The 115,343-nt window shown below is 71.7% G+C and carries 85 protein-coding genes and 2 pseudogenes (2 of these 87 cut by a window edge); 36 read left to right on the top strand and 51 right to left on the bottom strand.

Annotated features, from left to right (window positions below; all coding sequences use genetic code 11):
• The 3 genes from WJM95_RS33795 to WJM95_RS33785 form a co-directional block, all read left to right on the top strand.
• Nucleotides 1–1,016, top strand: the 3' portion of a protein-coding gene (locus tag WJM95_RS33795; protein WP_339134743.1) for a transposase. The gene continues 229 nt to the left of window position 1, outside the view; 1,016 of the gene's 1,245 nt are visible here — the last part of the coding sequence; its start codon lies off the left edge, out of view; its stop codon occupies nt 1,014–1,016.
• Nucleotides 1,017–1,596: 580 nt separating this feature from the next.
• Nucleotides 1,597–2,070 carry a hypothetical protein gene (locus tag WJM95_RS33790; protein WP_339134741.1) on the top strand — a complete coding sequence of 158 codons (474 nt, stop codon included), beginning with the start codon at nt 1,597–1,599 and terminating at the stop codon, nt 2,068–2,070.
• 9 nt (nt 2,071–2,079) lie between these two features.
• The gene (locus tag WJM95_RS33785; RefSeq protein ID WP_339134739.1) at nt 2,080–2,445 is read left to right on the top strand and encodes a hypothetical protein; all 366 of its coding nucleotides are present in this window, start codon (nt 2,080–2,082) and stop codon (nt 2,443–2,445) included.
• Nucleotides 2,446–2,727: 282 nt separating this feature from the next.
• On the opposite strand, the gene WJM95_RS33780 is transcribed toward WJM95_RS33785, so the two are convergent.
• Both WJM95_RS33780 and WJM95_RS33775 read right to left on the bottom strand, forming a co-directional pair.
• Nucleotides 2,728–3,561, bottom strand: coding sequence for a PIG-L family deacetylase (locus tag WJM95_RS33780; protein ID WP_339134737.1), 834 nt, complete (start codon nt 3,559–3,561; stop codon nt 2,728–2,730).
• A gap of 263 nt (nt 3,562–3,824) precedes the next feature.
• Nucleotides 3,825–3,995 (bottom strand): annotated as a pseudogene (locus WJM95_RS33775) (transcriptional regulator); the annotation flags it as partial.
• Between the two features lie 68 nt (nt 3,996–4,063).
• Between WJM95_RS33775 and WJM95_RS33770 the strand changes: the two are divergent.
• Nucleotides 4,064–4,792, top strand: a complete 729-nt coding sequence (locus WJM95_RS33770) for an HAD-IA family hydrolase (RefSeq protein ID WP_339134735.1) — start codon at nt 4,064–4,066, stop codon at nt 4,790–4,792.
• A gap of 260 nt (nt 4,793–5,052) precedes the next feature.
• Here WJM95_RS33770 and WJM95_RS33765 read toward each other — a convergent pair whose 3' ends face one another.
• Nucleotides 5,053–5,595 carry a hypothetical protein gene (locus WJM95_RS33765; protein ID WP_339134733.1) on the bottom strand — a complete coding sequence of 181 codons (543 nt, stop codon included), beginning with the start codon at nt 5,593–5,595 and terminating at the stop codon, nt 5,053–5,055.
• Between the two features lie 1,320 nt (nt 5,596–6,915).
• Here WJM95_RS33765 and WJM95_RS33760 point away from each other — a divergent pair.
• Nucleotides 6,916–7,239 (top strand): hypothetical protein, encoded by a 324-nt coding sequence (locus WJM95_RS33760; RefSeq protein WP_339134731.1) that lies wholly within the window; start codon nt 6,916–6,918, stop codon nt 7,237–7,239.
• A 309-nt stretch (nt 7,240–7,548) separates the two neighbouring features.
• Here WJM95_RS33760 and WJM95_RS33755 read toward each other — a convergent pair whose 3' ends face one another.
• Nucleotides 7,549–7,749 (bottom strand): hypothetical protein, encoded by a 201-nt coding sequence (locus WJM95_RS33755; RefSeq protein WP_339134729.1) that lies wholly within the window; start codon nt 7,747–7,749, stop codon nt 7,549–7,551.
• Between the two features lie 884 nt (nt 7,750–8,633).
• Here WJM95_RS33755 and WJM95_RS33750 point away from each other — a divergent pair.
• From WJM95_RS33750 to WJM95_RS33720, 7 genes are all read left to right on the top strand, one after another.
• Nucleotides 8,634–9,071, top strand: a complete 438-nt coding sequence (locus tag WJM95_RS33750; protein WP_339134727.1) for a helix-turn-helix domain-containing protein — start codon at nt 8,634–8,636, stop codon at nt 9,069–9,071.
• Nucleotides 9,072–9,657: 586 nt separating this feature from the next.
• A complete protein-coding gene (locus WJM95_RS33745; RefSeq protein ID WP_339134725.1) occupies nt 9,658–9,870 on the top strand; it encodes a hypothetical protein in 213 nt (70 codons plus the stop codon).
• A 284-nt stretch (nt 9,871–10,154) separates the two neighbouring features.
• Nucleotides 10,155–12,074, top strand: a complete 1,920-nt coding sequence (locus WJM95_RS33740) for a hypothetical protein (protein ID WP_339134723.1) — start codon at nt 10,155–10,157, stop codon at nt 12,072–12,074.
• 70 nt (nt 12,075–12,144) lie between these two features.
• Nucleotides 12,145–12,831: a hypothetical protein gene (locus WJM95_RS33735; RefSeq protein WP_339134721.1), complete on the top strand. Its 687-nt coding sequence runs from the start codon at nt 12,145–12,147 to the stop codon at nt 12,829–12,831.
• A gap of 134 nt (nt 12,832–12,965) precedes the next feature.
• A complete protein-coding gene (locus WJM95_RS33730; protein ID WP_339134719.1) occupies nt 12,966–13,265 on the top strand; it encodes a helix-turn-helix domain-containing protein in 300 nt (99 codons plus the stop codon).
• Nucleotides 13,262–14,110 carry an IS3 family transposase gene (locus tag WJM95_RS33725; protein WP_339134717.1) on the top strand — a complete coding sequence of 283 codons (849 nt, stop codon included), beginning with the start codon at nt 13,262–13,264 and terminating at the stop codon, nt 14,108–14,110. Before WJM95_RS33730 ends, WJM95_RS33725 begins: the two co-directional genes overlap by 4 nt.
• A gap of 35 nt (nt 14,111–14,145) precedes the next feature.
• Nucleotides 14,146–14,364 (top strand): hypothetical protein, encoded by a 219-nt coding sequence (locus WJM95_RS33720; protein WP_339134715.1) that lies wholly within the window; start codon nt 14,146–14,148, stop codon nt 14,362–14,364.
• Between the two features lie 39 nt (nt 14,365–14,403).
• Here the strand turns inward: WJM95_RS33720 and WJM95_RS33715 are convergent, their stop codons facing one another.
• On the bottom strand, nt 14,404–14,796 hold the full coding sequence (locus WJM95_RS33715; RefSeq protein ID WP_339134713.1) for a helix-turn-helix transcriptional regulator: 393 nt from the start codon (nt 14,794–14,796) through the stop codon (nt 14,404–14,406).
• Between the two features lie 437 nt (nt 14,797–15,233).
• On the opposite strand from WJM95_RS33715, the pseudogene WJM95_RS33710 reads away from it, so the two are divergent.
• Nucleotides 15,234–15,581, top strand: a pseudogene (locus WJM95_RS33710) (GNAT family N-acetyltransferase); the annotation flags it as partial.
• A gap of 255 nt (nt 15,582–15,836) precedes the next feature.
• On the opposite strand, the gene WJM95_RS33705 reads toward WJM95_RS33710, so the two are convergent.
• Nucleotides 15,837–16,274 carry an ester cyclase gene (locus WJM95_RS33705; protein ID WP_339134711.1) on the bottom strand — a complete coding sequence of 146 codons (438 nt, stop codon included), beginning with the start codon at nt 16,272–16,274 and terminating at the stop codon, nt 15,837–15,839.
• 340 nt (nt 16,275–16,614) lie between these two features.
• Between WJM95_RS33705 and WJM95_RS33700 the strand changes: the two genes are divergently transcribed.
• On the top strand, nt 16,615–17,184 hold the full coding sequence (locus tag WJM95_RS33700; RefSeq protein WP_339134709.1) for an HAD domain-containing protein: 570 nt from the start codon (nt 16,615–16,617) through the stop codon (nt 17,182–17,184).
• 419 nt (nt 17,185–17,603) lie between these two features.
• Complete coding sequence (locus WJM95_RS33695; RefSeq protein ID WP_339134707.1) at nt 17,604–17,957, top strand: PRC-barrel domain-containing protein; 354 nt, start codon at nt 17,604–17,606, stop codon at nt 17,955–17,957.
• A 77-nt stretch (nt 17,958–18,034) separates the two neighbouring features.
• On the opposite strand, the gene WJM95_RS33690 is transcribed toward WJM95_RS33695, so the two are convergent.
• From WJM95_RS33690 to WJM95_RS33655, 8 genes are all read right to left on the bottom strand, one after another.
• Entirely contained in the window at nt 18,035–19,399 is a 1,365-nt protein-coding gene (locus WJM95_RS33690; protein WP_339134705.1) for a SpoIIE family protein phosphatase, read from the bottom strand.
• Nucleotides 19,396–20,613 carry a SpoIIE family protein phosphatase gene (locus WJM95_RS33685; RefSeq protein ID WP_339134703.1) on the bottom strand — a complete coding sequence of 406 codons (1,218 nt, stop codon included), beginning with the start codon at nt 20,611–20,613 and terminating at the stop codon, nt 19,396–19,398. The genes WJM95_RS33690 and WJM95_RS33685 overlap by 4 nt, the downstream gene beginning before the upstream one ends.
• On the bottom strand, nt 20,610–21,023 hold the full coding sequence (locus tag WJM95_RS33680; RefSeq protein ID WP_339134701.1) for an anti-sigma regulatory factor: 414 nt from the start codon (nt 21,021–21,023) through the stop codon (nt 20,610–20,612). Before WJM95_RS33680 ends, WJM95_RS33685 begins: the two co-directional genes overlap by 4 nt.
• Nucleotides 21,020–21,460: an STAS domain-containing protein gene (locus WJM95_RS33675; protein WP_339134699.1), complete on the bottom strand. Its 441-nt coding sequence runs from the start codon at nt 21,458–21,460 to the stop codon at nt 21,020–21,022. Before WJM95_RS33675 ends, WJM95_RS33680 begins: the two co-directional genes overlap by 4 nt.
• Nucleotides 21,457–22,320, bottom strand: a complete 864-nt coding sequence (locus tag WJM95_RS33670; protein ID WP_339134697.1) for an STAS domain-containing protein — start codon at nt 22,318–22,320, stop codon at nt 21,457–21,459. The genes WJM95_RS33675 and WJM95_RS33670 overlap by 4 nt, the downstream gene beginning before the upstream one ends.
• A gap of 102 nt (nt 22,321–22,422) precedes the next feature.
• Entirely contained in the window at nt 22,423–22,545 is a 123-nt protein-coding gene (locus WJM95_RS33665) for a hypothetical protein (protein ID WP_339134695.1), read from the bottom strand.
• A 110-nt stretch (nt 22,546–22,655) separates the two neighbouring features.
• The gene (locus WJM95_RS33660) at nt 22,656–24,020 is read right to left on the bottom strand and encodes a glutamate decarboxylase (protein ID WP_339134693.1); all 1,365 of its coding nucleotides are present in this window, start codon (nt 24,018–24,020) and stop codon (nt 22,656–22,658) included.
• Between the two features lie 194 nt (nt 24,021–24,214).
• A complete protein-coding gene (locus WJM95_RS33655) occupies nt 24,215–24,622 on the bottom strand; it encodes a DUF3224 domain-containing protein (RefSeq protein WP_339134691.1) in 408 nt (135 codons plus the stop codon).
• Nucleotides 24,623–24,766: 144 nt separating this feature from the next.
• On the opposite strand from WJM95_RS33655, the gene WJM95_RS33650 reads away from it, so the two are divergent.
• The 6 genes from WJM95_RS33650 to WJM95_RS33625 all read left to right on the top strand — a co-directional run bounded on the left by WJM95_RS33650 (nt 24,767) and on the right by WJM95_RS33625 (nt 29,379).
• Nucleotides 24,767–25,075: a hypothetical protein gene (locus tag WJM95_RS33650; RefSeq protein WP_339134689.1), complete on the top strand. Its 309-nt coding sequence runs from the start codon at nt 24,767–24,769 to the stop codon at nt 25,073–25,075.
• Complete coding sequence (locus tag WJM95_RS33645) at nt 25,072–25,410, top strand: hypothetical protein (protein WP_339134688.1); 339 nt, start codon at nt 25,072–25,074, stop codon at nt 25,408–25,410. Before WJM95_RS33650 ends, WJM95_RS33645 begins: the two co-directional genes overlap by 4 nt.
• Nucleotides 25,411–25,554: 144 nt before the next feature.
• On the top strand, nt 25,555–25,914 hold the full coding sequence (locus tag WJM95_RS33640) for a hypothetical protein (protein ID WP_339134686.1): 360 nt from the start codon (nt 25,555–25,557) through the stop codon (nt 25,912–25,914).
• A gap of 170 nt (nt 25,915–26,084) precedes the next feature.
• The gene (locus tag WJM95_RS33635) at nt 26,085–26,996 is read left to right on the top strand and encodes a hypothetical protein (RefSeq protein ID WP_339134684.1); all 912 of its coding nucleotides are present in this window, start codon (nt 26,085–26,087) and stop codon (nt 26,994–26,996) included.
• A 179-nt stretch (nt 26,997–27,175) separates the two neighbouring features.
• On the top strand, nt 27,176–28,171 hold the full coding sequence (locus WJM95_RS33630) for a zinc metalloprotease (RefSeq protein WP_339134682.1): 996 nt from the start codon (nt 27,176–27,178) through the stop codon (nt 28,169–28,171).
• Nucleotides 28,172–28,332: 161 nt separating this feature from the next.
• Complete coding sequence (locus WJM95_RS33625; protein ID WP_339134680.1) at nt 28,333–29,379, top strand: DUF6215 domain-containing protein; 1,047 nt, start codon at nt 28,333–28,335, stop codon at nt 29,377–29,379.
• A gap of 61 nt (nt 29,380–29,440) precedes the next feature.
• On the opposite strand, the gene WJM95_RS33620 is transcribed toward WJM95_RS33625, so the two are convergent.
• A complete protein-coding gene (locus WJM95_RS33620; protein WP_339134678.1) occupies nt 29,441–30,193 on the bottom strand; it encodes a DUF2071 domain-containing protein in 753 nt (250 codons plus the stop codon).
• A gap of 82 nt (nt 30,194–30,275) precedes the next feature.
• Here WJM95_RS33620 and WJM95_RS33615 point away from each other — a divergent pair, with 82 nt between their 5' ends.
• On the top strand, nt 30,276–30,740 hold the full coding sequence (locus WJM95_RS33615) for a GNAT family N-acetyltransferase (protein ID WP_339134676.1): 465 nt from the start codon (nt 30,276–30,278) through the stop codon (nt 30,738–30,740).
• Between the two features lie 26 nt (nt 30,741–30,766).
• Here WJM95_RS33615 and WJM95_RS33610 read toward each other — a convergent pair whose 3' ends face one another.
• On the bottom strand, nt 30,767–31,669 hold the full coding sequence (locus WJM95_RS33610) for a hypothetical protein (protein WP_339134674.1): 903 nt from the start codon (nt 31,667–31,669) through the stop codon (nt 30,767–30,769).
• A 261-nt stretch (nt 31,670–31,930) separates the two neighbouring features.
• Here WJM95_RS33610 and WJM95_RS33605 point away from each other — a divergent pair, with 261 nt between their 5' ends.
• Both WJM95_RS33605 and WJM95_RS33600 read left to right on the top strand, forming a co-directional pair.
• Nucleotides 31,931–33,004: a hypothetical protein gene (locus tag WJM95_RS33605; RefSeq protein WP_339134672.1), complete on the top strand. Its 1,074-nt coding sequence runs from the start codon at nt 31,931–31,933 to the stop codon at nt 33,002–33,004.
• Between the two features lie 158 nt (nt 33,005–33,162).
• The gene (locus WJM95_RS33600; RefSeq protein WP_339134670.1) at nt 33,163–33,789 is read left to right on the top strand and encodes a hypothetical protein; all 627 of its coding nucleotides are present in this window, start codon (nt 33,163–33,165) and stop codon (nt 33,787–33,789) included.
• Nucleotides 33,790–33,872: 83 nt separating this feature from the next.
• On the opposite strand, the gene WJM95_RS33595 is transcribed toward WJM95_RS33600, so the two are convergent.
• The 4 genes from WJM95_RS33595 to WJM95_RS33580 form a co-directional block, all read right to left on the bottom strand.
• Nucleotides 33,873–34,226 carry a hypothetical protein gene (locus WJM95_RS33595; protein WP_339134668.1) on the bottom strand — a complete coding sequence of 118 codons (354 nt, stop codon included), beginning with the start codon at nt 34,224–34,226 and terminating at the stop codon, nt 33,873–33,875.
• Nucleotides 34,227–34,331: 105 nt separating this feature from the next.
• The gene (locus WJM95_RS33590; protein WP_339134666.1) at nt 34,332–34,916 is read right to left on the bottom strand and encodes a TerD family protein; all 585 of its coding nucleotides are present in this window, start codon (nt 34,914–34,916) and stop codon (nt 34,332–34,334) included.
• A gap of 388 nt (nt 34,917–35,304) precedes the next feature.
• Entirely contained in the window at nt 35,305–35,823 is a 519-nt protein-coding gene (locus WJM95_RS33585; RefSeq protein ID WP_339134664.1) for a GtrA family protein, read from the bottom strand.
• Between the two features lie 147 nt (nt 35,824–35,970).
• On the bottom strand, nt 35,971–36,843 hold the full coding sequence (locus WJM95_RS33580; RefSeq protein ID WP_339134662.1) for an alpha/beta hydrolase: 873 nt from the start codon (nt 36,841–36,843) through the stop codon (nt 35,971–35,973).
• A 224-nt stretch (nt 36,844–37,067) separates the two neighbouring features.
• Between WJM95_RS33580 and WJM95_RS33575 the strand changes: the two genes are divergently transcribed.
• Nucleotides 37,068–37,883, top strand: a complete 816-nt coding sequence (locus WJM95_RS33575) for a helix-turn-helix domain-containing protein (protein ID WP_339134660.1) — start codon at nt 37,068–37,070, stop codon at nt 37,881–37,883.
• Nucleotides 37,884–37,924: 41 nt separating this feature from the next.
• On the opposite strand, the gene cimA is transcribed toward WJM95_RS33575, so the two are convergent.
• Nucleotides 37,925–39,556, bottom strand: coding sequence for a citramalate synthase (cimA, locus tag WJM95_RS33570; protein WP_339134658.1), 1,632 nt, complete (start codon nt 39,554–39,556; stop codon nt 37,925–37,927).
• Between the two features lie 462 nt (nt 39,557–40,018).
• Between cimA and WJM95_RS33565 the strand changes: the two genes are divergently transcribed.
• Complete coding sequence (locus tag WJM95_RS33565; RefSeq protein ID WP_339134656.1) at nt 40,019–40,492, top strand: hypothetical protein; 474 nt, start codon at nt 40,019–40,021, stop codon at nt 40,490–40,492.
• A 41-nt stretch (nt 40,493–40,533) separates the two neighbouring features.
• Here the strand turns inward: WJM95_RS33565 and WJM95_RS33560 are convergent, their stop codons facing one another.
• Together WJM95_RS33560 and WJM95_RS33555 are read right to left on the bottom strand one after the other, a co-directional pair.
• The gene (locus WJM95_RS33560) at nt 40,534–40,968 is read right to left on the bottom strand and encodes a hypothetical protein (protein WP_339134654.1); all 435 of its coding nucleotides are present in this window, start codon (nt 40,966–40,968) and stop codon (nt 40,534–40,536) included.
• Between the two features lie 84 nt (nt 40,969–41,052).
• Entirely contained in the window at nt 41,053–42,051 is a 999-nt protein-coding gene (locus tag WJM95_RS33555; RefSeq protein ID WP_339134652.1) for a YafY family protein, read from the bottom strand.
• 95 nt (nt 42,052–42,146) lie between these two features.
• Between WJM95_RS33555 and WJM95_RS33550 the strand changes: the two genes are divergently transcribed.
• On the top strand, nt 42,147–42,545 hold the full coding sequence (locus tag WJM95_RS33550; protein WP_339134650.1) for a VOC family protein: 399 nt from the start codon (nt 42,147–42,149) through the stop codon (nt 42,543–42,545).
• Between the two features lie 21 nt (nt 42,546–42,566).
• Here the strand turns inward: WJM95_RS33550 and WJM95_RS33545 are convergent, their stop codons facing one another.
• Nucleotides 42,567–44,144: an acyl-CoA carboxylase subunit beta gene (locus tag WJM95_RS33545; RefSeq protein ID WP_339134648.1), complete on the bottom strand. Its 1,578-nt coding sequence runs from the start codon at nt 44,142–44,144 to the stop codon at nt 42,567–42,569.
• Nucleotides 44,145–44,698: 554 nt separating this feature from the next.
• Between WJM95_RS33545 and WJM95_RS33540 the strand changes: the two genes are divergently transcribed.
• The 4 genes from WJM95_RS33540 (at nt 44,699) to WJM95_RS33525 (ending at nt 48,735) form a co-directional block, all read left to right on the top strand.
• The gene (locus WJM95_RS33540) at nt 44,699–45,109 is read left to right on the top strand and encodes a hypothetical protein (RefSeq protein WP_339134646.1); all 411 of its coding nucleotides are present in this window, start codon (nt 44,699–44,701) and stop codon (nt 45,107–45,109) included.
• 343 nt (nt 45,110–45,452) lie between these two features.
• On the top strand, nt 45,453–46,970 hold the full coding sequence (locus WJM95_RS33535; RefSeq protein WP_339134644.1) for an FAD-dependent monooxygenase: 1,518 nt from the start codon (nt 45,453–45,455) through the stop codon (nt 46,968–46,970).
• A gap of 86 nt (nt 46,971–47,056) precedes the next feature.
• Nucleotides 47,057–47,812, top strand: coding sequence for an alpha/beta fold hydrolase (locus WJM95_RS33530; RefSeq protein WP_339134642.1), 756 nt, complete (start codon nt 47,057–47,059; stop codon nt 47,810–47,812).
• A 125-nt stretch (nt 47,813–47,937) separates the two neighbouring features.
• A complete protein-coding gene (locus tag WJM95_RS33525; protein ID WP_339134640.1) occupies nt 47,938–48,735 on the top strand; it encodes a methyltransferase domain-containing protein in 798 nt (265 codons plus the stop codon).
• Nucleotides 48,736–48,890: 155 nt separating this feature from the next.
• Here WJM95_RS33525 and WJM95_RS33520 read toward each other — a convergent pair whose 3' ends face one another.
• The 12 genes from WJM95_RS33520 to WJM95_RS33465 form a co-directional block, all read right to left on the bottom strand.
• Nucleotides 48,891–49,094, bottom strand: coding sequence for a hypothetical protein (locus tag WJM95_RS33520; protein WP_339134638.1), 204 nt, complete (start codon nt 49,092–49,094; stop codon nt 48,891–48,893).
• 77 nt (nt 49,095–49,171) lie between these two features.
• Entirely contained in the window at nt 49,172–50,056 is an 885-nt protein-coding gene (locus WJM95_RS33515; RefSeq protein ID WP_339134636.1) for a 3-hydroxybutyryl-CoA dehydrogenase, read from the bottom strand.
• Nucleotides 50,053–51,042 carry a ketoacyl-ACP synthase III gene (locus WJM95_RS33510; protein WP_339134634.1) on the bottom strand — a complete coding sequence of 330 codons (990 nt, stop codon included), beginning with the start codon at nt 51,040–51,042 and terminating at the stop codon, nt 50,053–50,055. Before WJM95_RS33510 ends, WJM95_RS33515 begins: the two co-directional genes overlap by 4 nt.
• 1 nt (nt 51,043) lies before the next feature.
• Nucleotides 51,044–52,402 carry a crotonyl-CoA carboxylase/reductase gene (gene ccrA / locus WJM95_RS33505; RefSeq protein ID WP_339134632.1) on the bottom strand — a complete coding sequence of 453 codons (1,359 nt, stop codon included), beginning with the start codon at nt 52,400–52,402 and terminating at the stop codon, nt 51,044–51,046.
• A 109-nt stretch (nt 52,403–52,511) separates the two neighbouring features.
• A complete protein-coding gene (locus WJM95_RS33500) occupies nt 52,512–56,027 on the bottom strand; it encodes an AMP-binding protein (protein WP_339136010.1) in 3,516 nt (1,171 codons plus the stop codon).
• A gap of 200 nt (nt 56,028–56,227) precedes the next feature.
• Complete coding sequence (locus WJM95_RS33495) at nt 56,228–59,371, bottom strand: acyltransferase domain-containing protein (protein ID WP_339134630.1); 3,144 nt, start codon at nt 59,369–59,371, stop codon at nt 56,228–56,230.
• A 9-nt stretch (nt 59,372–59,380) separates the two neighbouring features.
• Nucleotides 59,381–65,947 (bottom strand): SDR family NAD(P)-dependent oxidoreductase, encoded by a 6,567-nt coding sequence (locus WJM95_RS33490; RefSeq protein ID WP_339134628.1) that lies wholly within the window; start codon nt 65,945–65,947, stop codon nt 59,381–59,383.
• A gap of 12 nt (nt 65,948–65,959) precedes the next feature.
• Nucleotides 65,960–71,674 (bottom strand): SDR family NAD(P)-dependent oxidoreductase, encoded by a 5,715-nt coding sequence (locus tag WJM95_RS33485; protein WP_339134626.1) that lies wholly within the window; start codon nt 71,672–71,674, stop codon nt 65,960–65,962.
• A 54-nt stretch (nt 71,675–71,728) separates the two neighbouring features.
• Nucleotides 71,729–74,809: a type I polyketide synthase gene (locus tag WJM95_RS33480; protein ID WP_339134624.1), complete on the bottom strand. Its 3,081-nt coding sequence runs from the start codon at nt 74,807–74,809 to the stop codon at nt 71,729–71,731.
• A gap of 178 nt (nt 74,810–74,987) precedes the next feature.
• Nucleotides 74,988–75,725 carry an alpha/beta fold hydrolase gene (locus WJM95_RS33475; protein WP_339134622.1) on the bottom strand — a complete coding sequence of 246 codons (738 nt, stop codon included), beginning with the start codon at nt 75,723–75,725 and terminating at the stop codon, nt 74,988–74,990.
• A complete protein-coding gene (locus WJM95_RS33470; RefSeq protein ID WP_339134620.1) occupies nt 75,722–76,972 on the bottom strand; it encodes a cytochrome P450 in 1,251 nt (416 codons plus the stop codon). The genes WJM95_RS33475 and WJM95_RS33470 overlap by 4 nt, the downstream gene beginning before the upstream one ends.
• The gene (locus tag WJM95_RS33465) at nt 76,969–77,265 is read right to left on the bottom strand and encodes a phosphopantetheine-binding protein (protein ID WP_339134618.1); all 297 of its coding nucleotides are present in this window, start codon (nt 77,263–77,265) and stop codon (nt 76,969–76,971) included. The genes WJM95_RS33470 and WJM95_RS33465 overlap by 4 nt, the downstream gene beginning before the upstream one ends.
• A gap of 352 nt (nt 77,266–77,617) precedes the next feature.
• Between WJM95_RS33465 and WJM95_RS33460 the strand changes: the two genes are divergently transcribed.
• Nucleotides 77,618–78,454, top strand: a complete 837-nt coding sequence (locus WJM95_RS33460; RefSeq protein WP_339134616.1) for a putative nonproteinogenic amino acid hydroxylase — start codon at nt 77,618–77,620, stop codon at nt 78,452–78,454.
• 141 nt (nt 78,455–78,595) lie between these two features.
• On the opposite strand, the gene WJM95_RS33455 is transcribed toward WJM95_RS33460, so the two are convergent.
• Nucleotides 78,596–79,522, bottom strand: a complete 927-nt coding sequence (locus WJM95_RS33455) for a phytanoyl-CoA dioxygenase family protein (RefSeq protein ID WP_339134614.1) — start codon at nt 79,520–79,522, stop codon at nt 78,596–78,598.
• Nucleotides 79,523–80,103: 581 nt separating this feature from the next.
• Between WJM95_RS33455 and WJM95_RS33450 the strand changes: the two genes are divergently transcribed.
• A complete protein-coding gene (locus tag WJM95_RS33450; RefSeq protein WP_339134613.1) occupies nt 80,104–81,489 on the top strand; it encodes a PLP-dependent aminotransferase family protein in 1,386 nt (461 codons plus the stop codon).
• A 326-nt stretch (nt 81,490–81,815) separates the two neighbouring features.
• On the opposite strand, the gene WJM95_RS33445 is transcribed toward WJM95_RS33450, so the two are convergent.
• A complete protein-coding gene (locus tag WJM95_RS33445; RefSeq protein ID WP_339134611.1) occupies nt 81,816–82,268 on the bottom strand; it encodes a hypothetical protein in 453 nt (150 codons plus the stop codon).
• 154 nt (nt 82,269–82,422) lie between these two features.
• Here WJM95_RS33445 and WJM95_RS33440 point away from each other — a divergent pair, with 154 nt between their 5' ends.
• Nucleotides 82,423–83,013 (top strand): TetR/AcrR family transcriptional regulator, encoded by a 591-nt coding sequence (locus tag WJM95_RS33440; RefSeq protein ID WP_339134609.1) that lies wholly within the window; start codon nt 82,423–82,425, stop codon nt 83,011–83,013.
• A gap of 73 nt (nt 83,014–83,086) precedes the next feature.
• Here the strand turns inward: WJM95_RS33440 and WJM95_RS33435 are convergent, their stop codons facing one another.
• The 12 genes from WJM95_RS33435 to WJM95_RS33380 form a co-directional block, all read right to left on the bottom strand.
• On the bottom strand, nt 83,087–83,614 hold the full coding sequence (locus tag WJM95_RS33435) for a GNAT family protein (RefSeq protein WP_339134607.1): 528 nt from the start codon (nt 83,612–83,614) through the stop codon (nt 83,087–83,089).
• Nucleotides 83,615–83,766: 152 nt separating this feature from the next.
• Nucleotides 83,767–84,528 carry an ABC transporter permease gene (locus WJM95_RS33430; protein WP_339134605.1) on the bottom strand — a complete coding sequence of 254 codons (762 nt, stop codon included), beginning with the start codon at nt 84,526–84,528 and terminating at the stop codon, nt 83,767–83,769.
• Nucleotides 84,525–85,499, bottom strand: a complete 975-nt coding sequence (locus WJM95_RS33425; RefSeq protein ID WP_339134603.1) for an ATP-binding cassette domain-containing protein — start codon at nt 85,497–85,499, stop codon at nt 84,525–84,527. Before WJM95_RS33425 ends, WJM95_RS33430 begins: the two co-directional genes overlap by 4 nt.
• 198 nt (nt 85,500–85,697) lie before the next feature.
• A complete protein-coding gene (locus WJM95_RS33420; protein WP_339134601.1) occupies nt 85,698–86,420 on the bottom strand; it encodes an alpha/beta fold hydrolase in 723 nt (240 codons plus the stop codon).
• 44 nt (nt 86,421–86,464) lie between these two features.
• Nucleotides 86,465–91,450 (bottom strand): amino acid adenylation domain-containing protein, encoded by a 4,986-nt coding sequence (locus WJM95_RS33415; RefSeq protein ID WP_339134599.1) that lies wholly within the window; start codon nt 91,448–91,450, stop codon nt 86,465–86,467.
• Nucleotides 91,447–99,240 (bottom strand): amino acid adenylation domain-containing protein, encoded by a 7,794-nt coding sequence (locus WJM95_RS33410; RefSeq protein ID WP_339134597.1) that lies wholly within the window; start codon nt 99,238–99,240, stop codon nt 91,447–91,449. The genes WJM95_RS33415 and WJM95_RS33410 overlap by 4 nt, the downstream gene beginning before the upstream one ends.
• Nucleotides 99,241–99,244: 4 nt before the next feature.
• Nucleotides 99,245–107,026 (bottom strand): amino acid adenylation domain-containing protein, encoded by a 7,782-nt coding sequence (locus WJM95_RS33405; protein WP_339134595.1) that lies wholly within the window; start codon nt 107,024–107,026, stop codon nt 99,245–99,247.
• A gap of 47 nt (nt 107,027–107,073) precedes the next feature.
• Nucleotides 107,074–108,261: an NAD(P)/FAD-dependent oxidoreductase gene (locus WJM95_RS33400; RefSeq protein ID WP_339134593.1), complete on the bottom strand. Its 1,188-nt coding sequence runs from the start codon at nt 108,259–108,261 to the stop codon at nt 107,074–107,076.
• Between the two features lie 114 nt (nt 108,262–108,375).
• Complete coding sequence (locus WJM95_RS33395) at nt 108,376–108,603, bottom strand: acyl carrier protein (RefSeq protein ID WP_339134592.1); 228 nt, start codon at nt 108,601–108,603, stop codon at nt 108,376–108,378.
• Nucleotides 108,600–110,171: an amino acid adenylation domain-containing protein gene (locus WJM95_RS33390; RefSeq protein WP_339134590.1), complete on the bottom strand. Its 1,572-nt coding sequence runs from the start codon at nt 110,169–110,171 to the stop codon at nt 108,600–108,602. Before WJM95_RS33390 ends, WJM95_RS33395 begins: the two co-directional genes overlap by 4 nt.
• Nucleotides 110,172–110,257: 86 nt before the next feature.
• Nucleotides 110,258–111,079, bottom strand: a complete 822-nt coding sequence (locus tag WJM95_RS33385; protein WP_339134588.1) for an LmbU family transcriptional regulator — start codon at nt 111,077–111,079, stop codon at nt 110,258–110,260.
• A 140-nt stretch (nt 111,080–111,219) separates the two neighbouring features.
• Nucleotides 111,220–111,435, bottom strand: coding sequence for an MbtH family protein (locus tag WJM95_RS33380; protein WP_339134586.1), 216 nt, complete (start codon nt 111,433–111,435; stop codon nt 111,220–111,222).
• 949 nt (nt 111,436–112,384) lie between these two features.
• Between WJM95_RS33380 and WJM95_RS33375 the strand changes: the two genes are divergently transcribed.
• Together WJM95_RS33375 and WJM95_RS33370 are read left to right on the top strand one after the other, a co-directional pair.
• Nucleotides 112,385–113,155 (top strand): alpha/beta fold hydrolase, encoded by a 771-nt coding sequence (locus WJM95_RS33375; RefSeq protein WP_339134584.1) that lies wholly within the window; start codon nt 112,385–112,387, stop codon nt 113,153–113,155.
• A 287-nt stretch (nt 113,156–113,442) separates the two neighbouring features.
• Nucleotides 113,443–114,618, top strand: a complete 1,176-nt coding sequence (locus WJM95_RS33370; protein WP_339134582.1) for a serine hydrolase domain-containing protein — start codon at nt 113,443–113,445, stop codon at nt 114,616–114,618.
• A gap of 57 nt (nt 114,619–114,675) precedes the next feature.
• Here WJM95_RS33370 and WJM95_RS33365 read toward each other — a convergent pair whose 3' ends face one another.
• A protein-coding gene (locus tag WJM95_RS33365) for a transposase (RefSeq protein WP_339134580.1) crosses the window boundary here: on the bottom strand, nt 114,676–115,343 show its 3' end. Its footprint extends 697 nt past the window's final position; the window shows 668 of its 1,365 coding nt (coding positions 698–1,365); the start codon falls outside the window, past its right edge; its stop codon occupies nt 114,676–114,678.

The following is a 115,343-nucleotide window of genomic DNA, read 5'->3' as shown; positions in this document are numbered from 1 at the left end:
CCTTGCAGTCTTCTCTTCGTGATCTGGATACGGCGTACGCGAATTTCTTCGCGTCGGTGTCGGGGAAGCGGCCGGGGCGCCGTATGGGGTTTCCGGTGTTCAAGTCGAGGAAGGACAGCCGGCAGGGCGTCCGTTTCTCCAGGAACGGGTTCCGGCTGCGGGGCAACGGGCGGCTGAACCTCGCGAAGATCGGGGACGTTCGGGTCCGCTGGTCGCGTTCGCTGCCGTCGGCTCCCTCCTCGGTGACCGTGATCAAGGATCCGTCGGGCCGGTACTTCGCGAGTTTCGTCGTGCAGGTCGAGCCCGAGCCGCTCGCGCCCGTCACGTCCGAGGTCGGCATCGATCTCGGCCTGACGCACTACGCCGTGCTGTCCGACGGGCAGGTGATCGACAATCCCCGCTTCCTGCGGCGTGCCGAGCGTCGGCTGAACAAGGCGCAGCGGGCGTTGAGCCGCAAGGCGAAGGGGTCGAGGAACCGGGCCAAGGCCCGCATCCGCGTCGCCCGGGCGCACGCCCGGGTGGCCGATGCGCGCAGAAACTGGTGTCACCAGAGTGCTTCGAGGCTGGTCCGCGACAACCAAGCGGTCTACCTCGAAGACCTGGCGGTCTCCGGTCTCGCACGCACCCGCATGGCCAAGTCCGTCCACGATGCCGCCTGGGGCATGTTCCGCCGCGTGCTGGAGGAGAAGGCGGCCCGCTGTGGCCGTCACGTCGGCATCGTCTCCCGCTGGCTGCCCTCCTCGCAGACGTGCTCGGTGTGCTGGGTCGTGGACGGGACGAAGCCGCTGCACGTGCGTATCTGGCGGTGCGATGGCTGCGGTACCGAACATGATCGTGACCTCAATGCGTCGCGTGTGATCCTCGCCGCCGGGCAGGCGGAGAGGCTAAACGCCCCTGGAGGGCCGGTCAGTCCTGGAGTGGAAATCCCACGCCAGGCACGGCTCGTTGAACGGGGAACCCATCCGAAGGCCCAGCCGGTCACCACCGGCAGCCAGGCGGGAATCCCCGTCCTTTAGGGCGGGGAGGATGTCAAGAACCACTGCACCACCAAGTGTGCGCTGTTCCTGATGAGCCTGAAGTCCCTGGTGGAGACGGGCACCGGCGCACCGCACCCGCACGACGTGCAGATCAGCAACTGGCACTGATCCCGTCCGGGGCCGTCACCGAGGCCGTCCGAGCAGCCGGCGGCACGGCCCCCGCAACAGCAAACCGAACCGTCTACGGCCCGTCCGGCTCCCGGGCGGGCCGTAGACGGCGACCGCCCGGGCACCCCTCGGACAGCACTCCGGGTCCGACAGGTCGGGACTGAAGCCCTCATCGGCACGCGCCGCTCGCGGCCTCTGCGCGCCAGTGTCGGGGAGCGCCCACCCTGTCGTCCCGCTGCGGGCTGGGCGAACAGGAGGAAGCAAGGTGGGCGGTTGGCTAAAAATGCGCCAACTCTTCCTTTATTCAATCAACTTACCCCATAAAGATACTTAATTCGCTTGTCCGTCAGCACATGTGTGCGAGAGCGTCGTCTGTGACTGAGCCCCGGTACCGGAACCTGACCAGTCCGGGCACCCCGGGGCGTCACATGTGAACAGGGGGAAGATCGGCATGGGACTTGCTCAGCGAGCCACTGCTGTTGCGGCGGTGCTGGCCGCGGTCAGTTCACCTGTCGCCGGGACTGCGAATGCCGCATCAGCGGCGAACCCGTGCGCCGGGCGGTCGGAAGCACATATCGTGAAGAACTACTACCAGGGTCCACTCGTCATCCCGCTTCGATGCGGCTCGAACACCTGGGGATACCGTCACCTGGTGTATCGCGGCCGATGGAGCGCCGACTTCGACAAAAAGATCAGTCATGCCATCTGGCGCGGCACCGTGGTGCCGATTCCCGGAGGCCGATGGCACTACTACATGGAAGCCATGCCTCCGTGCAGCAAGTACTTCGGAGTACTGGACAACCCGAACGCTTACGGACGCACGCCCAGAATCAACCCGCAGGGCATCATCACGGCCTACTCTATGGACGACGCACCGGGCTCCAGCCGTGCCTCGTCGGCCGAACCGCACCATCCTGTCTGCTGAGGGAGCGCCATGATCCTCACGCCTGACACACGGGCCCGGCTGGGTGATCTGCTTCGCGAGTACGAGCCGACGTACACCGTCCCGATCCGTGTCGAGCAGTTGCAGTTGACGCGGCGCAGATTCACTAAAGGAGCAGCCGAGACCGAACGGACCTTCCTCGAAGTCGAGGTCTCGGTGGCTCAGCCGGAAAGCGAGCCACAGCACTGGCTGCTGAGCCTGGACTTCGACGAGGACGCCGGAAACCTCTTGGGCGAAGGTGCGCAGGAGGCGGATCTGCGAACCGCTGCACTGATCATCTCGGCGAACATCGACGAGTGGTGGCAGTGCAAGGACCACGAGGCCGCCACCGCAGCCATCGGCAAGAGGCTCTCGTAAGAAGCCGCCCTCGGTCAGCGGGTCCGGAATCTTGTCGCGCCTGCGACTCCGGAGACTTCGGCGGCTCGGACCGGAGGTACGCCGTTCAGGGGTTGTTCCGCATGATCCGCCGAACCGAACGGCCCGTAGAGCAGCGCGCCCGGCCGGGGTTTCCCGGCCGGGCGTTCTGCCTGGTCAGCCGTTGGGCCAGGGGGCGCGGATCCGACCGGGAGCCGCAGCCACCGAAACGCACCGCGGTACGCCGGGCGGGCGCGGCGGGGAGCCCTGGGACGGAGGGGCGGGTCAGCGCAGTCCGGAGAAGAGGTCGTTCTCGGGGACGGGCGCGCCGGTGGTGTCCTGGACCCGTACGAAGGTCTCCATGCCCATCAGGTCGCCGAACCTCTCCTTGCCCATCTTGAGGAAGAAGATGTTCTCGCCCTGGCTGGCGTGCGCGGCCAGCGCGTCGAACTTCTGGCCGCTGAACGCGGTGGTGTCCACCCACGTGGTGATCTCGTCGTCGGGCAGGCCGATCTCGGCCAGCGCGGCGGCCTCGGCGGGATCGGGCTCCGGCATGTCCTCGTGGAACTCGCGCATGACCTCCCCGAACCGCTGCATCATCGAGCGGGGCGCCGTCGTCCAGTACACCTTCGGCGTCAGCTCGGTCATCTCCAGCGCCGCCATCGTGATGCGGTGGGCCTGGATGTGGTCGGGGTGACCGTAGAAGCCGTTCTCGTCATAGGTGACGACCACATCGGGCCGGTAGTGCCGCATGAGGTCCGCGAGCCGGGCGGCGCCCTCCTCGACGGGGGTCCCCCAGAAGGCTCCGGGGGCGTCGTTGCTCGGCCAGCCCATCATCCCGGAGTCGGCGTAGTCCAGCATCTCCAGATCACTGATCTTCAGGACCTCGCAGCTCGCCTCGAGTTCCTGACGCCGCATCGAGGCGACCGCCGCCGGATCGTGTCCGGGGTCGCCCGGCTTGACGCCTCCCGGTCCGTCACCGCAGCCGCCGTCGGTACACGTCACCAGAACCGTGCGGATTCCTTCCGCCGCATACCGCGCCAGGACCCCTCCGGTTCCGGTGGCCTCGTCGTCGGGGTGGGCGTGCACTGCCATGAGCGTCAAAGGGCGGTCGGTCATGAGAACAGTCCTCCAAATAGAAATACGCCGTGGTCCCGGACCGCGGCAGGCGTGCGCGGTCCCGAGGCCCGGATCCCGGCGGGCGTACGTAGGGCCGTGTGGCCTCCGTGTTCCCCGCCCGTACGGCGCCGGGCCCTCCGTCGGTGCAACCGCGCGGGCCGGACCCGCTGTTCCCGGCCCGGCCGGGTGATCCTGCCGGCCATCGGCGTTTCGACCCGAACGAGGTACGGACGCGACCTGCGGGGCTTGATCCCGGGGACGGGTCAGGCGGCGAACCCGACGTTGGTGACGTACTCGTACTGGCCCCACTGGCTGCCGAGGTCGACGACCTGGTCCACCCACGCCTCGTCCAGCCCACGATCGTCACCGGCCGCCCACGCGGCCACGATGCGGTCCCGGCGGCGCACGTTGAGGGTGCGGAACTCCAGGCACCGGAACGTGGTGAATGCCTAAGACTTCCCCCGCAAACTGCCTGCTCAGAGGCCGGTGACATGATCGAAGCGTGATCAGTGAATCCGGCCAGTCCGGTGCGACGAGGTATGTCCTTTTTGATGTTGATGGCACGCTGATCGACGCCGTGGACAATCAGCGCCTGGTTTGGCGAACGTGGGCAGAGCGATACGGGCTGGACCCCGATGAGGTCTACGAAGTGGCGCTGCGGACAAGGCCGATGGAGACCTTCGCGCAGGTTGCTCCGGACCGGGATCCCGGGGAGTGTCTTGCCGTACTGCACGCGTTGGAGGATGAGGACGTCCGCTCCGGTGCCTACACGGCCTTCGGTGGCGCCGCGGAGCTGCTGAATGCTCTGCGGCCCGGGTCCTGGGCGTTGGTGACTTCGAACTATGAGCACCGGGTGCGTGGACGATTCGCACGGACGGGCTTGCCGGTCCCGGAGGTCCTCGTGGATGCGGCCGCCGTGGAGGAAGGCAAGCCGTCGCCTGTGCCGTATCTACAGGCAGCCGCGCTACTGGGTGCCACACCGGAGGACTGCCTGGTCATCGAGGACGCTCCTTCCGGGGTGGAGTCCGGGCTGCGTGCCGGGATGACGGTGTGGGGTGTCAACACCCCTGTGGCGGTGGACGGCGTGCATCGTCACTTCGGCAGCCTGCGCGAAGCGGTCCGCGACATCCTTGCCTTCGTGTCCGGACCCCGCCCTCACCGGCTGGAGGGACCAACCAGTGACGGCGCTTCAACCTCAACTTCGCCGGATAAACGAATGGGCCCCCGGTAGCCGACCCAAGTCTTGGCGACAATGGGGACAACAATGACAGCCCTGCCCGGCAGGGCAGCCGAAAGCCGATCTGAGACCCTTTCTCTGGACGGGATGACACCCCAGCGAAAGGCCATCAAGACAGCAGTGAACGAACATCCCGAGGCGATGGCATTGTTCCGCCAGTGAAGGACATCGGCGGGCGGGACGCAAACCGGCGCCCTCTGCCCAGGCATGAAAAATCGCTCCGCGGAAGCCGCGGTCGCCCCGGTTCGGGGATGTCAAAAGATTCGTTTCATCTGGTAGCGGGTGGCAATGGATACCCACGGTGAGATGCAGCCTGTCGTGCCGGAGGGGCACTCGCCGTCGGCGGGGGCGATTGAGCGAGCCTCCAGGGCGGAGAGGTAGAGCCGTCCGGGGCAGGTCAATCGTTTCTCCGGGCTGCCCATGATCCACGTGAATCTTCCCAGGTGGCGCCTGGGATCCGGGACCGCCAGCCATCCGCCCCGGGACACCACGCGCAGATCGAGCGAACGCAGTAGATGCGACCATCCCGGAGAGATCAGGAAGTACACCTGCCGGCATCGTGAATCCCACAGCATGGGGCCGACGGGACCCACGGCGCGGAGCAGGTCGACGTAGGCACGGTAGCCTCGCACCTCTGAAAATCTGACCGCGTCCCAGGATGTTCCGGCCGGGAGTATGGCTATTCCGCATCCGCTCGCACGCCATTCTTCGAATACTTTTTCCCGGTCGCCGGACATCTCCGCGAGCCATCCGGCCAACTCCGAGGCAGTTGAGATCATCAATTCCTCCCGGGTCATACCGCCTTCTGGATTTCGGGCTAACGGACGGTAGCATCAGGAATGCGCGGATCGGTAGGGGCACGGCGACGTCTTGCGCATTTTCCCATTTCCGTTCCGTTCCTGTTTATCGACCGGGAATGACAGGCGTTCTGTTCACCGTCGAGCGGCTGGAGGGTTCGCGATCGCGCGGCCGGCGTCCGGCGTCCGTCGCGGCGCGTGCGGCCAAGTGCCCTGACGCTCCTTGCCCCGGGCGGCCGCCTGCTCGGTGTCACGCGATGGGCGGCGGCGGCCGGGGGGACGGACCCGTCCTGCCCTGCCGCCTCTACTGCCGTACGAGAGCCGGCTGCGCCGACGGCGGTCCGGCGTCCGTCCGGCAGCCGGATGCCAGTCGGATGCCGGTCGGCGGTGCCGACTTGCGCGAGCAGACCGCCCATCCCGGCGCGCCACCTCATCGCGATCGCGCCGCGCGGATCACTCACCCGCGCCATCCATACGTCAACGGTGAGATCACCTGCCCGAGACCGCGCCCATCGACACCGCGATCTCCCCGAGCGCCACCTCGCTCCTACCAGGGCAGCACCACGAAGACATCAAAACCGTCGGGAGCCGCGGAGTTCACCCCACCGAGTGAAGGTCATCAGCAGTTCAGGAACCCGGGGCCCGGCCCGCCGAGGGACGCCGGCCACGCGTCGGCGCGGTGCCCACCGAGGGCACCGCGGGACAGGTACCGGGAGCCGGCACCGGCTACGGCCGACGGGCCCTGAAGCCAGCGACTTCACGAAGCGGCCCGGAACGGATACGAGAAAGATACCGAAAAACTCTCCAAAAAAATCGAGGCATTCAAATCAGGCGAATGTGAGACTCTCTCGACATAGATCCTGGTGTATGCGACGGAAGCAAACGGTCCGCCTCTTTTAAAGGCTGGGCAGATTGCACCGGAAATCAACGGGTGAGGCCCCCGATAGATGCCTTTTCGGCTTGCCAGAAGCCTTGCTCATTCGACCCGCACGACCCGTCCTCCGGTCGAGTGTATTCACTGATCTGTTTTCCGACGAAACGGAAGTGCCGGGCCGCTCGCCCATGCCCTCCGACCTGCTGTTTAGATCCTTGAGATCACGCCGGCCGGTCGGACACGGCGTCGGTTGCCTGCATTACCGGTCCAAAAGTTGCGGGTACTGTCGCTTTCCGGTTCGAGATTGCCCTGAATTCAAGGAGGATCAATCAGTGAAGCGCATGGCTGGAACTTTGGCTGCCGCAGTTCTGACGGCCGGGGCCGTCGTTCTGCCGCTCGCGGGTTCGGCGGCAGCCGCTCCGGCTCCCGCCCCCAGGGGAGAGCTCGTGGCCACGAGCTCTCCCCTGGAGCCTCGCGACCACGGCGGAGACCACGACGGCGGCCGGGGCCGCGGTGACGACCGGGGCCGCGGTGACGACCGGGGCAGGGGCGACGACCGGGGCCGCGACTGGGACGGAGACCGGGGCCGGGACCGCAGCTGGGACGGGGACCGGGACCGAGGCCGGGACTGGAACGGGGACTACTACCAGGACCGCGGCTGGAACGAGGACTACGACCAGGGCCGACGCTGCTACTGGAGCCACCACCACGGCTGGGGACACCACCACCACCGCGGCCACTGGGTCTGCGTGCCCAACTGGCTCCGGTAGCAACCGGATCGCCACATGGCACTGCCCGCCGTCCTGGGAAGTCCCGCGGCGGGCAGTGCCGTTCCGTCGGCGCGGCACACGGCTCCCCCGCCCTGTCCAACATCCGTCCAAGGCCGGCGGCAGGGGCGGGTACACCACGATCGGACACTTGGACCCTCGATCGCGTGACCGCAGGAGGGCTCGTCATCCGGTATGAACAAAAGGATTTGCCGCTTCCACCCGCCCCGCCCTCGCGGGACCGTCAAAACCGTACAGTCTCTCGTCCCGGCTGGCGGATCGTTTCTTGCGAGAATTGGGAGAACCTGCGGATCATCTCCTGAAGATTGTCAGGATCGCTCCGCTCACTTCAATGTGGCGCTCCTCCAGCTCTTCACCGCAGCACAAGGCTGTCAGGCACGATCTGAATAGGTTCATCTCGTCTCCACTGAGAACCGCCAAAGCCATGTTCATTACATCATCCAAGGCCGCCGCTGTCAGGCACTCCGGTAGCTCCCCGGAGAGCAGAATCACTGGCTCCCCTGTAGTACCGCGCACAACAGCCGTGGTGGATGACCCTTGGACGACGAACAAGTGGACCCCTCCAACGACACTCCATCAGGAAACCCGCTCAGCCCGGGTGGAACAAGAGGATAGCGACAAAAGGCCCCTCTTTCGCACTTATTGGTCCACCTTGAATCCTGGCGGGCTCCGGGAAAGCGCACGGCACACGGGCTGTTCTTATGCGCCGAAACAGGCACCCGCCGGCGTACCGCTTCATCAGAACCGACCCATAATTGCTGGTCACCGGCGGCATGGTCTCGGTACGGCCGTTCACGGCGCCGGGGCCACGCCCTACGCTCCCGGGCGCCGGCCCGGGTCCGTACCGCTTCGGTGAAACGGCGATCGTGCCGCGTCATGAGGAGGCCGACGAGGCGCGGCAGGGTCGGCGGGCTGTGCGGCCCTCGAAGGGCAGGGCCCGAGAGCCGCCCTCGCGGCGGCGCCTGGCCGCGCTGTCTCCGGCAGCCTTCAGCGAACCCTGGCGACCAGCGCATTCGACACATGTCGCAGCTCCCGCGCGTGAGCGTTTGATGCCGTCCGTCGTGCAGCCGTACGTGTCGCTACCGCCACAGCAGGCTTGCCTTCGGCATCGAGAGGAGCAACGGGCACCCGTCGGCCGCGGACACGCCAAGCACTGCGTCCCGACCGACACCTCTCCATGACGCACCCGAAGAGTCCTGGAGAGATGGTTCTCTTCTGAATTTACTGAAACATTCCACTAATAACTAAAGATGCACATTCCCATGTGCCAATTTGACGCTATTGCTCAACTTCTCTTCCTGTGGGCGGAGTTCGGAGCGGGTGTCGCGCGCCTCGCGCCGGGTGTCCTGCTTCCGTCGTGGCTCGTTAGCCGGTGCGTGACTTCTGCTGCCGGCACGTCAGTCCCCCGTCGCGGCCCCAAGCTGGAGCCGTTGCTGCTCTCCGCGGACGAGCGAGCGGTGCTGGAGCGTTGGGCAGCGCAGGACCGGCCCCTGGCCGCGCGTGCGCGGATCGTGCTGGCGTGTGCGGGGCCCGGGGTTCCGCCGATCGTGTCGGTCGCCCGGGACCTGCGGGTGGCCGCGGACACGGTTCGCACGTGGCGACGGCGTTTCGTCGCCGAGCGGCTGAACGGGCTGACCGGCGAGCCTCGGCCGGGCCGGCGAACCGCCCTCGGCGCCGAACAGGCGGAGGCGGTGGCGAGCGCGCCCGAGGCGGCCGGTGACGGCTTTTCCGATCTGGGGGCGGCCCTCCGGCGCATCGCCGAACTGGACGCCGAACTGGCCATCCACCGGCGAGCCGCGGAGCTGCTGGGCTAGGGCACACCTCACCGAGCACGACCGGCGCAGGCGTGGGGAGTTGCCCGCACGTCGGCCCGCCGCGGCCGGCACTGTCCGAGGCGGACAGGGCCCTTCGCATCGACCCGCCCGCTCCCGCCGGCCGATGTCACCCCCGACCCCGGTCCGTCACGGGCGGAGAAGGCCCAGGCGACGGCAGCCGCCAGCACAACCATCAGGCAGCCAGAGCGAACTGACGTGCGTTTTGCGTATGAAGGTTGTGTCTGAGGGGTTTGCGAACCATCTCCCCGTCCGCTACTGTCCGGTGTCTCCGGACAAGTTGTCCGGAGGCTCCGGACAGCGACTGTCGTCCGAGGCCCCGAATTTCCCAACGGGCCTTGTCGCAACAGCGCTTCGAGCGCCAGAGCTGGGTTCACTCCCTGTCCCGGCTCTGCCGGGAGTTGCTCGTCCACGACCAGGCCCACCGGCCCGATCGCAGGCGAGGAACTTCTGCCGGGCGGGGCGGCTGACGGGTCACACCTGCCTGGCCCCGACGCACCCGTGCTCTCGCGTTCGTCCGGATCCGCTGGAAATCGACACGTTTTCACAACACTGAGAGGTTTTCATCATGAACAACGAAATGCTTGAGGCCGAGTCCGCCGAACTGCTGCCCGGCCGTGAGGCCCTCGGGAAGTTCTCGTTCAGCTTCGCCAAGACGACCAACATCTCGCACAAGGCCGCCGCCGTCGGCGCGCACAACGAGTCGCTGGCGGCGAACGAGTTCTCCCCGTTCGCGGTCGCCCAGTCGCAGGCCACGCAGGCGATCAACGTCCACCAGTAGTCCCGGCGTTGTCGTCGGCCTGCACCATCCGTCAGGCCGGCGTCGTCAGGCCGGGCCGGCCCCACCGGCCCGGCCCTGCGGGCTGGAACATCCGCACAGCGGACGGCTCATGCGGCGGGGGGACACGTCCTCGCGGGCATCGAGCGGTCCGAGGGAGAGCCGGCGCGGTTGCAGCCCGCGCACTCGGGCCTCCCCCGGCCGGGCAGCCGTCCGTCCGCAGCTCTCATGCCCCAAGTGATCGCGCCGGATGCGGGGTTGCCCGCATCGGAGGAGGAACGTTGGCAGTGTCCGGAAATCAGATCCCCGACGCTGCCGGCCTGTCGGACACGCAGCCCTTCGACGGCGACGGCATGACCGGCGTCCGAGACGACACCACGGTTCCCCTCCAGCCGAGGTGGAACACGGTGCCGCTGCGGGCGGCGGCCGCCCCGCCGCTTCCGGCCCTTCCCGTTCCACGGCTGAGCAACGGCCTGGAGCGCATCGGGGAGTACAAGGGGTCAGGATCCACCGAGCCGAAATACCTTGTCCGCCGGGGTGACGGCCAGGTGATCCAGCTGTCCAGACTGCTGTATCTGGTGGTGAGCGCTGTCGACGGAGTGCGCGATGCCGAAGGCATCTCCCACTTCGTCAGCGGCCGCCACGACGCCGAGCTGACCGCGGACAACGTGGTCTACCTTCTGGAGAAGAAGCTCACCCCCCTCGGCGTCGTGGCGGCCGACGGAGCCGAAGCGGACCGGACTCCGGAACCTCGTACGGACCTCCTGCTGGTCCTCAAGGGCCACAAGGTCGTCTTCCGCGAGGAGCAGGTCGCGTGGATCGCCGCCCGGCTGGCGTGGCTCCACCGGCCTCCCATCGTGGCCCTCGCACTGATGTGCACGGCGGTCATGGACATCTGGCTGTTCGGCGTCCACGGCGCCATGACACCCGTCCTGCGCGTCCTGGAACAGCCGATCTGGATGCTGATCGTCTTCGTGCTGACCGTCGCGTCCCTGGTGTTCCACGAGTTCGGACACGCCTCGGCGTGCCGGTACAGCGGAGCGACACCGGGAAAGATCGGCTACGGCATCTTCCTGATCTGGCCCTCCATGTACACCGACGTCACCGACGCCTACCGGGTGGGCCGTGGCGGACGTCTGCGGACGGGCCTGGGCGGCGTCTATTTCAACGTGCTGTTCATGCTGGTCCTGGCCGGCGCCTATGCGGCCACCCGTCAGCCCTACTTCCTCGCGGCCATCTACATGGCGCACTTCGAGGTGCTCGAACAGCTCATGCCGGCCGTGCGCCTCGACGGTTACTACATCCTGGGCGACCTGGCCGGCGTTCCCGACCTGTACGGCAAGGTGAAACCCATCCTGCTGAGCATGCTGCCGGGGCGCCCCGTGCACCCGGAGGTGGCAGGCCTCAAGCGCTCCGCCCGGACCGTGGTCACGGTCTGGGTCGTCACCATGATCCCCCTGCTGCTGGCGGAGACGGGCTACGCCCTGTGGAATCTCCCCCGCCTTCTCTCCACCAGCCTGCGTTCACTGGTCGAGCAGCTGACGGGGACCTTCTCGGCGTTCGGCGACGGACAGATCGCCGCCGGGCTGGTCGGTGTCATCGGCAGCCTCATGCTGGTCTGCCCCATGGCCGGCGGAGCCTATCTGACCGTACGGCTCGGCGGCCGTCTGGTCCGGGGCGCGGTGCGCGTCACCGAGGGCAACACCGCCCTTCGCGCGGCGATCGGGGTGGCGGCGCTGACCGGTGTGTCCATCCTGATCGGCGCGTGGATGCACGGCGCGACCCCCAAGCCGCTGCCTCCCGCCCCGCCCGTCGCCCCGGTCCTCCAGCCGGGCGTGCCCACGGCGAGGCCCCTGCGCGACACCCCGCGTCCGTCCCACGACGTCACGTCGGTGCCGGCGGGCGTGCCCGCGCTCCCGCACCGGCAGCACGCCCTGCCCGCCTCCCCCGCCCCCTCCCTCACGTCCGGCGAGAAGTCCGCTACCCCGGACACGGCGAGCCCGGCCCCGGCCTCCCCCGGCCGTCGCTCGCCGGCTGCGGACGGAGAGGCCACCGGTGCACCAACCCCCCTGCACAGCACGCATGTTGAAACTCCGTCAGCGGCCTTCTCCCCCACCTTCCCCACACCGTCGGAGTCCGTGCCGACCACGGCCGCTCCCACCTCGCCGACGCCTGCCCCGACGGACTCCGTGTCGGGAACGCCGTGACGCGGGCCCACCAGACCCGCCCCCCGCTCCCCTCTTGCCCCTCGCCCCTCGCCCCCTCAGGAGGAATCGAATGACACACCGCAAGCCGCGCAGCAGCGCGGTCGCCAAGACCGCTGTACGACTGGGCATGATCGCAACGACCGGGATGGCCGTCGCGGCGACGACGACGGTGGCCAGCGCGAGTTCCGGCGGCCCGCACCTCTTCAGCTCGTCGACCGCGGTGGACATGGCGCACACGCACGCCGACCGGACGCACGTCAACCAGTTCGACGAGTCCTTCCAGATCCACCAGTTCGGTCCGCTCGTCGCGGTGACGGCGAACAACCGGGCGATGGCCGAGTCCGCGGGCTGTTCCCTCCAGGACCCGTGCCGGTCCATCGCCTTGTCGTACCAGATCGTCACCGCCGCCGGCCGTAACGCGCGGCTGATCAACGCCACCAACATCAGCCGGTCGGCCAACGACCACTGCCCCGGATGCGAGACCTTCTCGGGTGCGTACCAGTTCGTCGTCGCCACCCCTCAGGAGCTGGCGCTCAGCCGGTCCGCGCGCGGTCAACTCGGCCGTGTCCACCGGGAGGTGGCCGCGCTGAGGACGTCGAGTCTGCCGATCGACACCGTCAGGAAGCGCGCCGACGAGCTGGCGAACGAGGTCAAGACCATCCTCGACCGGGAAGCCGCCTCCGCTCCTCGCGGCAACGCCGCGGACCCGCTCGACCGCTTCCAGCCGACCGTCACCATGCACCGCCACGTCCACTGACGGGGCGGCCTGTCGGGTGGTCCGGCTCCATCGCCGCCTCCGGCCCGACAGCCTCACGACGCCCCGAGCGCCCCGCCGGCCCGGACCACCGAGCCGGGCCGGCGGGCATCCCCGGGCCTGAAACCTGAAGGACCATGCCCAGACAGCATCCCTCTTCGCTGCACAACCGAGCCCTGGACCTGCTGGCCGAGGGCCGGTCCGTCAAGGACGTCGCAGCCGAACTGCACCTCAGCAGGCCCACCGTGTACCGATGGCGCCACGCCTACGCACACCTGACTGCCCATCAGTTCACGGGCGGGCAGGCGTCCTCGGAACTGAGCGCCGCCCGGGCCCGTATCGCGCAACTGGAGAGCGAACTGCTCACCCACCGGCGCCTGACCGAGCTGCTGAACGATGTGGTGCCCCCAAAAGGCGGTTCGAGGCCATCCAGATGATGGCGGCGGAAGGACATCCGGTCCGGTCGACGGCCACGCTCCTGCGGGTCTCCGAATCCGGGTACTACGCCTGGCGCCGGCGTGCTCCCTCGGACCGGCTCCAGCGCCATGCCCGGCTGACCGAACTCATCGTCTCCATCCACCAGTCCTCCAGGGCCGCGTACGGCTCCCGCCGCATTCACCACGAGTTGCAGGAGCGCTACGGCGTCGGCGTCAGCCGCGGGACCGTGGAACTGCTCATGCGGCAGGCCGGCATCAAGGGGCAGACCGGCCGCTCCCGTTGGACGGCACCGCAGGCTCCCGGCGGCCAGAGCCCGCGGCACCTGTGGGTCACGGACGCCAGAGCACACCCCACACCGACGGGCACCGTCTACTGCGCCGTGGTCCTCGACGTCGACCGGCGTCGGCTCATGGGCTGGAGCACGGAGCGGACGGCGACCCACGAGCTGGTGCGCAGGGCGCTGAACACCGCTCTCACCGGGGACGGCGCACGGCCTCCGGCCGTCCGGGACCAGCACACCCGGTGGACCACCTACGCGTTCACCGAGCGCGTACGGGCGCTCGCGCTGTCGCCGGAATCCGCTCCCGTCTCCGACCGGCACGTCCAGGCCTCGGTGGACCGCTTCTGGAGGACGGTCGACCACCACCTTCCTCCCCGGAAGACCTGGAACAGTCCCTGGATCCTCGAGGAGGAACTGAAGCGTCTTCTCGAAACCTTCACATCGCACGAATGCCGATTCGACGAATCGTGCGCGTGCGGAACGGATGGCCTCAGAAGATTTTTCCTTTACTCGACGCCATCGGTACCGGAAATCCCGGAGGCGAGACGGCTTGCGCAATCGTGAAAGAGGATATGCAGAGAACCCAGGAGACTCCCCCCTTGCCCATCGCGCCGTCCCTCGGAGGTGACCTGAAAGTGGGCGAGGACCTGCCCGCCACCCGGGCCCATGAAGTCCTGCTCCACTGCGCCATGGACGCGGCCTGCGTCCCCCCGTGGCTGCGCGAGGCGGGGGCGACCACCCGGATCGCCGAGCTCGACTACCAGACGGTCGCCACGGTGATCTCATGGCTCAGGGCGGCGAGTTCACGAAGTTTCTGACCGCGGCACCCGGCGCGGCAAACACCCTGTCCCGGCCGTCTAGTGGCTGGGACGAGCCTCTTCCTCCGATGCGGCGGTGCGCAGAAGGGATTCCACCAGCGCGGAAACGTGCTTACGGTCGACAGGGCTGAGTTTCTGGACGCTGGCGATCAGGATCTCGACCTCGGGGTCTCCGGCCGCGAGCGTGTCCTCGCGGTAGAGGTTGACCCCGCACGCCTCGGCGGCGGCCCGGTGCACCGGGGCCACGGGGATGCCAAGGCCCTTGGCCAGCCCCTCGAGCGTGCTCTGCTGCGGCATCTGGGCCAGCCGCTCCGACGTCGCCAGATGATGGACGGTGGAGCGTGAAATGCCCCCGCCGCGCGCCACGTCACTGTACGACCAACCGCGCTGTTCAAGTTGGTGCTTGATCAGTACTTGCAGTGGGTTCGGCACGGCTGGTGTCTCCTGCTTGGATGTCGCTTCCCGCCTCGTTGCCAGTGAGTTTAAACGAATCGGATCAATGATCGTCCTCCCCATCCCTTCTCTCCGCCGGAACGGTTAAAACGCCGCGCCGGTCGACTCATTGGGACCGTACCGGCCTGATCGGCGCAGCGCGAACCAGGGCTTTCGCCCGGATCACCGGCGAACCGGAGGAAGACGGCAGCAGGATAGATAATTGCGTTTCTCTCATGGCCGGTGGCAATTGCCGCACACTGATTTGAGGCGGTTTATGCCCGGATGGCCGGTGCCTGGCCATCCGCTCCAAAGCGTGCGCCCTCTGCGCGGCGGTGAGCACCGTTTACTCAAGTGTTCACCTCTCCGGGCGAGAGCGTCCGACTCCCAGCCCCGGCTCCTGCCGGGGCGGGCCTGGCTACCCTTGCTCCGTGATCATGCCGACTCTCACGCCGATGGGATTCACGCCGGACGAGATCGCCGAAGCCGTCGGCATCTACGCGAGCAACCCCGAGTACTGCCGGGCCAGCGGTGAGTACGACCCCGAGCACATCGCGGCCGGGCGGGTCGAGGCCGATCTGCGCGAGGAGGCCGGGAGCGAGGGCGGTCATGTCCTGCTCGCCCGTGACGCCGGGGGCCGGACGGTCGGCCTGGTCTGTCTGCTGGACCGGCATCCCAAGGACGGGTATCCCTGGATCGGGCTGCTGATCGTGCACGGGGACCAGCGCCGCAAAGGCGTCGGCCGACTGCTCGTGGCGGCCGTCGAGGAGCGGTTCCGGCGCCAGGGTCGGGACGGCCTCAGGATCGCGGTCCTAGGGAACAACCCCTCGGCCTTCGCCTTCTGGAGTTTCCCTCGGCTGGCAGGAGATCGACCGCCGCCCCGACCTCCAGTTCAACCGGCCCTGCGTCGTGATGCACAAGCCGCTGTCCTGAGCCGGACGGCCGTCGGCCCGGCTCGCGTTCACGGATCTTGGGGGCCGTCACCGATCCACGAAGACGCCGCCGCGGTGACACCGTGCGCAGCGGCTTCCGCACCCCGTCTACGACGGGACGATCCCCAGCTGGCGCATGATGCCGAGTTCGTCGGGCCGGCCCCACTTCTCGACGATGCGTCCGTCCCGGATCCTGAAGATGTTGGTTCCGCGCAGGGTCAGGGGGTGGCCTCCGGCCGGGGCCGGTACCCCGAACAGTTCACCGCGCTGCGTCCCGCCGGCGGTGAAGTGCTCGACGACCAGGTCGCCCTCGGCGATCATCAGCTGCGGCTCGCTGTGCCAGTCGGGACACACCTCCCGGAACAGCGCGCCGGCGGCGCGGAGGCCTTCACGGTCGCCGGGCGCGTTGAACGGGGGGTCGTGGTCGACGAAGTCCTCGGAGAGGTACTTGTCGACCGCGCCGAGATCGCCCTTGGTGAACAGCGCATCGATAAACGCGCGTACAAGGTCCTTGTTCTCGGCGAGGGTGGTGTCCGGGGTGCTCATGGCCTCAGTCTCGCCGTGCACAACCTGGCACAAACCGGGCGCCCCGCCTGTTCGCTCCGCTGCATCGCGATGGCCCGCCACCGGGCCTGCCGGGGTTTCGGGCAGGCGGAGCCCGGCATCGGTGGGTCGCGCGGTCCGGTGCTTCACCTGGGCGGCGGGCGGAGCACTGGCGCCGGCGGGTGCCGGGGGCGCCGGCCGGGCCACGGTGATCGACGCGAGGGGAGCCGCGAGGAGTACGCCGGGCCACCGCAGCGGTGAGGGCCGCTGCCGTCCGGGGGCCTGCGCATGGCCGTCTCTCCAGCCGGCCGCCGAGCGCGGGCCGGATCTATCGTGGGCTGCTGTGACTGGCTCTGTGCGGCTTCCGCTGCTGTTCCTCGATGTCGACGGACCGCTGATCCCGTTCGGCGGGGAGCCGGGGCGGTATCCGACGTATCCGCTCGCTCCCGGTCTGCCGGGGGCGGCGGCGAATCCGCTTCTGGCCAGGATCGATCCCCGGCACGGGGCCAGGCTGGGCGCGCTCGGCTGTGAGGTGGTCTGGGCCACGACGTGGATGGACGAAGCGAACGAGTGCATCGCTCCGCTGCTCGGTCTTCCGCGGCTCGCCGTGGTCGACTGGCCGGAGCCGTCGGAGACCGACGACAGGGACGAACGCGACGGGCTGCACTGGAAGACGCGCGCCCTGGTCGAGTGGGCGGCGGGAGAGCCGTTCGTATGGGTCGACGACGAGGTCACGGAGACGGATCGGGCCTGGGTCGCCGCCCACCACGGACGACACGCCCTGGTCCACCGGGTCGACGCCCGCCGCGGTCTCACCGATGACGACTACGCGGCTCTCACCGCGTGGCTGCGGCAGCTGTTCGAGGCGAAGGACCGACAGCCCCTGGACGGCGGCCCGTTCGGCGGGAACTGAACCGCGCGCAGCCGCCGGCCGGGCGGACGCCTGTCCGTACGATCAGACGCTGTTCATGCTGAACCGGGCTCCCGCGGCCGGTCCGGACGTGGGCATCGCTCTCGCCGAGGACGGCCTGCGCGCCCTGCTGCTCGGCGCCCTGCCCCGCCGCGCCGGCCGCCCATGACGGGGTCGAGGTCAGCGGCCGCGTCGGGTGTCTTGCCGAGTTGCTCGGTCATCTCGGGGCGCCCGGCCCGGACTTCGCCGTCGTCACGCCCTGATCCGGCCGTCCGGGCCTTTCCGCGGATCGTCGATGTGTGGGGACCCGCGGCCCGGGAACCCGACTCCGCGAGGACGAGATCACCGAACCCGGTGGCGCCTCGATGGATTTCGCAGTTCGGCTGCGGATTGCAGAGGATTTCGACGAGGGAGTCTTTCTTATGAGTGACAGCATCTGGGGCTACCAGCCGGCCACCGGCCACATCGCGGGCACCGACCTGATCGGATTCAAGGTCGAGGCCACCGACGGCAGCATCGGGAAGGTCGACAAGCACTCGGACGAGGTCGACTCCTCCTATCTCGTCGTCGACACCGGCGTGTGGATCTTCGGCAAGCAGGTCCTGCTTCCGGCCGGCACCGTGCGGTCGGTCGACCGGGACGAGCAGAAGATCCACGTCGCGCTCTCCAAGGACCAGATCAAGAACTCCCCCGAGTTCGTCCAGGAGCAGCACGTCGGCGACGCCGACTATCACGAGCGGGTCGGCGGCTACTACACCGGCCTGCGCACGTTCTGACCTCGGCGCACCCGCCCCCATCTGTCGTACCGTCCGCGCAGCGACGGGTCGGTCCCCGGGCCGGCGGCGGCTTTCGGTCAGACGGAGCCGGAGACCGGGGTGCGGGGCGGATGGAGGCGGGCGGCGAAGACGATGATGTCGTCGCTGGGGTCCTCGCCGAAGGCGTCCACCAGGTGGGCGCACAACGGCTCCGGCTCGTCGGGCCCTTGTGCCACGACGGTGCTCAGGAGTTCGAGGCGCTCGCCGAGGTCGGTGTCGCGGGTCTCGACGAGCCCGTCGGTGATCATGACGAGCCGGCTGCCCGGTGCGAGGCGATGGCTGACGGCCACGGGCTGCGGCAGGCCCAGCCCCAGCAGCGGGCCGTGTTCCCTCAGATAGCGCGGTGTCTTTCCGGGCTCCAGGAGCAGGGGCGGCAGGTGGCCGGCGTTGGCGACGTGCAGGCGCGTACGGTCGGCGTCGACCAGGACGATGCACACGGTGGCGGTCCATCCCGGCTGGTGCAGGCCAAGGAGATGGTCCAGGTGTTGCAGCAGGACGTGCGGGGGGAGGTTCTGCGCGGCGTAGGCGCGCAGGGCGTGGCGGATCTCGCCCATGACCATGGCGGCCTGGAGCGAGTGGCCGACGACGTCCCCGACGGCCAGGAGCAGTCCCTGCGCGGTGGTGACGGCTTCGTAGAAGTCCCCGCCGATCTCGGTCGTGGCGGCGGCGGGGAGGTAGCGCACGGCGAGTTCGGCCCCGGGGCTCTGGGGCAGGCCCGCGGGCAGGAAGGTGCGCTGGAGGGCCAGGGCGAGTTCGTGTTCCTGCCCGAAGCGTTCGACGACGTCCTTGTGTTCGACGGTCAGTTCCGCGTAGAGGGCCATCACCCCGGCGTTGGTCTCGGTGAGTTCCTCGTTGAGACGTTCGAGTTCGTCGCGTTGGGCGTGGGCTTCCTGGAGTGCGTCGATCAGGTCGCGGGACTGTGCCTGGAGGTCGTCGATCGCGCTGGCGGGGCCGTCCGACTCCAGGAGGGCGAGGACCTGTTCCACCTTCAGGTCGCGGGCGGCGAGCTCGGGGATGGGGCAGACGATCTCTATCCGGCCGCCGTCGAAGTGGTCCGGGCGGCCGGGGGCCGGTTCGTGGCGGGTCTGCGGAAGCAGCCGGGTGACGGCGGTCAGCGACTCGCCGCTGGGGGCGCGGCCGTCGCGCCATTGCAGGAGGGTGCGCAGCGCGGCCGGCTCGTGCTGGAGGCTGAACACGGCGGTCATCGCGGCGGGGCGCAGCAGGTCGCGTCCCAGCTCGCTGACCGCGGTGGCCAGGCGCACCTGGTCGCGGTCGTCCAGGCCGACGGCCGAGGCGATGGTCTTGGCGTGGCGGCGCAGGGCGAAGATGTCGTGTTCGGTGCTCAGCGGTGTCACCAGCAGGGCGCTGACGCCGGCGGTGGCGCGCGGGGCGGGTACGTTCACCGTGCCGCCTGGGCGATCACCGCGCTGGCGTCGTCACGGCGGGTCCCGGCCTGGCGCATCAGCGCGGCGGCGATCAGGGACGGCGGGTGGTGGAGCAGGCCCGCCAGGTCGCTGTGGGTCCAGCGTTCGCTGAGGCCGTCGGAGTGCATCACCAGGATCCCGTGCCGAGGCAAGTGGTGTTCGTAGGTGCGCAGTTGGTGCATCTGGTGGCCGACGATGCCCGGGTGGGAGAGCAGCGTGCTGCGGCTGGTGCGGGTGACCAGGGCGGCGGTGATGTTCCCGACGCCGCAGAACAGCAGGCGGCCGTCCGGCTCCAGGCGGGCCACGGCCACCGCCGCGCCGCGTGTTCCGCGCAGGGCGCGGTGTATGTGCTCCACGGCTTGTTCCGGGGTGCGGGCGGTGCCTGTCCTGAAGGCGTGGACGGCGGCCTGGGCGGCCACGGCGGCCATCGGGCCGTGGCCCAGCCCGTCGCAGGACATGACCAGTACGCCGGTGCCGGGTCCGGCGACGGCGGCGCGCACCGCCGTGGGACGGCCGGGGCGGGCGGGGCGGGCGGAGGATCCCGGTGCGGTGGCTGTCCGCGGGTGGGGCGGGAGCGGGCGGGTGCCGGTCAGGGCGGACCAGCTGGTGAGGCCGGATGCGGGCGGGGCGGCCGCGTTCCCGGGGTGCGGCGCGGGCGGCTGCTCGCCGGTGTCCTTACGGGCGGCCCAGGCGTCGCCGCAGACCTGCTCGCCGCCGATCGGCCGGGTGACGCCGCCCACGGCGGGTTCCCCGGCGGTCGAGGGGTGGGCGGGACGCGGCCAGAAACGGGCGAGTTGCACGGTTCCCAGGCCGGGCTGGGAGTGGATGTGGAAGGAGTCGGCCAGGCGTCCGACCGCGCCGAGGCCGATACCGAGGGTCCCGGTGGTCGACATGCCGTCCTCGAGGGCCGCCGGGACGTCGGCGATTCCCGGGCCGCCGTCCACGGCCAGCACCTCCACCCCGGCGACGGCCTCGTTGCGCACCACGCGCAGGAGCAGGGAGCCGTCGACGGCGTGCTTGGCGATGTTGCCCGCCAGTTCGGCCACCGCCAGCACGAGCTGGGAACTGCGCTGCTCTCCCAGGCCGATCCGCCGGCCCAGCGCGGCGGCCGCGCCGCGGGCGGCTTCCGGCTGGTCACGGAACCAGGCCACGTCCTCGCAGTCCAACAGCCGCACAGCCTCCGTGTCCATCATCGGGCCCACTTGGTGACGGTCACCGTGGTCCCCTGTCCGGGAGTGGTCTCCAGGACGAAGTCGTCGACCAGTCGTTTGGAGCCGGAGAGCCCAAGGCCCATGCCGGCGCCCGAGGTCCAGCCGTCGGTCAGGGCCAGGTCCACGTCGGGGATGCCCGGTCCCCGGTCGCTGAAGACCAGGCGCACACCGCGCCGGCCGCGTTCCTCCACCAGGCCGGCGGTCATGGTGCCGCCGCCTCCGTGGATGAGGGTGTTGCGGGCCAGTTCACTCGCGGCGGTGATCAGTTTCGTCTGCTCGACCAGGGAGAAGCGGCATTCCTGTGCCAGGGCGCGCACCCGCTGGCGCGCCTGCACCACGCCCGCGTTGGCCGTGATCTCCAGCGACTCCGAGGCGCTGGAGGCCCCGTTCACAGGCCTGCCGCAGCATCCGGCACGATGCCGTCGGCACCGGGGCCGGCCGTGGCGTCGGGTTCGGACTCCCCGAGGGACTGGGCGCGGGCCTGTTCCAGCAGGCGCAGTCCCTTGTCCAGGGTCAGTGCGGTCCGTACGCCGCCCAGGGACAGGCCGAGTTCGACCAGGGTGATGGCGACGGCCGGGCGCATCCCGACCACGACGGTCTGTGCGTCCAGCAGACGTGATATCGACGCGATGGTCGCCAGCATCCGGCCCACGAAGGAGTCCACGATGTCCACCGCGGTGATGTCGATGACCACCCCGTAGGCGCCCGTCTCGACGACCCTGGCCGCCAGGTCGTCCTGAAGCAGCATCACCGACTGATCGTCCAGGTCCGTCTGGATCGACACCAGCAGGACCTGCCCGATTTGCAGGACCGGAACCCGTTCGGTCACCGGGCACCGGCTTGCGGCGCCGTGCGCGAGAACGTGACACCGGAGCGGCGCAGCGCGTGCCGCAGGGCGTCGGCCAGGGTGGCCTTGGTGACGATGTCGCCGAAGTTGATGCCCAGCGCCACGATCGTCTGGGCGATCTGCGGGCGGATACCGGAGATGGTGCACTCGGCGCCCATCAGCCGGGCCGCCACCACGGTCTTCAGCAGGTGCTGGGCGACCTCGGTGTCCACCGCCGGCACACCGGTGATGTCGATGATGGCCTGCTCGGCCCCCGTGTCGATGAGGGCCTGGAGCATCTTCTCCATCACCACCATCGTGCGGGCCGAGTCCAGGGTCCCGACCAGCGGGACACCGATCACCCCGTCCCACAGCTTCACGACCGGCGTGGACAGCTCCAGCAGCTGCTCGGCCTGCGCCGATATCAGCTCCTCGCGTGTACGGGTGTAGACCTCGATCGTGAACAGGCCCAGAGTGTCCAGCAGCGCGGAGAACCTCAGGTACGCCTGAAGGTCGCCCCCGTCGCCGGACACGGCCGGCTCCAGGACCTCCTTGAGGGCGAACACGCTCACCGCGGTCTCGGTGGGGGTGAAGCCCTGGTGGGCGCGGTTGCGCGAGAGTTCGGTCAAAAGGGCGCGGACCTCGCCGAACGCCTCCCCGCGTCCGTCCAGACTGCCGTCGGCGAGGGCCGCCACCAGGGCCGTGTAGATCTCCTGGAGTTCCCGCTGGACCTCGGCGCGGCTCACCCGGCCGCCCAGGGAGCCTGTGACCTTGTCCGCCCATTCGGCGCCGAGGTCTTCACCGCGAACCGTGAGCAAGCCGACCAGACGATCTGAAACGCCCTCACCAGTCACAGAGCACATCCTTCTTCGCAAGAGACCAGACGGCCCATCGGGAACACTAGGCCATCCGAGTGACCTGCGGACTCTGTACCAAAACAGTGATGTCCGACACCTGAAATCCCCTCAGACGCCTGCCGTCGCACCGGGTCCCTGGTCCTGTGCGGCCTCGGCGAAGACCTGCGAGGCGATCCGGTAGCCCTCGAAGGCGCGCGCGGCCCCCGCGTACGCGGCGATCCGGATGAACACCTCGGCGCCGGGTTCCGCCGGCGCGCCGACAGGCCCGGTGGCCCCGGCCTGAGCCGTCCGGGGACACCGGGCCCGCGTTCCGCGGCTGCCGGCGCTGCGGCAGGGCGGGGTCAGTAGCCGGTGCCGCGCTTGACCTGGGTCCGTTCGGTCGTGTGGGTCGCGCCCTTGGCGTCCAGGGTGCGGCAGGCGTCGGCGATGTCGCGGCCCAGTTGGTCGATCTGCTCGCGGCTCATGGTCTCCTTGACCAGGGCGCGCATGATCTTCACCCGCTCCGCGTTGGGCGGGAGCGTGTAGGCCGGCACCATCCAGCCCCGTTCGGCCGAGAGCTGCCAGGCGATGTCGGACTCGTCGTAGGCGTGCTCGCCGGCCAGGCGGAAGGCGACCAGCGGCAGTTGTTCGAGGTCGGCGCCGATCACCTCGAAGCGGCCGCTGTCGCGCAGGTTGTCCGCCAGGGCGTGGGCGTTCTGCTGCATCATCTTCATGACGTAGGTGTAGCCCTGACGGCCCAGCCGTACGAAGTTGTAGTACTGCGCGAGCACCATCGACGCGCCGGTGGAGAAGTTCAGCGTGAACGTCGCGTCGGTCTTGCCCAGGTAGTTCTCGTAGAACACGAGGTCCTTGGCCAGGTCGGACTCCTCGCGGAAGACCAGCCATCCGATGCCGGGGTAGACCAGGCCGTACTTGTGCCCCGAGACGTTGATGGACCGCACCTGCTCCAGCCGGAAGTCCCACTTCGAGTCCGGGTAGAGGAAGGGCCACACGAACGCGCCGCTGGCGCCGTCGACATGGATCGGGATGTCGAGGTCCCGCTTCTCGCGGATGTCCCGCAGGAGCTTGTCGATCCCGACGACATCGTCCTTGTGGCCGGTGAACGTGGTGCCCAGGACGGCGACGACACCGATGGTGTTCTCGTCGAGGTGGGGCTCCACGTCCTCCGGGCCGATCGTGTACTTGTCCTCGGCGAGCGGCACGATCCGCGGCTCGACGTCGAAGTACCGGCAGAACTTCTCCCATACGACGTGGACGTCACCCCCGAAGACCAGGTTGGGCCGGTCGGTGGACAGGCCGGCCGCCTGACGGCGCTCGCGCCACTTCCACTTCAGCGACAGCGCGCCGAGCATGATCGCCTCGGACGATCCCTGCGTCCGGCATCCGGCCGTCGGGCCGGGCGCGTGGAAGAGGTCGGCGAGCATGCGCACGCAGCGCTGCTCGATCTCGGCGGAGATGGGGTACTCCGCGTGGTCGATGAAGTTGCGGTGGAGGTTCTCGGCGATCAGCCGCTGCGCCTCGGGCTCCATCCAGGTGGTGACGAACGTGGCGAGGTTGCGCTGCGGGTCGCCTTCCATGGCGAGGTCCACGTCCACGAGCCTCATCGCATCCGTCGCGGCCATGCCTTCCTCGGGGAAGTGGTCCGCGGGGGCGGGCACGGTCAGGAACCGGTTACCGAAAAGAGCCTCATCGTCACTCTTGGTCATGTGGCGATTCAAGCAGCGCGGGGGCCCGCCGCGGGCGAGGGACACACCAGAGCAGCCGGGCGCCCACCGCGGCGGGTCTCCCCGGGGACGGCACGGCCGGCGCGCAGTCCCGCGCCCGCGAGCGCGGAAATCCCCGGCGGCCCCTTCGCGACGCGCCGGTCCGGTCGGTCGGTCGGTCGGTCGGTCCGGTCGGCCTAGTCGCCGAGTTCGTAGTCGAACCAGATGCGGTGGGTGCCGTCCGCGTCGACGGCCATGCCGCCGGTCCCGGTGATCCCGGCCAGCGCGCCCGTGCCGCTGGTCGGCACGATGACGAAGAACTCGCTCTGCCTGTCCTCGCCCAGGGTCGTCGCGGAGTGCGCGAAGTTGAAGGCGCCGGCCCGGCCGTGGAGCGTCCCCTCGAAGGACTCCATGGCGACGTACGTCCCCACCCCGCTGGACTGGTCGAACGCGGCGGTGAACAACGTGGCGGAGCGCCCGGCGATCTCGCCCTCGTACTGCTTGTCCATCGTGGCGACGCCGACGGGCAGTGCCGTCTCGATCGCGGGTCCCGGCACCGGTGCCGGGGTGAATCCGGCGACTTTGAACGTTCCTGAAGCTCGCATCCCCGGATCGTATGCGGCACCTCTGACATCACGACCCGGACGGCGCCGGGCCCGGTCCTCGCCGAGTGATCAGACCGCCGGGGCGGGCGGTCACGGAACAGCACCGTACGGGCGGCGAGTTCGACCGGGGCACTACCGTGCCGCATGGCAAGCAACCGTCAGCCGTTCTGGCACACCCTCGGGACACCGACGCACCTCGTCGTGTACCGGACCCCTGACGGATGGAGGTACGCGGTCTACTTCACCGGACCGGACGGCATCGCCGACGGCGCGCTCGCCGGTCCCCCGCCCTCGTCCGAGCCGGGCATCGCCCAGGCGGCCCTCCTGCACAAGGCGGAGGAACCGACCCGCCGACAGCTCGAGGTCCTCTGGCGCGCGTCCGACCGACCGGACTGCTGGACCGCCACGGTCACGGAACGAAGGCCGGTTCGAGAGAGGGAGTCACGTCGATGACGTCACAGCCGGACGACTTCGTCGCGGTCCAGTTGCTCGCCATCCTCAACGCCCCTGACGCACCCGAGGGAGACCAGCTCGACGCCGCCATGGACCTGGAGGACCACTCGGGAACCTGGTTCGAACAGGAGATCTTCAAGATCCTCCGGCGGGAACAGTTCGAAAGCGTCCTGGCCCAGCACTGCGCCGAGTCGCTCGCCGGCATCTGGGCCCGCGAGGACAGGATCGACCAGGACTTCTTCCCGGACCTCCACGGCCCGGCCCTGCGAGAAGTCCTCGGCATCCTCGGAGCCCGCGCCCCGCACCTGATCCCGGCCGGAGACAGGGAAGGCTGAAGGTCCTTCCTCCGGCGACCTGGCCTATCGGGCCCAACGAGGCACGCCGGTCGGGGTGTTGAAACTGCGTGGCTGCCGGGTTCACGGTGCCGGTATCGTCCGGGCTCCCGACCCGCCGTACTGGTGGGCTCCCCTCAGAGAGCGATGCGGATGACCGGCCGGCGAGCGACGACGACCCTGTGGCGCCCCACCGGCCCCAAGGAGCTGGACCTGGTCCGGGAGTTGAACTGGCGTGCCTGGCCGCCCCGGCTGCCCGAGCAGCCGATCTTCTACCCGGTCCTCAACGAGGACTACGCGGTCAGGATCGCGCGGGACTGGAACGTGAAGCACGACGGCGCCGGCTTCGTCACGCGCTTCGAGGTCGACTCGGAGTTCCTGAGCCGGTATCCCGTCCAGCAGGCCGGCGGGCGGACGATCCTCGAACTATGGGTTCCCGCGGAGGAGTTGGACGACTTCAATGCCCACATCGTCGGCGGGATCCAGGTGGTCCACGAGTTCCGCTGAGACGAAGAAGCACGCCGCCGGGAGCGCACATTTGCCCGTGTCGCGCCGCATATTCGGCGGTATCCGCCCCCGCATCGCATCCGGGCGGTAGGTTCACCCCTCGACCGCGTATCACCGGCATTGTCCGGTGCGCGGGCGTGCTGTGGGCAGAGGACGACGGGGGAACTGCGGTGCGTGGACGAGGGGTGTGGATCGGCCTGGTGGCCGTGGCCGCCGCGGTGGCCGGATGCTCGGCGGGAGCTCCTGGCACGCGGACGAGTGCCCCACCGACCTCGCCGGCTGCCGGCGCGGGCGGCGGAACCGCCGCCTCGCCGGGCACGACCCCGCAGCAGCGGGCCGCGCGCGCCATCGGCCGGGCGATGACCAGCCGTTCCGTGGCCGCCTTCGACATCTCGGCACGCAATACGAGCGACCCCGCCCAGTTCTACGGCCAGGGCCGTATCGGCATGTCCTCGGGCGGCAGCACGGCCGCCGCGACGCATGTCGGGTACGACCCGGGCGAGGACCCGTGGTTCCCCCCGGACGTCGTGGTGATCGGGGACCACGCCTGGGTGACCCCGGACAACTCCCCCGCCACCGGCACCGACGCGTACGGGCCGACCGCCTACGTCGGCGATGCCGCCGGTGCCGCGAGGAACAACCTCGACGTCAACAACGCCCTCCAGACGCGCTGGCTGGCCTCGCCGGAACATCTCACGGCGCTGGTGGAGCACGCCGACCACTACCGCGAGACCGGTGACGCCGGACGGGTCATCACCGGCCAGGTCCCCCTCGCCACCCTGGCCTCCGACCCGGCCGGAGGCTTCTTCTACCGCCCCTACGCCAAGGCGAGCCCGGGCCAGGAACTCACCTTCACCCTCACCACCGGCCCCGACCACCTGCCGGTGTCCGTGCAGCTGACCGTTCCCTTCCACCGCACCGAACCGGACTACTTGTCCAAGTTCACCTCCGACCCCTTCTCGGTGAAGTACCGCGACTGGGCCAAGGGCGCCCCCATCACCACCCCCGCTCCCTCTCCCTCCCCGCAGTGGGGCGGCTTCCCCCCGCAGAACAACACCGCCACCGCCCAGCCCTCCACCTGAGCCCGGCAGTCGCCGCCACCAGGCCCGCGGACCCGCGCGCCCCGGGGCCCGTCGGGGCCGTGCGAGTGATCTTGGCCGCCGGGAGTACGTGGTCGCGTCGTGGGGCCCGGGCCGCGAGGGGCCTGGCCTGTCCACTGTTCGTGGTCCCGGGTGTCCGTGCGCAGGCGAGGAGTGGTGGCGTGTCTGGTTCTTCCGGCCGGTGGTGGTCCCGCACGGCGTTGGCCTTCGTGGTGGCGACGACCTGTTCGACCGCCGTGCCCGCCCTGACGGCCGGGGCGGTGAGCGCGTCCTGTGTCCGTCCGCAGCGAGCGGGGACGGCCGGCTCGGCGAACGTCCTCGGCCCGGCCGCCGCGGCGGCCGTGGAGAGGGACTTCTCCCGGCGCGTGGCCGCCGCCTCCTCCGTCGCCGCCGCCCCGAAGCGGGTCCAGGTGAGCAGTCCCGCGCACGTGAAGCGCGGCCCAATGAGCAGTCCCGTGCACACAAGGCGCGGCCCGGTGAGCATCCCCGTGTACTGGCATGCGATCGGCAAGGACGCCACCGTGCAGGGCGGTTCTGTCCCGGACTCCGCCGTCCAGGAGCAGATCGGCGTTCTCAACCGGGCGTTCTCCGGCACGGGTCTGTCGTTCGCCCTGGCCGGCATCGACCGCACCCTGAACCCGGGATGGTTCGACGCGCCGACCGGCTCACCGGTCCGCTCGGACATGGCCCGCGCGCTCCGCCAGGGCGGCCCGGCGGACCTGAACGTCTACTCCCTGGGCGCGACCAGCCCCGAGGGCAGGGGCCCGTTCGGCGACGCGGCCTTCCCGTGGGACTACGCCCAGAACCCGGTCGCGGACGGCATCATCGTGCGTCCCGGAACACTCCCCGGCGGTGACCAGAGCGACCGCGCCCTGGGGAAGACCGCGGTGCGCATGGTCGGGCACTGGGCGGGTCTGTTCCACACCTTCCAGGGCGGCTGCACCGACCCCGACGGCGACTACGTGAGCGACACCCCTGCCGAGGCCTACGCGTCCACCGGCTGTCCCGAGAACCGCGACAGCTGTCCGAGCGAGGGAACGGACCCGATCCGCAACTATATGGACATGGGCCTCGACTCCTGCGCGACCGAATTCACGCCCGGTCAGATCGCGCGCCTCCAGCTGATGCTCCGCGTCTACCGGGGCATCGAGGTCTGAGCCGGTGAGCCGGTCGCTCTGAGCCGGCCGCTCGGCCGCGCGCCGCGTCGCCACCCGGCTTCGGAGCTTCGGGGCCTCCCCCGGCAGGAACAGCCCCGCACATGTCCGGAACTGTGGCTTCCATCATGGCGAATATGATCTTGTCCTGATGAGATCGCCGGATGCTCGGTTTCCTCCTGCGCCTTCTGCCGTTCTGGGTCCGTGAGCCCCTGCTCATCGTGCTCGGATCCGTCCTCGGCGTCCGCCTTCTGTATCTCGCCTTCCGCGATGGCCATCTGGTCACGGCCGGCCTGGGCCTGCTGTTTCTCGTGTTCACCGCGATACGGGTTCACCTGGTGGTACGGGCTCTGCGCGCACGCCGGAACCCGCAGCCGGCAACCTCCGCCGACGGGGCGGCAGTCGGCGCCGCCGCCCCGCCTCTCCCCCCGCCCCAGGTCCAGGTCCAGGTCCAGCCTCCGGCCGGAACCGGTCCGCGGCCCGGCCCGGACACCGCGAAGAAGAAGGAGCCCGAGAAGCACAACGCGTGGGCCCAGGCCTTCGCGGCCCTGGCCCTGTTCGGGGTGCTCGGAGCCACCGTGTGGCTGGGGCCGCGCTTCATGCCCTCCGACGACATCACCCCGCGGCCCGAGACCTGTTCGGACGCAACGCACGAGAAGCTGCCGAAGGCCTACCAGCGGACGCCCCGGCCCGTGACCGGCGAGGAACTGTGCGAGGCGCTCAACCGGCCCGACCTGGCCGAGCTCCTGGGAACACCGGGAGAGACCGCGACCACCGTTTCCAGCAACAACAACACCGCCGCCCTGACCGACGGAAAGGTCGCCGAACCGGACGCCGAGATCGCGTTCGACACGTACACCGTGCATGTCTCGGCCACCTACAACGACATGACGACCGATCAGTACGTGAAGCTGATGAAGTACGGGAACGAGCAGGACATCAGGACGCTCAAGGTCCTCGGCCGGCCCGCGGTCCTCTTCTCGGACCACACCATGGAGATCAAGATCGATCTCGGGAGCGGCGGATCCGGTGGACCGGTCGGGCAGGGTCCCCTGGCCAGGACGCTGTCCGTGGCCCTGGACCGCAAGGACCACGGCGGCTCCTTCGACATCACCGTGTGGAGCCAGAACGGGGCCCTGCCGGGCGACAGCGCCCTCCTGGCCATCGCCGAGAAGGTCCTTCCGAGGATCCCCGAACGATCCGCCCGATGAGCCGATGAATCGATAACTCGATGATCCGGCGGACCTGTCGGCGGGACATGGTCCGGCGGTGTCAGGCCGGTGGTGCCGGGGGTGTCAGGCCGGCGGGTCTGCCGAGGCGTACGGGGACTCCGGGCGAGTACAGGACGCTGACCGGTGGCCCGTCGGGGGCCGGGAGTCCGGCCGCCGTGAGGAGGTTCTCCTCGCAGCTGATCAGCTCCGCGCGGTGGAGCGGCCAGCGCGGATGGTCGTTGGCGAGGTAGCCGGTGCCGCGGGAGAAGGCGTTGTGCATGCCCCAGCGGGCCGTGAGGAAGTGCTCCAACTCCGTTGGTTCCGCGATGGGCCGGCCGACCCTGACGACGATGCGGCTCCGCGCGCGGGAGGTCCGGGGCAGGTGCCGGGAACTGCTGTACGTGACGGTGTCGCCGTCCGTTCGTACGTCCATGCGGGACCACCGGTACGGGAGCCGGAAGCCGAGGCGTCCCAGGAGCACCGGCACGAGCCGTGAGGCGTACATGGACCGGAAGACGACCCCGCGGCGGCCGTAGGCGTCGACCGAGTAGAGGCGCACGTTGGTCTCCGGGAAGGAGCCGAAGTACGGGACCCCGGGGAGCCGGAGCCAGCCCACCTTCTCCATCCGGAAGGCGACGAGCCCGGCGTAGGTGACCCCGTCGTGGGTGTCCGCGGTGAGCCCGTGCGGCAGCAGCGGGGCGACGTCCGCGGGATCGACGGCCCAGTGGACGAAGGCGAGGTCGAGCCACCACTGGGTGAGAAGCGGGCTGCGCACCGCGGCCGGCGCATCAGGCGTGATGGGCGTGGGGTGCACCTCACCAGGGTGCCAGATCGCGTACGGGGGCGATCGCGTACCCCGGAGGGGGTGGGCGGTGGGGTCTGCCTAGAGTGCGGGCATGCCGACGTCGCCGTATCTGCAAGAGATCACCCCTGACAACTTCGAGGCCGCTGTCGGCCTGCGGGTCCGCCCCGACCAGGAGCATCTGGTGGCGCCCGTGGTGAAGTCGCTGGCCGAGGCCTACGTCCATCCAGGGGTCGCGTGGCCCCGGCTCATCCGCGACGGCGTCGAGGCCGTCGGGTTCCTGATGGCCTTCTTCGACATCGACTGGACCGGCGGGGGCACCGACTTCCGCTCCGGGCTCTGGCGTCTCAACATCGCGGACAAGAAGCAGGGCGGAGGCTACGGGCGCTTCGCGGTGGAGTCCGTGGCCGCCGAGATCCGGCGCCGGGGAGGCACACGGCTGACGACCACCTGGCATCCGGGAGCGGACGGTCCGGCGGGCTTCTATCTGGCGCTCGGCTTCCGGCCGACGGGAGAGACCAGCGGGGACCAGACGGTGGGCGTGCTGGAACTGGGCTGAGCCCGGGTGCCCGCCCTGCTTGTCGCTCAGCCGTACAGCGGGATCCTGTGGCGGCCGGCCGGGGAGGGCGGCCAGCGCAGGTGTGCGCCTGTCGTGCGGGCGATGAGGCGCAGATGGGCGCCCGTGTTGCCGACGTACCAGAGGGGGCGCTCGGCCCTGGTCCAGACGTACGCGGGCACGCCCGCGTCCAGGAGGGTCATCAGGCGGGGTTCTTCGAGCGTGGCGGCCGCGAGCGCGTACAGCGCCGGGAGTCTGGGGGCGATCACGCCGTAGTCGAGCATCCGGGCCAGGGGGTGTTCGTCGAGGATGGTGTCCTCGGTGGTCAGGGTGACGGGGTACACCGACGGGAAGGACCGGCCGAGGTCGAGGAACCACTTCACGGTCCCGTGGCGGGGGTTCACCAGGCGGGGCCCGAGCGGGGCCAGCCGTCCCAGCATGAGCCGGGGCCGCACGAGCATGGCATGGGTGAACAGGACGCGGAGCAGGGCGACGTTCATCATGAACCGCTCCACCTGCGATTCCGGGGCGGCCAGGTCCTCGTGGCGCAGGTAGCCGGCGACGATGCTGGCGTTGTGGGCGCGGTACCAGGCGGCGGGGGACGGTTCGCGGACGCAGTCCATCCAGTACTCGACGCTTCTGCCGCTCGCCTCTCCCGGGGCGCCGGCGCAGAGCAGGCCCGCCTCCACCTTGTCGCGCAGGAGCCCCTCGTTCACCGAGCGCCACCAGGGGCTGCCCGGGTGTTCGCCGGAGACCGGGGCGAGGACTCCGCGTGCGGCGGACCAGCGCAGGAAGCTCAGCTCGGCGTGGCCGTAGCGGCGCAGGGGTTCGGAGGAGTGGGTGTAGAACTCCTGCGCCAGCGCCAGGCGTGCGGCCACGTCGTCCCGGACCAGCGCGATCCGCCGCTCGGCTCGGGAGGCTGCATCGGACATGAGGATCCCATCGGGCTGCTGTCGCACGAGAACCCGAGGAACCCCGGGGCCCCTCTTCCCAGGATCCGTGGTGGCGGCGCGTTGTGCTAGTCATCCCGGAGCGGTGGCCTTCGGAGGTGCTGGTGCCGGCAGCCGGGGAGGCGGGCCTCGTCGCGGCGCGGGGATCGCGTTGTCGGTGGGTCTGCGTAGGGTGACCGGCAAGATCACCGGCTGGGGTGCCGGGGGGTGTGGGGTGTTCGGAGTGATCGCGGTGATGTGTCGGTGAGCTGGTGGACCAGGAAGCCGGACGAGCAACGGGCGCGATGGGTGCTCGACCCGCTGGCGGGGGTCGGGCCGCTGCGGTTCGGGATGGGCCCCGACCAGGTCAAGGCGGCGCTGGACGGGGCGGTGCCTTCTGTCGCGCAGAGCTCGCAGAGCAGGCTGCGCTGGCAGCGGTACTCGGAGGTGGGCGTGACCGCGATCTACGGGCCGGGGCCCGTTCTGGTCGCCGTGGCGGTCGACGCGTTGTCCGGACCGCAGGTGCGGCTGGAAGAGGTCGAGCTGATCGCCCGGGTTCCGTCCCGGGCACGTGCGGACATCCACGAGCTCGCCCGGCGGGTGGGTGCTTCGGTCCGGGTGAACTGGAGCGGTGATCCCGAGGTAGCGGCCTGGGGGCTGTCCATGGGGGCCGCGCAGGACCGGGGGCTGTCGCCCGACGGGTACGCGGAGCGGGGGGACGCGGTGATCACCGATGCCCTGCTGGTCTGCGCCGAGCTGGCCGAGGACCCGTACGCGACGGCGCCGGTCGTCCAGTGGCACGACATCCGTGACGTGGAGACGAACTCCGGTTCGTGGCCGGTGGCTTCGGACCGGGACCGGCCCCGGTGGGACTGGACGCCGCTGGAACAGGTCGGCCCGCTGCGGTTCGGGATGACCCCGCACCAGGTGGCCGCCGCGCTGCACGGTGAGGTGCCGGTCGGCCGTCGAGGGGGGCACCCGTGGTCGAGGCAGAAGGCCGGACGGTGGCACCTGCGCGAGGAACGGTTCGACGAGGCCGGGGTGAGCGCCCACTACTGGTCCCAGGCAGGCGTTCCCACCCTGGCGGCCGTGACCGTGCGGGGGCGCAGCGGGCCCCAGGTCGCATGGGACGGCATCCCGTTGATCGGCCGCAGGGTCTCCGAGGTCGACGCGGAGGTGGTCCGGCGCATCGAGGACCGCGGCCTGGGCTGGCTCGTCCACTGCGACGGCGGTCCGGGGCCGGAGGAGCTGAACATGTCCGTACGAGCCACCCGGGCCGGGGACACCGTCATCAGCGAGGCCCGTTTCTTCGCCCCCGACTGGGAGAACCACGGCTGACACCGCAGCGGCGTCTCTGTCCCGGTCGCGTAGCGCCGCGTCATGACACCGGGTGTCGCCCAGCCGGTGCTTCAGGCCGTGTCGTCGCACGGTTGAGGACGCGGTGCCGGACCGAAATACGGTCGTACCTGGCGGAAGACGTGCGGCATGATCCGTGGATGATCACTGTGCGGCCCGTCCTGGAGATACCGAGCCATGACTCCTTCGGTCTGTGGCCGGTCTCCGATGTCCCCTCCTACGACTTCATGGCGCTCGACGGAACGCTGACGCCGGACGCTGTCGGTACCGCGGTGATGGCGCTGGCCATCGGCAATGACGTCGATCCCGGGGACGACCGGCCGCCGCGTCCCGGCGACCCGCTGGGCGGTTTCCTTCATGGGCTGCTGACCGTGGACCCGCTGTTCGCGGCGGGTGGGCTGGAGGTGACCGACACCGTCACCGGCACCCGTCTGGTGCCGGGCTGCTGCGCCGGGCTGGAAGACCGCGGCGACTGGTGGCATGTTCTCGATGGTGACGGCTCCGCCGTGTGGCTCGGTCACGATCCCTCGCCCTCCGCCGAACGCCGTGGCTCCACGGTCCGTCTGACCGTCGATGCCGACGCGGACGCCGGCCAGTGGATCGACGTGCCCGTAGCCGAACTCCGCCCTCTGCTGGCAGCCGTGGAAGAGGACCTCGCCGGCTTCCTTTCCCTGGCCGCCCGCTGGGCCGCCGAGCACCTGCTGGACCATGCGGAGCGCGTCGGTGATGCGCTGGCCCGTGCTGTGGCGCTGACGTCCCGGGACTGAGTGCTTGCCCGGGTGCGGGGCCTCTGCGCAACCGGCCCCGGTGCGGCGGGGTTTCGCTGTCTGCGGAGTCCGGCCGGGTGGGTCTACCGGCGGGTGACGGTGACTCCGCCGAGCAGGCCCCAGGCGTCGATGCGGACCGTCGGGCCGCCCGGCTCGATGGGGCCGGCGTCACTGACCCCGCCGAGGCGGATGCCGTGCACCTTCACGACGACGTCGGGGCGGACCTTGAGGCTGACGCCGCCGATCAGGCTCAGCTTGGTGATCCGCAGTTCGGCGCCGTCGGGGATCTCGACGCCGGTGAGGTCGATGTCGGCGCCACCGACGAGCGACACGGTGAGCGTGCGCTCGTGCAGGGTCTCACCCTTGAGCCGGTGACCGCCGATCAGGCTCACCTTGACGTCGGTCTTCTGCTGCCCGTTCCCGTCTGTCTTCGTCATGGGAAGAAAGTAGGCGCGGGGCGGCCCGCTCCCCCAGTGCCCGGTGTCCGCCCTTTGGCATGACAGGTGTCACGGGCCCCGCCCCGTACCGCCTTGCCCGCGTGGCTACTTGCTGACCGCGAAGCGCATCAGGGCGTGCTCGTCGCCCTGCTTGATCTTGCCCGTCGTGTTGATCACTTCGAGTTTCCAGCCGGTGTTGGTCCGGATCGCCTTGGCCACGGCGCAGCCGTTGTCCTGGGTGAGCAGGCTGGGCCAGATGTCGGCGACCTGCTGCGAGCTCCCGCCGGTCGCGTCGTACACCTTGAAGCTGATGTTGCGCGCCTTCTCGAAGGCGCTGCCCTTCTTGTACGCGGCGGCGACGAACACGATCGAGGTGATGTGGGGCGGGATCCCGCCGAACTCGACGGTGACCGTCTCGTCGTCGCCGCTGCCGTGCCCGGTCTGGTTGTCGCCGCTGTGGACCAACGAGCCGTTGCCCATGGGGTCGAGGGAGTCGAGGCCCGCGAGGCGTACCGGGTCGCGGCCCTGCATGGCGATGGCGATCAGGTCCAGATCGGTGCCCGACTTGCGGCGGAGTTTGCCCAGCACCCCGCCGCTGCTGCCGGCCGTGGGGTCCCAGGACACACCGATGGACAGATGGGTCACCCCGTCCAGGTCCGCGGGGCCGTCTTCCTTGGTGAGCGTGATCATGTCTGAGCCATCCTTCCGATCCGGACTACAACACGCAGAGTGTGCCTGTGCCCTGGTTGGTTCCACATCGGGGGGATCCGCTTTCGCCGGCTCCGGCAGGCGGCCGCCTGCCGCCGGTCCCGATCCCGGGTCCGATCCCGCTTCCGGGCAAACGGAAAAGGCCCTGCCCCGAGTGACTCGGGACAGGGCCTTCAACAGAGCGCCGGGCAGGCCTTGCACCTGCATTTCCCCGCAGGAAGCGGGGCGTCTTTCCTTGGACCACCAACGCATCGCCATCCGGCTCGACTTCTGCCGTTCAGCTCAAGATCAATCATAGCAGGCGTTGCGGCCTGGCCTCCAGACCTGCGGAAACGTAGAGAAGCGGGCGAAATTCGCGGCGGTGTCACGGTCAGGCCGCCCGGCAGAGTACCGCCGGGACGGCCGGTGCGGTGGCGCGGGCCGCGGGCACGGTCGGGGTCGCGGTCGCGGTCACCCGCACGGGGCGGGTGGTGCGGGCGAAGACGACCAGGCGCAGCGCCGCGAACCGGGCGACGCCGGCGAGTGCGGAGGCCGACAGGTAGACGCCCTGTTCGAGCATCGCACCGGAGGCCGGGGCCAGTTGGTGCAGGACGAGCATCGCCGCGCAGGTCACCGCGTAGCTGGCCGCGGCGGATCCGGCCGACTGCACATGCTGGCGCCAGGTCGCGTGCCGGCCGGCGCCGAAGGTGAAGCGGGCGTGCAGTTCGGTGGCCAGGAGGGTGGACAGCGCGGTGATCAGGGCGTTGGCCAGGCCCCAGGAGATCCAGGCGGCGAGCGCCGCCACGGCGAAGCTGGAGGCGAGCCCCACTCCCCCGCCGCAGAGAACGAAGCGGGCGAAGGCGGTGCGGGCGCCGGGTGCCGCCTGCCGACCGCTCTGTGCTGTTTCCATGACCCCACCCCTTTGACCGCTCGCCGTGGACTGTGCGTTGTGGACCGTGCGTTGTGGACCGTGCGTTGTGGACTGATCGGCGTTAACTGCCTGCTTGGTACTGCTTGTTGGGCTGTGCGTCCCCTGTACGCGGAGAGGGGCCGCCCGTCAGTGGGCGTCGCCGTCGAGGGCGGCGACCTCGCGTACGGCCTCGGCGACTGCCGCGTAGTCCTTCTTGAGGATCGCGTCGTGGTTGCTGGCGACCTTCGCGGCGACCTCGATGTTCGGGTTGCGGGCGGCCACCGCGTCGAGGGCGGCGCGGATCTGCTCCTGTTCGTCGCCCTTGCTGCCCAGGGACGCGCCCGAGGCGACCACGTAGCGCACCGGGACGGTGATGTCGTCCAGTACGGGGGCCAGTTCGCGTTCGCGGGCGAGCCTGCCGAGTTCGATGTTGGTGTCCGCCATCTGCCGGGCGTTCATCTTGGGGGTCAGGCCCGTGGGGCGCAGCAGCGGCAGGAACCAGCCCATGCGCCGGAACAGTTTCCGGATGCGCTGCTCCATGGCCTCGTCCAGCCAGTCGTAGGGCTGGGCGCCGTCGACCAGGACCGCGCCCAGGGCGCGTCCGGGGTTGCGGGCGGCCCAGTGGGCTCCGACGAACGCTCCGTAGGACCAGCCCACCACCAGTGCCCGGTCCACTCCGCGGGCGGCGAGGACGGCGTCGACGTCCCGGACGGCCGCTTCGAAGGAGTAGTCGGCCGAGCGCTTCGACTTGCCGCGGGCGCGTTCGTCGTAGGTGATGTGCCGCCATCCCGGGCCGAGTTCGGAGATGACGCGGCGCCAGTATCCCTGGGTGGCGAACTGGCCGTTGAGGTAGACGACGGGGGTGCCGGGGCCGCCGGTGTCGGTGACGGCCAGGGCCGTGTCGTCCACGGAGACCGTGCCGGTCCAGGTCGTGCCGGTCGGGAAGGCGTTGTTCTTCTTCATGGGGTCCTCCTGGTCGCAGTGGGGGTGCCGGGCGTTCGCGTCGTGCTGTGTCGCCACCCGCCCGCTCTTCGTTTCTGACATTGGAAACGCTACGTTGCTTTCCAATGTTGGGCAACATAGTCGTTGCGACAGATCGCCATTTACGCAGGTGCAAGTCGCGAAAGTGTTGCAACAGACTCGACGGGAACGCAACGTTCCCCGGTTCGATCATTGCAATGGGTGAGGAGTGAACGCTATAGTGGGGCGCTCAGGGACCGTTGCGAGATCACCGAGGAGACGCGATGCCGGGAGGCAGACTCACCCAGCAGGAACGCCAGCAGATCGCGCTGGGACTGGCCGACAGCCTCCCGTACGCCGAGATCGCCCGCGGCCTCGGCCGTCCGACCTCGACGATCACGCGTGAGGTGATGCGCAACGGCGGTCCCACCGCCTACCGCGCCAACCTGGCCCACCGCGCCACCGAACGCCGTGCCCACCGGCGCAGGACCGCGCCCGCCCGGGGGCCGGCCGCCGCTCCGCAGCCGCACGGCCGGGACGCCGAGGCCGTGACGGAGTACGAGGAGACGTTCACGACCGTCCTCATGGGTTCGGGTCTGCCCAAGATTCCGGCCCGGGTGCTGACCTGTCTGTTCACCTCGGACACGGGCAGCCTCACCGCGTCCGGGCTCGCCCAGCGTCTCCAGGTCAGCCCGGCCTCCATCTCCAAGGCCATCACGTTCCTGGAGAGCCAGAGTCTCGTACGCCGGGAACGCGACGAGGGCCGCCGCGACCGCTACGTCGTCGACGGCGAGCTGTTCTACCAGGCGACGATCGCCAGCGCGCGGGCCAACGACGAACTCGTGAAGACCGCGCGCCAGGGCGTGGCCGTCCTCGGCCGTGACACCCCCGCCGCCATCCGCCTGGAGAACGTCGCCCGCTTCCTCGACTTCATCAGCGAGAGCATCACCCGCGCCGCCGAACAGGCCCGCGCGGTCCTCCACACCACGTCGACGTCGAACGACACCAACGGGTCCGACCCCGACCAGGACCCTGACTCTGACGCGGACCCTGACTCCGACTCGGATTCAGACCAGGACCAGGACCAGGACTCGGACTGAGCCGGGGCCGGGGCCGGGGCCGGGGCCGTCCGAGGGGTACGTCACTCGACCGGTTCGGCGCCCGCCCTCAGCAGGCCGTAGGTGTACGCGTCCTCCAGGGCCTGCCAGGACGCTGCGATGACGTTGTCGGCCACGCCGACCGTGGACCACTCCCCCGTGCCGTCCGTGGTGGAGATCAGGACGCGGGTCGTGGACTGGGTGCCGTGCCTGGCCTCCAGGATGCGGCCCTTGTAGTCGACCACGCCGAGGCGGGCGAGCTGGGGGTAGATCTGTTCCAGGCCGACGCGCAGGGCGCGGTCCAGGGCGTTGACCGGGCCGTTGCCCTCCGCTGCGGCGACGATGCGCTCGCCCTTGGCCCACAGTTTCACCGTGACCTCGTTGACGTGGCTGCCGTCGGGACGTTCCTCCAGGATGGCCCGCCAGGACTCGACCCGGAAGTAGCGCAGCGGCCTGCCCTCGACCTCGGCGCGCAGCAGGAGTTCGAAGGAGGCGTCGGCGGCTTCGTAGGTGTAGCCCTTGAGTTCGCGTTCCTTGACGCGTTCCACGACCCTTCCTACGAGTTCGCGGTCGCCGCCGAGGTCGATGCCGAGCTCCTTGCCCTTGAGCTCGATGGAGGCGCGGCCGGCCATGTCGGAGACCAGCATCCGCAGCCGGTTGCCGACGAGTTCGGGGTCGATGTGCTGGTAGAGGTCGGGGTCGACCTTAATGGCGGAGGCGTGCAGGCCCGCCTTGTGCGCGAAGGCGGAGACACCGACGTAGGGCTGGTGGGTGGAGGGGGTGAGGTTGACGACCTCGGCGATCGCGTGGGAGATGCGGGTGGTCTCGCGGAGCCTGCCCGGAGGCAGGACCTTCCTCGCGTACTTCAGCTCCAGCGCGGCGACCACGGGGAAGAGGTCGGCGTTGCCGACGCGTTCGCCGTAGCCGTTGGCGGTGCACTGGACGTGGGTGGCGCCGGCGTCGACCGCGGCCAGGGTGTTGGCGACCGCGCAGCCGGTGTCGTCCTGGGCGTGGATGCCGAGGCGGGCGCCGGTGTCCGCGAGCACCGTCTGTACGGTCGCCTGGACCTGGGCGGGGAGCATGCCGCCGTTGGTGTCGCACAGCACGACCACGTCGGCTCCGGCCTCGTGCGCGGCCCGGACCACGGACTTCGCGTAGGCGGGGTTCGCGCGGTAGCCGTCGAAGAAGTGCTCGCAGTCCACGAACACCCGCCGGCCCTGCGCGACCAGGTGGGAGACGGTGTCGCGGACCATCTCCAGGTTCTCCTCCAGCGTGGTGCGCAGCGCCAGCTCCACATGCCGGTCGTGCGCCTTGGCGACCAGCGTGATCACCGGGGCGCCGGAGTCCAGGAGCGCCTTGACCTGAAGGTCCTCGCTCGCCCGGGCGCCGGGTCTGCGGGTGGCGCCGAAGGCGACGAGCTTGGCGTGTCGCAGGTCGAGTTCGCTGCGGGCGCGGGCGAAGAACTCGGTGTCGCGGGGGTTGGCGCCGGGCCAGCCGCCCTCGATGAAGCCCACCCCGAAGTCGTCCAGGTGCCGCGCGATGGCCAGCTTGTCGGCGACCGTGAGGTTGATGCCCTCGCGCTGCGCGCCGTCGCGCAGCGTCGTGTCGAAGACGTGGAAGAGATCGTCGAGTTCGCCGGTGCCGTTCCCGGTGTGTTCGCTCGCGCTGATGCTCATGCCGACCATCTCCTGTTCGGGATCTCGGTCCACCGGGACGACCGGCTGCACCGTCCATCTATGCCCCCTCACGCTCGGTTCCCGGTCGAGGATGGGCACAGGGGCCAGTGGGAGGACCGTGGGCGCCCAGGGCACGAGCTTCTCTGGTGCTCTTCGAGCGTTCCTCGTTCGCGACCGTCCACCATGGCCGCCAACGCCCCTGGTCCCGCCGACCCTTGAGGCCGCGGGCGGCAACCGTCTGGAGAACCGTGCCCCTCGTCCGTCCGCCCCGGAGTCCGGCGTCGCCTGCGTCGCGGGCGAGGTGGCCGCTACGGCCTCCGTTTCGATCGCGGAGCTGGTACAGCGCCGTTCCCGGCGGCCGCTGCGGATGCTGCGCCGGGCGTTTCGTCATCGTGTGGGGCGCGGTCCAGCCGGACGGATGCCGGGGCGCGGGTGCCTCGCCGAGTGAGATAGAAGGGCGGCATGGATGCTGCCGCACTTGAACAGATGCTTGACGAGATCTTCGATCACGCTGTCGTACACCACGGATACACCAACTACATGCGCGACTACGAAGTCATCGTCTACGTGACGGCTGATCCCCGTACCGGCATCACGCCGTCCTACCTGCGGTACCTCTTCAGGTGCTGCGTTGAGGCGCGGTGCGAGACGTCAGTGCCGGCGGAAACCTGGCGGGTCTCTTTGGACGACCGGCTCATCGACCACGAAACCGGTGTCGACCTCGACGGATACGTCTGGGGCGTGAAGTGGCACTGCCTCTGCCCGGGAGCCAATCTTCTCCCCGAGTCGGAGGCCACCCGACGCTGGTCGAACGCCCTCGGGATCGAATTCCACGAGGTACGCATCGAGACCAACGCGCACAACCTGACCTTGCTCTTCTCCGACCTTCAGGTGAGCGAGGTCCCCATTGGATATGCGCCGTTCGTCACCGAATAGGGATCAGAGTTCCTGTGCTTGCGACGGGAATGCCGCCGCTCCTACGCGACCCAGCAGTAGACGCCCTGCCCCTGACGACAAGCACTGCTGACGAGCGTGGCCAGATCGCTCATGATCCTGTCGGCGATCTCCACGTCGATGATCTCGCCCTCCTTCGCACGGAGCTGAACCCATGAGGCAGCGATCTCACGCAACCTGGGGCGCTCGGCATCCGCCAGCGCGGTCGACAGACCGGGCGATATCGCGAAGACGACGCATCCGCCGTGGTTGTCTTCGGCGAGGATGCGCGGCTCGCCGGCTTCGACGAGATCCTCGAAGTCGCCGCCGGCAAGAAGGCATTCCCACTCGACCACCGCTTCCTCAGGATCGAATTTACCAAAGGAGAGCGACTCGAAGGCCGGGCCTGGTCCGGTCTGGAAGGTCGAAGTCGCTGCTGTGTCGTCCGGCGCCACGAAGAACTTGACGATGATGCTCACCCGGGCATCATCCCCGGCTGCCCGCACGCATGATCGGCCGGGCAGGTCCTGGTTGTGCCGTCTCATGGCAGCGGTTCCCCGCGGTCAGGTCCGGCGGGCGTGGGAGGTGAGGCGGGCGGCCAGTGCGGTGACCAGGTCTCGTAGTTCGTCGGGGCGTTCGATGACGAACGGCCGGTCGAGTGCGGCGAGCAGTGGGGGCAGCCAGTCGAGGCGCTCCGCGCGCAGCTCGACGCGCATCCAGCGCTCGGCGGCCGGGTCCTCGACCGCCGCCGGCTCGTACTCCTCCAGCTCCTCCAAGCTCGCGACGCTGGCGGGAAAGTGGGCGCGGATCTGTTCGGTCGTCCCCTGGATCCGCAGGGTCACCTCGTGGCGGTACTCGGCCGTGGCGAACCCGGACAGGAGGCGCTGGGCCGGGCCGGGGCCCGCGGGTGCTTCGAAGGAGCCGGGCAGGGTCCGCGCGTCCTCGATGCGGTCGAGGCGGAAGGTCCGGTCCTCGCCGATCCCGGCGTCCTCGCCCGTGACGTACCACCGGCCCGCGTGGGCGACGATCCCGTACGCGTGCAGGGTGCGTTCGCCGCGCCGCCCGTCGCGTCCGGTGTAGCGGATCGAGACCGGCCGATGGTGGCGCACCGCGTCGGCCAGGGTGAGCAGGACCTCGGCGTCCGGGGTGTCCGCCTCGCCGGGCCGGTCCGTGAAGGCGAGCGCCTCCGCCAGGGCGTCGAGCCGGCGGGCGAGGTGCCGGGGCAGCACCCGCCGGATCTTCGCCGACGCCGTCTCGCTCGCCGTGCGCTGCGCCGTCGTCATCCCTGCCCGGCGGCCGGCGACCAGGCCGAGCAGGACGGCCAGCGCCTCCTCGTCGCTGAGCATGAGCGGCGGCAGGCGGTACCCGGGGGCGAGGCGGTAGCCGCCGTAGCGGCCGCGCACCGACTCCACGGGCACGTCCAGGTCGATCAGCTGGTCCACGTACCGCCGCACGGTGCGCCCCTCGACGCCGAGCCGGCCGGCCAGTTCGGCCACCGTCCGGGTGCCGCCCGACTGCAACAGCTCCAGGAGTGTCAGCACGCGGGCGGTGGGTCGGGACATGTGCCCAACCTAGCGCGCATACCGGACCGGTTCTGTCCCCTATTCGTCCTAGCCTGCGCAGTGCACGCCTCCAGAACGGCCAAGGAGTGATCCCCATGGACTTCGTCTCGATCCGCATCATCACCGGCGACGTGGCACGCCTCGTCGCGTTCTACGAGCGGGCCACGGGGGCGCGGGCGACGTGGGCCACCGAGGACTTCGCCGAACTCAGGACCTCGGGCGCCACCCTCGCGATCGCCGGCACCCGCACCGTCCCGCTGTTCGCCCCGGGCTCCGCGCGCCCGGCGGACAACCACAGCGTGATCACCGAGTTCCTCGTCGACGACGTGGACCGCGTCCACCGGGACCTGGCCGGTTTCGTCACCGACGTCGTCGCCGGTCCCACGACGATGCCCTGGGGCAACCGGTCGCTGCTGTTCCGTGACCCCGACGGCAACCTCGTCAACTTCTTCACCCCCGTCACCCCGGCGGCCGTCGAGAAGTTCGCCCGCTGAGGGGAAGCCGGGGGGAAGGGCTCACTGCGGCTGGTTGCCGTGTTTGCGGGAGGGCTGGTCCACGTACTTGGTGCGCAGCATGTCGAGGGCGTCGATGAGTCTGGTCCGGGTCTCGGCGGGGTCGATGACGTCGTCCACCAGGCCGCGTTCGGCGGCGTAGTAGGGGTGCATGAGCTGTTCCCGGTACTCCTTGATGTGCTGGCGGCGGGCGGCCTCGGGGTCGTGGGCGGCGGCGATCTCGCGCCGGAAGACGACGCCCGCCGCGCCCTCGGCGCCCATGACCGCGATCTCGTTGCCGGGCCAGGCCAGTGACAGGTCCGAGCCGATGGAGCGGGAGTCCATGACGATGTAGGCGCCGCCGTAGGCCTTGCGCAGGATCAGCTGGATACGGGGGACGGTCGCGTTGCAGTAGGCGTAGAGGAGTTTCGCGCCGTGCCGGATGATGCCGCCGTGTTCCTGGCCGACGCCGGGCAGGAAGCCGGGCACGTCGACGAGGGTGACGAGCGGGATGTTGAAGGCGTCGCACAGCTGCACGAAGCGGGCCGCCTTCTCGCTGCCCTTGATGTCGAGGACTCCGGCGAGGGCTGCGGGCTGGTTGGCGACGATGCCGACCGCGTGGCCGTCCAGCCTCGCGAGGGCGCACACGACGTTGGGTGCCCAGGCCTCGTGCACCTCGAAGAAGTCGCCGGTGTCGACGAACTCCTCGATGACCGCGCGCATGTCGTAGGCGCGTTTCTCGTCGGCGGGCACCAGGTCGAGCAGGGCCGGGGTGAGCCGGTCGGGCCGGTCGGCGGCGGGCTCGGAGGGTGGCTGTTCGCGGTTGTTGGCGGGCAGGAAGGACAGCAGGTAGCGGACGTCGGCGAGGCAGCTCTCCTCGTCGTCGTAGGCGAAGTGGGCGACTCCGGACAGGGTGGTGTGGGCGTCGGCGCCGCCGAGTTCGTCGTGGCTGATCCTCTCCCCGGTGACGGCGTGGACGACGTCGGGGCCGGTGATGAACATCTGCGAGGTGCCGCGCACCATGAACACGAAGTCGGTCAGGGCCGGGGAGTAGGCCGCGCCGCCCGCGCAGGGGCCCATCATCACGCTGATCTGCGGGATGACCCCGGAGTTGCGGACGTTGCGCTGGAAGATGCCGCCGTAGCCGGCGAGCGCGGTCACGCCTTCCTGGATGCGTGCTCCGGCGCCGTCGCACAGGCCCACGATCGGGGCCCCCGCCGTGGCGGCCATGTCCATGATCTTATGGATCTTCTCGGCGTGCGCCTCGCCGAGGGAGCCGCCGAAGATACGGAAGTCGTGGGCGTAGGCGAAGACGGTACGGCCGAAGACGCGGCCCCAGGCGGTGACCACACCGTCGGTCCAGGGGCGCCTGTCCTCCAGGCCGAAGCCGCTGGCCCGGTGTCTGCGCAGTCCCTCGACCTCGGTGAACCGGCCGTCGTCGAAGAGGAGTTGGAGGCGTTCGCGGGCGGTGAGCTTGCCCTTGGCGTGCTGCGCCTCGGTGGCCTTGTCGCTGGGTCCCCGGCGCATCTCGGCGCGTACGGCCTCGAGTTCGGCGACCGTGCCGCGCCGCTGCCCGACCGGCGTTTCGTCCAGGGCGGTCATGAGAGTCCCTCCGGCCGTCGTGATCAGCCATCCGAGCGATGGGCCGAACGCCAGCGTCCGGCAGGCGACTTGAAGCCGGTTGGAGCGCCGGACGACGGCCGCCGAGGATGGGGCCGGGCGCTCCAGCGGCGCTCGAGGCCGCGTCGAGTGGAGCGTGTCAGGGTCGGGGTCGTGAGCTCCGATGCGGATGGTCATGAGCCTTCTTGGAGCGCCGAAGGGCCCCGCCGGTGTCCCCACCCATCCCCCGAGGGCGCCGGCGGGTTTCCTGCCGGTGCGCTGTCCAAGGGGGTTGGTGCGGCAGCGGCGGTCGTGGGGCCGCAGCGGGCGAGGCGACCTAAGCGGGCGCGGTGGCCGCAGCGGTTGCGGTGGCCGAAGCGGGCGTGCGGCTGAAGCGGTCGCGGTGGCCGTCGCGGGCGCGGTGGCTGCCGGACTCGCAGCATGGCTCATTTCGGTGCCATCAATGGCCCACCCGTGATGCCATGTACATGCCATAGTGGTGTCACGTAAACGGAGCGACGCCGGGTACGGCGTACGACACGAAGGAGCCCCCCACCATGTCCGTCACCCTCAGCGACCAGGACAAGCTCACCCTGCGGACCGCCGCCTACGGCGCCGTGACGCTGATGGCCGCGGCCGCCGGCGCCGACTCCCCGCACAAGGTGGCCACCCAGGGCAGCATCGCCCTGACCACCGGCACCGGCCTGGTCGGCCATGTGCTGGCGGAGAAGTCCTCCCCGGTCGGGGACCTGAGCGGCAAGTCCGCGGCCGAGATCGCCGACCGTGTCCTGCCCGCCCTGACCGCCGCCGTGCAGCTGCTGAAGAAGCAGGCGCCCGAGGAGGCCGACAACTTCCGCAGCACCGTCCTGGTCGCCGTCGAGGCGTCGGCCCGCAGCCCCAAGGGCGGCCCCGGCCCCACCCTCACCGCGACCGCCGGCAAGATCACCGCCGCCCTCGACGCCGCCTGACACACGACCCGGCACCGGTTCACCCGGGCGCCGCTCCCCCGTCCTGCACCCTGGCTCCGCCGGAGAACCCTCCGGCGGAGCCAGGGTGTCTTCGCGTGCCGCCGTACGCCCCGTTCGCCGTACGCCTCGCCGCCGTACGTCCCGCGTACCTCCCGCGCATGTCCCGCCGCCGCGTGTCCCGTCGGCGCATGTCCCGTCGGCGCGTGTCCCGCCGGCGGGACATGGCAAGCGCGACCGCCAACAGCCGCGCACCGGTGATGAGTTGCCTTGAACCGCTCCTTCGCGTGGGTGAGCGTGGAGGCAGCCAATGCCGTGACAGGCGCAGCGGATTGAGGGGGCACACGTGGGACACACCGGCACGGACACGGATGTGGTGATCGCGGGCGCCGGGCCCACGGGCCTGATGCTCGCCTGCGAACTGCGGCTGGCGGGCGCCGACGTGATCGTGGTCGAACGGCTCGCACAGCGCTCGGGCGAGTCGCGGGCCGGCGGGATCCACTCGCGCACCCTGGAGGTGCTGGACCAGCGCGGGATCCTGGACCGCTTCCTGGACGAGGGGCAGCTCCAGCCGGTGGGCCACTTCTCCGGCCTCTACCTCGACTTCGACGAGTCGGAGTCACGCCACCCCTACCCACTGATGATCCTCCAGTCCGCCATCGAGCGGCTCCTGGAGGAGTGGGCCGCCGAGCTCGGCGTGCAGGTGCGCCGCGGGTGCGAGGTGAGCGGGATCGGCCAGGACGAGAACGGTGTGAGCGTCGAGACCGGCGGGGAGCATGAGGCGCCCGCGACGCTGCGCGCCCGCTATCTGGTGGGCTGCGACGGCGGGCGCAGCACGGTGCGCAGGCTGGCGGGGATCGGTTTTCCCGGCACCGAGGCGACGATGACGGCGCTGATCGGTGACGTCGAACTCCCCGATCTGCCCGAGGACTACGTCTGGGTGCGGCGCACGCCCGCCGGCGACTACTCGGCGATCGCGTTCGAGCCGGGCTGGCACCGGGTGATCACCTCGGAGTTCGACCGGGTCGCGGACCGCGAGGAGAGCGTGACGTTCGAGCGGCTGCGCGAGTCCCTGATACGGGTCGCGGGCACCGACTTCGGCATGCGCAACCCGCGCTGGGTCTCCCGGTTCAACGACGCGGCACGGCAGGCCGACCGGTACCGCAAGGGGCGGGTACTGCTCGCCGGGGACGCGGCGCACATCCACTTCCCGGCCGGCGGGCAGGGGCTGAACATGGGGGTGCAGGACGCGGTCAACCTCGGCTGGAAGCTCGGCTCGGTGGTGCGCGGGCTGGCGCCGGAGAGTCTGCTGGACAGCTATCACGCCGAGCGGCATCCGGTCGGGGAGCGGGTGCTGCACAACACCCGGGCGCAGTCGGCGCTGGTGCGTCCCGGGCCGCAGACGGACGCGCTGCGCGAGGTGTTCGGCTCCCTGATGGTGTTCGACGAGGTCAACCAGTACCTGCGGCACCTGCTGACGGCGCTGGACATCCGCTACCCCGTCGACGGCGACCACCCGCTGACCGGGCGCCGGGTCCCGGACGCCGACCTGAAGGGCGCCGACGGCGCCACCCGGGTCCATGAGCTGCTGCACGCCGGCCGCCCGGTCCTGCTCGACCTGACCGGCGGCGCGCGGACGGCTGCGGCCGCCGCGGGCTGGGCCGGCCGGGTGGACGTGGTCGAGGCGCGCAGCGAGGACGACACCTGGATCGTCCCGGCTCTCGGCGAGATCCCCGCGCCCGCCGCGCTGCTGATCCGCCCCGACGGCCACGTCGCCTGGGCGGCCGAGGACGGCACCGCGCCCGTCACCGGCGGTCTCCGGGCCGCCCTGGAGACCTGGTTCGGCCCGGCCCCGCGGGGCTGAGCGGCCCTCTGCCCGAAACGAACACCGGCCGGATCCCGTCAGTGGACGGGCCGGCCGTGACGACCCCGACGAAGGGACAACCGACAGTGAACAGCACGTGGTTGCGACGCTTCACCACGACCGCGGCGGACGGGCCGCGGCTCGTGTGCTTCCCGCACGCGGGAGGCTCCGCGACGGCGTTCAAGGACCTGGCGCGCGCACTGCACCCGCACGTCGACGTGCTGTGCGTGCAGTACCCGGGGCGCCAGGACCGTTACCGCGAGGAGCCGTTCACGGCGCTGGCGCCGCTCGCGGAGGCGGTGACGGACGAGCTGGCCGGTGAACTGGCCGCGGACGGGCGGCCGTACGCCCTGTTCGGGCACAGCATGGGCTCGCTGGTGGCGTTCGAGACGGCCCGGCTGCTCGCCCGGCGTCAACTGCCCGCCCCGCAGCGGGTGTTCTTCTCCGGCCGGGGCGGTCCGGACCTGCGCGACAGCGCCTACGACCTGTACGACGACGCCGACATGCTGGCCGAGGTGCGGCGCCTCGGCGGTACCGACCAGTCGATGCTCGACGACCCCGACATCCTGGAGCTGGTGCTGCCGGCGCTGCGGGCCGACTACCGCATCCTGGGCACCTATCGCGCCCCTGCGGGCGTCCCGCTCACGGCCCCGGTGACCGCCCTGATCGGGGACAGCGACCCGATCGCGTCGGTCGAGGACGCCCACACCTGGCGGGAGCACACCACCGGCGACTTCACGGTGAAGGTGTTCCCCGGCGGCCACTTCTACCTCTTCGACCAGCTCGACCGCGTCGCCACCGCCGTCACCGAGGACCTGCTCACCAGCACCACCGTCTCCTGACCGGCGCCCGGCGGACGCCGGGACACGACCAGGGAGGAGGGGCCCGGGGTCGACCCCGGGCCCCTCCTCCCTGGTCGTGTCCCGGTGCACGGGCCGGGCGGGCGGGTTCGGGTTATCGTCGCCCGATGCCTGAAGCTCCCGAGAAGTTCGACGCCGCGATGACCACCTGGCAGGAATGGCAGGACGCCCCCTGGGGCCGGCTGCGGTACGCGGTCGTCGAGGCGAACCTCGCCCGTCGTCTCGACAGCCTGGGCGGCGGCCCGTTGCGGATACTCGACCTCGCCGGCGGTGACGGCGGCGACACGATACGTCTGGCCGCCCACGGGCATCACGTCACCGTCGTCGACTACGCGCCCGCCATGCTCGCCGCCGCGACCGAGCGGGCCTCGGCGGCCGGCCTGACGGAGCTGGTCACCTGCGTGCACGCCGACGTCACCGCCCTGCCCGCCCATATCCGCGAGGGGGCGTTCGACGTGGTCCTGTGCCACGGTCTTCTCCCGTACGTGGACGACGTGCCGGGCGTCCTCGCCGCGGCGCTGGCCCCCCTCAGGCCCGGCGGGCTGTTCTCGGTGATGGCCATCAACCGTCACTCGGCCGCCCTGAACATCGCCGTGCGCGAGACCGACCCCGCCGCCGCGCTGGCCGCGCTCGGCACGGACCGGTCCCGGACCCGGATGTTCGACTCGGCGATGACGCTGCATACGGCAGAGGAGATCATCCCCGTGCTGCGGGGCCTCGGCTGCGAGGACGTACGGCACTACGGCATCCGCAGCTTCTGCGACTACATCACCGACGACGCGCGGAAGTACGACCCGGCGTTCTACGCCGACCTGGAACGGCTGGAACTCGCCACGACCGCGCGGCCGCCCTACATGCACACCGCCCGGCTCTTCCAGCTGACCGCCCAGAAGCAGGACGACTGAACCCGGGCCGTGAGCAACGGGCTCAGGTGTACGTGGGAAAGCCCCGGCCGGTCTTCCTGCCCGGGCGGCCTGCTTCGACCGGGCGGAGCAGGAGGGGCGGGGTGCGTGGATCGTGAGGGTGAGCGGGGCGTCCGAAATCGTTCCGGGGGGAGCGCTCAGCGGCCCTCTTCCGGTGCCGACCTGCGGTCGGAGAGGCGGTCCTGGTCGGTGGTCTCGCCGGTGCGGGCCTCGGTGCGGTGGCCGCGTGCCAGATAGTCCCGGACGATCAGCTCGACGGCGTCCTGCGGACTTCTGGTACCGGCCAGCAGCATGACCTCGATCGCCAGATCACTGTCCAGGCTGATCGTCACCTTCGCCATGGCACCCCCCGCCGTCCCCTGAAGAACTCCCCGCGCAGCCTAGCGTCCGGCAGCGCCCGGGAGACTGGAGAACGGGTTCAGGCGTACGTGTGGAAGCCCCGGCCGGTCTTCTTGCCGAGGTGGCCTGCTTCGACCAGGCTGAGCAGGAGGGGCGGGGGTGCGTAGAGGGGTTCCTTGAACTCCTCGTACATGGCCTGGGCGATGGAGACGGTGGTGTCCAGGCCGATGAGGTCGGCGAGGCGCAGGGGGCCCATCGGGTGGGCGCAGCCCTGGGTCATGCCCTGGTCGATGGTCTCGGCCGTCGCGAGGCCGGACTCGACCATGCGGATCGCGGACAGCAGGTAGGGGAACAGCAGGGCGTTGACGAGGAACCCGGCCCGGTCGGGGGCGGCGATCGGCTGCTTGCCCAGGGTGTCGCGGACGAAGACCAGGGCCCGTTCGGCGACCGTCGCCTCCGTCAGGACGGAGGGGACGAGCTCGACAAGGGGCAGGGCGGGCACGGGGTTGAAGAAGTGGATGCCGAGGACCTGGCCGGGGCGCCGGGTGGCGGAGGCGAGCCGTACGACGGGCAGGGAGGAGGTGTTGGTGGCCAGGATCGCGTCGGGGTCCTCGACGGTCTTGTCGAGGGTGGCGAACAGGTCCCGTTTGAGCTGCTCGTCCTCCTTGACGGCCTCGACGACCAGTTGGCGGTCCGCGAGGTCGGCGAGGTCGCGGGTGAAGGACACCCGGTCCAGGGCCGCGTCGCGTTCCTGCCCGGTCAGCCGGCCCTTGGCCACGGCCCGCTCCAGGGAGGCGGCCAGGCGCTGCGGCGCGGTGCGCAGTGAGGTCTCGGAGAACACCGCGACCTTCACGTCGAGCCCGCGTTTGGCGCACAGTTCGGCGATGCCGGTGCCCATGATGCCGCTGCCGGCGACGCCCACCCGCTCGATGCCGGGCGTGGCGCTGTGTGTGGACGTGGTCATGCGGGGGTCCCCCAGTTCAGAAGTGTCGCTCCGATCGACATGCCGCCGCCGAATCCGGCGAGCAGGACCAGGTCGCCCGTTTTGAGGGCGCCGGTGCGGTTGGCCTCGTCGAGGGCGACCGGTACGGAGGCGCTGCCGACGTTGCCGTACCTGATGAGCGTGCGGTGGGTGTGCGCGGCGCCCAGGCCGGTGCGTTCGACGACCTCGCCGAGCATCACGCCGTTGGCCTGGTGCGGTACGAAGTGGTCGACGGCGCCGATGTCGACGCCGGCTCTGCGGGCGAGGGCGAGGAGTGCGGGCGGGACGTGCTCGGCGACGAAGTCCCGTACGCCGCGGCCGTCCATCCTGAAGTAGTGGGCGCCCTCGGCGACGGTCGCGGCGGAGGCGGGCCTGCGGCTGCCGCCTGCCTCGACGCGGATCAGGTGGTGGGCGTCGCCGCGGCTGGAGAGGTCGGTGGCGATGATCCCGTGCGGTTCGGGGACGGTGCCGACGATGGCGGCGCCGGCGCCGTCGGCGAACAGGATCGCGGTCCTGTGGTCGGTGAAGTCCAGGATCCGCGAGTAGACGTCGGCGCCGATCACCAGGATGCGGGCGTCGGGGTTCACGCCGACCAGGCTGTGGGCCAGCGCCAGGGCGTAGACGAAGCCGCTGCATACGACGTTGATGTCGAGGCAGGCCGCCCCGTAGGCGCCGAGGCCGTGCTGGACGAGGTAGGAGGTGGGCGGTTGCGGGAAGTCGCCGGTGGAGGTCGAGACGATGATGTGGTCGATCTGATCGGCTGTCAGTCCGGCCTGTTCCAGGGCGCGTTCGGCTGCTTTCACGGCGAGGTCGGAGGTCGCCTCGTGGTCGGCGGCGTAGCGCCGGGACCTGATCTGTGTCTTGCGTTCGATCCATTCCGCGCTGACGCCGACGCGTTCGGCGATCTCCTCGTTGCCGACCTCGTGCTTGGGCAGGTAGGAGCCGGTGGAGAGTATGCCGATCCCCATGTCAGGACACCTCCGCCACCGGATCGGGTGCGCCGGGGCGCAGCGGGTTGAGGCGGGCGACGCCGAGCTGTTCGCGCAGCGCGGGGTCGGTGACGCCGAGTCCTTCCTCGGGGGCCAGGCACAGGACGCCGACCTTGCCGATGTGCTGGTTGTTCTGGACCCGCCGTGCGGCCTCGCCCACGTCCTTGAGGGGGAAGACCTCGGACAGGACGGGTGAGAGGTGGCCGAGCTGGAAGAGCCGGTTGCACTCGGCCTGTTCCTGGAGGTTGGCGGCGTGGCTGCCGATGACCCGTTTGAGGTTCATCCACAGGTAGCGGTTGTCGAAGTGGTGGTCGTAGCCGGTGCTGGAGCCGCAGGTGACGACGGTGCCGCCCTTGCGGACGACGAACACCGAGATCCCGAAGGTGGCCCGGCCGACGTAGTCGAAGACGACGTGCGGGTCCTCGCCGACCTGCCGGCGGATCTCCCGTCCCAGCCGTTTGCCCAGCTCGATGGTGCGCTCGGGGGTGAGCGCGTCGTCGCCGCCCAGGCCGATGTCGTTGCGGTTGATGATCACGTCGCAGCCCAGGCGGCGCAGTGCCTCGGCCTTGCGCTCGGAGCCGACGACGCCGATGGCGATGCCGCCGGCGTTCTTGACCATCTGGACCGCGAACGCGCCGAGGCCGCCGGTGGCACCCCAGATCAGGACGATGTCGCCCTGCTTGATCCGGGCGCCGTTGGCGCCGACGAGCATCCGGTAGGAGGTGGCCGCGGTCAGCAGCACGCCCGCCGACTCCTCCCAGGTCAAGTGGGCCGGTTTGGGCAGGAGTTGGCTGGCGCGGACCACCGCGTAGTGGGCGAGGGAGCCGAAGTTGGTCTCGTAGCCCCAGATCTTCTGTCCCTGGCCGAGCATGGCGTCGGCGTGGGTCGCCGGTTCCTGTTCGTCGACCTGGACGCAGCTGACGACGACGTGGTCGCCCGGCTTCCAGTGCCGCACGCCGGCGCCGGCGCGGACGACGACGCCGGAGGCGTCCGAGCCGACCTGGTGGTGGGGCAGGTCGTGGCGGGCGGCCCAACCGCCCTGGCGGGCACCGCGCTTGAGGAACTCGAACGTGGGCACCGGCTCGAACGTCGCCGACCACACGGTGTTGTAGTTGATGGAGCTCGCCATGACGGCGACGACCACCTCGTCCGGCGCGATGTCCGGCATGGGGACCTGCCCGACGTGCAGCGACTTGCGGACGTCGTTGTCCGCCACGCCGTCGAACATGCCGAGGTCCGCGGCGAGCAGGTGCGCCGCCTCGTAGGTCGGGGGGAGTTCGTGCCGCCCGAGTTCTTCCGGGCCGGCCCCGGACAGCAGGGCCTGTGTCAGAGAGTCCATGATTCTTTTCCTTCGCCTTCCGCCGTGCCGAACCGTGCTGACCGGGCCGGGCCGTGCCCGGCGTCGAAGGCCCCTGGCGTCGAGGACCCCGGCATCCGGGGCCCCGGCGTCACAGGACCGCGCCCTCCTTCGTGCGCCTGCGCAGGCTCGGCCTGCTGGACCGGCCGAGGTCCTTCCACATGTCCGACAGGCCGGTGACGGTCCGCGCCGCGAACAGGCGGCGGATGGACACCTCCTGCTTCAGCTCCGCGCGGATCAGGCCGACCAGGCGGATCGCGCGCAGCGAGTTGCCGCCGAGGTCGAAGAAGTCCTCGTCGATGCCGACCCGGTCCACTTCGAGGACCTCGGCGAACGCCTCGGCGAGGATCCGTTCGGTGTCGTTGCGCGGTGCGCGGTAGGTGTCCGGCTCGGTGACGGGCTCGGGCAGGGCGGCCCGGTCGACCCGGCCGGCCGCCGTCACCGGCAGCCGCTCCAGCACGGTGAACAGGGCCGGGACCGCGGACTCCGGGAGCCGCTTCGCGGCGAAGGCGCGCAGTTCGTCGCCGGACACGCTGCGGCCGTCGGCCGGGACGACGTAGGCCACCAGGCGTGGCTGCCCGGTGTCGTCCGGCCTGGCGGCGACGACCGCGTGGGCGAGGGCGGGATGCCCGGACAGCACCTCCTCGGCCTCGGCCGGATCGACGCGGACACCGCGTACGTCGGCCTGGGTGCCGGCGTCGGCCACGTGCTCGATGAGTCCGTCGGCGCCCCGGCGCACCCGGTCGCCGGTGCGGTGCATGAGTGCGCCGGGCGGGCCGAAGGGGCAGGGCAGGAAGCGTTCCGCGGTGCGTGCGGGGCGGCCGAGGTATCCGCGGGCCACACCGGGCCCGGCCACGTACAGCTCGCCGGTGACGCCGGCGGGGACGGGAGCCAGGCCCGGACCCAGGACGTAGAGGCGGGTGTTGTCCGCCGGGCGGCCGAGGGTGCCCGCGCGGTGCTGCGGCTCGTGGGCGCCCAGGCGGCCGGCCGCGGCGAACAGGCCGGCTTCCGCGGGGCCGTGGCCGGTCACGACCGTCAGCTCGGGGCAGGCCTCGCGGACACGGCGCAGCGCGGCCGCGGGCACACGGTCCCCTCCGGTGAACACCTCGCGCAGTCCGGCCAGGGCGGCGGGGCGCCCGGCGGCGATCGCGGCGAACAGCGCGGCGGGCAGCCACACGGCGGTGAGGTCGTGTGCGGTACGCGCCCGGGTCAGTGCGTCGGCGTCGAGTTCGCCGGGCGGGGCGACGACCACGCGGCCGCCGTTGAGCAGGGGCGCCCACAGTTCGAGGGCGAGGGTGTCGGAGGTGGGCGGGGTGTGCCACAGCACGCTGCCGCCGGTGGCGTCCCGCCAGGTGCGGTCCAGGGCGAGCCGGGCCAGGTTGCGGTGCGTGATGCCGACGGCGGCGGGGGCGCCGGCCGCCGGTGACGCGGGCGTCACGGCGAGGAGGGTGTCGGGGTGCGGGAGCGGGGCGGCCGGGGCCGCATCGCCGCTGGCCGCGGCGGCAGCTGTCCCGGCGACGGTCGCGGTCCCGGTGCCATCGATGACGGCGGCGGTCTCGGTGGCCGTCGGGGCGCTGAGGTCGCCGGTGGCCGCGGCGGCAGTGGCAGCGGTCCCGGTGGCGGCCGTCCCGGTGGCCGTCGGGGCGGTGAGGTCGCCGGTGGTCCCGGCGGCAGTGGCAGCGGTTCCAGTGGCGGCCGTCCCGGTGGCCGTCGGGGCGCTGAGGTCGCCGGTGGCCGCGGCGGCAGTGGCAGCGGTCCCGGTGGCGGCCGTCTCGCTGGCGGCCGTCGCAATGGCCGTCGGGGCGGTGAGGTCGGCCAGGACGAGTGCCGGGATGCCGAGGCCGGCGGAGAGTGTCTGGGCGGTCGTCGCGTCGGTGAGCAGGGTGTGCGCGGCGGCGTCGCCGGTCACGAGCTTGGCGTGGGCCGTGGGCAGCGCCGGGTCGAGGGGCAGGTAGGCGCCGCCCGCCTTCACCACGCCCAGCAGGGCGACGGCCAGGTCCACCGACCGTTCCAGTGCCACCGCCACGACCGTGTCGGGGCCGACGCCGTGGCCGCGCAGGACCTCGGCCAGCCGGTTCGAGCGCTCGTCCAGTTCCCGGTAGGTGAGGGTGCCGCCTCCGGACTCCAGGGCGACGGCGTCGGGGGCCGACTGGACGCGCTGGGAGAAGAGTTGAGGGACCGTCAGGAGGGGCAGCGGGGTGCCGGTGTCGTCCGGTGCCGTCAGCACCCGCTCCCGGCCGGCGCCGGTGAGCGCGTCCACTGCGCCGGCCCGCAGGTCGCCGTCGGCCGCCACGGCCCGGATGTGGGCGGTCAACTCCTCACCGATGAACCGCAGTTCGGCACGGTCGTAGAGGCGTGCGGGGGCGTCGAGGCGGATGTAGAGGTCGCTGTCTGCGCTGCCGTCGGTGTAGACGCCGATGGACAGTTCGTCGAAGGAGCCGGTGGTTCCGCCGAGGTAGCGGGCCGGCAGGTCGCCGAAGCGCAGCTGCTCGACGAACTCGACGACGTTCATGACGGCGCCGAAGCTGCCGCGGTCGCTCAGGGCGGTTCCGCTCGCGCGCTGGATGTCGGAGTAGTGGCAGGCGGTGTGGCCGGAGATCTCGTACGTCTCGTCGACGACGGCGTCGGCCAGGTCGGTGAAGGTGGCGTCCAGCGGGACCTTCACCCGCACGGGGACGACGTTCACCGCGAGGCCGGGTGTCCTGCTCGCGACGCCGGCCCGGTTGCCGACGGCCAGGGAGAGCAGGAACTCGGGGCGGTCGCAGCGGTGGCGGACGTACAGGGCCGCGGCGGCGGTCAGCATCGTGGACGTCCACACGCCCATGGCCTTGGCGGCCTCGGTCCAGGCGTCGGCCTCGGCGCGCGGGACGGTCAGGGTGCGGCTGACCATGCCGATGGGCTCGGTCAGTTCGCCCCAGCGGTCGGCGCTGCTCATCGGTTCGGCGAGTGCGGCGCGCTCGGTGTCGGCGAGTGCGACGCGCGGGAGCTGTGCGGGGGCGGGGGCGTCGGCGAGGTAGTCGCGCCAGAAGCCGGTGTCCTCGGTGAACCGCGGGGAGGCGAGGTAGTCGGCGGCCTCGGCGGTGAACGACTCGGCGTCCCACGGGTGCGGCGGGGCGGGGGCCTCCTCGCCCCGCGCCAGCGCCGTGTAGACCTCGGCGAGGCGCCTGGAGAGCAGGCCGCCGGTGCCGAAGCCGTCCGAGACGAGGTGGTGGTAGGCGATCACCACCAGGGAGCGGGCCGGTGCGAGGGTGACGACGCCCATCCGGAACAGCAGGTCGTGTCCGAGGTCGAAGGGCTTGCGGATCAGGTCGGCCAGCGCCTCGCGCGCGGCCTGCTCGGGGTCGGCGGCGGCGGACAGGTCGAGGTGGAAGGGCCGCCAGTCCCCCAGCTCGCGCGGTGTCAGGCGCAGTCCCTCGCCGTCGTCGGCGAAGGTGACGCGCAGGACCTCGGCCTCGTCCAGCACGTGCAGGAACGCGGATTCCATGACGGCCGCGTCGAGTTCACCGTCCACGTCCCACATGGTCAGCGCATGGTTCAGTGTGTCGGCAGACATTTCCTCCGCCAGCCACAGTCCTTTATGCGCGGACGAAGCAGCGAATGCACGCACACGGATCAACCCCTTGGAGAACAGGTCCGGGAACAGGTCCGGGAATCGGAGGAATTCGCGGATCACCTCACCTTCACGGAAGGTGAATCAGCAGGTCAAGACAACTTGGTACCGGGGCGGGACAAGCCGCTTTCTGGCTTGCGGTGTCCCGCCGGCGGGACATTTTCGAAAGGGCGGAGCCGGCCGGGTCGCCGGGCCGTTCAGCGTGTTGCGGGCTTGGCCAGCGAGGACACGATGTGCCGGGCGATGAGCCGCGGGGAGGGGTGGCGCAGCACCACGTTCGGCCGCAGCTTCAGGCCGGTCGAGGCGGTCAGGCGTTTGCTCAGGTCGGCCGACAGCATCGAGTCGAAGCCGATCTTCGTGAACTCGCCGTCGGGGTCGATGGACTGGCCGGAGGGGTGTCCCAGCACGACGGCGACCCGTTCCAGGACGTGGTCCAGGACGAGGGCCTGCGCTTCGTCGGGGACGAGTGCCACGATCCGCTGCGGCAGCGGAACGGCCTGGTCGTCGGCGACCGGCGGCTCCTGCACCGAGGTGTCGGCCGCCACGGCCGCGGTGGGCGCCGAGCTGAGCCAGTAGCGCTGCCGCTGGAAGGCGTAGGTCGGCAGGTCGACGCGCCGGCGCGTGGTGAACAGGGCGTCCCAGTCGACGCTCCCGCCCCGGACGTGGAGGGCGGCCAGCGAGGAGAGGACGGCCTCCACCTCGCCCCGGCCGCGCCGCGACGAGGACAGCACCAGCGCGTCGTCCAGGTCCTCGGTCATCTCCTGCACGGGGACGGTCAGCACGGGGTGCGGGCTCATCTCGACGAACACCCGGAACCCGTCTCCGGCCAGCTGCCGTACGGAGGATTCGAAGCGGACCTTCTCGCGCAGGTTCTCGTACCAATAGTCGGCGTCCAGCCGCGCGGTGTCGATGATTTCGCCGTACAGGGTCGAATAGAAAGGAAGTTCCGAGGATTTCGGTTTCACGTCGGACAGCGCGTCGATCACCGTGTCCCGTACGCGGGTCACTTGATGGGAATGCGAGGCGTAGTCGACTTTGATGCGCTGGGCCTGGGCGCCGTCGGCCTTCATCTTCTCGATGAATTCGTCGAGCGCGTCCGGTTCCCCGGACACGACCACCGAGCGGGGTCCGTTGACGACGGCGACGCTGATCCGTTCGCTCCACGGCTCCAGGTGCCGCTGCACCACCGCTTCGGACTCGGCGACGAACGCCATCCCGCCGTGTCCGATCAGTTCCACCAGGGCCTTGCTGCGCAGTGCCACGATCTTGGTGGCGTCGCGCAGGGACAGGGCGCCGCACACGTGGGCGGCGGCGATCTCGCCCTGGCTGTGGCCGATCACCGCGGACGGTTTCACGCCCCAGGACCGCCACAGGGCGGCCATGGACACCATCACCGAGAACAGGGCGGGCTGGACCACGTCGACCCGGTCCAGGGCCGGTGCGCCGTCGGCTCCGCGGATCACGTCGAGCAGCGACCAGTCGGTCCATTCGGACAGGGCGGCCGCGCACGCGTCGATGCTCCGCGCGAAGGCGGGGAAGGCCGCGTACAGTTCGCGGCCCATGCCGACCCACTGGGAGCCCTGTCCGGGGAACATGAAGGCGACGCCGCCGAGGTCGCCCGCGGTGCCGTCGACCACCGCGGCGGATTCCGTGCCCTCGCTCAACGCCGTGAGCGCGTCCAGGAGTTCGTTCTTGGTGCGGCCGAGGACCACCGCGCGGTGCTCGAAGCGTGAGCGGTGCGACAGCAGCGACCAGCCGGCCGCGGCGAGGTCCAGGCCGGTGTCGGCGGCGGCGAAGTCGCGGAGTTCGGCCGCCTGTTGGCGCAGGGCCTTGGCGGTCCTGCCCGACACCGTCCACGGCACCAGGCCGCCGACGACACCCGCCTCCGGGATGTGCCCGTCCGCCCGCTGCCCCGCCTGTTCCTGTGTCCCCTCCTGCGGGGCCTCCTCCAGGACGACGTGCGCGTTGGTGCCGCTGACGCCGAACGAGGACACCCCGGCCCGCCGGGGGCCGCCGGTACGGGGCCAGGGGCGGCCCTCGGCCAGGACCTGGACCGCGCCCGCGGTCCAGTCGACGTGGTGCGAGGGCTCGCCGACGTGCAGGGTCTTGGGCAGGTGGCCGTGGCGCATGGCCATCACGGTCTTGATGACCCCGCCGACGCCGGCGGCGGCCTGGGCGTGTCCGAGGTTCGACTTGAGGGATCCCAGCCACAGCGGCCTGTCCTGGTCCCGGTTTTGGCCGTAGGTGGCCAGCAGTGCGCCGGCCTCGATGGGGTCGCCCAGGACGGTGCCGGTGCCGTGGGCCTCGACCAGGTCCACCTCGGCGGGGGTGACGCCCGCGTTGGCCAGGGCCTTGCGGATCACCTTCTCCTGGGCGCGGCCGTTGGGGGCGGTGAGCCCGTTGCTGGCACCGTCCTGGTTGACCGCGGTGCCGCGGACGACGGCGAGCACCGGGTGGTTGTTGCGCCGGGCGTCGGAGAGGCGCTCCAGGAGGAGCACGCCCACGCCCTCGGCCCAGCCGGTGCCGTCGGCGCCGTCGGCGAAGGCCTTGCAGCGGCCGTCGGGCGAGAGGGCGGCCTGCCGGGAGAACTCCACGAACATCGCGGGCGTGGCCATCACCAGTGCCCCGCCGGCCAGGGCCAGGGAGCACTCCCCCGAGCGCAGGGACTGCACCGCGAGGTGGAGGGCGACCAGGGACGAGGAGCAGGCGGTGTCCACCGACACGGCGGGTCCGGTCAGGCCCAGTTCGTAGGCGACGCGGCCGGAGGCGACGCTCAGGGCGCTGCCGTAGAGCAGGTAGCCCTCCAGGTCCTTCTGGCCGCCTTCCAGGAAGCGCCAGCCGTACTCGGAGGAGCTGACCCCGGAGAAGACGCCGACCTCGGCGCCGCGGACCTCGGCGGGGACGATCCCGGCGCGTTCGAATGCCTCCCAGGAGGTCTCCAGGAGCAGGCGGTGGTGCGGGTCGACGGCCAGGGCCTCGCGGGGGCTGGTGCCGAAGAAGTCGGCGTCCCAGCCGGCGACGTCGGCCAGGAAGCCGCCCTGGCGGGTGTAGGCGTGGCCGGTGGCGTCGGGGTCGGGGTCGTAGACGTCGCGCCATCCGCGGTCCTCGGGGAAGCCGGCGATGACGTCGCGGCCCTCGCGGACCACGTCCCACAGTTCCTCGGGGGTCGTCACGCCTCCCGGGTAGCGGCAGGCCATGGCCACCACGGCGATCGGCTCGCCGCGGCCGGCCTTGAGGGCGTCGTTCTCCTGCCGGAGGCGGTCGCGTTCCTCCAGGAGTGTGCGCAGCGCCCGCTGGACCCGGTCCGCGCCGTCCGCCGTGCGTTCCGCGGAGTCGGTCATGCCATCCACCTACTTCTCTTCCAGGGCCAGGTCGACCAGTGCTTCGAGATCCAGGTCCGACAGTTCCTCCGCGCCGGCCGTCTCGTCGGCCGCCGGGGCGGGGGTGTGCGGCGTGGCGGCGCAGGCCAGGACCAGTTCGAGGACGCCCGCGCTGCGCAGGTGGTCGATGGGGACGGTCCGCAGCAGTTCGCGGATCGCCGCGTCCTCGTCCGTCCGGTCCGGTTCGCCGGCGGCTTCGGGGCGCAGCAAGTCGCTGATGTGGTCGCTCAGTTCGCGTGGTGTCGGGTAACTGAAGACGATGGTGGACGGCAGTCGAAGACCGGTGGAGGCGTTCAGGCGGTTGCAGAGTTCGACGGCGATCAGGGAGTCGGATCCAAGACGGGTGAAGGCCTCGTCGGCGTCGACCTTCGCGCCGGAGGTGTGGCCGAAGACGACGGCGACCTGGTCGCGGACCCATTCCAGGACGGTGGCCCGTGCCTGGTCGGCGGGCAGGCCGTTCAGGCGGGCGGGCAGTGCGGCCGGGCCGGTCTCCTGGGCGGTGGCGGCCCTGGTGCGGCGGGGGCGGCCGGTTTCGGCGAGGTCGCGCAGCAGTGGCGGCACCTGGGCGCTGTCGTGCTCGCGCAGGGCGGTGAGGTCCAGGTGGGCCGGGACGAGGGCCGCCGCCCCGTTGGTGCGGGCCGTGTCGAAGAGGGTCAGGGCGTCGGGGGTCGGCATGGCGGCGATGCCGGTGCGGCGCAGCCGGGAGAGGTCGGCGGCGTCGAGTTCGCCGGTCATGCCGCTGCTCTGTTCCCACCAGCCCCAGGCCAGGGAGGTGCCGGGCAGGCCGCGGGCCCTGCGGTGGGCTGCGAGGCCGTCCAGGAAGGCGTTGGCGGCGGCGTAGTTGGCCTGTCCCGCGGTGCCGAGGGTGCCGGCGAGGGCGGAGAACTGGAGGAACGCCGACAGGTGGTGGCCCCGGGTGAGTTCGTGGAGGTTGATCGCGCCGCCGGCCTTGGCGGCGAGGACGTGGTCGACGCTGTGGGCGGTCAGGGACTCGACGGTGCCGTCGGCGAGGGCGCCGGCGGCGTGCACGACGGCGGTCAGCGGGTGGCGGCCGGGCAGGGTCGTGAGCAGGTCCGCCACCGCGGCCCGGTTCCCGATGTCGACGGCGGCGACCTGGACGTGCGCTCCGGCGTCTTCGAGTTCGGCGACCAGGTCGGCGACGCCGTCGGCGGCGGGGCCGCTGCGGCTGGCCAGGAGGAGGCTGCGTACGCCGTGCCGGGTGACGAGGTGGCGGGCGACGAGGGAGCCCACTCCCCCGGTGCCGCCGGTGACCAGGACGGTGCCGCCGCCGAGGCCGTCGCCGATGTCGAGGACGAGTTTGCCGGTGTGGCGGCCCTGGCTCATCTCGCGGAAGACGGCGCGGGCGTCATCAATGTCGCGCAGGGACAGCGGGGTGAGCCGCACGTGTCCTTCGGTGAACAGGTCCATGACGGCGCGGAACATGTCCTGGATCGCGTCGGGGCCGGTCTCGTAGAGGTCGAAGGGCCGGTAGTGGACTCCGGGGTGGGCGGCCGCGATCCGGGCGGGGTCGCGGATGTCGGTCTTGCCCATCTCGACGAAGTGTCCGCCGCCGGGGAGCAGGGTCAGTGAGGCGTCGACGAAGGTGTGGGCGAGGGAGTTGAGGACGACGTCGACGCCGCGGCCGCCGGAGGTGGCCAGGAATTTCTCGGCGAAGTGCAGGTCGCGGGAGGACGCCAGGTGGGACTCGTCCAGTCCCAGGGCCTTGAGGGCGGGCCATTTGGCGGGGCTGGCGGTGGCGTAGATCTCGGCGCCCATGTGGCGGGCGAGTTGGACGGCGGCCATGCCGACGCCGCCCGCGGCGGCGTGGATGAGGACGCGCTGGCCCTTTTCGAGGCCGGCTGTGCGGACGAGGCCGTGGTAGGCGGTGAGGAAGGCGCAGGGCACGGAGGCGGCCTGGGCGTGGGTCCAGCCGTCGGGGACGGGGACGAGCATGCGGTGGTCGGCGACGGCGGTGCGGCCGAAGGCGCCGCTGAAGATGCCGGTCACGCGGTCGCCGGGGGCGAACGCGGTGACGTCGTCGGCGACTTCGAGGACGGTGCCGGAGCCTTCGCTGCCGAGTCCGGCGTCGATGGCGGTGCGCTCCACCAGGCCCAGCGCGATGGTGACGTCACGGAAGTTGAGTCCGGCGGCCTGTACGGCGATACGGACCTGACCCGACGTCAGGGGTGCCTGGACCTCGGGGCAGGGGATCCAGGTGAGGTTCTCCAGCGTGCCCCTGGCCTGGATGCCCAGGCGGTGGGCGCCGGCCGGCGCCGGTTGCAGACGGTGCTCCGCGGGGCGGGCCTCGGCCAGCCGCGGGATGAGCAACGTGCCCTCGCGCAGGGCGAGTTGGTTCTCCTCGCAGGCGAGTGCGGCGGGCAGGCGGGTGAGCGAGGTGTCGGTGCCGTCGAGGTCCAGCAGCCTGAATCGGCCGGGGTGTTCGGTGGCGGCGGAGCGGATCAGGCCCCAGACGGAGGCGCCGGGCAGGCTCTCGAGGTGCTCGCCGGTGCCGGTGTCGACGGCCAGGCGGGTGAGGACCACCAGCGTGGAGGCGGCCAGGGTGTCCTCGGCGAGGAAGCGCTGGACCTGTTCCAGGGCCCGTTTGTCGGCGTCGGCGACGGTGGTGAGGAGGTCGGGGCCGGGGGTGAGGAAGTCGTCCAGGGCCAGGACGATGTGGCGCGGTGGCTGCCCCGCGAGGACCTCGTCCAGCGAGCCGTGGCGGATCGCCCGTCCGCCGTTCGCGGCGGTGATCCGGGCGGCCAGGCCGTCCGGGGTGCCCAGGACGGCCCACTGCCCCGGGAGGGTCTCCTGCGGGTTCTCCTCGGCGGGGCGCCAGCGCAGTTCGTACAGCGGCTGCCGTGGTCCGCCGGGGGCGGTGCGGACCTGTGCGGCGCTGGCGGGGCGGAAGGCGAGCGTGCCGGCGGTGGCGACCGGGCGGCCGTGTTCGTCGGCGATCTCCAGACAGAGGGCGTCCTGGCCCGCCGGGGAGAGGCGGACCCGGACGGTGGGGGTGCACGTTCCGGTCAGGTGCACGCCGGACCAGGCGAAGGGCATGCGGCCCTGTTCGCCGGTGACCTCGATGATGCCGCCGGCCACGGACGCGTGCAGGACGGTGTCGAGCAGGGCCGGGTGGAGGGTGAAGGCGCCGCCGGCGGTGGGGTCGGTGGTGTCGGGGAGGGTGGCCAGGGCGAAGAGGTCCTCGCCGTGCCGCCAGACCTCCCGCAGTCCGCGGAAGAGCGGGCCGTAGTCGAATCCGGCGTCCGCGAACCGGTCGTAGAGGCCGCTGATGTCGAGCCGCTGTGCCCCGGCGGGCGGCCATACGGCGAGCGGGCCGGGGCCGGTGGCGGGGGTGGCCGCCGGTGGGGTGGCGGGGGCCAGGGTCCCGCTCGCGTGGCGGATCCAGCCGCCCTGGCCGGTGGTGTCCTCGCCCGGCTGTGCGTACAGGCCGAGCGAGCGGCGTCCGCTGTCGTCGGCCGCGCCGACGACGAGGCGTATCCGCAGGTCGCCGGTGTCGGGCAGGATCAGGGGGACGGCCAGGGTGAGTTCCTCGACGGTGCCGCATCCGGCGTGGGCGCCGGCCGCCAGGGCCAGGTCCAGGCAGGCGGTCGCGGGGACGACGACGGTGTCGAACACGCTGTGGTCGGCCAGCCAGCCGTGGGTGCGCTGGGACCACAGGCCGGTGAGGACCAGCTCGCCGGTGCCGGGGTGGTCCGCCACGGCGCCGAGCAGCGGGTGCGCGGGGGCGGTGAGGCCCGCGGAGGTGACGTCTGCGATGCCGGTTCCGGCGAGGAAGTCCAGCCAGTAGCGCTGCCGTTGGAAGGCGTACGTGGGCAGGTCCACGGTGCGGCGCGGGCCGGTCAGGGCGGCGAGGTCCACCGGGATGCCGTGCACGTGCAGGTGGGCCAGTGCGCCGAGCAGTGCCTGCGGGGCGGGGCGGTCGCGCCGTGACGCCGGGACGACCAGGGTGTCGTGGAAGCCCTCGCCGGCGAGGGCTTCCCTGGTGATGCCCGTGAGGGTCGCGCCGGGCCCCACCTCCACGAAGACGCCCGCGCCGGTGGCGCGGGCGCTGTCCACCGCGTCCCAGTAGCGCACGGGGTCGCGGACGTGGTCGACCCAGTAGCGGGCGGAGGTCAGCTCCTGGAGCGTGGCCGGGCGGCCCAGGCGGGTGGAGACGAGGGGAATGGTCATCTCGCCGTCGGGCAGGTCGCCGAGCTCCGCCGCGAACGCGTCGAGGATCGGGTCCATCAGCGGGGAGTGGAAGGCGTGGCCGACCGGGAGGAGCTTGGCCGAGATCCGGTCGGCGGTGAGCCGGTCGCGCAGGGCGTGGATCTGGTCGCGCAGGCCGGAGACGACCACGGACTCGGGGCCGTTGACGGCGGCGACGGCGATCCGGTCGTAGCCGTCGAGGAGGGTGGTGATGTGCTGGTGCGAGGTGCGGACGGCGAGCATGGCGCCGGGTTCGGTGACCGTCTGCATGAGGCGTCCGCGGGCGGCGACCAGGCGGGTCGCGGTGTCCAGGTCCAGGACGCCGGAGACATGGGCGGCGGCGATCTCGCCGACGGAGTGGCCGATGAGCCGGGCGGGTCTTGGGGCGTACTGGGTGAGGAGCCGGTAGAGGCTGACCTGGAGGGTGAACAGGGCGGGCTGGGCGATGTCGGTGCGGTCGGTGCCGGCGGGTTCGTCGGCGAGCAGGAGGGGCTTGAGGGGGTGGGGCAGGTGGGTGTCGAAGCGGGCGCAGATCTCGTCGAGGCTCCGCGCGAAGACGGGGTAGGTGTCGTACAGCCGGAGTGCCGCGCCCGCCCAGGGGGAGCCCTGGCCGGGGAACAGGTAGACCAGGTCGCCGGTTTCGCCGGCCGTGCCGCGTACGACGGCGGCGCTGTCCTTGTCCTGGCTCAGTGCCTGGAGCGCGTCGAGCAGTTCGTCGCGGTCGTGGCCGAGGACCACGGCGCGGTGCTCGAAGCGGGTGCGGCCGGAGAGCAGTGACCAGCCGGTGGCCAGGAGGTCGGGGTCCCTCTGGGCGGCGACGGCCTCGTGCAGGCTGCGTGCCTGGGCGCGCAGGGCCTGCCGTGAGCGGGCCGACAGCACCCAGGGCACCGGGGTGCCCTGGCAGTGGGGCGGGTGGTCCTCGTCGTCCTCGTCGTCCTCGGGGGGTGCCTGTTCCAGGATCACGTGGGCGTTGGTGCCGCTGACCCCGAACGCGGAGACGCCCGCGCGGCGGGGCCGGCCGTCGGCGGTGGTCCAGTCGCGGGCCTCGGTCAGCAGTTCCACGGCTCCGGCCGACCAGTCGATGTGAGTGGAGGGGCGGTCCACGTGCAGGGTCTGGGGCAGCACGCCGTGCCGCATCGCCATGAGCATCTTGATGACGCCGCCGACCCCGGCGGCGGCCTGGGTGTGCCCGATGTTCGACTTCAACGAGCCCAGCCACAAGGGGTCCTGGGTGTCGCGGTCCTGGCCGTAGGTGGCGAGCAGGGCGCCGGCTTCGATGGGGTCGCCGAGGGTGGTGCCGGTGCCGTGGGCCTCGACCGCGTCGACGTCGCCGGCGCTCAGGCGGGCGTTGGCCAGGGCGGCGCGGATCACACGCTGCTGCGCGGGGCCGCTGGGCGCGGTCAGTCCGTTGGAGGCGCCGTCCTGGTTGACGGCCGAGCCGCGGATCACGCCCCAGATGCGGCGGTTGTTGCGGCGGGCATCGGAGAGCCGTTCCAGGACGAGCATGCCGACGCCCTCGGCGAAGCCGGTGCCGTCCGCGGCGTCCGCGAACGCCTTGCACCGGCCGTCGACGGACAGGCCGCGCTGCTTGGACATCTCCCGGAACACCTGGGGCATCCCGACGACGGTGACACCGCCGGCCAGGGCCAGCGTGCACTCGCCCTGCCGCAGCGACTGCACCGCCTGGTGCACCGCGACCAGCGAGGACGAGCAGGCGGTGTCGGTGGACAGGGCCGGTCCCTCCAAGCCCAGTGCGTACGCGATGCGCCCGGAGGCCACGCTCAGCAGGGAGCCGGTCTGCGCGTAGCCCGCGATGGCCTCGGGGGTGGTGAAGTGGTTGCCGTAGCCGAAGTAGGCGAGTCCGGCGAACACTCCGGTGTCGCTGCCGCGCAGGGACTCGGGGTCGATGCCGGCCCGTTCCACGCACTCCCAGGAGGTTTCCAGCAGGAGGCGCTGCTGCGGGTCGGCGGACAGGGCCTCGCGCGGGTTGATCCCGAAGAATTCGGCGTCGAAGTCACCGGCGTCGTAGAGGAATCCGCCCTTGCGGGTGTAGCAGGTGCCGGGGTGGTCGGGGTCGGGGTCGTAGAAGGTGTCGAGGTTCCAGTTGCGGTCGCCGGGGAAGTCGCCGACGACGTCCGCGCCCTGGCGTACGAGTTCCCACAGGTCCTCGGGTGAGGTGACTCCGCCCGGGTAGCGGCAGGCGGCGCCCACGATGGCGATGGGTTCGCCGGCGGCGTCGGTCAGTTCCTGAAGGCGTCTGCGGGTCTCGATCAGTTCGATCGAGGTGCGCTTGAGGTAGTCGAGCACCTCGTCGTTGTTGTCGTTTGTCATCGCTTTTTTCCCCTAGCCGAGCTCTTTGTCGAGCAGCGCGAGAAGCTCTCCCGCCGAGGCCGCGCCGATCTGGCCGACGATGGCGGCGGGCGAGTCGTCGTCGCCCGCCGTCGGGCGGACTCGGCCCTGCAAGGTGCCGAGCAGCGTGGAAATGGTGGTCCGGTCCCGCTCCGCGAGCGTGCGCAGCGTGTCCTCGATCCGGGCGCCGAGTTCCTCGATCTCCTTGACCAGGTGATCGGCGGGTGACGGCTGTGCGGCGGCGGGGTCCGGGGTGATGCGCGTGCCCAGGAACCGGGCGACGGCGGTGGGGGTCGGGTGGTCGAAGACGAGGGTGGCGGGCAGTTTCAGGCCGGTGGCCGCCGCCAGTTTGTTGCGCAGTTCCAGGGCGGTGAGCGAGTCGATGCCCAGTGTCTTGAAGGTCGCCGTGGGGCCGACCCGGCCGGTGTCGGCGTGGGCGAGGACGCGTGCGGTCTGGGTCCGTACGGCGTCCAGCAGCACGGTGTGTGCCTCGTCGGCGGGCAGGGAGCGCAGCCGCTGTTCCAGCGGCACGTCGGCGATCCCGGGGCCTGCGGGGTCCTCGGGTCCGGGGGCGGTCCGGGCGAGGGTGCGCAGCAGCGGGGAGACCGTCTGCCCGGCCCGGGCGGTGGCGGTGGCGGTCGGGTCGAGCAGGGCCGGGACGAGGACCGGCTCGCCGGTGGTGACGGCCGCGTCGAAGAGGGCGAGTCCTTCCTGCGAGGACAGGGGCCGCACGCCCTGGCGGCGCATGCGTTCGACGTCGGCTTCGCCGAGGCCGGCGCTCATGTCGCTGCGTTCGGCCCAAAAGCCCCAGCACAGTGCGGAGGCCGTGAGCCCCTGGCCGTGGCGGGCCTCGGCGAGGCCGTTGAGGAAGGCGTTGGCGGCGGCGTAGTTGGCCTGTCCGGGGGTGCCCAGGACGCTGGAGACGGAGGAGAACAGCACGAACGCGGAGAGCGGGAGGTGGCGGGTCAGTTCGTGCAGGTGCCAGGCGCCGCGGACCTTCGGTGCGAGGACGGCGTCGAGGCGGTCCTCGGTCAGGGCCTGGACGACGCCGTCGTCCAGGACGCCGGCGCAGTGGACCACCGCGGTCAGCGGGTGCTCGCCGGGGATGTGGGCGAGCAGTCCGGCGACGGCGTCGCGGCTGGTGACGTCGCAGGCCACGATGTCGGCGTGGGCGCCGGCCGCGGTCAGCTCCGCGCGCAGCGCGGCCGCGGCGGGGGCGGCCGGTCCGCGTCTGCTGGTCAGCAGCAGCCTGCGGACGCCGTGGTGTTCGGCGAGGTGGCGGGCCAGGATCGCGCCGAGGCCGCTGGTGCCGCCGGTGATGAGCACCGTGCCGGAGCCGAGCGGGGCCTCCCGTGGTGCCCTCTCGCGGGGCGGGGCGGGGGTGGCGTGGGCCAGTTGGGGGGTGCTGACGTGGCCGGCCCGGATCTTGAGCTGGGCCTCGCCGGTGGCGGCGGCCGCCGGGAGCAGGGCCAGGGACTCGGGCCGGCCGTCGGTGTCGATCAGGGTGAAGCGCTGCGGGTTCTCGGACTGCGCGGTGCGCACGAAGCCCCAGATCGCGGCCGCGGCGGGGTCGGCGTGGGCGACCTGGTCGTCGTGGAAGGCGTCGCGGGTCACCAGGACCAGGCGGGAGGCGGCGAACCGGTCGTCGGCGAGCCAGTCCTGGGTCCGGCGCAGTACCTGGTGCAGGCGCTGTTCGGTGGCGGCGGGCGCGTCGGTGCGGCCGGCACCGGCGGTGTCGAGGCGGGCGACGACGACGGGGGGTGTCTCGGTGTCGGACGCGGCGAGTTCGGTGAGGCTGCTGAACCCGGTGCGGCCGGTGAGGTCGGTGAAGGCCGGTCCGTCCTCTGCTTCCGGCACGCTGTCGTGGCCGTCCGGCTGCCCGGGGGGCACGGTGACGGGGGCCCAGTCCACCCGGAACAGGGCGTCCTGGTGGTCGAAGGCCAGCGCGGTGAGCCGGTCGGTGTCCGCGGGTCGCAGACTCAGTGAGGCGATGGCGCCGAGCGGTGTCCCGCCGGCGTCCGCGAGGGTGACGGACAGGGTGTTCTCCCCCGCGGGGGCGAGCCGCACGCGCAGGCCGGCCGTCCGGGCGGAGCCCAGGCGCAGTCCCGTGCAGTGGAAGGGCAGCAGGGCCTGGGGCCGGGGGGCGCCGGGGGGCTGTGCCAGGGCGGCCGGGAGCAGGGCCGTGGCCAGCAGGGCCGGGTGGATACGGAAGCGGCTGTGCTCGGTGGTGTCGGCCGCGGGGGCTTCGACCTCGGCGAACAGGGTGTCGCCCTTGCGCCAGACCGTCCGGGTGCCGCGCAGCAGGGGGCCGAGGGTGAGGCCGAGGGCCGAGAGGGCGGTGTGCTGGTCGTCGAGGGGCACCGGGGTGGCGCCCGGGGGCGGCCATGCGGTGAGGGCGTCGGGGGCCGGTGCGGTGCCGGGCGTGATGGTCCCGGTGGCGTTGCGGGTCCAGCGGCTGTCGCCGTCGGCGCGCGAGTGGATGCCGATCACGCCGTTGCCGTCGGCCGTGACGCGGATCTCGCGTTCGGCGGTGCGGGAGAGCACCAGCGGGGTCTCCAGGGTGAGTTCGCCGACGGTGTCGTGGCCGGTGCGGTGGGCCGCCCAGGCCGCGAGTTCGGCCAGGGCCGCCCAGGGCACCAGGACGGCACCGTGGACGACGTGGTCGGCGAGCCAGGGGTGGCGTTCCAGCGACAGGCGTCCGCCGCCCACCACTCCCCCGCGACCACCGTCACCGTCGCCGTCGCCGTCGCCGTCATGGTGGGGCAGGTCGATGACGGTGTCGAGCAGCGGGTGGTCGGAGGTGCTCGCGGCGGTGGTCTCGGCGGGGGTGTTCAGCCAGTAGCGGCGGCGCTGGAAGGCGTACGTGGGCAGTTCGGCCCCCGGTCCGCGGGTGCCGGGGAAGGCCGCGTCCCAGGAGACGGCGGTGCCGGCGACGAAGGCCTCGGCCGCCGACCGGTAGAGCCGGTCGAGGCCGCCCTCGCCGCGGCGCAGTGACCCCACCACGTGTCCGGTGGCGCCGGGGGTGGTGTCGAACATCTCCTGGACGGTCATGACGAGCAGGGGGTGCGGGCTGAGTTCGACGACGGTGCTGTCGGGTTCCCGCTCGACCAGGCGTCCCATGGCGGTGGCGAACTGCACCGGGCGGCGTAGGTTGCGGTACCAGTAGCCGGCGTCCAGTTCGAGGGGGTCGATCAGGTGGCCGGTGACGGTGGAGTAGATCTCCACCGGGGTGGGCCGGGGGGTGATGGGGCCGAGTTCCCGCTGGAGGCGGCCGTCGAAGCGGTCCATCAGCGGTGAGTGGCCGGGGACGCTGGACTTGATCAGCCGGGCGCGGGCGCCCTGGGCCTGGCAGGCCGCGACGAGCTCCTCGACCGCGGCGGTCTCGCCCGAGACGGTCGTGGAGCTGGGTCCGTTCACGGCGGCGACGCCGATGCGGGACTCCTGGCCCGCGAGCAGTTTCTGCACGCGCTCCTCGGGCAGCAGGATGCCGGCCATGCTGCCCTGTCCGGTGACCGTGGCCAGCAGCCGGGAGCGCAGGGCGACGATCCTGGCGGCGTCGTCGAGGGTCAGGGCGCCGGCCACGTAGGCGGCGGCGATCTCGCCCTGGGAGTGGCCGATGACCACGTCGGGGCTCACTCCCAGCGAGCGCCAGACCTGGGCGAGCGCCACCATCACCGCGAACAGCACCGGCTGGACGACGTCGATGTCCTCCAGGTCGGCGGACCGGGGTCCGCCGCAGACGGTGTCGATCAGCGGCCAGGACACCCACGGTTCCAGCGCCTTGGCGCAGGCGCGCAGTTCGGCGGCGAAGACGGGTGAGGTGTCCATGAGTTCGCGGCCCATCGCGATCCACTGGGCGCCCTGGCCGGGGAAGACGAAGACGGTCCGGCCGACCGGTCCGGCGGCGCCGGACACCGCGCCGGAGGGGGGTTCCTGTCCCGCGGCGACGGCGGCGAGGCGGGCGAGGAGTTCGTCGCGGTCGGCGCCGATGACGACCTGGCGGTGTTCGAAGAGCGAGCGGGTCCGCGTCAGCGCGTGTCCCACGTCCGCCGCCGTCAGTCCGGCATCGGCGGCGACGTGCTCGCGCAGCCGCGCCGCCTGCTCGCGCAGGGCCTGCTCCGAGCGGGCCGAGAGCACCCAGGGAACGGCCGCGCCGGTGGCGGGCCGCACGGCGTCCGGGGCCGGGGCCCGGTCCGGCTCCACGGCTGCGGCGGCCAGGGTTTGGCCCGGTGCTGCGGCGGCCGGGGCCTGGTCCGGTTCTACGGTGGCCGGGGTCTGGCCCGGTGCTGCGGTCCGGTCCGGTTCTACGGTGGTGGTGGCCGGGGCCTGTTCGAGGATGAGGTGGGCGTTGGTGCCGCTGATGCCGAAGGACGACACGCCCGCGCGGCGGGGCCGGCCGTCGGCGGTGGCCCAGTCGCGGGCCTCGGTCAGCAGTTCCACGGCTCCGGCCGACCAGTCGACGTGGGTGGAGGGGCGGTCCACGTGCAGGGTCCGGGGCAGCACGCCGTGCCGCATCGCCATGACCATCTTGATGACGCCGCCGACCCCGGCGGCGGCCTGGGTGTGCCCGATGTTCGACTTCAACGAGCCCAGCCACAACGGGGCTCGGTCCTCGCGGCCCTGGCCGTAGGTGGCGAGCAGGGCCTCGGCCTCCATGGGGTCGCCGAGCCGGGTGCCGGTGCCGTGGGCCTCGACCGCGTCCACCTCGCCGGCCGAGAGCCCGGCGTCGGCCAGGGCGGCCCGGATGACCCGCTGCTGGGCCAGGGTGTTCGGCGCGGTCAGGCCGTTGGAGGCGCCGTCCTGGTTGACGGCCGAGCCGCGGATCACGCCCCAGATGCGGCGGTTGTTGCGGCGGGCGTCGCAGAGCCGTTCCAGGACCAGGACGCCGGCGCCCTCGGAGAAGCCGGTGCCGTCCGCCGCGTCCGCGAAGGCCTTGCACCGGCCGTCGGCGGACAGGCCCCGCTGGCGGGCCAGTTCCACGAACATCCCCGGGGACGGCAGCGCGGACACCCCGCCGGCCAGGGCCAGCGTGCACTCCCCCGACCGCAGGGACCGTACGGCCTGGTGGACGGCGACCAGGGAGGCGGAGCAGGCGGTGTCGGTGGAGACGGCCGGGCCCTCAAGGCCCAGGACGTAGGCCACGCGGCCCGAGGCGACGCTGAGGTAGGTGCCGGTGAGCTGGAATCCCTCCACCTCGCCTGCCGCGCCGCCGCCGACCCGGGGGCCGTAGTCGACGCCGTACAGGCCGGTGAACACGCCGGTCGGTGAGCCGCGCAGGGCGGACGGGTCGATGCCCGCCCGTTCCAGTGCCTCCCAGGTCGTCTCCAGCATCAGCCGCTGCTGCGGGTCCATGGCCAGCGCCTCACGGGGGCTGATGCCGAAGAACTCCGCGTCGAAGTCCGGGAGTTCGGGCAGGAAGCCGCCGGTGCGGGTGTAGGTCCTGCCGTGCGCGGCGGGGTCGGGGTCGTAGAGCGCCTCGACGTCCCAGCCGCGGTCGGCGGGGAAGTCGCCCATGGCGTCCACTTCGCCGGACACGACGTTCCACAGGTCTTCGGGGGAGGTGACCCCGCCCGGGAAGCGACACCCCACCCCCACGACGGCGATGGGCTCGCGCGCGGACTCCTCCAGCTCGCGCACCCGCTCGCGCAGTTCCTGCGCGTCGCCGACGGCACGTCGCAAGTAGGAGCGGAGCTTGTCGACTTCCTCCACCAGGGGCCTCCCTCAACGGTTGATTGGACGAACGGGTGCGGCTGGACGTGTCCGCTACACGTATCCGCGGTCGATCAAGGCGAAGAGATCGTCGTCGCCGCTCTCGGCCTGGACCGGCTGCTCCACCGGCTCCGCGGGGGCGGGGGCCGGCGGCTTCAGGAGGGCGAAGAGGTGGTCGGCGAGCGCTCGCGGTGTGGGGTGGCTGAAGGCGACGGTGGCCGGGAGGCGTACTCCGGCCGCCGTGTTGAGCCGGTTGCGCAGTTCCACCGCGGTCGAGGAGTCGAAGCCCAGGGCCTTGAAGGTCTCGCCCGCCCGTGCCTGGAGGTCGGCGGGTGTCAGGGCCAGGCCCTTGGCGGTCAGGAGGGCGGCGGTCTCGGCGCACACGAGGGCGCGGGCGGCCGACGGCGAGTCGGGGCCGGCCGTGCGCGCCTCCGGGCCGTTGGCGGGTGCGGCGGGCTCGTCCGGGCCGGCGGTCAGCCAGTGGCGCCGGCGCTGGAAGGGGTAGGCCGGCAGGCCGATCCGGTGGGCGGGGGCGGGGGTGAGGGCCGCCGTCCAGTCCACCGGCACACCGCGTACGTGCAGTTCGGCCAGCGACGCCAGGACCTTGCCGGCGCCGCCGTCGTGGCGGCTGAGGGTGCCCACCACCGCGGGCGGGGCGGCCAGCGCCTCGGCGGCCTCCTCCATCGCGACCTGGAGCACGGGGTGCGGGCTGATCTCCACGTACACGCCGCCGCGTTCGCGCATCAGGTTCTCCACGACCTCGCCGAAGCGGACGGTCGAGCGCAGGTTGGCGTACCAGTAGTCGGCGTCGAGTGTGCGGGTGTCCAGCGGGGCCGCGGTGACGGTGGAGTGGAACTCCACGGCCGTCTCACGGGGGGTGATGCCGGCGGCGGCCGCGAGGACCTTCTCGCGGATGCGTTCGACGTGGTGGGAGTGGGAGGCGTACTCGATCCTGACGCGGCGGACCCGGACGCCGTCCTCGGCGGCCCGGGCGGCGAACTCCTCCAGGGCCGGGAGGTCTCCGGCGATCACCACGGAGGCCGGTCCGTTGACGGCGGCCACGGACAGCCGCCCGGGCCGGTGTCCGAGGCGTTCCTCGACCCAGGTCAGGGGTGCGGCGACCGCGTTCAGGCCGCCGAGGCCCGCCAGGTCGGTCAGGGCCTGGCTGCGCAGGGCGACGATCCGTGCCGCGTCCTCCAGGCTGAGCGCGCCGGCCGCGCAGGCCGCGGCGATCTCTCCCTGGGAGTGCCCCACCACCACGTCGGGGACCACGCCGAGCGAGCGCCACAGTTCGGCGAGGGAGACCATCATCGCGAACAGCGCGGGCTGGACGACGGCGTCCCCGCGCTCCAGCGACGGTGCCGTCCTCGCCCCGGTCACCAGGTCCAGCAGGGACCAGTCGAGCCAGGGGTCCAGGGCTTTCGCGCAGGCGTCGACGGCGCGGGCGAAGACCGGGGACTGGGCGTAGAGCCGTCTGCCCATGTCCGGCCACTGCGATCCCTGGCCGGGGAAGACGAAGACGACGGGTCCGGTGGGTCCGGTGGCGGTGCCGCGCACGGCCCGTGCGGCGGAGCCGCCGGCCGCGACCGTGGTGAGGCCGGCCAGTGCCTGGTCGCGGTCGTCGGCCAGGACGACGGCCCGGTGCTCGAACAGCCGGCGGGTCGTGGCGAGCGCGTGGCCGATCGCCGGTGCCGGCAGGGAGGGGTCGGCGGTGACGAGGTCGTGCAGGCGGGCGGCCTGCCGGCGCAGGGCCTGTTCCGAGCGGGCGGACAGGATCCAGGGCACCGCCGTCCCGGCGGCGATCGCCGGGGTGGTGTCCTGGTGGGCGGTGGGCGGTTCGTGCCGCGGGGCGGGGGCCTGTTCGAGGACGACGTGGGCGTTGGTGCCGCCCATGCCGATCGAGGTGACTCCCGCCCGGCGTGGCCGGCCGGGTCCGGCGGGCCAGGGCCGCAGCGCGCGCGGGACGTCGAAGTCGTCGTGGAAGCCGGGGACGGCGGGGGTGGTGAAGTCCGGGGTGGGGACCAGGTGGGCGCGGTCGAGGCAGAGCACGGCCTTCACGAAGCCGGTGATGCCCGCGGCCGGCTCCAGGTGGCCGACGTTCGCCTTGACGGAGCCGATGGCCAGCGGGCGGCTGCGGCCGCTCGTGCGGAACACCTGCCGCAGGCCCGCCAGTTCGGCGGGGTCGCCGAGCCGGGTGCCGGTGCCGTGGGCCTCGACGTAGTCGACGTCCTCGAAGCCGATGCCCGCGCGGGCGACGGCGGACAGGACGGCCGCCGCCTGCCCGGTGGGGCTGGGGTCGGGCATCCGGGAGGAGGCTCCTGCGCTGTTGACGCCCCAGCCGCGGACCACCGCGTAGATGTGGTCGCCGTCGGCGACGGCGAGGTCGAGCCGTTTGAGGACGACGAACGCGCCGCCCTCGCCGCGGATGAAGCCGTTGGCCCGGGCGTCGAAGGGGTGGCAGCGGCCGTCGGGCGAGAGCGCGCCCAGGTTCGCCAGGCCCGCGCCCGCCTCGGGGTCGACGATCAGGTGGACGCCGCCGGCGATCGCCGTGTCCACCGCTCCGGCGCGGATGCGGTCGCACGTCAGCGCCAGCGACACCAGGGAGGAGGACTGGCCCGAGTCCGCGCACAGGCTCAGCCCGCGGACGTCGAACAGGTGCGAGATCCGGTTCGCGATCAGCGCGCCGCTGGAGCCCAGTGCCGCGTAGTGGTCGTCGCGGTCGCTGCCCGAGGTCCTGCGCAGCAGGTCGTAGCCGGAGGGGGCGGCGCCGACGACGACGTCGACCTCGCGGCCGGCGAGGGCGTCCGCGGGCAGGCGGGCGTCCTCGACGGCCTCCCAGGCGAGTTCCAGGCCGAGGCGCTGCACGGGGTCCATGGCCGCCGCCTCGCCGGGCGTGATGTCGAAGAAGGCGGCGTCGAAGCCGTCGACGGATGCGAGGAAGGAGCCGGAGCCCAGGGTGGCGGCGTCCGGGTGGGACAGGTACGCCGACCGGGCGTCAACAGCCCGGGGCCCTGGGAACGTGCCGATGGTGGACCGGCCCTCGCGCAGCAGGTCCCAGAACTCGGCGACGCCGTGCACACCGGGGTAGCGGCACGACATCCCGATCACGGCAATATCGGTGGCTGCGCCACTCATGTGTGTTCCTTCCGGTTCCTTCGGTGTACGGCGGGCACGAGCGGCGTCGCGGGGCTCACGGCCGGGGCGGTGGTGCGGGGTTCACGGCGACCGGCGGGGCCACGGGGCTCACGGGCGGGGCTGCGGGGTGCACGGCGCCGGCGGGGCCATGGGGCTCGCGGGCGCGGTGTCACGGGGCTCAGAGCCAGCGGGTCAGCAGCTTCGACAGTTCGTCGGGGGCGTTCATGAAGTCGTAGTGGCCGCCGCCCACCACCCGGAACTCGACGCGGTCGGCGTAGCGGCGCCAGCCGTCGAGATCGGCCAGGGTCACGTCCTGGTCGTCCTGCCAGTGCAGGACGACGACGGGGCAGTCGACCGGGACCGGTGTCTCGCGCCGGTACTTCTTGGCGGCGGCGTGGTCGCGGAGCAGGACCATGAGGCCCAGGTCGATCATGTCGGGGCGCGGCTCGATGCCCCGGCCGCGGACGAACGCCTCGACCTCGTCGCGCAGTTGGTCCTCGGTCATCGTGAGCATGCGGTCGCGTGCGGCGTCGTGCGGGGCGGGCTGGCCGGAGACGAACAGGCAGTCCGGTGTGGGCAGTTGGGCCTCGGCGAGCCGGAGGACGGTCTCGTAGGCGGGCAGGGCGCCCGCGCAGTGCGCGAAGAACGCGAACGGCCGGTCGAGCAGCGGGGTGAGGGGTTCGATCAGGTCGGCGGCGAGGTTCTCGTAGGTGCCGTAGTGGGGGTGGCCGAGCCGGTTCTCGCGGCCGGGGAACTGCACCGGGCAGACCTCGATGTCCTCCAGGGCGGCCGGCCAGGCGCTGAAGGCGGAGGCGCCCGATCCGGAGAAGGGGAAGCAGAAGAGGCGGCCCTGGTGTCCGGTGGTGGGCGGCCGGACGAACCACGGCGACGGGGCGAGTGCGGAGCCGGTTGTCATGGTGTCTTTCGTTTCTGCGTGACGATGGGCAGGTGGGTCATCCCGGCGATGAAGTAGGACCGCAGGTGCTGCGGTTCACCGGCGAGCTCGATCGGCCCGCAGTGCTGGAGCAGTTCCTCGAAGAAGATCCGCAGTGTCAGCCGGGCCAGTGGCGCGCCGATGCAGAAGTGCGGGCCGAACCCGAAGGCGACGTGCCGTTTGGCGTTGGCGCGGGTGATGTCGAAGGTGTGCGGGTCGGGGAACAGGGACGCGTCCCGGTTGGCCGAGCCGATCCAGGCGACGACCGCCGCGCGGGCCGGGACGATGCCTCCGGCGATGGGGATGTCGTCCACGGCGTAGCGCATGAAGTTGCAGGCGGCCGAGGTCCAGCGCAGTCCTTCCTCGACCAGGTTCGGGATCAGGGTGGGGTCGGCCTGCGCCTTGTCGTACTGCTCGGGCCGTTCGACGAGGGCCTGCACGGTGCCGGAGACGGTGTGCGGTGTGGTGACGTTGGCGCCGAGCAGGATGCTGTAGCCGTCGAGGGCGATCTCCTCGTCGCTCAGCGGGGCGCCGCCGGCGCTGACGCTCATGAGGTGGGCGAGCAGGGTGTCGTCCTCGCCGCCCGCGGCGCGGCGCCGCTTGACCCACTCGGTGACGTAGTTGACCAGTTCGTGGTGGGAGATGGCCAGGGTGGCGGCCTCGTGGCCGACCATGAAGTGCGGGTCGGAGGGGGCCGTCACCATCGCGGTGAGCTGGACGAGTTCCTCCCAGTCCTTGGCGGGGATGCCCAGGAGCGGGCCGGTGACCATGGCCGGCAGGAGCAGGGCGCGTTCGGCGAGGTCGAAGGTGTCGCCGTCCAGGGCCGGTTCCAGGAAGCGCCGGATCGTCCCGCGGATGGAGTCCTCCCAGGACTTCACCGCGCGGGCGGTGAGCGGGGCGCCGAGCGGGCGGCGGACCTCGGTGTGCCGGGGCGGGTCGGTGGAGGTGAGCAGCCTGCCCGCGGCGGGGTCGTCGATGCCGACGTGGGTGGGGGTGGTGCCGCGTTCGGAGGTGAACTCGCGGTGGTCGCCGAGCACGCGGCAGACGTCCTCGTGCCGGGTCACCGACCAGAACTCCCGTCCGTCGGGGAGGACTTGGTGGTGCAGCGGGGCCTTGTCCCGCATCACGTCCCAGACCGGGTGCGGATCGCCCGAGGTGTACAGGTCCAGGTCGAACAGGTCGAGGGTGTCGAGGTCGACATCCTGCGCGGGGCCCGGCGTCAGCCTCACGTGCCCGTCCTTGCCTGCTCGATCAGTTCGGCGACCCGGGTGGGGGTCTGCGCCAGGTAGAAGTCGCGGACGGACAGCTGGACGCCGTAGTCGCGTGCCACCTGCTCGATGATTTTGATTCCGGTGAGCGAATTGCCGCCGAGGACGAAGAAGTCGTCTTCCGGGCCGACTTCACGGTCGCCGAAGTGCGCCGCCCACAGTGCGGAGACTTCCCCGGCGAGCGATGCCGGCGCACCGGGCGACGCGGCCTCTTCTTCCGGCGTCCCGTCCTGTTCGTCCCGCTGGTCGATCACCTTCGGCGAAGATTTCATTTCCAGCCTTTCCTTCCTCTGTCGAACGGGAATTCCCGGGTGCCCGAAGTCACCGCGCTGCCACGGTAGATGGCCGGGGAAACGGCGGGCAAGGGATGACAGGACGGGCGGTCCCGGCAGGAGCCGACTGTCCTGCCGACGGGACGGCACGGCGTCTTCGCGGGCCTGACCGGAGCGTACTTCCGGGGGATTTTGGACCGGCCGGATCGGCTCAAGTCCGGTGCGCCGACGCTTCGTTGCCTTGCCCGACGCGGACGAAATATGGTGACGATCGGGTGGAACGCCCAGCGGTTTTCCGGGCGCGTCAGACAATCATGTACTGGAGGAGATTTCCTTGCTGAAGTCGGAACGGCTCGCGGTACTGCCCATCGATGCGTACGACCTGGGCCCGGAACTTTCCATCGTGGACGAGCACGAATACGGCGGTGAATACGACACGTTCACCTTCGGGTCCTGGTCGTCCCATGTGCTGGCCAACGGCAGCGGCGCCGATTCCGATGTCGCGTTCCGTCCGCACGAGGGAAGTCTTTCCCTGACGGAACTGGGAAAGCGGCTGCCGAACGTCATGTCCCTGGTGACCGAGCATTTCCCGCTGGAGCGCCTCCAGTGGGTGCGGATCTTCGCGCTGCGCGACGGGATCATCGCCCCGCACGTGGACTTCCTGGAGTGGGCGAAGCCGGGCCTGCGGGTGCAGGTTCCGCTGCGCACCAGCGAGGAGTCGCTGCACTCCGAGAACGACACCGTCTACCACATACGCCGCGGCGAGGTGTGGAAGATCCACTCGACCGATCCGCACTCCGCGCGCAGCACCGCGAGGACGGCCCGGCTCTCCCTGTGCCTGGACTTCGCGGAGTCCGAGGAGCCGCTGGCGATCCGCGGTGACATCCCCGCCACGGAGCCGGTCCTGCTGCCGGAGCGGCCCGAGGTGAGCGCGGCGGAGCTGGAGGAACTCATCGACTCCGGACGCCACTTCACCCCCGGGACGATGCGGGCGGCGTTCCGTCCGTTCGCCGCGCTGCACTTCGAGCGGCGGGCGCACGCCACCGCGGCGTTCGACTGGTATCTGGAGGCCGCCCGGCGCACCGGCGACGAGGACATGGTCGCCAAGGCCCAGGCCTTCCGCACGTACTGCATCGAGAAGCGGGGCGACGGCGAGGCGTTCGTCTGGTGAGGGCGCGCCCCGCGCGCGGACGGCGGGCCGGGATCGGGGGCAGTGCCCCGGATCCCGGCCCGCCGTCCGTGCGCGTACGACGCCGACGGCCCGGGGTGCGCCGCGCGGGGCGGCGCTCCCTGGGCCGGTGCGGGCGGGTCATCATCCCTTGGTGGTGCCCGCGCGCAGACGCTCGATCATGTGCCGGGTCGTCTCGATGGGGCTCTCCTCGGGCAGGTCCCGGGTGCGCGAGGGCAGCGCCGCGTTGAGCTTGGCGACGTGGTCGTTCCAGTCCTCCTGGCCGGCGAAGGGGATCGTCTCGCCGTCCTCGTAGGTGGGGAAGGGGCGGTAGTTGTTCAGGCCGGCCGCGTCGGTCCCGCGTACCAGCAGCGGGTCGAGGTAGATGCCCTGGCTGTGGATGCGGGTGGTCGTGGCGATGTAGCCGATGTCCAGGCCGCAGCGGCGCCTGGCGGAGGTGTTGGCCTCCGAGTGGTGCAGCAGGTGGGGGTGGTGGATGGAGACGTCGCCGGGCCGGAGCTCGATGTCCACGACACCGGCCTTGTCGATCCACTCCTGCACGATGGTCTCGTCGGAGGCGGAGAAGAGCATGTTGTCCGTGTCGGTGCGCAGCGACGGCTTGTGCAGCGGGAGTCGGTGGCTGCCGGGGATCATGCGCAGGCAGCCGTTCCGGGTGGTGCTCTCGTCGACGGCCAGCCACACCGTCAGCGCCTCCATCGGGCTGAGCGTCCAGTAGGCGCCGTCCTGGTGCCACAGCACGGGCTGCCCGTTGTAGGGGGGCTTGCAGATGTAGTGGGCGGTGAAGCAGGCCAGGTCGGGGCCGAGGAAGAACTCGGCGATGTCCACGAGGCGGGGGTCGGAGACCAGGCGGGCCCAGAAGGCGTCGTTGCGGATCAGCGGGTGGTGGAAGTGCTCGGGACGCAGATCCGGGTATTTCCGGGTGAGCCAGTCGACATGGGCGGCCGTCTCCTCCAGGAGCTCGGGGGGAATGACGTCGCGGATGATGGAGAAGCCCTGCTCGGCGTATTCCTTCGCCGCCTTCTCCAGTACGCCTTCGTCAAGTGTGGTCATGCGTCAACTCCTTGTCGGGTGTCGGGTACCGCTTTCCGCGCGGAAATGGCGTGGAGCCGGCCCGGCGCAGCGTCCGCCGGCTCCGTGGATTTCGGCGCGGGCCGTGTGCAGGGGTCAATGGAGGGTCGACGCGGCATCGCGCTGATGTGCGGCCGCTCATCATCCGGGCGGGCGGGCCGCGAAATGGGCTTCCCGGCCCGGCTGTTCACGGGATGACGGCTGCCGGTCGCGGCGGCGGTCCCCGGGCCTTCTCACGGCTCGCCCAGCAGTTCCCTACTCTCTCCGCCGCCCGAGAGGGGTGTCAATGTCTCGCGGAAATCAAGGCTTTCTCGATCAGCGCCCGCGTTTCGGGTATTGCGCGCCGGGCCGGTCCGGATGCCGGCTCGTGGTGTCCCGCTGACGGGACGGTGTGCGCGGCGGCCGCTTCGCCGGTGTGCGGGAACAGCGGGAATCGACCCCTTCTCCAGTCATCGTCTTTCACCGTTCGAGGGGGGCCGCATATGTTCTTGAGAATCCCGAGGCGGCATTCAACCGACACCAGCCCAGGGCTGGGTTGTCCGGCGGACGAGGATGACGTGACTATGTCCAAACAACCAGGGCCGTTCCGGCTGAGTGTCACCGACCTGCACGCGTCGGTCGACGATCCCGCGCTCACTTCCATGACGCTGCTCAACGAACTCGCCGGACGGTTCCCGGACGCGGTGTCGTTCTCCGCGGGGCGCCCGTTCGAGGGCTTCTACGACGTGGACGACCTCTCCCGTCATCTGGCGACGTTCCGCGGCTATCTGGAGGGCGAGAAGGGCCTGGGCGCGGAGCAGGTGCGGCGCACGTTCTTCCAGTACGGGCGCACGAAGGGGTTCATCCACGAGCTCATCGCGCGCCAACTGGAGGTCGACGAGGGCCTGAAGGTCGACCCGGAGAGCATCGTGGTGACCACCGGCTGCCAGGAGGCGATGGTGCTGCTGCTGCGTGCCCTCGTGCGCGACGCGCGCGACGTGATCCTCGCCGCCACCCCCAACTACGTCGGGTTCATCGGCGCGGCCCGGGTGGCCGGCGCGCCGGTGCGGGCGGTGCGGGAGCACGAGGGCGGTATCGATCTGGAGGACCTGGAGCGGCAGATACGGGCCGCGCGGCGCGAGGGCCTGCGGCCGCGTGCCTGTTACGTCGTCCCCGACTTCGCCAACCCCAGTGGCGCGAGCATGTCGCTGGCGGACCGGATCGCCCTGCTGGAGCTGGCGCGGCGGGAGCGGATCCTCGTCGTCGAGGACAATCCGTACTCCCTCTTCCGCGCGGACGGATCCTCGCTGCCCATGCTCAAGGCCCTGGACGAGTGGCGTCAGGTGATCCACCTCGGGTCGTTCGCGAAGTCCGCGTTCGCCGGTGCCCGTGTGGGCTATGTGATCGCGGACCAGCCGGTGACGGCGGCGGGCGCCGGGCGGGAGGAGCCGGTGCTGCTCGCCGATCTCCTCGCCCGGCTCAAGTCCATGGTCACGCTCAACACCTCGACGGTGGCGCAGGCGGTGATCGGCGGGTATCTGCTGGAGAACGGGTGCAGCCTCAAGCGGGCCACCGCCCGTGAGGCGGGGGTCTACCGCCGCAACCTGGCGACCCTGCTGGAGCGGCTGGGCCGCGTGTTCGCGCCGGTGCCGGGCAGCGGGCAGGACGTCACGTGGAATGCGCCCGAGGGCGGGATGTTCGTCGTGCTGACCCTGCCGTTCCGGGCGGACGACGCCATGCTGGAGTACTCGGCGTCCCGGTTCGGTGTCCTGTGGACGCCCATGGACCACTTCTACGGCGGCACGTCCGGGTTCCATCAGGCCCGGCTCTCCTTCAGCGTGCTCACCCCCGAGCAGATCGCGCTGGGCGTCGAGCGGCTCGGCGGGCTCGTCCAGGACCAGCGCGCCCGGCACCTGCCCTCCCTCACCCACCCCCGGACCGGTCGGCTGCTGGAGCCGCAGGGCGCCTGACTCCCGCCTCCCGCGAAGAGAGGGAACCAGCGGCGCCAGTGCCGCGCCGGGCAACGTCTTCCCCGTCGGCGGGGCCGGGGTCACCGGTCGGGATCCTTGTGCCGGCGCCACGGCCCGGCCCGGCGCACGCGCGCCGTCCGAAGCGGCACCCGGACGGCGCGTCATGTCTGCGACCGAGCATGCAGCCGGCGGGATTTGCCACCTGCCGTGGTCGGCCTGGCGCCTCGACGCCGTCGGTGAAGGCGCCCAGCAGATGCCGTACCGGCAGCGCCAGGCCGCCGGGCACGCCAAGGCGCCACGGGCCCGGCCCGTTCACCGGGCGCGCCTCAGCCCATCGCCTGCTTCACGAGCGCACCGATCCGCGCCTCCACTTCGGCCGTCACCTCGGTCAGGGCGAAGCCGGCCGCCCACATCGTGCCCTCGTCCAGCTTCGCCTGGTCGCTGAACCCGAGCGTCGCGTAGCGCGCCTTGAACTTCTCCGCGCTCTGGAAGAAGCACACGACCTTGCCGTCCAGCGCGTAGGCGGGCATCCCGTACCAGAGCTTCGGCGCGAGGGCCGGGGCGCCGGCTGTGACGACGGCATGGATCCGCTCGGCCATGATCCGGTCCGAGTCCTGCATCTCGGCGATCTTCGCGAGCACGTCCCGCTCCGCCTCCGCCGCCTTGTCCGCACGCGAGCCGCGGCGGGCCGCCGTCTTGAGCTCTTTGGCGTGGTCCTTCATCGCGGCCCGCTCCTCGGCCGTGAATCCCTCGTGCGTGCTGTTTCCGGCGCTGCTCATGGCAGATCTCCCTCTGAGGGTCCGATGTGCTGGATCTCGGGCGCGGGGCGGCGACATGCCGCCACATCGGCACGCTGCGTGCCGATCGAGTCTGAATACTGCGCGCAGTCCTCGACAATGTCAACGGCACGACACGTGCCGTTAGGATGGCGGCATGACCGACACGCCCGCCACGCCGAGACGCCGAGGCGCCGCACGCACCGAAGAGCTGCTCCAGGTGACCCTCGATCTGGCTGCGGAGGTCGGATACGCGGGCCTGAGCATCGAGGCGGTCGCCCGAAAGGCCGGGGTCGGAAAACACACGATCTACCGGCGCTGGCCGTCGATGCCGGCGCTGCTGCTCGACGCGCTCAGCCGCGTGTGGACCAGCGACCTGGACTACCGCGACACCGGGGACGTCCGCGCGGATCTGCGCGAACAGTTCCTGCGCTCGGGCCTCGCCCTCTCGAGCCCGCCGATCGGCCCCGTCTACCGCGCAGTCATCGCCGAGGCGCAGGCCGATTCAATGCTGCGGGCAATCCTGCACGAACGATTCCTGGTCACCGTCGAGCGCAGCACCCTCGACCGCATCACCCGCGCCCAGCGCACCGGTGAACTGGACGCGGAAGCGAATCTGGAATTCGCCGCCGAGGTGCTGTGCGGCACGCTGTACTACCGAAGCCTGCTGTCAACCCGCCCCATCGACGAGGACGCGGTCGACGGACTGCTGGACATGTTCATGGCCGCCTACGGAACCATCGGTTAGGACTCGACCGCACAAAGTCGGCCCTGCTCTCCCCGTCCGGGACCGTACGGGCCGCCATCTGTCCGATGCGGCGCTAGTCGCCGAGGAGGCGCTCCCACAGCAGTGCGTCCCGCCAGCTCCCGTCGAGGAGGATGGAGGAGTGCGTGACGCCGTACGGGCTGAACCCGTTGCGGCGCAGCACCCGTTGCGAGGGAAGGTTCTCCAGCTGGGTGGACGCCTCGGCGCGGTGCAGTCCGAGTTCGCCGGTCATCACCCCGAGGGCGAGGGCGACGGCCCGCCCGGCATGCCCCCGGTTCTGGGCGGTGCCGGCGATCCAGTATCCGAGGGAGCCGCGGCGCAGGTGCGGCTGCGGCAGGATGCCGCCGACGGTGACCTGCCCGATCACCTGATCGCCTGCGAGCACGACGCCCGGCCAGACCGAACCGGCCCGGTGCCCGGCCAGCAGCCGGCCGATCCGCTCCTCCTGGCCCTGCGCGGTGAAGAAGCCGTCCGGCTGCGCCGGTTCCCACCGCCGGAACGCCTCGGCGTCGCGGGCCCGGTGGGCGGCGATCGCGGCGGCGTCGGCGGGCTCGATCAGACGGATCCTGGTGCTGCCGGTCATGGACTGGACCTCGTGACGGTGCGTCGGGCGGGACGGCCAACCTACGCGGGGGCACCGGCCGGTGAGCCCCGTGGGGTACGGGGGTGGGCAGCGTGGAGCCGCCCCGGTGACGTGTGTCGCCGGGGCGGCTCGGGTGGGGGGCTTGCGGGTGATCAGGCCCGCTTCTTGAACGTGGACAGCGCCCAGACGTATCCGAGGACGGCGAAGCCGACGCACCAGGCGAGGGCCGCGATCGCGTCGCCGCTGGAGACGTGGCCGGCCAGCAGGCCGCGCAGGGTCTCGATGATCGGGGTGAAGGGCTGGTACTGGGCGAACTGCTTGACGCCGGCGCCCATGGTGTCCGCGGGCACGAACGCGCTGCTGAGGAACGGCAGCATGATCAGGGGCACGGTGGCGAGTCCCGCCGACTCGGTGGTCTTGGCGGCCAGGCCCATGGCGACGGTGAGCCAGCTGGTGCCGACCGACAGGAGCACGAACAGGCCGAGCACGCCGAGCCAGTCCAGGGCGCTCGCCTTGGGGTCGAAGCCCATCGCGAAGGCCACGCCGACGATGGCGGCGGAGGCCACCAGGCAGCGCACGGTGGTGACGACGACGTGTCCGGTGAGCATGGCCCCGCGGGAGACGTCCATGGTCTTGAACCGGTTGATGATGCCCTTGGTCATGTCGTCGTTCACGGCCGTCGCGGTGGCTCCCAGACCGTAGCTGACGGCCATCACGAGCAGACCCGGCGTCGCGTAGTCGATGTAGTGCTGGCCGACGCTGAAGGCGCCGCCGAACACCTTGACGAACATCAGCATGATGACGATCGGGAAAAGGACCGCGTTGAACATCGTGGTGGGGTTGCGCAGGGTGTGCTTCACGTTGCGGCGCAACATGATGCTCGAGTCGGCGAACGCCGTCGCGACCGTGCTCATCGCGCGATCGCCTCCTTCTTCTCGCTGGTGTCCTCGGCGGCCTCGGTGTCCTTGCCGGTGTGCTCGGTCAGGGCGAGGAAGACGTCGTCGAGGTCGGGGGTGTGCACGGAGAATTCCTGTGCGTCGAGGGTGTGTTCGTCGAGGCGGTCCAGCAGGGCCCGCAGCGACCGGGACCGGCCGTCGCTCGGCACCCGCAGGGTCAGTTCCTCCTCGTCGCGCGTGGAGCCGGCGAAGAGCCGCGCGGCGGCGTCGAGCTGGAGGGTGTCGGTGAACCGGAGCCGTACGTGGGTGCCGGGGATCTGGCGCTTGAGTTCGTCGGCCGTGCCCTGGGCGACCAGGCGGCCCTGGTTGAGGACGGCGATGCGGTCGGCGAGCTGGTCGGCCTCTTCCAGGTACTGGGTGGTGAGGAAGATGGTGGTGCCCTCGGCCACCAGCTCGCGGACGATCCCCCACAGCGTGCGCCGGCTGCGCGGGTCGAGGCCCGTCGTCGGCTCGTCGAGGAAGATGATCTCCGGGCTGCCGACCAGGGTCATCGCCAGGTCCAGCTTGCGGCGCATGCCGCCGGAGTAGGTGGACGCCAGCTTGTCCGCCGACTCCCCCAGGTCGAACCGCTCCAGCAGCCGGGCGACCACCTTGTCGGCGGAGCGCACGCGCTTGAGGTCCGCCATCAGTTGCAGGTTCTCGCGGCCCGACAGCAGATCGTCCACCGCGGCGAACTGGCCGGTCACACCGATGGCGGCGCGCACCTCCTTGGTCGCGGTCGCCACGTCGTGCCCGGCGACGCGCACCGTGCCCGCGTCGGCGGTGAGCAGCGTCGTGAGGACGTTGACGGTGGTCGTCTTGCCCGCTCCGTTGGGACCGAGCAGGGAGAAGACCGATCCCGCGGCGACTTCGAAGTCGATGCCGTCGAGCACGGCCTTGTCGCCATATGCCTTGCGCAGCCCTGTCACTGCGATAGCGGAACTCTTCATGCCCCCCACTGTCGGGCCGGGTGCTGACAAGGTCCTGTCACGGCCCTGACACGGCCCTCGAGTCCTCCTCGACGGCACGGATTGCTCTGCCACAAGCGGAATCCGGGGCGGGAGCGGGGGGCGCGGGGGATGCGAGAAGGGCGTCCGCGGGGGCGGACGCCCTTCTCGTCACAGCGCGGCCCCGGGGCCGTCAGCGCGTCAGCGGTCGCGGGCGCACTCGGCCTCGATCACGTCCAGGACGGCGCGTCCCTGGTCGACCAGGTACATGTGGTCGCCGGGGAACTCGGTGTAGCGGAACGCGGCCGTGGTCGCGTCCTGCCACTGGCGGCCCTCGGCGGCGGTGACCAGGCCGTCGGCCTCGCCGCGCAGCGAGGTGATGGGCACGGACACCGGCTCGTCGGTGCTGGGGACGTAGGCCTCGTGCATCTCGCAGTCGGCCTGGAGGGTGGGCAGGATCAGTTCCCGCATCTCGGGGTGGTCCAGTGCCTCGTGCCGGAATCCGGCGAACTCCTCGACGCGGGCGAGGAATTCGTCGCCCTCAAGGCCTGCGGCGCGGCGTTCGCGCTGGGTCCAGGGGCCCGGCGAGCCGCTGACGACCAGGCGTTGGACGGGCACGCCCCGGGCGGTCAGCAGGTGCACCAGTTCGTAGGCGAGGACCGCGCCCAGGCTGTGCCCGAACAGCACGACCCGGCTCGCCCCGCCGAGGCCGGCGGCGACGGTGTCGATCTCGCTCTTGGCGGCCTCGACGACGTTGCGGTAGGGCTCGTCGAGGATCCGCCGTTCCCTGCCGGGCAGTTCGACCGAGGTCACCCGCCACCGGCCGGCGGCCAGGTCCTGCCAGGGGTGGAAGAAGGAGGGGCCCGCTCCGGCGAACGGTACGCACAGCAGTGTGGTCCGCTCCCCCGTCTTCGCCGGCGTCATGTGGGCCTGCTCCTTTCGCTCGCTCGCATGCCGCTCCGGGCCGCTCACCGCTGGGCCAGCTTCCGGGCGATGACCCGCATGATCTGGCCGGCGGGCTTGGGCATGTGCAGGTCGTGGTGGGTGGCGTCGATGTCGTACTCCTCGATGGTGCCGAGGACGTGCGGGCGCCAGTCGGGGCCGTAGGAGGTGAGTCCGTCGACCTTGTCCAGCCGGGCGTTGAAATAGAGCACGTCGCCGCGGTAGACGGGTGACTCGAAGACGCCCATCTTCTGGAGGTTGTTGGCGCCGACCTGCGACATGGTGTCGAGGAAGGCGTCCATGTTGCCGGTGTTCATGAACTTGCCGAAGACTTCCTCGACGTCGGCGCGGTAGAGCTCCTTGGTGCGGCCGGCGACCTCGCGGAAGCCGTTGTTGGTGGCGGAGTTGGCGGGCTGGGAGTCCAGGACGGCGATGAGGCCGACCTCCAGGCCGCGCCGGTCCATCGCCTCGGCGACGGCGTGCGCGATGGGGCCGCCGAAGGACCAGCCGATCAGGTAGTAGGGGCCTTCGGGCTGGACGGCGAGGATCTGCTCCAGGTAGTCCTCGACCATCTCCTCCACCGAATGGGCCATCGGCTCCTTGCCGTTGGAGCCGCGCGACTGCAAGGAGTAGGCCGGCCGGTCGGGCACGTGCGGCGCGAAGGTGAAGAACGCCCAGCCCAGGCCGCCGCCGCCGTGGAAGAACCACACCGGTTCCTTGCCGGTGCCGGGGTCGCGGTTGAGCGGCAGCACGACGTCGAAGGAGTCGTCGTGGTTGCCGGGGATGCCGCCGATGAGCAGCAGTGCGGCGAGTTCGGCCACGGTCGGGTACTGGATGATCGTGCGCAGCGGCATGTCGACGCCGAAGTGCTTGCGGATGCGGGCGCTGAGGCGGGTGGCGAGCAGGGAGTGGCCGCCCAGGGCGAAGAAGTCGTCGTCGATGCCGACCCGCTCCAGCTTGAGGAGTTCGGCGAAGAAGGAGCACAGCTGCTCCTCGTGGGAGTTGCGGGGCTCGCCCTTGCTGACGGTGGTGGTGTGCTCGGCGGGCAGCGCGGCGCGGTCGATCTTGCCGGCCGGATTCAGCGGAAGCCGTGACAGCGGGACCATCGCGGCCGGGACCATGTAGTCCGGCAGCCGTGCGCCGAGGTAGGCGGGCAGCTCGGCCAGCAGCGGGCCGATCGCGGTGGCCAGGGCGGGCGCGGTGGCGCGGACGCGTCCGGCGACCTTGCCGGGGACGAACGCTCCGGTGACGGTGCTGTGCGGGGGCAGCAGCACCGCGTCGAAGCCGTGGGCGCTCTCTCCCGACCAGGTCAGGACGGCGTCCAGGCCCTGGCGGTGTGCCCAGGCGGTGACGTCCTGGGGGTCAAGGGGCCTGCCGGTGGGGGCGTCCTCGGTGACGACGCCGGCGAAGACGGCCGCGGCGGCCTCCTCCACCAGGCGGGCGTTGGGGATCCCGGTCACCCGCAGCGGGCCGCCCGCCCGCTCCAGGGGTCCGGTGAGCCGGTCCAGGGCACAGATGTCGCCGCCCCAGGGCAGCGCGGGCACGGTGCCCAGGTCGAGGGCGCCTGCGGGCTCCTTGTGCAGGACGGCCTCGTAGCGGTGGCGGGTCAGCGCGTTGTGCGCGTGGCCTGCCTTGAGGCGGATGTCGGCGCCGGCGCCGTGGCGCTGGGCCCACTCGGCGAACCACTCGGGGGCGATGAGCAGTTCCCGCTCGGCGAGCAGTGCCTGCTCCACGGCCGCCCTGATCTCCTCGTGCGAGGCGTAGGGCTGGCGTGCGCGCTGTTCGGCGGTCGCCAGGATGCGCTGGGTGGCGGCGTTGCGGACGTCGCCGACGATGATCCGGCCGCCGGGTTCGAGGAGGTCCCAGGCCTGGGTGAGGACCTGGTCGAGGTAGTCGGCGCTCGGGAAGTACTGGACGGTGGAGTCGAGGACGACGGTGTCGAAGCCTTCCCGGGGCAGGCCGGTGAGGTCGTCGGCGGCCTGGACGGCGAGGCGGACCCGGTCGCCGTGGCCCGCCGCCCGGGCCTGGGTGCGCAGGCGGTCGATCGCGGTGGCGGACAGGTCGGTGCCCCAGTAGGTGTCGACCCGGCCGGCGATCCGGGCCAGGAGCAGGCCGGAGCCCACGCCGATCTCCAGGATCCGGCGCGGGGCGTGGCGCAGGACGTGGGCGGCCGCGGCGTCCTGCCACTGGCGCAGTTCCTCGTGCGGGACGGGTTCGCCGCCGTGGACGTTCTTCCAGGGCTGGAAGTCCTCGCCCCAGGTGTCGTCGGCGGCGTCCGCGTGGGCGTCGTCGTGGATACGGCGCCATTCCTCGACCTGGGCGCCGGTGTCGGCGACGGCGGCGTCGGGGTCGGGTTCGATGTAGGCGACCAGGCGCTGGTCGCCCTTGTGGTCCTCGCGGACCACGACGGCGGCCTGCGCGACCGAGGGGTGTCCGGACAGGACGTGGTCGATCTCGCCGAGTTCGATGCGGAATCCGCGGACCTTGACCTGGGAGTCGGTGCGGCCCAGGTATTCGACCTGGCCGTCCTTGTTCCACTTCACCAGGTCCCCGGTGCGGTACATGCGGGCCCCGGCCGGTCCGAACGGGCAGGCCACGAACCGTTCGGAGGTCAGACCGCTCTGGCCGAGGTAGCCGCGGGCCAGGCAGGTCCCGGCGAGGTAGAGCTCGCCGGCGACGCCGGGGGCGACGGGGCGCAGGGCCGCGTCGAGGATGTAGACCTGGTTGTTCCAGATGGGGGTGCCGATGGGGACGCGGTCGGCGCCGGGGACGTGCTGCCAGCCGGTGACCTCGACGGTCGCCTCGGTGGGCCCGTAGAGGTTGTTGGCCGAGCAGGTGGGGAGCAGTTCGGTGAAGCGGTTGGCGAGGGCGGCGGGGAAGGCTTCGGCGGCGACCTCGATCCAGCGCAGGCTGGAGCAGTCCGCGGCGGCGGGTTCGGTGACGAACGCGGAGAGCAGGGAGGGCACGAAGAACGCGGCGGTCACCTGCTCGCGCTGGATCAGCTCCGCGAGATAGCCGGCGTCGCGCCGGCCCTCCGCACTGGCCACGACCACGCTGGCGCCGGTCTGGAGGTTGGAGAACATCTCCGGGACGGAGGCGTCGAAGCTGGCCGAGGTGCTCATCAGCATCCGGTCATCGGGCGTGACGGCGAAGTGTTCCAGTCCCCACTCGATCCGGTTGGTGATCGAACGGTGGGCGACCGGGACGCCCTTGGGGCCGCCGGTGGAGCCGGAGGTGAAGATGACGTAGGCGGCGTTGTCCGGCGACAGGGTCCGCTCGGGGTTGGTCGCCGGATGGGCGGAGACGTCCGGCAGGGTGTCTTCGAGGAGCAGCAGCGGGTCGGCGCTCGCGAGGATGTGGCGTACGCGTTCGGCGGGCAGTTCGGTGTCCAGCGGTACGTAGGCGGCGCCGGCCTTGACCACGCCGTAGACGGCGGTGAGCAGGTCCACCGAGCGGGGGATCTTCACCGCGACCAACTGCTCGGGGCCGGCGCCCTGTTCGATGAGCCAGTGGGCGAGCCGGTTGGCGCGGGCGTTGAACTCGGCGTAGGTCAGGGTCTCGTGCTCGCCGATCACCGCGATGCGGTCGGGGGTCCGGGCCGCCTGGGCCTCGAACGCGTCGGGGAGGGTGGTGGCGGCGACCGGGCGGGCGGTGTCGTTGACCCGGCGCACCAGGCGGTCGCGTTCGTCCTCGCCCAGTACCTCGATCGAGCCGATCGGGGCCTTCGGTGCGGCGGCGACCTGTTCCAGGACGCGTACGAACCGCTCGGCGAGGGCTTCGGCGGTGTCGCGGTCGAAGAGCTGGGTGGCGTACATGAGGTCGCCGCGCAGCGCGCCGGTGGTGTCGTAGGCGAGGCTGAAGAACAGGTCGGCCAGCGAGGTGTTGGTGAGGTACTGCTCGAACTCGACGGTGAGGCCGGGCAGTTCGAAGTCGGCCTTCTCGAAGCTCTGCCAGGCGAACATGACCTGGAACAGGGGCTGGTAGGCGGTGGAGCGTTCGGGGTTGATCAGTTCGACCAGGGTCTCGAAGGGCACGTCCTGGTGCTCGTAGGCGGCCAGGGCCTTGTCGCGGACCTGCGGGAGCAGGTCGGTGAAGGAGGGGTTGCCGGTGAGGTCGACGCGCAGGACCTGGGTGTTGACGAACAGGCCGACCAGGTCGGCCAGGCCCTCGTCGGTGCGTCCGGCGATCGGGTTGCCGATGGTGACGTCCTCGCCGCCGCTGAGTTTGCCCAGCAGGACGCCGAGCGCGGCCTGCACGACCATCGACATGGTCATGCCGCGCTCGTCGGCGAGCCGCTGGAGGCGGGCGGCGACCTGCGGCTCGACCCGCAGCGGCAGGGAGTCGCCCTTGGAGTCGCGGGCCGCGGGCCGCGGGCGGTCCAGCGGCAGGCTCAGCGGCTGCGGTACGCCGGTCAGTTCCTTGCGCCAGTGGGTGGCCTGGGCGGCGGCCAGCGAGCCGGGGTCGGTGACGTCGCCGAGGAGTTCGCGCTGCCACAGCGCGTAGTCCTTGTAGGTGACGGCCAGCGGTTCGTAGAGGGGTGCTCGGCCGGCGAGGCGGGCGGTGTAGGCGGTGGTCAGGTCGCGGGCCAGGGGGCCGCCGGAGACGCCGTCGGAGGCGATGTGGTGGATGAGCAGGACCAGGACGTGTTCCTCGGGCGAGCAGCGGAACAGGCGGACCCGGAAGGGGATGTCGGCCATGAGGTCGAAGCGGTGCGCGATGAACGCGTCGACCTCTTCGTCGAGGCGGCCGGGTGCCACGTCCACCACCGGCACCTGCACCGGTGCCTGGGCGGCGGGCAGGATCCGCTGGTGGGGTTCGTCGTTGTCGTCGAGCACGTAGGTGGTGCGCAGTGTCTCGTGCCGGGCGACGACGTCCTGGATCGCGGCGACGAGGGCGGCCTCGTCCAGCGGTCCCCTGAGCCGGAAGGCCGGGGAGATGTTGTAGGTCTCGGCCCCGCCCTCCAGCTGGTGCGTGAGCCACATGCGGCGCTGTGCGAAGGAAAGCGGAATCACGGGGTCTGCTCCTCTGGGATCATCCTGCGGAGAGCGGGGCGAAGGGGTACAGCCGATTCCTCCGACCAGGCGGCGAGCGCCGCGACCGTCGGCAGGTCGAAGATCTTGCGGATGGGTATCTCCATCCCGATCTCGGCGCGGGCGCGGGTGATCAGCCGGGTGGCGAGCAGGGAGTGCCCGCCGAGTTCGAAGAAGCCGTCGTCGGCCCCGACCTTCTCCAGGCCGAGGACCTCGGCGAACAGGCGGGCCAGCGCCTGTTCGCGGGGGGTGGCGGGTGCCCTGTAGGGGGTGGCGGAGGTGAGGTCGGGTGCGGGCAGCGCCTTGAGGTCGAGTTTGCCGTTGGGTGACAGCGGCAGCCGCTCCAGCGGCACATAGGCGGCGGGCACCATGTACTCGGGCAGCCGGTCGGCCAGGTGCTCCTGGATCTCGGCCGCGCCGGGCACGCTCGCGCCCTCGGCGGGGACCAGGTAGGCGGCCAGGTAGGGGGTGGTGTCACCGGGCTGCTGGGTGACGACGGCGACCTGGGCGATGTCCGGGTGGGTGGTCAGGGCGGCCTCGACCTCGGCGGGTTCCACCCGGTAGCCGCGGATCTTGACCTGGGTGTCGATGCGGCCCAGGTGCTGGAGCTGTCCGTCGGCGGTGAAGCGGGCCAGGTCGCCGGTGCGGTACATGCGTGAGCCGGCGGGCCCGTAGGGGTCGGGGACGAACCGGTCGGCGGTCAGGGCCGGCTGGCGGTGGTAGCCGCGTCCGGCGCCGGCCAGGTACAGCTCGCCCGGGGTGCCCGCGGGCAGCAGGCCGAGACCCGGGCCCAGGATGTAGGCCCGCACGCCGGGGAAGGGGCGGCCGATGGGCACGCCGGTGGGGTACGCCTCGTCGGCGTCCAGGAGGAAACCGGTGGCGTAGAACGTCTCGCTGGGGCCGTAGCTGTTGATGACGCGGGCCTTGGGCCAGCGGGTGCGGACCCGCTCGGCGAGGACCGGGGTGAGCACCTCACCGGAGATGTTCAGTGCGGTGGGGTCGATGCGGCCGGCGAGCTGGTCGACGAGTTCGGCGAAGGCGGAGGGCACCGAGCAGACGACGTCGACGTCCCAGTGGTCGCGTTCGGCCAGTTCCAGCACGTCGCGGACGATCTCGGCGGTGCCGCCCCGGGTGAGGGCGGCGAACGTCTCGAAGGTGGCGACGTCGAAGCCGAAGGAGGCGGCGACCAGGACGCGCCGTCCGTCCTCGGCGCCGGCCTGGGCGACCATCGTGTCCACGGCGTTCACGACGGTGGACTGGGTGACGCCCACGCCCTTGGGCACGCCGGTGGAGCCGGAGGTGTAGATGACGTAGGCGAGGCTGTCGGGTCCTGCCTTGGGGCGGGGCGCGGCGGCGGAGGTGTCCGCGGGCGCCGCCGTGAGGTCGATGTGGTCGAGGAGCAGGACGGGGATGTCGGTGGCGGGGACGAGGGGGCGGGTGGCGGTGTCGGTCAGGACCAGGTGGGGCCGGGCGGTGGGCAGGACGTGCGGGAGGCGGGCCGCGGCGTAGGCCGGGTCGACGGGCAGATAGGCGCCGCCCGCCTTGAGGACGCCCAGCAGGGCCACGACCGTGTTCACGGTGCGCGGCAGGACCACGCCGACCACGGTCTCGGGGCCCACGCCGTGCCGGGCCAGCTCGGTGGCCAGCGCCTCGGCGCGGGCGTCGAGTTCGGCGTACGTCAGTGACGCGCCGGCGGCGACCACGGCGGTCCTGTCCGGGAGCCGGGCCGTCTGTGCCTCGACCAGTTCGGTGAGCGTGACGCGGCGGGCCCGGGCGGCGTCCTCGTCGAAGGGGGCCAGCATCCGCTCGCGTTCGCCCTCCCGGAGCGCGTCGATCTGTGCGATCTTCACGCCGGGGTCGGCGGCCAGCCGGCGCAGGAGGAGCAGCAGGCGGTCCGCGTAGGTGTGGACCGTGTCGCGGTCGAAGACACCGGGCGCGTACTGGATGACGAGCTGGAGGTGCGGGTCGGCGGCGGCGGTCAGGCACAGCGCGTAGTGGTTGCCGGCGAAGGGGCGCAGGCCGGTGAAGGTGATGCCGTCGGCGGCGTCGCTGGCGTCCTCCAGGCCCTCCCGGTCGACCGGGTAGGACTCGAAGACGACCAGGGTGTCGAACAGGGACCGCACCCCGGCGGCCCGCTGGATCTCGGCGAGCCCGTGGTGGTGGTGCTCGGCCAGGGCGGCCTGGCGGCGCTGGAGCCGGTCCAGGACCTCGCCGACGGTGTCGCCGGGCGTGTGGGACACCCGTACGGGAAGGGTGTTGATGAACATGCCGACCATCGACTCCACGTCCGTCACCGCGGGCGGGCGGCCGGAGACGGTCGCGCCGAACACCACGTCCTGGCGGCCGGTGAGCTGGCCGAGCAGCAGCGCCCAGGCGCCCTGCACCAGGGTGTTGACGGTGATGCCCAGTTCGGAGGCGCGGCGTACCAGTTCGTGGGCCTCCTCGGTCGGCAGGGCGACCTCGACCTGGTCGCGGACGCCGTCGTCGGTGTCCGCGGAGTCGGGGGCGAGCAGGGCGGGCTCGTCGATCCCGTCGAGTTCGGCGGCCCAGGCCCGTGCCGCCTCCTTCGGGTCCTGGCGGGTGAGCCAGGACAGGAAGTCGCCGTAGTCGCGGGGTGCGGGCAGTGCGGAGGGGTCGCCGTCGGAGGCGTACAGCAGCAGCAGGTCCTGCATCAGCAGCGGGGTGGACCAGCCGTCGTAGAGGGCGTGGTGGGCGGTCAGGACGAGTTCGGGGCGGTCGGGGTCCAGGACGGCCAGGGCCAGACGTATCAGCGGGGGCCGTTCGGCGTCGAAGTAGTCCTTCTGGTCGCGGGTGAGGAACTCCTCGAACCTGCGGGTGCGTTCGTCCTCGTCGAGGGCGCTCAGGTCGAGGTGCTGCCAGGGCAGGGTCACCGACTGCGGGACCACCTGGACGAGGTCGCCGTCGGCGCGGTCGACGAACGCGGCGCGCAGGACGGGGTGGCGGTCCAGGAGTGCCTGTCCCGCGCGGTGCATGCGTTCGGGGTCGACCCGGCCGGACAGGTGGAAGACCAGCTGGATGTGGTACGGGTCGAAGGACGCCCCGGCGAGCCGGGCCTGGAAGAGGATCCCGGACTGGGCGGGGGTCGCGGGCCAGATCCGGGCCAGCTTGCCGAAGCGGGTCTCCCAGGCGTCGATCTCGCTCTGGGCGACGGTGACCAGGGGTGCGTCGCCGGGGGTGAGGCCGCCGGCTTCGGGGGTGGTGGCGTGGCGGGCCAGCGCGGTCAGGGCCTTCGTCCACAGTCCGGCGAGTTCGGTGACGTCCTCGCGGGTCAGGACGCCGGTGGGGAAGCCGAAGTAGGCGGTCAGTTCGTCGCCGTCGCCGGTGTCGGTGGCCACGGCGTTGATCTCCAGCGCGGACAGGACGGGCATGTCCGCGTCGGGGGCGGCGATCAGGTCGCGGTGGGTGGTGTCGGGGGTCCAGCCCAGGCCCCGCAGGTGTTCGGGGATGTCGGCGCCGGAGGCCTTGCCGAGGTAGTTGAAGCCGATCTGCGGGCGGCGCAGGCGGGCCAGCGCCGGTGCGGTCCTCGCGTTGAGGTGGCGCAGCAGTCCGTAGCCCAGGCCGTGGTCGGGGACGGCCCGCAGCTGTTCCTTGACGGCCTTGACGGCCCGTCCTGCGGCGGGGCCGCCGGCGAACGCGTCGGCCAGGTCGATGCCGGTGACGTCCAGGCCGACCGGGTACATGGCGGTGAACCAGCCGATGGTGGCGGACAGGTCGGCGCCGGGCACGAGGTGGTCCTCGCGGCCGTGGCCCTCCAGCCGGACCAGGGCGGGGGCGTCGGGCACGCCCCGGGTGCGGCGCCAGCGGGCCAGGGCCAGGGCCAGGGCGGCCAGGAGGCCGTCGTCGGGGCCGCCGTGGAAGAGGGCGGGCACGGTGTCCAGGAGGGTGGCGGTGACGTCGGCGGGCAGCTGGACGCGGACGGTGTCCACGGTGGAGGTGACATCGCGTGCGGGGTCCAGCGGGCGGGCGCCCAGGACCGGTTCGTCACCGGCCAGCGTCTTCTGCCAGAACGGCAGTTCGGCGATGCGTTCGGCGGTGGCGGCCTGTTCGGCGAGCGCGTGCGTCCAGCGGCGCAGCGAGGTGCCCGCGGGGGCCGGAGCGGGTTCGAGGCCGCTCTTGACCCGCTGCCAGGCGGCGGCCAGGTCGGGCAGCAGGATCCGCCAGGACACGCCGTCGACGACCAGGTGGTGCAGCACGATCAGCAGCCGGTCGGCCCGGTCGCCGCTGGTGAGCCGGACGAACTGGGCCATCACGCCCGCGTCCGGGTCCAGGCGGCCGGCGGCCGCGTCCAGCTCGGCCCGCACGGTCGCGGCGTCGTAGGGGACCTCGCGCAGCAGCGCGGCGGCCTCGACGCTGCCGGGCTCCCGCATGCGCAGGCCCTTCTCGGCCCGGTCCAGGTGGGAGCGCAGTACGTCGTGCCGGTCCAGGACGGCCTGGAGGGTGGCGGTCAGGCCGGTACGGTCGATGTCCTCGGGCAGGGTCAGCAGCGCGGACATGCAGAACCGGCCGACGGGTCCGCCCAGGGCGAGGACGTGGGCCGCGGTGGGCGGCAGCGGGGCCCAGCCCACTCCGGCGCCCGGCAGTTCGGCCAGCGTCACGCGCTCCTGGCCGGCCCGGCCCTCGACCAGCTCGGCGAGCCGGGCGACGGTGCGGTGCTCGAAGATCTCCCGGGTGGTGACCAGGACGCCGCGGGTCTTGGCGCGGGCCACGACCTGGATGGAGCGGATGCTGTCGCCGCCGCCGGTGAAGAAGTCGTCGTCGACGCCGATCTGTCCGGCGCCCAGGACGTCGGCGTACACCTCGGCCAGCACGCGTTCGGTCTCGGTGCGCGGCGCCCGGTACTGGGCGCCGGTGAACTGCGGTGCGGGCAGGGCGCCCCGGTCGAGTTTCCCGTTCGCGCCCACCGGGAGGCGGTCCAGGACCACCAGCTGGGCGGGCACCATGTAGTCGGGCAGCCGCCTGGCGGCGAAGCGGCGCAGGTCGGCCACCGACACGCTCGCGTTGATGTCCGCGTCGGCGCCCGCGGCACCGGCCTGGACCACGTAGCCGACGAGCCGCCGGGTGCCGGTGTGGTCCGCGCACACCGTGACGACGGCCTGGGTGACAGCGGGGTGCTGGGACAGGACGGTCTCGATCTCGGTCGGCTCGACGCGGATGCCGTTCACCTTGACCTGGTCGTCGGCGCGTCCGGCGTACCTGAGGCGGCCGTCCGCGTCCCACCGGGCGAGGTCGCCGGTGCGGTACATGCGGGTGCCGGCCGGTCCGAAGGGGCAGGCCACGAAGCGTTCGGCGGTGGCGGCCGGGGCCTGGTGGTAGCCGCGGGCGAGGTGGCCGGCGACGTACAGTTCGCCGGTCACGCCCTGCGGGGCCGGGGCGAGCGAGGGACCGAGGACGTGGGCGCGCATGTTGGCCAGCGGGGTGCCGACCGGGATCGCGCCGCCCTCGCTCCACTCCTCGGGGACGGTGAAGGTGGAGGCGTAGAAGCTCTCGGTCTGGCCGTAGGCGTTGACGACGCGGGTGCCCAGCAGTGTCCGGCGCACGGTGCGGACCATGTCCGCGGAGAGCGCCTCGCCGGCGAAGACGACGGTGTCGACGTCGAGCCGCAGGCCGTCGCCGGTGCCGGTGGCGACCTGGTCGAGGAGTGCGGCGAAGACCGTCGGCACGGCGCTGATCGTGGTGCCCGACCAGGCGTCGCGTTCGGCGAGTTCGAGGACGTCACGGACGATCTCGACGCTCGCGCCGCAGGTCAGCGCGGTGAAGATCTCGAACACGGAGACGTCGAAGTTCACCGAGGTCGCCGCCAGCATCCGCGAGCCCGGCCCGACGCCGGTGCGCCGGGCCAGGTCCCGTACGCCGTTGACGACACCGGCGTGGGTGACGGCGACGCCCTTGGGTGTGCCGGTCGAGCCGGACGTGAACATCACGTAGGCGAGATGGTCCGGGCGCGTGCCGGCGTCCGGCGCCCGCACGCCGGGGGCGGCGGGTGTGTCGGGTGTGTCGGGGTTCAGGTCGTCGAGGTGGAGGACCTGCTGTGCGCGCAGGGTGAGGGTGGAGGCGGTCGCGTGGTCGGTGAGCGTCAGGGCCGGTGCGGCGGTGGTGAGCAGCAGGTCGATGCGCGCGGCCGGGTAGGCGGGGTCGACGGGGAGGTAGGCACCGCCGGCCTTGAGGACGGCGAGCAGGGCGACGGCCAGGTCCGTGGAGCGGGGCAGGGCGACGGCGACCAGGACGTCGGGCCCCACTCCGTGCTCGCGCAGCCGGGCGGCCAACCGGGCGGCGCGGGCGTCCAGTTCGCGGTACGAGAGCTGTTCGGGTCCGCAGACCACCGCGGTGGCCCGGGGTGTGCGGGCGGCCTGGGCGGTGACCAGTTCGGCGACGGTCGTGTCCGGCAGGGGGGTGGTGGTGTCGTTGAGCGCGGTCAGCCGGTCCTGTTCGGCCGTCGTGAGCAGGTCCACGCGGTTCAGGCGGGTGCCGGGGGCGGTGACGACCTGGCGCAGCACGCGGACGTAGCGCTCGACGAGGCTCTGGGCGGTGGCGTGGTCGAACAGTTCGGTGGCGTACTCCAGGCGTCCGTAGGCGCGGCCGGAGGGGTCGGGGACGATGTTGAAGAACAGGTCGAACTTGGCGGTGTCGGTGCCCAGCGGGACGGGGGTGGCCTTGAGGCCGGGTACTTCCAGCGGGGACCAGGCGAACTGCCAGGCCAGCATGACCTGGAACAGGGGCTGGTAGGCGGTGGTGCGGTCGGGGTTGAGGAGTTCGACCAGGTGCTCGAAGGGGACGTCCTGGTTGTCGTAGGCGCCCAGCGCCCGGTCGCGGACCTGGTCCAGCAGGTCGCCGAAGGTGGGGTTGCGGGAGAGGTCGACGCGCAGCACCCAGGTGTTGGCGAAGAAGCCGATCAGGTCTTCGAGCTGTTCGTCGGGGCGTCCTTCGATGGGGCTGCCGATGGTGAGGTCGTCGCCGGCGCCGAGGTGGTGCAGCAGGACCGCGAGGGCGGCCTGGGCGACCATCGGGGCGGTGGCTCCGTGTTCGGCGGCCAGCCGGCCGATGCCGGTGACCACGTCGGGGTCGAGTTCGAGGTCGACGTGGCCGCCGGCGTGGGTCGCCGCGGTGGGCCGCGGGCGGTCCAGGGGCAGCTGCACCGGCTGCGGTACTCCGGCCAACTCGCCCCGCCAGTAGTCGAGTTGTTCGAAGGCGACGCTGTCGGGGTCGTCCTCCTCGCCGAGCATCCGCCGCTGCCACAGGGTGTAGTCCTTGTACTGCACGGCGAGCGGCTGCCAGTCGGGGGCCTCGCCGCGGCCGCGGGCGGCGTAGGCGTCGAGCAGGTCGCGCAGGAACGGGGCCATCGAGGCGCCGTCCGCGGCGACGTGGTGGAAGACGAACACCAGCACGTGCTCGTGCGCGGCCAGGCGGAAGACGCGGGTGCGCAGCGGCAGGTCCGAATCCAGCTCGAAGCCCTCGCCCACGAAGCGGCGCATCGCCTCGTCCACCGCGTCGGCGGCCACGTCGACCACCCGGAAGGCGAGGTCCGCCTCGCCGGGCGCCAGGATGCGCTGCTCCGGTGTGCCGTCCTGGTTCTCGACGAGCAGGGTGCGCAGGCTCTCGTGCCGGGTGGCGACGTCGGTCACCGCCGCGGCCAGGGCGTCGGTGTCCAGCGGCCCGTCCAGGCGCAGTACGAACGGGATGTTGTACGTCGCGGACGGCCCTTCCAGGCGGTGGAGGAACCACAGCCGGCGCTGGGCGAAGGACAACGGGATCATCGTGCTACTCCTCAACGTTCATCTGTCGCAGCTGGAGGCGGTTGGACTTGGCCGACTTCTCGATCCGGGCCGCGAGTTCGGCGACGGTCGGGCTGCGGAAGACGGTGGTGACCTTCACCTCGACGCCGAGCTCGTTGCGGATGCGGCCGACGAGCCGGGTGGCCAGCAGCGAGTGGCCGCCGTTGTCGAAGAAGTCGACGTCGATGCCGACCTCGTCCGCGCCGAGGAGTTCGGCGAACAGCCGGCACAGGACTTCCTCGTTGTGGTTGCGCGGGCCTCGCCCGGTGGCGGTCTCGGCGCGGTCCGGTGCGGGCAGGGCGCCCCGGTCGAGTTTTCCGCTGGGGGTCAGGGGCAGGCCGGTGAGCGGCACGAGTGCGGTGGGGACCATGTACTCCGGCAGCCGTTCGCGGGCCAGGGCGGTCAGGGCCGCCGGGTCGAGGGCGGCCGGGTCGGTGCCGGCCACGGGCACGAGGTAGGCGACGAGCCGCTGGTCGCCGGGAGTGTCCTCGCGTACGAGGGCGACCGCGCCGTCGACGTCGGGGTGGGCGGCGAGGGCCTGTTCGATCTCGCCGAGCTCGATGCGGAAGCCGCGGAGCTTGACCTGGAAGTCGGAGCGGCCGATGTACTCGACCTGGCCGTCCGGGCTCCAGCGCACGAGGTCGCCGGTGCGGTACATGCGGCTGCCCGGTGCGCCGAAGGGGCAGGCCACGAAGCGGCCGGCGGTCAGGGCGCTCTGCCCGAGGTAGCCGCGGGCGAGCTGGTCGCCGGCGAGGTAGAGGTCGCCGGCGACTCCGGCGGGCACCGGGCGCAAGGCCGCGTCCAGGACGTAGACCTGGGTGTTCCACACCGGGGTGCCGATCGGGAGGCGGCCGCTGCCGGGCACGTACTGGTGGGCGGTGACCTCGACGGCGGCCTCGGTGGGTCCGTAGAGGTTGTTGGCGGTGCAGTTCGGGAGCAGTTCGGTGAACCGCTGGGCGAGCTCGGGCGGGAACGCCTCGCCGGCGACCTCGATCCAGCGCAGGCTCGTGCAGTCCTTGGCGGAGGGTTCGGCGACGAACGCCTCCAGCAGGGAGGGCACGAAGTCGGCGCCGGTGACGTGTTCGCGGCGGATCAGTTCGGCCAGGTAGGCGGGGTCGCGGCGGCCGTCGGGGCGGGCGATGACGACGGCGGCACCGGCCTGGAGGGGGGCGAACAGTTCGGGTACCGACACGTCGAAGCCGGCCGTCGTGCTCAGCAGCACCCGGTCCTCGGGGGTGACGTCGAAGTGGGCGAGTCCCCACCGGAGCCGGTTCATGATGGCCCGGTGGGCGACCGGGACGCCCTTGGGGCCGCCGGTGGAGCCGGAGGTGAAGATGGCGTAGGCGGCGTTGTCCGGTGACAGGGTGCGCTGGGGGTCGGTGGCGGGGCGGCCGGAGACGTCCGGGAGGTCCTGGTCGAGGACCAGCAGCGGGCGGGCGCTGTCCAGGACGTGGCGCAGCCGGTCCTGGGGCAGTTCGGTGTCGATGGGCACGTAGGCGGCGCCGGCCTTGACCACGGCGTAGATCGCCACCATCAGGTCCACCGAGCGGGGGATCCTCACGGCGACGAGCTGCTCGGGGCCGGCGCCCTGGTCGATGAGCCAGTGGGCGAGCCGGTTGGCGCGGGCGTTGAACTCGGCGTAGGTGAGCCGTTCGTGCTCGCCGATCACCGCGATGCGGTCGGGGGTCCGGGCGGCCTGTGCCTCGAAGGCGTCCGGGAGGGTGTCGGGGGCGAGCGGGTGGGCGGTGTCGTTGATCCGCCGTACCAGGTGGTCGTGTTCCTCCTGGCCCAGTACGTCCACGGCGGCGACCGGGACCGTCGGGTCCTGGAGGACCTGCTCCAGGACGCGGACCAGCCGGGCGGCGATCGTCTCGGCGGCCTCGTGGTCGTAGAGGTTCTTCTGGTAGTCCAGGGACAGGCGCAGGTAGGGGTCGGAGGCGTTGAGGGTGAGGGGGTAGTGCGAGCCGGCGAAGGGGCGGATGGCGTCGATCGTGAAGCCGGCGGAGGTGTTCGCGTCGACGATGCCCTCGCGGTCGACGGGGTAGTTCTCGAACACGACGATCGTGTCGAACAGGGAGGGCAGGCCGGTGCCGCGCTGGATGTCGGCCAGGCCGTAGTAGTGGTGGTCGAGGAGGGTGATCTGCCGGTTCTGGAGGTCGGTGACGACCTCGGCCAGGCTGGTTCCGGGCCGGCAGCGGGCCCTGGTCGGCAGGGAGTTGATGAACAGGCCGACCATCTCGTCGCTGCCGGTCAGGTCGGCGGGGCGGCCGTTGACCGCGGCGCCGAAGACCACGTCGTGCTGCCCGGTCAGTTTGGAGACCAACACCGCCCACGCGCCCTGGAGCAGGGTGTTGAGGGTGACGCCGAGCTGTGCGGCGCGCCGGGCCAGTTCGCGGCCCTTGTCGATGGACAGCGGTACCTCGACCCGTCCCAGCGAGGATGCCTCTCCCCGGGAGGTGAGGCCCGCGGCGACGAGGGTCGGCTCGTCGAATCCGTCGAGTTCGGCCTTCCAGCGGGCGGCGGAGGCGTCCTTGTCCTGGCGGGTGAGCCAGGCCAGGTAGTCGCCGTAGGAGCGGACCGGGGCGAGGTCGGCGGTCTTGGCGTACAGCCGCACCAGGTCGGTGATCACCAGGGGTGAGGACCAGCCGTCGAAGAGGGTGTGGTGGGCGGTGAGGACGAGCTTGGCGTGCTGGGGGCCGCAGGTGAGCAGGGCCAGCCGCAGCAGCGGCGGCCGGGTGGGGTCGAGTCGCTCGGCGCGGTCGGCGGCGAGGGCTTCGTCCAGGGCCGTGTTCTGCTCGGCCTCGCCGCGGCCGGTCAGGTCCAGGTGCCGCCAGGGCAGGGTGACGTGCTGGGCGACGACCTGGACGGGTTCGCCGTCGGCGGTGGTCAGGAACGCGGAGCGCAGGTTGGGGTAGCGCTCCAGCAGGGCCTGTCCTGCGGCCCGCATGCGGTCGGGGTCGACGTGTCCGGACAGGTGCAGCACGAACTGCATGTGGTAGACGTCGAAGGTGTCCTCGGCCAGCGCCGCCTGGAACTGGATGCCGGACTGTCCCGGGGCCTGCGGCCACACCTCCACCAGCGGGCCGTAGCGCTGCTCCCAGGTCTCGATGTCGCTCTGGCCGACGGTGACCAGCGGGGCGTCGCAGGGGGTGAGTCCGCCGGCGTCGCCGGTGGCGGCGTAGGCGGCCATGCCGTGCAGCACCTTCACCCACAGCTCGGCCAGTTCCGTGGTCCGCTCGCGGGAGAGGACCCCGGTGGGGAACATGAACGCGGCTTGCAGGCAGGGGCCCTCGGCGGTGTCGGTGGCGACGGAGTTGACCTCCAGGGCGGACAGCGCGGGCAGGTCCGGGCCGGGCTCGGCGATCAGCTCGGCGGACCAGGACGCCGGTCCCCAGCCGTGGTCGCGCAGATGCCCGGGCACGTCCGCCTCGGAGATCCGGCCGAGGTAGTTGAACCCGATCTGCGGTACCGGAAGGCCGGCGAGCTGCTGGGCGGTCTCGGGGTTGAGGTGGCGCAGCAGCCCGTAGCCCAGGCCCTTGCCGGGGATCTCGCGCAGCTGCTCCTTGACCAGTTTGACGGCCTTGGCGGCGGCGGGGCCGCCGGCCAGCACGCCGTCCAGGTCGACCGCGCTCACGTCGACGCGGGCCGGGTACATGGTGGTGAACCAGCCGAGCGTGCGGGAGAGGTCGGCGCCGGGGACGGCGTCCTCCTCGCGGCCGTGTCCTTCGAGGCGGACCAGGGTGGAGCCGTCGGCGGCGCGCCACTTGTCCACGGCCAGGGCGAGCGCGGCGAGCAGCACGTCGGTGCCGGTGCCCCTGAACGCGGCGGGCAGGGTGGTCAGTACGGCGTCGGTGACGTCGGCGGGCAGCTGCACCCGTACGGTCTCGACGGTGGACCACACATCGACCGCCGGGTCGAACGCCCTGCTGCCCAGCGGGGGGTTGGGTGATTCGAGGACGTCGCGCCAGTAGGGCAGTTCCGCCTCCCGCTCCTCGGTGAGCGCCTCGTCGGCCAGGGCGGCGGCCCAGCGGCGGGCGGAGGTGCCGACCGCGGGCAGGTCGGGCGCGGTGCCGGTGCGGACCTGCTGCCAGGCCTCGGCGAGGTCCGACATGAGGATGCGCCAGGAGACGCCGTCGACGACCAGGTGGTGCAGCACCACCAGCAGCCTGCCGGTGCCCGAGGGCGGGGCGAACCAGACGAGGTCCATCATGGTCCCGGCCCCGGGGTCGAGCCGGCCGACCGCGTCGTGCAGTTCCCTCTTCGCCGCCGCCAGTGCGGACGGCTCCTGCCAGCGGCCTTCGCAGTCGACCCGGCGGATCACGTCCGCGGCCCGCACGGTGCCCGCCTCCCGCACGACGAGGGCGGGTTCCTGGCCGGACACCAGGCGGGCGCGCAGCAGGTCGTGCCGGTCCAGGACGGCGTCCACGGTCGCGGCGAGGCCGTCGGCGTCGATGCCGGCGGGCAGTTCGAGGACCATCGACATGGCGAACCGGTTCGTGCCGGTGCCGTGCTCGAACACGTGCCGGGCGACCGGCTGGAGCGGCATCGGGCCGACCCCGCCGCTCTCGTCCTCCGCCAGGACGGGGGTGTGGCCCTGGCGGGCGGAGGCCACCTCGGCGAGGCGGGCCGCGGTGCGGCACTCGAAAATCTCCCGGGTGGACAGTTCCAGGCCGCGGGCGCGGGCGCGGGCGACGACCTGGATGGAGCGCAGGCTGTCGCCGCCGACCGCGAAGAAGTCGTCGTCGGCGCCGACGCGTTCGACGCCCAGGACGTCCGCGTAGGCGGCGGTGATGACCGCCTCGGCCTCGGTGCGCGGCTCGCGGTAGGCCTCGCCGTGGAACTCCGGTTCGGGCAGGGCCGAGCGGTCCAGCTTGCCGGTCGGGCCGAGCGGGAGGCGGCCCAGGGCGACGAAGGCGGCGGGCACCATGTAGTCGGGCAGCCGGGCCGCGGTGAACTTGCGCAGTTCGGCGGAGGAGGCTCCGGCGAGGACGTCCACGTCGCCGATGCCTCCGGCGCCGTCGTCGCCGACGGCTCCCTCACCGGTGTGCACCACATAGGCGACGAGCCGTTTGCCGCCGGCGGAGACCTCCCGGCTGATCACCACGGCCTCGCTGATCCCGGGGTGCTGGGTGATGGCGGCCTCGACCTCGGCGGTCTCGATGCGGAAGCCGCGGACCTTGACCTGGCCGTCGCCGCGGCCGACGCACTCCAGCCGGCCCTGCGCGGTGCGGCGGGCCAGGTCGCCGGTGCGGTACATCCGCTCGCCGGCGGGGCCGTAGGGGTCGGGGAGGTAGCGTTCGGCGGTCAGGGCCGCCCGGCCGTGGTAGCCGCGGCCCAGGCAGCTGCCGGCGACGTACAGCTCGCCGACGACGCCGCGGGGCACCGGGGCCAGGCCGGGTCCCAGGACGTAGGCGCGCATGTTGCCCAGCGGGGTGCCGATGGGGGCGACGTCGCCGTCGGACCACTCCTGGCCGGGTGCGAGGCAAAAGGCGGTGGCGTAGAAACTCTCGCTCTGGCCGTAGGAGTTGACGATCCTGGCGGCGGGCAGTGCCTCGCGCAGCTGGCGCACCAGCCGGCCCGGGAGCACGTCGCCGGCCAGGACGACGGTGTGGACGCCGGGTGCCTTGCCGAGGTGGGGGACGAGTTCGCCCAGTACGGAGGGGACGCCGCTGATGACGTGCCCGTCCCAGTGGTCGCGTTCGGCCAGGGCCGTGGCGTTGGCGACGATCTCGGCGGTGCCGCCGGTGGTCAGGGTGGTCAGCAGCTCGAAGACGGAGACGTCGAAGTTGACGGAGGTGCCGGCCAGCATCCGCCACCCGGGCGGTGTGTCCAGGACGTCGACCAGTTCGCGTACGCCGTCGACGACGCCCCGGTGGGTCAGGGCCGCGCCCTTGGGCTCGCCGGTGGAGCCGGAGGTGTACATCACGTAGGCGAGGTTGTCCGGGGCCAGCGGCGCGCGGCGGGTCGTGTCGTCGGGGGTGCCGGGGGCCGGCTGCCAGTCGGCGCGCTCATCGAGGCGGACGACGGCGTCGATGCCGTTGCCGGGGATCTCCCGCCAGGTGGCGGTGTCGGTGACCGCGAAGCGGGGTGCCGCCTGTGTCAGCACGCTGCGGGCCCGGCCTCGGGCGTACTGGGGGTCCAGCGGTACGTAGCCGGCGCCGGACTTGAGGATGCCGAGCAGGCCGGTCACCAGGTCCTCGGTGCGGGGCAGGGCGAGGGCCACCAGGTCCTCGGGTCCCGCGCCGTGCCGGATGAGTTCCCAGGCGACGGCGTTGGCCCGCTCGTCCAGCTCGCGGTAGGTGAGGGTGCGTCCGTCGCAGACGAGCGCGGGGGCGTCGGGGGTGCGGGCGGCCTGGTCCTCGAACAGCTGCGGGATCGTCGCGGTGGGCGCGGTGGACGCGGTGGACACGCTGTCGCCGGTGGGGGCGAGCAGCTCGTCGCGTTCTGCGGTGTCCAGGACGTCGATCGTGGCGATCGCGCGGGCGGGGTCGGCCACGAGCCGGCCCAGCACGCGCACGAACCGCCGCGCGATGGCCTCGGCGGTGTCCCTCTCGAAGAGGCCGGTGGCGTACTCCAGCCGGCAGCGGGCGCCGCCCGCGCTGTCCGGGAGCAGGTCGAAGAACAGGTCGAACTTGGCGGTGCCGGTCTCCAGCCGCTCGACCTGGACGCCGAGGCCGGGCAGCTGGAGCGGCGGCACGGGCGGCTGCCAGGAGAGCATGACCTGGAAGAAGGGGTTGTAGGCGGTGGAGCGGTCGGGGTTGAGGAGCTCCACCAGCCGCTCGAAGGGCATGTCCTGGTTGTCGTAGGCGGCCAGCGAGCGGTCGCGGACCTGGCCGAGGAGGTCGTGGAAGGTCGGGTTGCCGGAGAGGCCGACGCGCAGCACCCAGGTGTTGACGAAGAAGCCGACCAGATCGCGCAGTTCCTCGTCGGTGCGGTCCGTGATCGGCGCGCCGATGGACAGGTCGTCGCCGCACCCGAGGTGGTGCAGGAGCACCGCCAGCGCCGCGTGCATGACCATCGAGACGGTGGTGTCCGCTCCGGTGGCCAGTTTCTCCACCGCGCCGAGCAGTTCGGGGTCGATGGAGAACGGGATCCGGTCGCCGCCGGGGCTCATCACCCGCGGCCGCGGGCGGTCGGTGGGCAGCGCCAGCGGCTGCGGCAGGTCGGCCAGTTCCTTGCCCCAGTAGGCCAGTTGGCGGGCCGACAGGCTCTCGGGGTCGCTCTCGTCGCCGAGTACGTCCCGCTGCCACAGCGTGTAGTCCGCGTACTGCACCGGCAGCGGCTCCCACGCGGGCGCCTTCCCCTCGGCGCGGACGGCGTAGGCCGTGGTGAGATCGCGGAACAGCGGTCCGAAGGACTCGCCGTCCACGGCGATGTGGTGCGCGACGACGACCAGGGTGTGCTCGTCGGGTGCGTGGCGCAGCAGCCGGGCCCGGATCGGGGTGTCGGCGGCCAGGTCGAAGGTGGCGGTGGCCGTCTGGTCGACGGCGGCGGCCCGGTCCTGCTCGGTGACGTCGGTGACGGTCAGGCCGAAGGGCTGCTCCCCCGGTGCCAGCACCCGCTGGTGCGGGACGCCGTCGCCGTCCTCGACGATCACGGTGCGCAGGACCTCGTGCCGGTCGACGACGTCACCGAGCGCGGCCCGGAGCGCGCCGACGTCCAGGGCGCCGGTCAGCCGCAGGGCGAAAGCGCCGTTGTAGGTCGGCGAGGGGCCTTCGAACCGGTCCACGAACCACAGCCGGCGCTGCGCGAACGACAACGGGATCATGTGTTGTGTCTCCATATCGGCGGAACCAGGAGGGAGCGGGCCGCGACTCAGCTCAGGTCGAGCAGGTCCAGAAGTTCGTCGTTGTAGAAGTCGTCGATGGAGCACGCCCCCGACAGGGTCGAGAAGTAGCGGTCGATGTGCTCCTGGTGGCCGACCAGGTGCCGCAGCATCTCCACGCGGCCCTCGGGCTTGAGTTCGGCCACGTTCAGGGCGCCCTGGTAGTGGCTGAGGGCCTCGCCGCTCAGGTCGTTCTCGTAGCGCTTGAGGGCGGTGCGCAGGGCGGCGTCGTCGTGGAGCTGGGTGCCGACGTGGCCGACGAGGGACTGGGCCTGGGCGAAGGCCTCGGTGATGCCGCGGGCGGTGATGGAGTCCTTGTGGTTGACCGCGTCGCCGACCAGCACCCAGCCGGGGCCGTGGGCCTTGCGGAAGTAGTTCTCCTGGTGGCCCGTGCCGTAGATCTGCTCCACCCGCCGGCCCGCCCGCATCCGCTCGTACAGCTCGGGGGCGGTGGTGCGGAAGGAGTCGAGGTAGAAGGGTTCCACTCCCTTGCGGACCTCGTTGTAGAGGTCCTGCGGGAAGTAGGTCATCAGCAGCGTGAGGTCGTCGTTGGTGGGGATGACGCCGATCCAGCGGCCGGGCCGCTCGTACAGCTCGAAGTGCGAGGGGACGTCGGCCCAGTAGCTGTAGTAGGTGCAGCTGACCCGCGGGTGCTCGATGACGTTGGGTGCGCCGACCTTGCGGGCCACCAGCGAGCGCATGCCGTCCGCGCCGACGACCAGGCGGGCCCGTTCCGTGGTCTCGGTGCCCTCCGGGGTCGTGTAGCGCACGCCGGCGACCCGGTCGCCCTCCCACACCAGGTCCTTGACCGCGCAGCCCTCCCGGAAGTCCACGCCGGCCTCGACGGCGCCCTCGGCGAGCAGCGGGTCCAGGACGTAACGGCGGGGCGCGTAGGTGTGGTTGAGGCCGTCGACGGGCAGGGAGAAGCCCTCGATGCGCACCCCGGGGCCCTGGTAGCTCTGGCGGGTGATGGGGCGGCAGCCCGCGTCGCGGAGCTTGCCGAGCAGCCCCCAGCGGTTCAGCAGGCCCATGCCCTGCATGTGGATGTAGTGGGAGGACAGGGTGTCCTGCGGGAACCGGGCCTTCTCCAGCAGCAGGACCGAATAGCCCTGGCGGGCGAAGAGCATGGCCGTCGGCGAACCCGCGCAACGGGCACCGATGACAATCACGTCGTACATGGCGCGCCTCTCTGACCAGATAGTTTTTTGCACGCGACGCGGCCCGCGGGCCGGGGCCGGGGATCTCTGCGGATCCCCGGGGGGTCTCTGCGGATCCCTGTCGTTTTCGGGGCGCTATCGCTGCGGTGGCAGGGATGCGATGTAGGCGGAGATCGACGCCACCGTGGGGTGGAGGAACATCTGGTCCATGGGGACCTCGGCGCCCAGTTCCTCCAGGAAGGCGCCCTGGATCCTGACCATGATCACGGACTGGCCGCCGAGGGCGAAGAAGTCGTCGTCGGCCGCGATGTCCTCGCGCCCCAGTTCCCGGCACCAGATGGCGCGCACGCTGTCGGCAGTCATCCCTGTCCTCGGTTCTTGAGGGCGTCGACCAGTGCCGCGCGGTCGACCTTCCCGTGCGGGCTCAGCGGAATGGCCGGTACGCCGACGAAGCGGGCCGGGACCATGTTGCGCGGCAGCGTGCGAAGGAGGCGGGCGCGCACGGCGTCCTCGGCGAGAGCGCCCGCCTCCGGTACCACGAATGCGGTCAGCTCGGCCTCGCCGGCGTCGGTCCAGGTGACCGCCACGGCGGCCTCCCGCACCTCGGTCAGCCTGCCGAGCGCGCGCTCGATGTCGGTGGGGTCGATGCGCATGCCGCGCACCTTGACCTGGGCGTCCATCCGGCCGGCGACGACGAGGTCACCGGTCTCGGTGACCCGGCCCCGGTCGCCGGTGCGGTACAGCCGTACCGGTGTGCCGTCGACCTCGATCGTGGTGAACCTGGCGTTCTCGGGGCCCGAGGAGCCGAGGTAGCCGGCGCCGACCCCGGCCCCGGCGATGCAGATCTCGCCGTCCTGTCCCGGTGCGACGCCGCGCAGTTGCTCGTCGAGGAGGTGGATGTCGGTGTTGTACGCCGGCCGGCCCACGGGGGCGATGTCGTGTTCGCCGGTCCGGTGTCCGGCGAGGTCGAAGGAGGTGGCCACGTCCGTGCACTCGGCGACGCCGTACTGGTGCAGCAGGGTGCAGGTGTTGTTCTCGCGGCGCATCCAGTCGGTGAGCCGCTCGGGCTTGAGCGCCTCGCCGCCGAACAGGATGTAGTCGAGGCGGGTGAGGGCGTCGCCGCCGCGTGCCTTCTCCCAGTCGATCAGCACGTACAGGGTGCTGGAGGCGCAGTGCACCACGCGGATGTCGTGCTCGCGCAGGGCGCGGTAGGCCAGCATGGCGTCGAAGTTGCGGCTGGCCAGCAGGTGCTGGGTGGCGCCGCAGAACAGCGGTGTCATCAGGGCGCGTTGGGAGAGGTCGAAGCCGAACGCGCTGACGACGAGGTTGTGGGAGCCGCTGTGCAGGCCGTATTCGAGCCTGAGCCAGTTCATCAGGTTGAACCAGCCCTCGTGGCGCACCGCGGTCAGCTTCGGCGTGCCGGTGGAGCCGGAGGTGAAGACGGCGTAGCACAGGTCGTCACCGGTGACGGGCACGCCGGGCGAGGTGGCCGGCAACTCCGCGAGGCGGGTGCCGAGTTCGTCGAGGTCGACGATGTCGACGGCCGCGGTCCCGACCATGGGGGCGGTGCCCGGTGAGGCCACGATCAGGGCGAGGCCGGGGACCTGGCCGAGCAGCAGCTGGAGCCGGGCGGCGGGGTAGGCCGGGTCGAAGGGCACGTAGGCCGCGCCCGCCTTGAGGGTGCCCAGGAGGGCGACGAGCAGGTCGACGGAGTAGTCGAGGCACAGGCCGACCTTGGCGCCCCGGCCGTGTCCGCGCGCGGTGAGGTAGTGCGCGAACCGGTTGGCCCTCGCGTCGAGTTCGGCGTACGTGACCTGCCGGCCGGCCCACACGACCGCGACGGCGTCGGGGGTGGCCCGCGCGTGCGCCTCGAACTGCTGGTGGACGACGGGCGCCGAGGGCAGGGCGACCCGCTTTCCCTGAAGGATCATCAACTGACTCCGATATGAGGGGTGTCCGGTCGGACGGGCCGGTGAGCGCTGCTCGTTCGGGCCGTGCTCGTTGAGGCGGTGCTCGTTCAGGCGGTGAGGCGGTCTGCCGTGGGCCGGTCCGCGGTGCCCCGGTCTGCTGTGTGCCGGTCCGACGTGGGCCGGTCCGCGGTGCCCCGGGCTGGCGTGGGCCGGTCCGCGGTGTCGAGCATCCGGGTGATCCACTGGTCGACGGGCAGGCCGTGCGCGGCCGCCTGCCGGGAGTAGTGCTCCAGCCGGTCGGCGGACAGCTCGATGGTGAGCGTGGTGGCACCTCGCGGCTCGCCGGCGACGGGCCCGGCGGCCGATCCGGCGCCAGGTCCGGCAGCCGGTCCTGCGCCAGGTCCGGCGGCCGGTCCTGCGGGCCGGGGCGCCTGCGGCGTCCCGGTGTCCGCGCCCGGGGCGATGCCGGCCTCGTCGCGCTGCGCGGCCAGGCCGGCGCGGACCGCCCTGCGCAGTTCGTTGCGCGACCACTTCTGCTGTTCGGCCCTGCGCAGCCAGTAGTCCTGCTCCGGCGGCGAGAGACGGGTGACCTCGGCGTGGTGGGCGAAGCTGAGGCTGTCGCGCCTGCGGTGGTGCTCGAAGCGCCGGGCCACCCACGCGTAGTTGCGCAGGGTCTGGTAGTCGAGCCCGGTGCGCTCGATGGCCTCCTTGTAGCGCCGCCACCCGTAGGTGGCCTCACCGTAGAGCAGCCAGTCGGCGAGCCACCACGCGGAGGAGTTCACCAGCTCGCGCAGGTTGGCGCCGATCCGCTCCCAGGACCGCTCCGGCAGGTTGGGAGGCAGGACCATCCCCGATTTCTGCACCGTGGCCTGCGATCCCACGAAGGACAGGACCACATCGCCCTGCGCCGGCACGCGGCCGGCGTCCACGGGCCCCGGTCCGTGCCTGCCGGCGGTTCTCACAGCCCCCGTCACAACCGTCAACTCCCCGCTCGAAGTGTCTTCCTGGGCGCGGACCGGCCGAGGCGGACGACAGCGTCGTCCCGGCCGGGTCCGCGGGTGGGCGGCGGTCAGTCCGCCGCCATGGCCTCCCGCAGGCTCCTGGGCCGCAGGTCGGTCCAGTTCTGCTCGACGTACTCCAGGCACTCGGCCTTGGCCGCCTCACCGAAGACCACGCGCCAGCCCGCGGGCACCTCGGCGAACACCGGCCACAGGGAGTGCTGGTCCTCGTCGTTGACGACCACGTGGAAACGGCCGTCCGCGTCATCGAAGGGGTTCGTGCTCAACAGGGCACCGTCCTTGTCGGTCAGGGGGTGACTCGGGATGGGACATCGCCCGCCGGGTGCGGGGCACCGGGCGCGGGTCCGCCGGCCGGTGCCCGTCCGGTCGACGGGACACCTCGGCTGTCCGGTCGACGGGACAGCCGGCGCCGGTGGCGGGCCCCGGCGATGCCTCGAAACCGTAGGGAGCGCGCCGCCGACGCGACAAGGGGCGCCAGCCCCGCCGACCCCCTGCCGCCCGCCGGCGTCCACGCCCCGCGGTGATCCCCTGTACCGGACCGGTTTCCTGTGCCACGATGCCGCGCCCGCGGGCGGCAGCGCGCCGGGGGAAGCCGGGTCCGCGGGCCGCGGCGCGCCGGGAGATGCCGTGCCCGCGGGCCACGACACGCCGGGGCGAGGCACACCCGGGGCGCGGCATGCCGGGGGGGTGCGGCAGCCCCGGGGCCACGGCGCACCGGGGGCGAGACACACCCGGACGCCGCGGCACACCGGGGCGAGGCACACCCGGAAGCCGCGGCACGCCGGGGGGCGAGGCACACCCGGAGGCCGCGGCACACCGGGGGCAGGGCACACCCGGAAGCCGCGGCACGCCGGGGGCCACGACAGGCCGGGAGGCGAGGCACACCCGGGGGGCGCAGCCCTGCCGATAAGCGCAGCCCTGCCCGATGAGCGCGGCCCTGCCCGGTGGGCGCTGTACGCCCGATGAGCGCGGCCCTGCCCGATGAACGCGGCACGCCCGATGAGCGCGGCCCTGCCCGGTGGGCGCCGCACGCCCGATGAGCGCGGCCCTGCCCGGTGGGCGCTGCACGCCCGGGTCCCGCCCGGGTGGCCTGAGGCTCGCTCAAGAGTCGCCTGACCAGTGGCGGAGTCCCCCCTGTGCCGGGGCCGTCCGGGCCGGGCGCCGTTCTAGGGTGCGAAGCCGTGCGGCCCGATCCGAGGGGGAGCTATGGAAGCGATGGACGGCACACGGCCCGCCCTGCGTCTGTTCGTCCTGCACCACGCGGGCGGCTCCCATGTGCTCTACCGCCACTGGGCGGCCGGGCTGCCGGACACCTGGGACGTGCGGCTGCTCGACGCCCCGGGCCACGGGCTGCTCCTCGACCTGCCGCGGATCGACGACGCCGGCCGTCTCGCCGACTTCCTGCTGCGCGGCATCGAGTCCCAACTGGATGTCCCCTACGCCCTGTTCGGGCACAGCATGGGCGCCCTCGTGGCGTACGAGATCACCCGGCGGGCCATGGAGCGGGGCCTGCCCCCGCCGGTGTGGGTGGGCGTGTCCGCGCGCGCCGCGCCGCGGCCCGCGGAGCCGCGCAGCGGGTACCACGAGTTGCCCGACGCGGAGCTGCGTACGCGGCTGAAGCTGCTCGGCGGCACCCCAGGCGCCGTCTTCGACGACCCCGCCCTGTGGGCCCTGTTCGCCCCGGTCATCCGGGCCGATCTGCGCCTGGTGGACGGCTGGCGCCCCGATCCCGGCGCCCCCGCCCTGCCCGTGGCGCTGTCCGCCTACGCGGGCGGGCGGGACCACTTCGCCTCCCCGGAGCGGATGGCCGGCTGGGCCGGGTACGCCGAGCGGTTCCTCGGCCTGCGGGTCTTCGACGGCGGTCACTTCTACTTCCAGGACGACCCCGCTCCCCTGCTGCGGCAGATCGCCCGGGACGCGGCCACGGCCCTGGACACGGCTCCGGCCCCGGCCCCGGCACGGTCGTACGCCCCTCCCCCGCGGTGACCCGGCGCCGTACGCCCGTACGCCCGCGCGGCGGACGGCGGACGGCGCGGGACCCGGCCACACCCGGCGCCCGGCGAACACCCCTGCCCGTACCGGCAGAACGACCAGTTCCGGCCTCCCGCAAGGCCCGGCTGCGGGCGGCGGGAGGGCGGTGCACCTGCGTCTTTCCGGCCGCGGTGGCGCCGCACGAGTTGCCCGCGAGCCCGGTGACCTACGTTTCCGCCACCAACCGCACCGGTGCGGATCCAGCCACCGTGCGGCCCAGACGAAGAGACGGGGAAACGACGATGACGATGCGGAACAGGCCAAGAGCCGGTGCGGTCGCCCTGGCGGCGGTGGCCCTGACGGCCACCGTCCTGACGGGTCCCGCCCGGGCGTCGGGTGAGAGCGCCGCGGGGGCGGGCGGCCACCAGAAGACGCAGGCGGCGATCGAGGCGGCCGTCGCGGCCGGTGTCCCCGGCGTGATCGCGGAGGCGCGGGACGCTGCGGGCGTGTGGAAGACCGCGGTGGGCGTCGGCAACCGGGCCACGGGCGCGCCGCGCGGCAAGAACGACCGGTTCCGCACCGGCAGCGTCACCGACACCTTCGTGGCGGTGGTCCTGCTCCAGATGGAGGCGCAGGGCAGGATCAGCCTCGACGACCCGGTCGAGCGGTATCTGCCCGGCGTGGTCACCGGCAACGGCAACGACGGCTCCAGGATCACCGTCCGGCAGCTGCTGAACCACACCAGCGGCCTGTTCGACTACCTCGCCGACGTGCCGTACTACCGGACGTACACCATGGGCGACAGTTTCCTGGCGCACCGCTACGACACCCTGACCGCCCAGCAGCGTCTCCAGGTGGCCTTCTCCCACGCTCCGTTGTTCCAGCCCGGGGCCCGGCACTCGTTCTCGCACACCAACGACGTGCTGGCGGCGCTGATCGTGCAGAAGGTCGGCGGCAGGACGTACGAGGACGAGGTGCGCCGGCGGATCATCGAGCCCCTGGGGCTGGAGGCGACGTCCAACCCGGGCACGAGCAGTGATCTGCCGCGGCCGAGCAGCCACGGTTATTCCAAGCTGTTCTACGACACCCAGCCGGAGCGGATCGACGACGTCACCGAGCTGAACGGTTCGCAGAACTGGGGCGACGGCGACATCATCTCCAGCGCCCACGACCTGAACCTGTTCTTCCGGGCCCTGCTGGGCGGGAGGCTGCTGCCGGCGCGGCAGTTGAACGAGCTGAAGACGACCGTCGTCAACCCGGATCTGCCGATCACGTCCTACGGGCTGGGCATCGAGAAGCTGACGTTGGGCTGCGGTGACGTCTGGTACCACGACGGGGGCGTGGTGGGGTCGCTGACGCTGTCCGCCTTCACCGAGGACGGCCTTCACGAGCTGACCTTCAACTACAACGGCGACTGGGACGCGTCGGGGATCGTGCCGATCCTGAACGCCGAGTTCTGCGACCAGGCGTCCGGCTGACGAGGCGTCACCATCCCACCGTGTCCCATCAGGAGAGCCGTTGACATCCTCCCCGTCCTAAAGGGCGGGGATTCCCGCCTGGCTGCCGGTGGTGACCGGCTGAGCCTTCGGGTGGGTTCCCCGTTCAACGAGCCGTGCCCGGTGTGGGATTTCCACTCCGGGACTGACCGGCCCTCCAGGGGCGTTTAGCCTCTCCGCCTGCCCGGCGGCGAGGATCACACGCGACGCATTGAGGTCACGATCATGTTCGGTACCGCAGCCCTCGCACCGCCAGATACGCACGTGCAGCGGCTTCTTCCCATCCACGACCCAGCACACCGAGCACGTCTGCGAGGAGGGCAGCCAGCGGGAAACGATGCCGACGTGCCGGCCACAGCGGGCCGCCTTCTCCTCCAGCACCCGGCGGAACATGCCCCATGCCGCGTCGTGCACAGACTTGGCCAGGCGAGTGCGGGCCAGGCCGGAGACCGCCAGGTCTTCGAGGTAGACCGCTTGGTTGTCGCGGACCAGCCTCGAAGCACTCTGATGGCACCAGTTTCTGCGCGCATCGGCCACCCGGGCATGCGCCCGGGCAACCTTCAACCGGGCCTTGGCCCGGTTCCTCGACCCCTTCACCTTCCGGCTCAACACCTGCTGCGCCTTCCTCAGTCTCCGCTCGGCACGCCGCAGGAAGCGGGGATTGTCGATCACCCGCCCGTCGGACAGCACGGCGTAATGCGTCAGGC

Source organism: Streptomyces sp. f51 (assembly GCF_037940415.1).
Classification (GTDB): domain Bacteria; phylum Actinomycetota; class Actinomycetes; order Streptomycetales; family Streptomycetaceae; genus Streptomyces.
The sequence above is the reverse complement of the archived record's forward strand: the minus strand, read 5'-3'. Positions and strand labels throughout refer to the sequence as shown.

What these genes read in the sequence shown, in the direction of transcription:
- WJM95_RS33670 (WP_339134697.1), bottom strand. Translation starts at nt 22,320, where the DNA reads ATGTGCTCTGTGACTGGTGAGGGCGTTTCAGATCGTCTGGTCGGCTTG.
- WJM95_RS33475 (WP_339134622.1), bottom strand. Translation starts at nt 75,725, where the DNA reads ATGACAACCGGCTCCGCACTCGCCCCGTCGCCGTGGTTCGTCCGGCCG.
- WJM95_RS33685 (WP_339134703.1), bottom strand. Translation starts at nt 20,613, where the DNA reads ATGATGGACACGGAGGCTGTGCGGCTGTTGGACTGCGAGGACGTGGCC.
- WJM95_RS33495 (WP_339134630.1), bottom strand. Translation starts at nt 59,371, where the DNA reads ATGACCGACTCCGCGGAACGCACGGCGGACGGCGCGGACCGGGTCCAG.
- WJM95_RS33765 (WP_339134733.1), bottom strand. Translation starts at nt 5,595, where the DNA reads ATGACCCGGGAGGAATTGATGATCTCAACTGCCTCGGAGTTGGCCGGA.
- WJM95_RS33435 (WP_339134607.1), bottom strand. Translation starts at nt 83,614, where the DNA reads ATGACCGGCAGCACCAGGATCCGTCTGATCGAGCCCGCCGACGCCGCC.
- cimA (WP_339134658.1), bottom strand. Translation starts at nt 39,556, where the DNA reads ATGAGCATCAGCGCGAGCGAACACACCGGGAACGGCACCGGCGAACTC.
- WJM95_RS33745 (WP_339134725.1), top strand. Translation starts at nt 9,658, where the DNA reads ATGAACAACGAAATGCTTGAGGCCGAGTCCGCCGAACTGCTGCCCGGC.
- WJM95_RS33400 (WP_339134593.1), bottom strand. Translation starts at nt 108,261, where the DNA reads ATGTACGACGTGATTGTCATCGGTGCCCGTTGCGCGGGTTCGCCGACG.
- WJM95_RS33520 (WP_339134638.1), bottom strand. Translation starts at nt 49,094, where the DNA reads ATGGCGAAGGTGACGATCAGCCTGGACAGTGATCTGGCGATCGAGGTC.
- WJM95_RS33640 (WP_339134686.1), top strand. Translation starts at nt 25,555, where the DNA reads ATGCGGATGACCGGCCGGCGAGCGACGACGACCCTGTGGCGCCCCACC.
- WJM95_RS33565 (WP_339134656.1), top strand. Translation starts at nt 40,019, where the DNA reads ATGGATGCTGCCGCACTTGAACAGATGCTTGACGAGATCTTCGATCAC.
- WJM95_RS33515 (WP_339134636.1), bottom strand. Translation starts at nt 50,056, where the DNA reads ATGACCACGTCCACACACAGCGCCACGCCCGGCATCGAGCGGGTGGGC.
- WJM95_RS33450 (WP_339134613.1), top strand. Translation starts at nt 80,104, where the DNA reads ATGTCCAAACAACCAGGGCCGTTCCGGCTGAGTGTCACCGACCTGCAC.
- WJM95_RS33600 (WP_339134670.1), top strand. Translation starts at nt 33,163, where the DNA reads ATGATCACTGTGCGGCCCGTCCTGGAGATACCGAGCCATGACTCCTTC.
- WJM95_RS33480 (WP_339134624.1), bottom strand. Translation starts at nt 74,809, where the DNA reads ATGAGTGGCGCAGCCACCGATATTGCCGTGATCGGGATGTCGTGCCGC.
- ccrA (WP_339134632.1), bottom strand. Translation starts at nt 52,402, where the DNA reads ATGGACTCTCTGACACAGGCCCTGCTGTCCGGGGCCGGCCCGGAAGAA.
- WJM95_RS33425 (WP_339134603.1), bottom strand. Translation starts at nt 85,499, where the DNA reads ATGAAGAGTTCCGCTATCGCAGTGACAGGGCTGCGCAAGGCATATGGC.
- WJM95_RS33595 (WP_339134668.1), bottom strand. Translation starts at nt 34,226, where the DNA reads ATGACGAAGACAGACGGGAACGGGCAGCAGAAGACCGACGTCAAGGTG.
- WJM95_RS33615 (WP_339134676.1), top strand. Translation starts at nt 30,276, where the DNA reads ATGCCGACGTCGCCGTATCTGCAAGAGATCACCCCTGACAACTTCGAG.
- WJM95_RS33430 (WP_339134605.1), bottom strand. Translation starts at nt 84,528, where the DNA reads ATGAGCACGGTCGCGACGGCGTTCGCCGACTCGAGCATCATGTTGCGC.
- WJM95_RS33525 (WP_339134640.1), top strand. Translation starts at nt 47,938, where the DNA reads ATGCCTGAAGCTCCCGAGAAGTTCGACGCCGCGATGACCACCTGGCAG.
- WJM95_RS33420 (WP_339134601.1), bottom strand. Translation starts at nt 86,420, where the DNA reads ATGACGCCGGCGAAGACGGGGGAGCGGACCACACTGCTGTGCGTACCG.
- WJM95_RS33410 (WP_339134597.1), bottom strand. Translation starts at nt 99,240, where the DNA reads ATGATCCCGTTGTCCTTCGCCCAGCGCCGGCTGTGGTTCCTCCACCGC.
- WJM95_RS33375 (WP_339134584.1), top strand. Translation starts at nt 112,385, where the DNA reads ATGGACGGCACACGGCCCGCCCTGCGTCTGTTCGTCCTGCACCACGCG.
- WJM95_RS33405 (WP_339134595.1), bottom strand. Translation starts at nt 107,026, where the DNA reads ATGATCCCGTTGTCGTTCGCGCAGCGCCGGCTGTGGTTCGTGGACCGG.
- WJM95_RS33730 (WP_339134719.1), top strand. Translation starts at nt 12,966, where the DNA reads ATGCCCAGACAGCATCCCTCTTCGCTGCACAACCGAGCCCTGGACCTG.
- WJM95_RS33585 (WP_339134664.1), bottom strand. Translation starts at nt 35,823, where the DNA reads ATGGAAACAGCACAGAGCGGTCGGCAGGCGGCACCCGGCGCCCGCACC.
- WJM95_RS33785 (WP_339134739.1), top strand. Translation starts at nt 2,080, where the DNA reads ATGATCCTCACGCCTGACACACGGGCCCGGCTGGGTGATCTGCTTCGC.
- WJM95_RS33390 (WP_339134590.1), bottom strand. Translation starts at nt 110,171, where the DNA reads ATGATCCTTCAGGGAAAGCGGGTCGCCCTGCCCTCGGCGCCCGTCGTC.
- WJM95_RS33725 (WP_339134717.1), top strand. Translation starts at nt 13,262, where the DNA reads ATGATGGCGGCGGAAGGACATCCGGTCCGGTCGACGGCCACGCTCCTG.
- WJM95_RS33455 (WP_339134614.1), bottom strand. Translation starts at nt 79,522, where the DNA reads ATGACCACACTTGACGAAGGCGTACTGGAGAAGGCGGCGAAGGAATAC.
- WJM95_RS33650 (WP_339134689.1), top strand. Translation starts at nt 24,767, where the DNA reads ATGGCAAGCAACCGTCAGCCGTTCTGGCACACCCTCGGGACACCGACG.
- WJM95_RS33660 (WP_339134693.1), bottom strand. Translation starts at nt 24,020, where the DNA reads ATGACCAAGAGTGACGATGAGGCTCTTTTCGGTAACCGGTTCCTGACC.
- WJM95_RS33540 (WP_339134646.1), top strand. Translation starts at nt 44,699, where the DNA reads ATGTCCGTCACCCTCAGCGACCAGGACAAGCTCACCCTGCGGACCGCC.
- WJM95_RS33625 (WP_339134680.1), top strand. Translation starts at nt 28,333, where the DNA reads ATGCTCGGTTTCCTCCTGCGCCTTCTGCCGTTCTGGGTCCGTGAGCCC.
- WJM95_RS33705 (WP_339134711.1), bottom strand. Translation starts at nt 16,274, where the DNA reads ATGAGCACCCCGGACACCACCCTCGCCGAGAACAAGGACCTTGTACGC.
- WJM95_RS33490 (WP_339134628.1), bottom strand. Translation starts at nt 65,947, where the DNA reads ATGACAAACGACAACAACGACGAGGTGCTCGACTACCTCAAGCGCACC.
- WJM95_RS33735 (WP_339134721.1), top strand. Translation starts at nt 12,145, where the DNA reads ATGACACACCGCAAGCCGCGCAGCAGCGCGGTCGCCAAGACCGCTGTA.
- WJM95_RS33645 (WP_339134688.1), top strand. Translation starts at nt 25,072, where the DNA reads ATGACGTCACAGCCGGACGACTTCGTCGCGGTCCAGTTGCTCGCCATC.
- WJM95_RS33575 (WP_339134660.1), top strand. Translation starts at nt 37,068, where the DNA reads ATGCCGGGAGGCAGACTCACCCAGCAGGAACGCCAGCAGATCGCGCTG.
- WJM95_RS33545 (WP_339134648.1), bottom strand. Translation starts at nt 44,144, where the DNA reads ATGACCGCCCTGGACGAAACGCCGGTCGGGCAGCGGCGCGGCACGGTC.
- WJM95_RS33445 (WP_339134611.1), bottom strand. Translation starts at nt 82,268, where the DNA reads ATGAGCAGCGCCGGAAACAGCACGCACGAGGGATTCACGGCCGAGGAG.
- WJM95_RS33780 (WP_339134737.1), bottom strand. Translation starts at nt 3,561, where the DNA reads ATGACCGACCGCCCTTTGACGCTCATGGCAGTGCACGCCCACCCCGAC.
- WJM95_RS33550 (WP_339134650.1), top strand. Translation starts at nt 42,147, where the DNA reads ATGGACTTCGTCTCGATCCGCATCATCACCGGCGACGTGGCACGCCTC.
- WJM95_RS33790 (WP_339134741.1), top strand. Translation starts at nt 1,597, where the DNA reads ATGGGACTTGCTCAGCGAGCCACTGCTGTTGCGGCGGTGCTGGCCGCG.
- WJM95_RS33370 (WP_339134582.1), top strand. Translation starts at nt 113,443, where the DNA reads ATGACGATGCGGAACAGGCCAAGAGCCGGTGCGGTCGCCCTGGCGGCG.
- WJM95_RS33555 (WP_339134652.1), bottom strand. Translation starts at nt 42,051, where the DNA reads ATGTCCCGACCCACCGCCCGCGTGCTGACACTCCTGGAGCTGTTGCAG.
- WJM95_RS33510 (WP_339134634.1), bottom strand. Translation starts at nt 51,042, where the DNA reads ATGGGGATCGGCATACTCTCCACCGGCTCCTACCTGCCCAAGCACGAG.
- WJM95_RS33655 (WP_339134691.1), bottom strand. Translation starts at nt 24,622, where the DNA reads ATGCGAGCTTCAGGAACGTTCAAAGTCGCCGGATTCACCCCGGCACCG.
- WJM95_RS33395 (WP_339134592.1), bottom strand. Translation starts at nt 108,603, where the DNA reads ATGACTGCCGACAGCGTGCGCGCCATCTGGTGCCGGGAACTGGGGCGC.
- WJM95_RS33440 (WP_339134609.1), top strand. Translation starts at nt 82,423, where the DNA reads ATGACCGACACGCCCGCCACGCCGAGACGCCGAGGCGCCGCACGCACC.
- WJM95_RS33590 (WP_339134666.1), bottom strand. Translation starts at nt 34,916, where the DNA reads ATGATCACGCTCACCAAGGAAGACGGCCCCGCGGACCTGGACGGGGTG.
- WJM95_RS33610 (WP_339134674.1), bottom strand. Translation starts at nt 31,669, where the DNA reads ATGTCCGATGCAGCCTCCCGAGCCGAGCGGCGGATCGCGCTGGTCCGG.
- WJM95_RS33695 (WP_339134707.1), top strand. Translation starts at nt 17,604, where the DNA reads ATGAGTGACAGCATCTGGGGCTACCAGCCGGCCACCGGCCACATCGCG.